Origin of the sequence: Bradyrhizobium sp. SEMIA, from assembly GCF_014844175.1 — a bacterium.
Taxonomy (GTDB): domain Bacteria; phylum Pseudomonadota; class Alphaproteobacteria; order Rhizobiales; family Xanthobacteraceae; genus Bradyrhizobium; species Bradyrhizobium arachidis.
This window is the reverse complement of record NZ_CP046601.1, coordinates 3,298,670-3,410,662: the sequence shown is the minus strand read 5'-3', so window position 1 is coordinate 3,410,662 and position 111,993 is coordinate 3,298,670. Positions and strand designations below refer to the sequence as shown.

101 protein-coding genes and 14 pseudogenes (1 of these 115 running past the window's edge) are annotated in these 111,993 nt (G+C 64.4%); 50 read left to right on the top strand and 65 right to left on the bottom strand.

Annotation, left to right across the window (positions count from 1 at the left end):
* The first annotated feature begins 106 nt into the window (after positions 1-106).
* From FOM02_RS16770 to FOM02_RS16760, 3 genes are all read left to right on the top strand, one after another.
* Positions 107-571: a group III truncated hemoglobin gene (locus FOM02_RS16770; protein ID WP_035730946.1), complete on the top strand. Its 465-nt coding sequence runs from the start codon at positions 107-109 to the stop codon at positions 569-571.
* 247 nt (positions 572-818) lie between these two features.
* The gene (locus tag FOM02_RS16765; RefSeq protein WP_027562350.1) at positions 819-1,472 is read left to right on the top strand and encodes a ubiquinol-cytochrome c reductase iron-sulfur subunit; all 654 of its coding nucleotides are present in this window, start codon (positions 819-821) and stop codon (positions 1,470-1,472) included.
* Between the two features lie 117 nt (positions 1,473-1,589).
* Positions 1,590-3,329, top strand: a complete 1,740-nt coding sequence (locus FOM02_RS16760) for a methanol/ethanol family PQQ-dependent dehydrogenase (RefSeq protein WP_027562351.1) — start codon at positions 1,590-1,592, stop codon at positions 3,327-3,329.
* A gap of 333 nt (positions 3,330-3,662) precedes the next feature.
* Here the strand turns inward: FOM02_RS16760 and FOM02_RS16755 are convergent, their stop codons facing one another.
* The 7 genes and pseudogenes from FOM02_RS16755 to xoxF5 all read right to left on the bottom strand — a co-directional run bounded on the left by FOM02_RS16755 (position 3,663) and on the right by xoxF5 (position 11,634).
* Positions 3,663-3,920, bottom strand: coding sequence for a hypothetical protein (locus tag FOM02_RS16755; protein ID WP_027562352.1), 258 nt, complete (start codon positions 3,918-3,920; stop codon positions 3,663-3,665).
* A 157-nt stretch (positions 3,921-4,077) separates the two neighbouring features.
* A pseudogene (locus tag FOM02_RS16750) lies at positions 4,078-6,389 on the bottom strand (molybdopterin cofactor-binding domain-containing protein).
* Position 6,390: 1 nt separating this feature from the next.
* On the bottom strand, positions 6,391-6,843 hold the full coding sequence (locus tag FOM02_RS16745; protein WP_027562354.1) for a (2Fe-2S)-binding protein: 453 nt from the start codon (positions 6,841-6,843) through the stop codon (positions 6,391-6,393).
* A 616-nt stretch (positions 6,844-7,459) separates the two neighbouring features.
* Positions 7,460-8,023 carry an S-(hydroxymethyl)glutathione synthase gene (gene gfa, locus FOM02_RS16740; RefSeq protein ID WP_027562355.1) on the bottom strand — a complete coding sequence of 188 codons (564 nt, stop codon included), beginning with the start codon at positions 8,021-8,023 and terminating at the stop codon, positions 7,460-7,462.
* 33 nt (positions 8,024-8,056) lie between these two features.
* Positions 8,057-9,166: an S-(hydroxymethyl)glutathione dehydrogenase/class III alcohol dehydrogenase gene (locus tag FOM02_RS16735; RefSeq protein ID WP_027562356.1), complete on the bottom strand. Its 1,110-nt coding sequence runs from the start codon at positions 9,164-9,166 to the stop codon at positions 8,057-8,059.
* Positions 9,167-9,226: 60 nt separating this feature from the next.
* The gene (locus tag FOM02_RS16730; protein WP_027562357.1) at positions 9,227-9,718 is read right to left on the bottom strand and encodes a c-type cytochrome, methanol metabolism-related; all 492 of its coding nucleotides are present in this window, start codon (positions 9,716-9,718) and stop codon (positions 9,227-9,229) included.
* 110 nt (positions 9,719-9,828) lie between these two features.
* Positions 9,829-11,634, bottom strand: coding sequence for a lanthanide-dependent methanol dehydrogenase XoxF5 (xoxF5, locus tag FOM02_RS16725; RefSeq protein WP_027562358.1), 1,806 nt, complete (start codon positions 11,632-11,634; stop codon positions 9,829-9,831).
* A gap of 515 nt (positions 11,635-12,149) precedes the next feature.
* Here xoxF5 and FOM02_RS16720 point away from each other — a divergent pair.
* On the top strand, positions 12,150-13,118 hold the full coding sequence (locus tag FOM02_RS16720; RefSeq protein WP_027562359.1) for a helix-turn-helix domain-containing protein: 969 nt from the start codon (positions 12,150-12,152) through the stop codon (positions 13,116-13,118).
* A gap of 76 nt (positions 13,119-13,194) precedes the next feature.
* On the opposite strand, the pseudogene FOM02_RS16715 reads toward FOM02_RS16720, so the two are convergent.
* From FOM02_RS16715 to FOM02_RS16690, 6 genes and pseudogenes are all read right to left on the bottom strand, one after another.
* A pseudogene (locus FOM02_RS16715) lies at positions 13,195-13,416 on the bottom strand (hypothetical protein); the annotation flags it as partial.
* Positions 13,417-13,551: 135 nt separating this feature from the next.
* Positions 13,552-14,541, bottom strand: a complete 990-nt coding sequence (locus FOM02_RS16710) for a Bug family tripartite tricarboxylate transporter substrate binding protein (protein WP_027562361.1) — start codon at positions 14,539-14,541, stop codon at positions 13,552-13,554.
* 121 nt (positions 14,542-14,662) lie between these two features.
* The gene (locus FOM02_RS16705; RefSeq protein WP_027562362.1) at positions 14,663-15,673 is read right to left on the bottom strand and encodes an FUSC family protein; all 1,011 of its coding nucleotides are present in this window, start codon (positions 15,671-15,673) and stop codon (positions 14,663-14,665) included.
* A gap of 207 nt (positions 15,674-15,880) precedes the next feature.
* Positions 15,881-16,779, bottom strand: a pseudogene (locus FOM02_RS16700) (substrate-binding periplasmic protein).
* Positions 16,776-17,132: a c-type cytochrome gene (locus FOM02_RS16695; RefSeq protein WP_027562364.1), complete on the bottom strand. Its 357-nt coding sequence runs from the start codon at positions 17,130-17,132 to the stop codon at positions 16,776-16,778. Before FOM02_RS16695 ends, FOM02_RS16700 begins: the two are co-directional and overlap by 4 nt.
* Before the next feature lie 10 nt (positions 17,133-17,142).
* On the bottom strand, positions 17,143-18,807 hold the full coding sequence (locus tag FOM02_RS16690; RefSeq protein ID WP_027562365.1) for a methanol/ethanol family PQQ-dependent dehydrogenase: 1,665 nt from the start codon (positions 18,805-18,807) through the stop codon (positions 17,143-17,145).
* Positions 18,808-19,121: 314 nt separating this feature from the next.
* Between FOM02_RS16690 and FOM02_RS16685 the strand changes: the two genes are divergently transcribed.
* The 5 genes from FOM02_RS16685 (at position 19,122) to FOM02_RS16665 (ending at position 21,891) form a co-directional block, all read left to right on the top strand.
* The gene (locus tag FOM02_RS16685; protein WP_027562366.1) at positions 19,122-19,514 is read left to right on the top strand and encodes an EF-hand domain-containing protein; all 393 of its coding nucleotides are present in this window, start codon (positions 19,122-19,124) and stop codon (positions 19,512-19,514) included.
* 144 nt (positions 19,515-19,658) lie between these two features.
* The gene (locus tag FOM02_RS16680; RefSeq protein ID WP_027562367.1) at positions 19,659-19,988 is read left to right on the top strand and encodes a hypothetical protein; all 330 of its coding nucleotides are present in this window, start codon (positions 19,659-19,661) and stop codon (positions 19,986-19,988) included.
* A 228-nt stretch (positions 19,989-20,216) separates the two neighbouring features.
* Positions 20,217-20,297, top strand: coding sequence for a pyrroloquinoline quinone precursor peptide PqqA (pqqA, locus tag FOM02_RS16675; RefSeq protein WP_012029362.1), 81 nt, complete (start codon positions 20,217-20,219; stop codon positions 20,295-20,297).
* A 243-nt stretch (positions 20,298-20,540) separates the two neighbouring features.
* Complete coding sequence (locus tag FOM02_RS16670) at positions 20,541-21,407, top strand: hypothetical protein (protein ID WP_035729384.1); 867 nt, start codon at positions 20,541-20,543, stop codon at positions 21,405-21,407.
* Positions 21,408-21,681: 274 nt separating this feature from the next.
* Positions 21,682-21,891 (top strand): hypothetical protein, encoded by a 210-nt coding sequence (locus tag FOM02_RS16665; protein WP_027562369.1) that lies wholly within the window; start codon positions 21,682-21,684, stop codon positions 21,889-21,891.
* Between the two features lie 165 nt (positions 21,892-22,056).
* Here FOM02_RS16665 and FOM02_RS16660 read toward each other — a convergent pair whose 3' ends face one another.
* From FOM02_RS16660 to FOM02_RS16640, 5 genes and pseudogenes are all read right to left on the bottom strand, one after another.
* Positions 22,057-22,404 (bottom strand): hypothetical protein, encoded by a 348-nt coding sequence (locus FOM02_RS16660; RefSeq protein WP_027562370.1) that lies wholly within the window; start codon positions 22,402-22,404, stop codon positions 22,057-22,059.
* Between the two features lie 27 nt (positions 22,405-22,431).
* Positions 22,432-23,223: pseudogene (locus FOM02_RS47140) on the bottom strand (pentapeptide repeat-containing protein).
* Positions 23,224-23,271: 48 nt separating this feature from the next.
* Positions 23,272-24,000: an ABC transporter ATP-binding protein gene (locus FOM02_RS16650; protein ID WP_027562372.1), complete on the bottom strand. Its 729-nt coding sequence runs from the start codon at positions 23,998-24,000 to the stop codon at positions 23,272-23,274.
* Entirely contained in the window at positions 23,990-24,727 is a 738-nt protein-coding gene (locus FOM02_RS16645) for an ABC transporter permease (protein ID WP_027562373.1), read from the bottom strand. Before FOM02_RS16645 ends, FOM02_RS16650 begins: the two co-directional genes overlap by 11 nt.
* A 1-nt stretch (position 24,728) precedes the next feature.
* Positions 24,729-25,709, bottom strand: coding sequence for an ABC transporter substrate-binding protein (locus FOM02_RS16640; RefSeq protein ID WP_051377690.1), 981 nt, complete (start codon positions 25,707-25,709; stop codon positions 24,729-24,731).
* 87 nt (positions 25,710-25,796) lie between these two features.
* On the opposite strand from FOM02_RS16640, the gene FOM02_RS16635 reads away from it, so the two are divergent.
* Positions 25,797-26,156, top strand: a complete 360-nt coding sequence (locus FOM02_RS16635) for a hypothetical protein (protein ID WP_027562375.1) — start codon at positions 25,797-25,799, stop codon at positions 26,154-26,156.
* A gap of 198 nt (positions 26,157-26,354) precedes the next feature.
* On the opposite strand, the gene FOM02_RS16630 is transcribed toward FOM02_RS16635, so the two are convergent.
* Positions 26,355-27,173, bottom strand: coding sequence for a quinoprotein dehydrogenase-associated SoxYZ-like carrier (locus FOM02_RS16630; RefSeq protein ID WP_027562376.1), 819 nt, complete (start codon positions 27,171-27,173; stop codon positions 26,355-26,357).
* Between the two features lie 74 nt (positions 27,174-27,247).
* Entirely contained in the window at positions 27,248-28,174 is a 927-nt protein-coding gene (locus tag FOM02_RS16625) for a quinoprotein relay system zinc metallohydrolase 2 (protein WP_027562377.1), read from the bottom strand.
* Positions 28,175-28,301: 127 nt separating this feature from the next.
* Between FOM02_RS16625 and FOM02_RS16620 the strand changes: the two genes are divergently transcribed.
* On the top strand, positions 28,302-29,183 hold the full coding sequence (locus tag FOM02_RS16620; protein WP_027562378.1) for a substrate-binding domain-containing protein: 882 nt from the start codon (positions 28,302-28,304) through the stop codon (positions 29,181-29,183).
* A pseudogene (locus FOM02_RS16615) lies at positions 29,180-29,736 on the top strand (PQQ-dependent catabolism-associated CXXCW motif protein). The gene FOM02_RS16620 and the pseudogene FOM02_RS16615 overlap by 4 nt, the downstream one beginning before the upstream one ends.
* A gap of 172 nt (positions 29,737-29,908) precedes the next feature.
* On the opposite strand, the gene FOM02_RS16610 reads toward FOM02_RS16615, so the two are convergent.
* From FOM02_RS16610 to FOM02_RS16585, 6 genes are all read right to left on the bottom strand, one after another.
* Complete coding sequence (locus tag FOM02_RS16610) at positions 29,909-30,208, bottom strand: copper-binding protein (protein ID WP_027562380.1); 300 nt, start codon at positions 30,206-30,208, stop codon at positions 29,909-29,911.
* 137 nt (positions 30,209-30,345) lie between these two features.
* A complete protein-coding gene (locus FOM02_RS16605; RefSeq protein ID WP_027562381.1) occupies positions 30,346-30,960 on the bottom strand; it encodes a hypothetical protein in 615 nt (204 codons plus the stop codon).
* Positions 30,957-31,805, bottom strand: coding sequence for an ABC transporter permease (locus FOM02_RS16600; RefSeq protein WP_027562382.1), 849 nt, complete (start codon positions 31,803-31,805; stop codon positions 30,957-30,959). Before FOM02_RS16600 ends, FOM02_RS16605 begins: the two co-directional genes overlap by 4 nt.
* Complete coding sequence (locus FOM02_RS16595; protein ID WP_027562383.1) at positions 31,802-32,608, bottom strand: ABC transporter ATP-binding protein; 807 nt, start codon at positions 32,606-32,608, stop codon at positions 31,802-31,804. Before FOM02_RS16595 ends, FOM02_RS16600 begins: the two co-directional genes overlap by 4 nt.
* Positions 32,605-33,597 carry a YVTN family beta-propeller repeat protein gene (locus tag FOM02_RS16590; protein ID WP_092216063.1) on the bottom strand — a complete coding sequence of 331 codons (993 nt, stop codon included), beginning with the start codon at positions 33,595-33,597 and terminating at the stop codon, positions 32,605-32,607. The genes FOM02_RS16595 and FOM02_RS16590 overlap by 4 nt, the downstream gene beginning before the upstream one ends.
* Positions 33,582-34,763, bottom strand: coding sequence for an ABC transporter substrate-binding protein (locus FOM02_RS16585; protein WP_027562385.1), 1,182 nt, complete (start codon positions 34,761-34,763; stop codon positions 33,582-33,584). Before FOM02_RS16585 ends, FOM02_RS16590 begins: the two co-directional genes overlap by 16 nt.
* A gap of 59 nt (positions 34,764-34,822) precedes the next feature.
* Between FOM02_RS16585 and FOM02_RS16580 the strand changes: the two genes are divergently transcribed.
* Positions 34,823-35,392 carry a DUF3280 domain-containing protein gene (locus FOM02_RS16580; protein ID WP_027562386.1) on the top strand — a complete coding sequence of 190 codons (570 nt, stop codon included), beginning with the start codon at positions 34,823-34,825 and terminating at the stop codon, positions 35,390-35,392.
* Between the two features lie 166 nt (positions 35,393-35,558).
* Here the strand turns inward: FOM02_RS16580 and fghA are convergent, their stop codons facing one another.
* Complete coding sequence (gene fghA / locus FOM02_RS16575; protein ID WP_265441907.1) at positions 35,559-36,404, bottom strand: S-formylglutathione hydrolase; 846 nt, start codon at positions 36,402-36,404, stop codon at positions 35,559-35,561.
* Between the two features lie 75 nt (positions 36,405-36,479).
* Positions 36,480-37,099, bottom strand: a pseudogene (locus FOM02_RS16570) (response regulator).
* 197 nt (positions 37,100-37,296) lie between these two features.
* On the opposite strand from FOM02_RS16570, the pseudogene FOM02_RS16565 reads away from it, so the two are divergent.
* A pseudogene (locus tag FOM02_RS16565) lies at positions 37,297-38,651 on the top strand (histidine kinase).
* Positions 38,652-38,806: 155 nt separating this feature from the next.
* A pseudogene (locus FOM02_RS16560) lies at positions 38,807-41,288 on the top strand (TonB-dependent receptor).
* A gap of 41 nt (positions 41,289-41,329) precedes the next feature.
* On the opposite strand, the gene FOM02_RS16555 reads toward FOM02_RS16560, so the two are convergent.
* The 5 genes and pseudogenes from FOM02_RS16555 to FOM02_RS16535 form a co-directional block, all read right to left on the bottom strand.
* Positions 41,330-42,082 carry an SDR family NAD(P)-dependent oxidoreductase gene (locus tag FOM02_RS16555; protein WP_265441906.1) on the bottom strand — a complete coding sequence of 251 codons (753 nt, stop codon included), beginning with the start codon at positions 42,080-42,082 and terminating at the stop codon, positions 41,330-41,332.
* A 139-nt stretch (positions 42,083-42,221) separates the two neighbouring features.
* Complete coding sequence (locus tag FOM02_RS16550; protein WP_194482940.1) at positions 42,222-43,139, bottom strand: MBL fold metallo-hydrolase; 918 nt, start codon at positions 43,137-43,139, stop codon at positions 42,222-42,224.
* 93 nt (positions 43,140-43,232) lie between these two features.
* Positions 43,233-44,436 (bottom strand): annotated as a pseudogene (locus tag FOM02_RS16545) (NAD(P)/FAD-dependent oxidoreductase).
* A gap of 120 nt (positions 44,437-44,556) precedes the next feature.
* The gene (locus FOM02_RS16540) at positions 44,557-44,856 is read right to left on the bottom strand and encodes a hypothetical protein (RefSeq protein WP_265441905.1); all 300 of its coding nucleotides are present in this window, start codon (positions 44,854-44,856) and stop codon (positions 44,557-44,559) included.
* Between the two features lie 97 nt (positions 44,857-44,953).
* Entirely contained in the window at positions 44,954-45,913 is a 960-nt protein-coding gene (locus FOM02_RS16535; RefSeq protein ID WP_265441904.1) for a helix-turn-helix domain-containing protein, read from the bottom strand.
* A gap of 404 nt (positions 45,914-46,317) precedes the next feature.
* Between FOM02_RS16535 and FOM02_RS16530 the strand changes: the two genes are divergently transcribed.
* From FOM02_RS16530 to FOM02_RS16515, 4 genes are all read left to right on the top strand, one after another.
* Complete coding sequence (locus FOM02_RS16530; protein WP_231164093.1) at positions 46,318-46,575, top strand: hypothetical protein; 258 nt, start codon at positions 46,318-46,320, stop codon at positions 46,573-46,575.
* A 143-nt stretch (positions 46,576-46,718) separates the two neighbouring features.
* The gene (locus tag FOM02_RS16525; RefSeq protein ID WP_027562397.1) at positions 46,719-47,363 is read left to right on the top strand and encodes a LemA family protein; all 645 of its coding nucleotides are present in this window, start codon (positions 46,719-46,721) and stop codon (positions 47,361-47,363) included.
* 33 nt (positions 47,364-47,396) lie between these two features.
* Entirely contained in the window at positions 47,397-48,395 is a 999-nt protein-coding gene (locus FOM02_RS16520; protein ID WP_265441903.1) for a M48 family metalloprotease, read from the top strand.
* Positions 48,396-48,469: 74 nt separating this feature from the next.
* Positions 48,470-49,126 carry a hypothetical protein gene (locus FOM02_RS16515; protein WP_265441902.1) on the top strand — a complete coding sequence of 219 codons (657 nt, stop codon included), beginning with the start codon at positions 48,470-48,472 and terminating at the stop codon, positions 49,124-49,126.
* A 39-nt stretch (positions 49,127-49,165) separates the two neighbouring features.
* Here FOM02_RS16515 and FOM02_RS16510 read toward each other — a convergent pair whose 3' ends face one another.
* Entirely contained in the window at positions 49,166-50,041 is an 876-nt protein-coding gene (locus FOM02_RS16510) for a LysR family transcriptional regulator (protein WP_027562399.1), read from the bottom strand.
* Positions 50,042-50,144: 103 nt separating this feature from the next.
* On the opposite strand from FOM02_RS16510, the gene FOM02_RS16505 reads away from it, so the two are divergent.
* Positions 50,145-51,218: an alkene reductase gene (locus tag FOM02_RS16505; protein WP_027562400.1), complete on the top strand. Its 1,074-nt coding sequence runs from the start codon at positions 50,145-50,147 to the stop codon at positions 51,216-51,218.
* 94 nt (positions 51,219-51,312) lie between these two features.
* Here the strand turns inward: FOM02_RS16505 and FOM02_RS16500 are convergent, their stop codons facing one another.
* On the bottom strand, positions 51,313-52,011 hold the full coding sequence (locus FOM02_RS16500; RefSeq protein ID WP_027562401.1) for a GntR family transcriptional regulator: 699 nt from the start codon (positions 52,009-52,011) through the stop codon (positions 51,313-51,315).
* Positions 52,012-52,144: 133 nt separating this feature from the next.
* Here FOM02_RS16500 and FOM02_RS16495 point away from each other — a divergent pair, with 133 nt between their 5' ends.
* From FOM02_RS16495 to FOM02_RS16460, 8 genes are all read left to right on the top strand, one after another.
* Complete coding sequence (locus FOM02_RS16495; protein ID WP_027562402.1) at positions 52,145-53,044, top strand: VOC family protein; 900 nt, start codon at positions 52,145-52,147, stop codon at positions 53,042-53,044.
* Positions 53,041-54,666 (top strand): bifunctional 3-(3-hydroxy-phenyl)propionate/3-hydroxycinnamic acid hydroxylase, encoded by a 1,626-nt coding sequence (locus FOM02_RS16490; protein ID WP_027562403.1) that lies wholly within the window; start codon positions 53,041-53,043, stop codon positions 54,664-54,666. Before FOM02_RS16495 ends, FOM02_RS16490 begins: the two co-directional genes overlap by 4 nt.
* The gene (locus FOM02_RS16485; RefSeq protein ID WP_027562404.1) at positions 54,663-55,508 is read left to right on the top strand and encodes a fumarylacetoacetate hydrolase family protein; all 846 of its coding nucleotides are present in this window, start codon (positions 54,663-54,665) and stop codon (positions 55,506-55,508) included. Before FOM02_RS16490 ends, FOM02_RS16485 begins: the two co-directional genes overlap by 4 nt.
* Positions 55,509-55,585: 77 nt before the next feature.
* Positions 55,586-56,563, top strand: coding sequence for a Bug family tripartite tricarboxylate transporter substrate binding protein (locus tag FOM02_RS16480; RefSeq protein WP_027562405.1), 978 nt, complete (start codon positions 55,586-55,588; stop codon positions 56,561-56,563).
* 150 nt (positions 56,564-56,713) lie between these two features.
* On the top strand, positions 56,714-57,121 hold the full coding sequence (locus FOM02_RS16475) for a hypothetical protein (protein ID WP_027562406.1): 408 nt from the start codon (positions 56,714-56,716) through the stop codon (positions 57,119-57,121).
* 160 nt (positions 57,122-57,281) lie between these two features.
* Positions 57,282-58,745, top strand: a complete 1,464-nt coding sequence (locus tag FOM02_RS16470; protein ID WP_027562407.1) for a GH1 family beta-glucosidase — start codon at positions 57,282-57,284, stop codon at positions 58,743-58,745.
* Between the two features lie 307 nt (positions 58,746-59,052).
* Complete coding sequence (locus FOM02_RS16465) at positions 59,053-60,285, top strand: acetyl-CoA C-acetyltransferase (RefSeq protein WP_027562408.1); 1,233 nt, start codon at positions 59,053-59,055, stop codon at positions 60,283-60,285.
* A gap of 333 nt (positions 60,286-60,618) precedes the next feature.
* Positions 60,619-60,921, top strand: a complete 303-nt coding sequence (locus FOM02_RS16460; protein ID WP_027528369.1) for an HU family DNA-binding protein — start codon at positions 60,619-60,621, stop codon at positions 60,919-60,921.
* Positions 60,922-60,993: 72 nt separating this feature from the next.
* Here the strand turns inward: FOM02_RS16460 and FOM02_RS16455 are convergent, their stop codons facing one another.
* From FOM02_RS16455 to FOM02_RS16440, 4 genes are all read right to left on the bottom strand, one after another.
* The gene (locus FOM02_RS16455) at positions 60,994-61,149 is read right to left on the bottom strand and encodes a hypothetical protein (RefSeq protein ID WP_167336481.1); all 156 of its coding nucleotides are present in this window, start codon (positions 61,147-61,149) and stop codon (positions 60,994-60,996) included.
* Positions 61,150-61,153: 4 nt separating this feature from the next.
* On the bottom strand, positions 61,154-63,559 hold the full coding sequence (lon, locus tag FOM02_RS16450) for an endopeptidase La (protein WP_265441900.1): 2,406 nt from the start codon (positions 63,557-63,559) through the stop codon (positions 61,154-61,156).
* 8 nt (positions 63,560-63,567) lie between these two features.
* Positions 63,568-63,951, bottom strand: coding sequence for an Hsp20/alpha crystallin family protein (locus tag FOM02_RS16445; RefSeq protein ID WP_027562410.1), 384 nt, complete (start codon positions 63,949-63,951; stop codon positions 63,568-63,570).
* A gap of 185 nt (positions 63,952-64,136) precedes the next feature.
* Positions 64,137-64,706 carry a ferritin-like domain-containing protein gene (locus FOM02_RS16440; protein ID WP_092216037.1) on the bottom strand — a complete coding sequence of 190 codons (570 nt, stop codon included), beginning with the start codon at positions 64,704-64,706 and terminating at the stop codon, positions 64,137-64,139.
* Positions 64,707-64,846: 140 nt separating this feature from the next.
* Here FOM02_RS16440 and FOM02_RS16435 point away from each other — a divergent pair, with 140 nt between their 5' ends.
* From FOM02_RS16435 to FOM02_RS16420, 4 genes and pseudogenes are all read left to right on the top strand, one after another.
* Positions 64,847-65,473 carry a MarC family protein gene (locus FOM02_RS16435; RefSeq protein WP_265441899.1) on the top strand — a complete coding sequence of 209 codons (627 nt, stop codon included), beginning with the start codon at positions 64,847-64,849 and terminating at the stop codon, positions 65,471-65,473.
* Between the two features lie 181 nt (positions 65,474-65,654).
* A complete protein-coding gene (locus tag FOM02_RS16430; RefSeq protein WP_181411713.1) occupies positions 65,655-66,308 on the top strand; it encodes an L-fuculose-phosphate aldolase in 654 nt (217 codons plus the stop codon).
* Between the two features lie 12 nt (positions 66,309-66,320).
* Positions 66,321-68,107: pseudogene (locus FOM02_RS16425) on the top strand (chloride channel protein).
* Between the two features lie 506 nt (positions 68,108-68,613).
* The gene (locus tag FOM02_RS16420) at positions 68,614-69,141 is read left to right on the top strand and encodes a hypothetical protein (RefSeq protein WP_265441898.1); all 528 of its coding nucleotides are present in this window, start codon (positions 68,614-68,616) and stop codon (positions 69,139-69,141) included.
* 35 nt (positions 69,142-69,176) lie between these two features.
* Here the strand turns inward: FOM02_RS16420 and FOM02_RS16415 are convergent, their stop codons facing one another.
* Both FOM02_RS16415 and FOM02_RS16410 read right to left on the bottom strand, forming a co-directional pair.
* Entirely contained in the window at positions 69,177-69,305 is a 129-nt protein-coding gene (locus FOM02_RS16415) for a hypothetical protein (protein WP_265441897.1), read from the bottom strand.
* Between the two features lie 89 nt (positions 69,306-69,394).
* Positions 69,395-69,652: a DUF2798 domain-containing protein gene (locus FOM02_RS16410; protein WP_265441896.1), complete on the bottom strand. Its 258-nt coding sequence runs from the start codon at positions 69,650-69,652 to the stop codon at positions 69,395-69,397.
* 288 nt (positions 69,653-69,940) lie between these two features.
* Between FOM02_RS16410 and FOM02_RS16405 the strand changes: the two genes are divergently transcribed.
* Complete coding sequence (locus FOM02_RS16405) at positions 69,941-70,330, top strand: hypothetical protein (protein ID WP_092216031.1); 390 nt, start codon at positions 69,941-69,943, stop codon at positions 70,328-70,330.
* Positions 70,331-70,554: 224 nt separating this feature from the next.
* Here FOM02_RS16405 and FOM02_RS16400 read toward each other — a convergent pair whose 3' ends face one another.
* Entirely contained in the window at positions 70,555-70,773 is a 219-nt protein-coding gene (locus tag FOM02_RS16400; RefSeq protein WP_092216029.1) for a hypothetical protein, read from the bottom strand.
* A gap of 223 nt (positions 70,774-70,996) precedes the next feature.
* Here FOM02_RS16400 and FOM02_RS16395 point away from each other — a divergent pair, with 223 nt between their 5' ends.
* From FOM02_RS16395 to uraD, 4 genes are all read left to right on the top strand, one after another.
* The gene (locus tag FOM02_RS16395; protein ID WP_027562418.1) at positions 70,997-71,275 is read left to right on the top strand and encodes a hypothetical protein; all 279 of its coding nucleotides are present in this window, start codon (positions 70,997-70,999) and stop codon (positions 71,273-71,275) included.
* Between the two features lie 88 nt (positions 71,276-71,363).
* Entirely contained in the window at positions 71,364-71,777 is a 414-nt protein-coding gene (locus FOM02_RS16390) for a DUF3830 family protein (protein ID WP_027562419.1), read from the top strand.
* Entirely contained in the window at positions 71,778-72,713 is a 936-nt protein-coding gene (gene puuE, locus FOM02_RS16385) for an allantoinase PuuE (RefSeq protein ID WP_265441895.1), read from the top strand.
* A gap of 4 nt (positions 72,714-72,717) precedes the next feature.
* Positions 72,718-73,605 carry a 2-oxo-4-hydroxy-4-carboxy-5-ureidoimidazoline decarboxylase gene (uraD, locus tag FOM02_RS16380; protein WP_027562421.1) on the top strand — a complete coding sequence of 296 codons (888 nt, stop codon included), beginning with the start codon at positions 72,718-72,720 and terminating at the stop codon, positions 73,603-73,605.
* Here uraD and FOM02_RS16375 read toward each other — a convergent pair.
* Both FOM02_RS16375 and FOM02_RS16370 read right to left on the bottom strand, forming a co-directional pair.
* Positions 73,602-76,234, bottom strand: a pseudogene (locus FOM02_RS16375) (molybdopterin-dependent oxidoreductase). The gene uraD and the pseudogene FOM02_RS16375 sit on opposite strands and share 4 nt — an antisense overlap.
* A complete protein-coding gene (locus FOM02_RS16370; RefSeq protein WP_027562423.1) occupies positions 76,231-77,058 on the bottom strand; it encodes an FAD binding domain-containing protein in 828 nt (275 codons plus the stop codon). The pseudogene FOM02_RS16375 and the gene FOM02_RS16370 overlap by 4 nt, the downstream one beginning before the upstream one ends.
* A gap of 149 nt (positions 77,059-77,207) precedes the next feature.
* On the opposite strand from FOM02_RS16370, the gene FOM02_RS16365 reads away from it, so the two are divergent.
* Entirely contained in the window at positions 77,208-78,557 is a 1,350-nt protein-coding gene (locus FOM02_RS16365; protein WP_265441894.1) for an 8-oxoguanine deaminase, read from the top strand.
* Positions 78,558-78,666: 109 nt separating this feature from the next.
* On the opposite strand, the gene FOM02_RS16360 is transcribed toward FOM02_RS16365, so the two are convergent.
* The 4 genes from FOM02_RS16360 to FOM02_RS16345 all read right to left on the bottom strand — a co-directional run bounded on the left by FOM02_RS16360 (position 78,667) and on the right by FOM02_RS16345 (position 83,370).
* Positions 78,667-79,743 carry a BMP family ABC transporter substrate-binding protein gene (locus tag FOM02_RS16360; RefSeq protein ID WP_265441893.1) on the bottom strand — a complete coding sequence of 359 codons (1,077 nt, stop codon included), beginning with the start codon at positions 79,741-79,743 and terminating at the stop codon, positions 78,667-78,669.
* 76 nt (positions 79,744-79,819) lie between these two features.
* Positions 79,820-80,737 carry an ABC transporter permease gene (locus FOM02_RS16355; RefSeq protein ID WP_265441892.1) on the bottom strand — a complete coding sequence of 306 codons (918 nt, stop codon included), beginning with the start codon at positions 80,735-80,737 and terminating at the stop codon, positions 79,820-79,822.
* The gene (locus FOM02_RS16350) at positions 80,724-81,815 is read right to left on the bottom strand and encodes an ABC transporter permease (RefSeq protein WP_027562427.1); all 1,092 of its coding nucleotides are present in this window, start codon (positions 81,813-81,815) and stop codon (positions 80,724-80,726) included. Before FOM02_RS16350 ends, FOM02_RS16355 begins: the two co-directional genes overlap by 14 nt.
* Positions 81,799-83,370 carry an ABC transporter ATP-binding protein gene (locus FOM02_RS16345; protein WP_265441891.1) on the bottom strand — a complete coding sequence of 524 codons (1,572 nt, stop codon included), beginning with the start codon at positions 83,368-83,370 and terminating at the stop codon, positions 81,799-81,801. Before FOM02_RS16345 ends, FOM02_RS16350 begins: the two co-directional genes overlap by 17 nt.
* Before the next feature lie 571 nt (positions 83,371-83,941).
* On the opposite strand from FOM02_RS16345, the gene FOM02_RS16340 reads away from it, so the two are divergent.
* Positions 83,942-85,051 (top strand): hypothetical protein, encoded by a 1,110-nt coding sequence (locus FOM02_RS16340; protein ID WP_265441890.1) that lies wholly within the window; start codon positions 83,942-83,944, stop codon positions 85,049-85,051.
* A gap of 193 nt (positions 85,052-85,244) precedes the next feature.
* On the opposite strand, the pseudogene FOM02_RS16335 reads toward FOM02_RS16340, so the two are convergent.
* From FOM02_RS16335 to FOM02_RS16310, 6 genes and pseudogenes are all read right to left on the bottom strand, one after another.
* A pseudogene (locus FOM02_RS16335) lies at positions 85,245-85,729 on the bottom strand (nucleoside deaminase).
* A 13-nt stretch (positions 85,730-85,742) separates the two neighbouring features.
* Positions 85,743-87,275 carry an ABC transporter ATP-binding protein gene (locus tag FOM02_RS16330; RefSeq protein WP_265441889.1) on the bottom strand — a complete coding sequence of 511 codons (1,533 nt, stop codon included), beginning with the start codon at positions 87,273-87,275 and terminating at the stop codon, positions 85,743-85,745.
* Positions 87,272-87,955, bottom strand: coding sequence for a cysteine hydrolase family protein (locus FOM02_RS16325; RefSeq protein WP_027562432.1), 684 nt, complete (start codon positions 87,953-87,955; stop codon positions 87,272-87,274). The genes FOM02_RS16330 and FOM02_RS16325 overlap by 4 nt, the downstream gene beginning before the upstream one ends.
* An 11-nt stretch (positions 87,956-87,966) precedes the next feature.
* Positions 87,967-88,893 carry an ABC transporter permease gene (locus FOM02_RS16320; protein ID WP_027562433.1) on the bottom strand — a complete coding sequence of 309 codons (927 nt, stop codon included), beginning with the start codon at positions 88,891-88,893 and terminating at the stop codon, positions 87,967-87,969.
* A complete protein-coding gene (locus FOM02_RS16315) occupies positions 88,893-90,005 on the bottom strand; it encodes an ABC transporter permease (protein WP_092216005.1) in 1,113 nt (370 codons plus the stop codon). Before FOM02_RS16315 ends, FOM02_RS16320 begins: the two co-directional genes overlap by 1 nt.
* Positions 90,002-91,114 (bottom strand): BMP family ABC transporter substrate-binding protein, encoded by a 1,113-nt coding sequence (locus FOM02_RS16310; RefSeq protein WP_027562435.1) that lies wholly within the window; start codon positions 91,112-91,114, stop codon positions 90,002-90,004. Before FOM02_RS16310 ends, FOM02_RS16315 begins: the two co-directional genes overlap by 4 nt.
* 391 nt (positions 91,115-91,505) lie before the next feature.
* Here FOM02_RS16310 and FOM02_RS16305 point away from each other — a divergent pair, with 391 nt between their 5' ends.
* Together FOM02_RS16305 and FOM02_RS16300 are read left to right on the top strand one after the other, a co-directional pair.
* Positions 91,506-92,780: an allantoate amidohydrolase gene (locus tag FOM02_RS16305; protein WP_035730949.1), complete on the top strand. Its 1,275-nt coding sequence runs from the start codon at positions 91,506-91,508 to the stop codon at positions 92,778-92,780.
* Between the two features lie 103 nt (positions 92,781-92,883).
* Entirely contained in the window at positions 92,884-94,257 is a 1,374-nt protein-coding gene (locus tag FOM02_RS16300; RefSeq protein ID WP_265441888.1) for a hypothetical protein, read from the top strand.
* Between the two features lie 12 nt (positions 94,258-94,269).
* On the opposite strand, the gene FOM02_RS16295 is transcribed toward FOM02_RS16300, so the two are convergent.
* The 3 genes from FOM02_RS16295 to FOM02_RS16285 form a co-directional block, all read right to left on the bottom strand.
* Positions 94,270-95,589: a dicarboxylate/amino acid:cation symporter gene (locus FOM02_RS16295; RefSeq protein ID WP_265441887.1), complete on the bottom strand. Its 1,320-nt coding sequence runs from the start codon at positions 95,587-95,589 to the stop codon at positions 94,270-94,272.
* 88 nt (positions 95,590-95,677) lie between these two features.
* Positions 95,678-96,691 carry a formamidase gene (locus tag FOM02_RS16290; RefSeq protein WP_265441886.1) on the bottom strand — a complete coding sequence of 338 codons (1,014 nt, stop codon included), beginning with the start codon at positions 96,689-96,691 and terminating at the stop codon, positions 95,678-95,680.
* A gap of 148 nt (positions 96,692-96,839) precedes the next feature.
* The gene (locus FOM02_RS16285; protein WP_027562440.1) at positions 96,840-97,061 is read right to left on the bottom strand and encodes a hypothetical protein; all 222 of its coding nucleotides are present in this window, start codon (positions 97,059-97,061) and stop codon (positions 96,840-96,842) included.
* A 357-nt stretch (positions 97,062-97,418) separates the two neighbouring features.
* Between FOM02_RS16285 and FOM02_RS16280 the strand changes: the two genes are divergently transcribed.
* Positions 97,419-97,601: a hypothetical protein gene (locus tag FOM02_RS16280; protein WP_265441885.1), complete on the top strand. Its 183-nt coding sequence runs from the start codon at positions 97,419-97,421 to the stop codon at positions 97,599-97,601.
* Positions 97,602-97,622: 21 nt separating this feature from the next.
* Here FOM02_RS16280 and FOM02_RS16275 read toward each other — a convergent pair.
* The 3 genes and pseudogenes from FOM02_RS16275 to FOM02_RS16265 form a co-directional block, all read right to left on the bottom strand.
* Positions 97,623-99,000: pseudogene (locus FOM02_RS16275) on the bottom strand (vWA domain-containing protein).
* Between the two features lie 5 nt (positions 99,001-99,005).
* Complete coding sequence (locus FOM02_RS16270) at positions 99,006-99,953, bottom strand: AAA family ATPase (protein ID WP_265441884.1); 948 nt, start codon at positions 99,951-99,953, stop codon at positions 99,006-99,008.
* Between the two features lie 149 nt (positions 99,954-100,102).
* Complete coding sequence (locus FOM02_RS16265; protein WP_027562444.1) at positions 100,103-100,288, bottom strand: hypothetical protein; 186 nt, start codon at positions 100,286-100,288, stop codon at positions 100,103-100,105.
* Positions 100,289-100,512: 224 nt separating this feature from the next.
* Between FOM02_RS16265 and FOM02_RS16260 the strand changes: the two genes are divergently transcribed.
* On the top strand, positions 100,513-101,487 hold the full coding sequence (locus FOM02_RS16260) for a quinone oxidoreductase family protein (RefSeq protein ID WP_265441883.1): 975 nt from the start codon (positions 100,513-100,515) through the stop codon (positions 101,485-101,487).
* A gap of 39 nt (positions 101,488-101,526) precedes the next feature.
* Here FOM02_RS16260 and FOM02_RS16255 read toward each other — a convergent pair whose 3' ends face one another.
* Positions 101,527-101,802: a hypothetical protein gene (locus FOM02_RS16255; RefSeq protein ID WP_092215995.1), complete on the bottom strand. Its 276-nt coding sequence runs from the start codon at positions 101,800-101,802 to the stop codon at positions 101,527-101,529.
* Positions 101,803-101,907: 105 nt separating this feature from the next.
* On the bottom strand, positions 101,908-102,516 hold the full coding sequence (locus tag FOM02_RS16250) for a S24 family peptidase (RefSeq protein ID WP_027562447.1): 609 nt from the start codon (positions 102,514-102,516) through the stop codon (positions 101,908-101,910).
* Positions 102,517-102,681: 165 nt separating this feature from the next.
* Between FOM02_RS16250 and FOM02_RS16245 the strand changes: the two genes are divergently transcribed.
* Positions 102,682-103,215, top strand: coding sequence for a GcrA family cell cycle regulator (locus FOM02_RS16245; protein WP_265441882.1), 534 nt, complete (start codon positions 102,682-102,684; stop codon positions 103,213-103,215).
* A 50-nt stretch (positions 103,216-103,265) separates the two neighbouring features.
* Positions 103,266-103,841: a hypothetical protein gene (locus FOM02_RS16240; RefSeq protein ID WP_027562449.1), complete on the top strand. Its 576-nt coding sequence runs from the start codon at positions 103,266-103,268 to the stop codon at positions 103,839-103,841.
* A 47-nt stretch (positions 103,842-103,888) separates the two neighbouring features.
* Here FOM02_RS16240 and FOM02_RS16235 read toward each other — a convergent pair whose 3' ends face one another.
* Positions 103,889-104,245 carry a hypothetical protein gene (locus FOM02_RS16235; RefSeq protein WP_265441881.1) on the bottom strand — a complete coding sequence of 119 codons (357 nt, stop codon included), beginning with the start codon at positions 104,243-104,245 and terminating at the stop codon, positions 103,889-103,891.
* 198 nt (positions 104,246-104,443) lie between these two features.
* Between FOM02_RS16235 and FOM02_RS16230 the strand changes: the two genes are divergently transcribed.
* The 3 genes from FOM02_RS16230 to FOM02_RS16220 all read left to right on the top strand — a co-directional run bounded on the left by FOM02_RS16230 (position 104,444) and on the right by FOM02_RS16220 (position 105,966).
* On the top strand, positions 104,444-104,908 hold the full coding sequence (locus tag FOM02_RS16230; protein ID WP_092216152.1) for a hypothetical protein: 465 nt from the start codon (positions 104,444-104,446) through the stop codon (positions 104,906-104,908).
* Between the two features lie 387 nt (positions 104,909-105,295).
* Entirely contained in the window at positions 105,296-105,481 is a 186-nt protein-coding gene (locus FOM02_RS16225; RefSeq protein ID WP_007612798.1) for a hypothetical protein, read from the top strand.
* 143 nt (positions 105,482-105,624) lie between these two features.
* Positions 105,625-105,966 (top strand): phasin, encoded by a 342-nt coding sequence (locus tag FOM02_RS16220; RefSeq protein ID WP_027562452.1) that lies wholly within the window; start codon positions 105,625-105,627, stop codon positions 105,964-105,966.
* Positions 105,967-106,395: 429 nt separating this feature from the next.
* On the opposite strand, the gene FOM02_RS16215 is transcribed toward FOM02_RS16220, so the two are convergent.
* Both FOM02_RS16215 and FOM02_RS16210 read right to left on the bottom strand, forming a co-directional pair.
* Positions 106,396-107,226, bottom strand: coding sequence for an alpha/beta hydrolase (locus FOM02_RS16215; protein ID WP_027562453.1), 831 nt, complete (start codon positions 107,224-107,226; stop codon positions 106,396-106,398).
* A 152-nt stretch (positions 107,227-107,378) separates the two neighbouring features.
* Complete coding sequence (locus FOM02_RS16210; protein WP_092215991.1) at positions 107,379-109,175, bottom strand: ShlB/FhaC/HecB family hemolysin secretion/activation protein; 1,797 nt, start codon at positions 109,173-109,175, stop codon at positions 107,379-107,381.
* 129 nt (positions 109,176-109,304) lie between these two features.
* Between FOM02_RS16210 and FOM02_RS16205 the strand changes: the two genes are divergently transcribed.
* Together FOM02_RS16205 and FOM02_RS16200 are read left to right on the top strand one after the other, a co-directional pair.
* Entirely contained in the window at positions 109,305-110,564 is a 1,260-nt protein-coding gene (locus tag FOM02_RS16205; protein WP_265441880.1) for a FecR family protein, read from the top strand.
* Between the two features lie 58 nt (positions 110,565-110,622).
* Positions 110,623-111,993: pseudogene (locus FOM02_RS16200) on the top strand (EAL domain-containing protein); it runs 1,372 nt beyond the window's last position.

The following is a 111,993-nucleotide window of genomic DNA, read 5'->3' as shown; positions in this document are numbered from 1 at the left end:
GCCCGATCCCCGCAATTTGCGCTGCGACAAAGACGCCGCGCGCAAATGGCCCGACAATGTCGAACGGGCGGCGTCGCGGGAACAACGAAAGCGGATAGCAAAAAACATGTCGGATCGACTGAAGGCCGAGCGCGAGGCGGCGGCCGCGCGGCGGAGCCTGTTGACCCAGGATGCGATCGAGCGCACCGGAATCACCGAGGAGATGATCGGGGAACTCGTCACCCGTTTCTACGGACGCGTGCGCGAGGACGCGCTGCTCGGGCCGGTGTTCGCGATCGTGCAGAATTGGGACGAGCACCTCGCCAAGCTCAAGGATTTCTGGTCGTCGGTCGTGCTGATGAGCGGCCGCTATCATGGCTCGCCGATGCGAGCGCATATGCCGCTGAGTCTGGTTGGCGATCATTTCGACCGCTGGCTCGATCTGTTCGAGCAGACTGCGCGCGAAGTCTGTCCGCCGCCGGCGGCTGCGCTGTTCATCGACAAGGCGCGGCGTATCGCCGACAGCTTTGAAATGGCTTCGGCCACCATCGCGGGCCGCATCGCTTCGCCGCGTCACGCGCTGAGGTCCTGACATACAAAATGCCTGCCTGAGAAACGCGCAAGTTCGCTTCGCGCAATGGCGCGTCGCACCAATTCCAGCATCATCGGTCTGATCTGCAAAATCATCATGCCGTTCGCGCGGTGTGACGTAGAACTCGCGAAAACGCGCGCGAACGCGTTCACTCTTGCTCAATCAAAGCGAGCAAAGACATATTGATGCACTGCGGCGCCAATCCTTCGCCTTGTTTTCGGCAGAGTTCCAGCGCCTGCTAGCGGGCATGGCGAGCGCACCGTTCAACACCCATTCCTCATTCTCCGAGACGATTGCGGACCCCGAAGCTGACGCGTGCACGGAGCAGACTCGACGGGCGATCCTGCTCGGCGCACTCGCCAGCACCGCGTGTCTCGGCTGCTCCACACGGGCGCGCGCGGGTGAGGATCCGCCTGGCTCCGACGAGCGTCCGCAAAACGGCGACGTGCTCGTCTTCTCCGAAGGAGACCAGGAGGGAAAGCTCATCACCGCAGCCGATCTGCCGGCGGGCGGACCGCCGGTGCATGCCTGGCCGAAGGACCCCAAGACATCGGTCGTGCGCAGCGCCTCGCGCCTCAACGAGATCCTGATCATCCGGCTCGATCCCGCCGAGCTCGACGAGAAGACCCGCGCGCGTGCGGTCGACGGCATCCTCGCCTATTCGGCGATCTGCTCGCATGCCGGCTGTCCCGTCACCGCCTGGGTCAAGAGCGATGTCGGCGACAAGGACGTGTTCAAGTGCATGTGCCACAATTCGGAATACGATCCTCGCGAGGGCGCGCAGGTCGTGTTCGGGCCGGCGCCGCGACGGCTCGCCGCGCTGCCGCTGGCGCTCGCCGCCGGCTCGCTCAGCGTCGCCGGCAATTTCATCGGAAAGGTAGGTGGCGCGCAGCCAGGATGATGGACGCTGCGGGTTATGCCCGCGTCACGAGAGGCCGCATCCGCCGAGGGGCGGACGACGGGACGAACGACAAGAATTCAGAACAAGAATTCAAGCGGATGAAAAAGGGGAACGTCCATGAAAACGTCGACCACCAGAAAGCAATGGTACCTGTCCGGCTTCGTCGCCTTCACTTGTCTTGTCTCGACCGCTGCAATTGCCGGCCCGATCGAGAGCTACGCGCCAGTCACCCAGCAGCGCCTGGAAAATCCGGAAGCCGGCAACTGGATGCTCTATCGCCGCACCTATGACGGCCAGGGCTATAGCCCGCTCGACCAGATCAACACCTCGAACGTCAAGAATCTCACGCCGGTCTGGACCTTCGCCACCGGCGTCGTCGAAGGCCACGAGGCGCCGCCGATCGTCAACAACGGCGTGATGTTCGTGGCAACCCCGATGGGGCAGGTGATCGCGCTCAACGCGAAGACCGGCGACGAATACTGGCGCTACAAGCGGCAGCTCCCAGACGATCTGTTCCAGCTGCATCCGACCAGCCGCGGCGTCGGCCTCTGGGAGGACAAGCTTTATCTCGCCACCACCGACGACCATGTCGTCGCGCTCGACGCCAAGACCGGCAAGGTGGTGTGGGACACCAAGGTGCAGGATTACAAGAAGGGTCAGTACATGACCCTGATGCCGCTGATCGTCGACGGCAAGGTCATCGTCGGCGGCTCCGGCGGCGAGTTCGGCGTGCGCGGCTATGTCGCTGCCTTCGATGCCAAGGACGGCAAGGAGCTGTGGCGGACCTTCACCATTCCCGGCGAGGGCGAGCCCGGTCATGACACCTGGCAGGGCGACGACTGGAAGAACGGCGGCGGCTCGGCCTGGATGACCGGCAATTACGACAAGGACACCAAGACGATCTATTGGGGTGTCGGCAATGCCGCGCCGTGGCCCGGCGAGATGCATCCCGGCGACAATCTCTACACCTCGTCGGTGCTCGCGCTCGATCCCGGCACCGGCAAGATCAAGACCTATCACCAGTACCACCAGAACGATTCCTGGGACTGGGACGAGGTCGAGGCGCCGATCCTGATCGACCTGCAACGCGATGGCCGCAACATCAAGAGCCTGGTCCATCCCGGCCGCGACGCGATCTTCTGGGTGCTCGAGCGCACACCGACCAAGATCAACTACGTCGCCGGCTGGCCGTTCGTCTCCACCGACGTCTGGAAGGGCATCGATGCGGAGACCGGCAAGCCGATCGTCGATCCCGACCACAAGCCGGTCATCGGCAAGCGCGTCGAGTTCTGTCCGTCGCTATGGGGCGGCAAGGATTGGCCGTCGGCGGCCTACAGCCAGAAGACGGGTCTCGTCTATGTGCCGGCCAACGAGAATTTCTGCGGCGGCTTCACCGGCGAGAAGCTCCCGCTCAAGCCGGGTGAGCTCTGGCTCGGCACCAAGCCGGAGGACATCGGCCTGAAGGCGAAGCCCGGCGCCGATCATTTCGGCGAGCTCCAGGCTTGGGATCCGACCACGGGCAAGAAGGTCTGGCAGCACAACTTCCCGAAATCGCAGTTGTTCGGCTCGGTGACGGCGACCGCGGGTGATCTCGTCTTCGCCGGCGGCACCAACGACCGCAACTTCCGCGCCTTCAACGCCAAGACCGGCGAGCTCTTGTGGGAGCAGAAGACCAACTCCGGCATCATGGGCATGCCGGTGTCCTATGAGGTCGACGGCACCCAATATGTCGCGATCCAGTCCGGGTGGGGCGTCGACGCGCAGCGCATCCAGGATGCGCTCGCCACCAATAATATCGGCATCGAGTCCAACGTGCCGCAGGGCGGCGTGATCTGGGTGTTCGCGCTGAAGAAATAGCTCCGCGGCGGATCGACGAAAGCGGAGCAGCAGGGGGGTGGAGAATGCGGCGGACGGCAACGTCCGCCGCATTTTGCTTGGCGGTGCGGATTGTTGTCGATCCTTCTCCCCTTGCGGGAGAAGGTGGCGTAGGCGGCCTTCGGCCGCCGTTCTCAGGAACGCCGAAGCAAAGCTTCGGCGTATGGCGCCGGATGAGGGGTATGTCTCCGCGCGCACTCATTGTGAGATGAGTTCGCAGGAACAGACCCTTCACCCAAGCAAGGTTGTATCTCCCAGCGTCGCGGCCCTCTCCCGCAAGGGGAGAGGGCACATCCATGCGCAGCCGTCAGATAACTACTTCCCCTGCCTGTCCACCTTGTCCTTTTCCTTCTGGTTCATCTCCCGAACCTTCGGATCCGGATTGTGCTGCCCGGTGGTCTGGGTGGTCGAAGGCGGCGGGGCGGTCGCATTGGGAAGTGAGTTCTGGTCGGGCGCGGTGGGGCGCGTCGCCGTGGTCGGGGGCGTCGTGTTGCTTTGGGCGAACGCGCCCGTGGTCATGAAAAAAGCGCCCGACAGCAACGAGACTGCGAGCGCCTTTGAGATGTTGGTCATCGATCTGCTCCTGTCAGATCGATGGAAACGGCGCGAGGCCGCCTTGTGTTCCCCGCCCTAAAGCGCGATGGGATGAAGATGAATCACCATCGCGCTTTAGGTTATTGTTTGAGCATGATCTTTCGGAAAACCGCTACGCACTTTTCCGGATCATGCCCTAGGTTTCGAGTTGCTTGCCGAGCGGAAGGTTGCGGATGCGCTTTCCGGTCGCGGCGAAGATCGCGTTCATCATCGCCGGTGCGAACGGGGGAACGCCGGGCTCGCCGACGCCGCTCGGCGGCGTGTCGGGTCCGGGCGGAACGATGTAGACGTTGGTGACCACAGGAGATTCATCCATCCGGATGACCTGGAAGTCGTCAAAGTTCTTCTGCTCCACCTTGCCGTCCTTGAAGGTGACCTCGCCGTATTTGGCAAGGCTCAACCCCATGATCGCCGCGCCTTCGATCTGCGAGGCGATGCGCTCGGGATTGACATAGGTGCCGCAATCGATCGCGGTGTCGACCCGCGGCACCGTCAGCTTGCCCTTCTCGTCGACGGCCACCTCGACGATGGTCGCGATGTAGCTGACGAAGCTGCGGTGGACCGCGATGCCGAGGCCGTGGCCCTTGGGCACCTGGCGGCCCCATTCACCCTTCTCGGCGACCAGCTCGACCACCTTGCGCAGGCGCGCGGTGTCGATCGGATAGCTGTCGAAGGGCTCGCCATAGTTCCACAGATCCTTCACCGCCGGCTTGACGATGCGCGGGCTGCCGATCAGCGCGAGCAGCGTCTCCTTCTGGTCGCGGCCGGTCGCAGCCGCGATCTCGCCGACCATCGACTGCACCGCGAACGCGCGCGGAATGTTCGAGACCGAGCGGAACCAGCCGATACGGGTGAACGCCGCAGCTTCCGGATTCTCGCAGGTGATGTTGGCGATCTCGAACGGCATGTCGACAAGGCCCATGCCGAGCTCGAAGGGAGCCGCGTGATTGGCGCCGGCGGCGAAGGTCGAAGCGATCGTCGGTGCCACGCTGCGATGGCGCCATGCGACCACCTTGCCGCTCTTGTCGAGCCCCGCCTCGATGCGTTCCACCGAGACGGTGTGCAGGAAGTCGTGATGAAGATCGTCCTCACGCGTCCATTGCACCTTCACGGGCGCGCCCAGTTCTTTCGAGAGGAGGGCAGCCTCGAGCGCAAAATCGCATTTCGATTTGCGGCCGAAACCGCCGCCGAGCAGCGTCACGTTGACGGTGACGTTGCCCTCGGGGATGCCGAGCGTCTTGGCGACATCCTCGCGGGTGCCGCCGGGGCTCTGCACCGCGCCCAGATCTCCGCCTTGTCGCCCTTGACGTCGGCGACCGCCACCGGCGGCTCCATGCTGACATGGGCAAGGTGCGGCAGATAATATTCGCCGACGATGACCTTGTCGGCGCTCTTCAGCGCGGTGTCGGCATCGCCCTCCTGGCGCACGACGAGTCCCGGCTTGCGCGCGGCCTCCTCGAGCTCCTTGCGATAGGCGACCGAGTCGTACTTGCCGTTGGCGCCGTCGTCCCAGGTCAGCTTCAGCGCGTCACGGCCCTTGATCGCCGCACCGGTGTTGCGCGCGATCACCGCGACGCCGCCGAGCGGCTGGAATTTCGACGGCCATGGCCAGCCCTGCACCTGCATCACCTTCTCGACGCCGGGGATCTTCAGCGCGTTGTCCGGCTCGAACTTGACCAGCTTGCCGCCGGTCACCGGCGGACGCGCGATCACGGCATATTTCATGCCGGGCAGGCGTACGTCGGCGCCATATTGCGCCTTGCCGGTGGTGATGTCGTGGAGATCGACGATGCCGACCTGGCCCTTGCCTAGATAGCGGAAGTCTTTGGGGTCCTTCAGCTTGAGGCCTTCGATAGCAGGCACCGATTCCTTGGCGGCGTCGGCCGCGAGCTCGCCGAAGCCGAGCTTGCGACCACTGGCGCTATGGACGACCTCGTGGTTGACGGCCTTGACCTCGGTCGCCGGCACGTTCCAGCGCTTGGCCGCGGCCTGCTCCAGCATGGTGCGGGCGGAGGCGCCGATCTGGCGCATCGGGATCAGGTAGTGCCGCGTGCTGCGCGAGCCGTCGGTGTCCTGGTTGCCGAACTTCACCTCATCGCCATGGGCCTGCTGCACCTTCACCTTGGACCAGTCGGCTTCCATCTCTTCCGCCACGATCAGCGGCAGACTGGTGCGCACGCCGGTGCCCATCTCGGAACGGTGAGCGAGGATGGTGACGATGCCGTCGGGCGCGACCGCGACGAAGACGCGCGGATCAACCACGACGCCATGCGGCATCTTGCCGGCGCCGGTTTCGTAGGCGAAGGCCTGGCGCGACATCACGGGTGCGGCGAGCACGAACCCGCCGGTGATGCCGAGCCCCTTCAGGATGCTGCGGCGCGAGACCTTCTCGACCTTGATGTTCTTTTCGAAGCCACGGAGCTTGCCGGGATTGTCGATGAAATTCATGTCACACTCCCGTCGATGCGAGATGGACGGCGTTCTCGATGCGCTGATAGCAGCCGCAGCGGCAGATGTTTCCGGCCATCGCCTCGCGGATCTGGTCGTGGGACGGCTTCGGGTTCTCCATCAACAGCGCCGCGGCCTGCATGATCTGGCCCGCCTGGCAGAAGCCGCATTGGGGCACGTTGACCTGGCGCCAGGCCTTCTGCACCGGGTGGTCGCCGTTCGGATGCAGCCCCTCGATCGTGGTGACCTCGCGTCCGGCGACGTCGTTGATCGACGTGATGCAGGCGCGCACGGCCTCCTTGTCGACGATGACGGTGCAGGCGCCGCACAGGGCCTGGCCGCAGCCATATTTGGTGCCGGTGAGCCCGGCCTCGTCGCGCAGGAACCAGAGTAGCGGGAGATCCGGGTCGCCGTCCCAGCTCTGTTCCTGGCCGTTGATCTTCACCTTGATCATGATCGTCCCTCGCTCTTCATAAGCATGTCGAATTCAAATTCGCCGATCTGGATCGGCGGCGGCTCGTGCGTCGTATCGGCAAATATCTGCCGTCATCCCGCGCGGGCAAATCCCGGAGGGAGGCAGCTACGCCAATGGCGATGTCTGGATGTGCTCGATACCTCCCGTGTTGTTCTTAATTGATTGAACTTCGCGCGGCATCGTGACGGCGCGACCGTAGCAGAGATCGCGCCGGCCCGGCGTTCACAGCCGAGTGTTCTCACCGGGAAAAGATTGCATCGATGGTTTGTCAAAAGCAGGGCGCAACATCAAGCCGCGCGCCTCCCAGGCGGGCGCACCAAAAAGGCTTCGTCCGCGAGAAAAGACTGCACGGACGAAGCAGGATGCCTCAGTCGAGGGAGGGAGAAGCGCAGTCCGCGGACTTCAATCAGGAAGCAGGCGGCACTGCGCAGTCATTCAGAGACCAGGACTGAGGAGCCAATGGCCCTCACGCATACGCGCCGTACAGAGGCGGCGGGGCACGCCGCGATCGTTCCGAGGCCAGGCCCGTCCGGCTCGCTGGCGTTGGTCGACGCCAGTGAGCGGACGGGCAGGGCCTGTGTTCAGGCGACCTCGTTCAGGCCGCTTTGGCTTTGGCCACGTGGGTCGCGATCGCGTCCATCAGTGCGGGCGACAGGCAGTCATAGGGCTCGAGCCCGATTTCCTTCAGCCGCGCGCGGATGCCCGCCATCTGCTCCGGCTTCACGCCCGATTCGATCACGGAGGAGACGAAGGCGGCGAATTGCGGCGCCTGCGAGCCCTGCTCCTGGAACAGCTCGGGATGGATGAAGTCGAGGCCGTAGAACGGATGGCCCTTGTTCTCGATGCGGCCGTACATGTGCGTGCCGCAGGCCTTGCAGGCGTAGCGCTGGATCACCGCAGAGGGATCGACGATCTGTAGCTTGTCGCCGTTCTCGGTCACGGTGACGTTCTGGCGCGGCACTACGGCCACGACCGAGAAGTTTGCGCCTTGCGGCTTCCAGCACTTGGTGCAGCCGCAGGCGTGGTTGTGGGCGACGTCGCCCTTCACCGCGACCTTGACCGGGTGGTCGTTGCATTTGCAGACCAGCGTGCCGCCGGCAAAGCTGCCGCTGCCCTGTTTGACGCCGTTATCGATCGAGGGATGGAGTGCAACAGTCATGGGTCGATCCTCCTTGGGTGCGATGCCTGTGGGCTAGTACACGACGACGGAACGGATGGATTTGCCCTCGTGCATGAGGTCAAATCCCTTGTTGATCTCTTCGAGCTTGAGTACGTGGGTGATCATCGGATCGATCTGGATCTTTCCGTTCATGTACCAGTCGACGATCTTCGGCACGTCGGTGCGGCCGCGCGCGCCGCCGAAGGCGGTGCCGCGCCAGTTGCGCCCGGTGACGAGCTGGAACGGGCGGGTGGCGATCTCCTTGCCGGATTCGGCGACGCCGATGATGATCGAGGTGCCCCAGCCGCGATGGCAGGCTTCCAGCGCCTGGCGCATCACGGTGGTGTTGCCGGTGCAGTCGAAGGTGTAGTCGGCGCCGCCATCGGTGAGGCCGACGAGATGCTGGACGATGTCGCCCGTAACTTTCTTGGGATTGACGAACTCGGTCATGCCGAACCGGCGGCCCCAATCCTCCTTGGCGTCATTGATGTCGACGCCGATGATCTTGTCGGCGCCGGCCATCTTGGCGCCCTGGATCACGTTGAGGCCGATGCCGCCGAGGCCGAACACGACCACGTTGGAGCCCGGCGTGACCTTGGCGGTGTTGACGACGGCGCCGACGCCGGTGGTGACGCCGCAGCCGATGTAGCAGCTCTTGTCGAACGGCGCGTCCTCGCGGATCTTCGCCACCGCGATCTCCGGCAGCACGGTGAAGTTCGAGAAGGTCGAGCAGCCCATGTAATGGTAGACCGGCTTGCCCTTGTAGGAGAAGCGGCTGGTGCCGTCGGGCATCACGCCCTTGCCTTGCGTCGCGCGGATCGCGGTGCAGAGATTGGTCTTCTGGCTCAGGCAGCTTTTGCACTGCCGGCATTCCGGCGTGTAGAGCGGAATGACGTGGTCGCCCGGCTTCACCGAGGTCACGCCGGGACCGATCTCGCGGATGATGCCGGCGCCCTCATGGCCGAGGATCGAGGGGAAGATTCCCTCGCTGTCGAAGCCGTCGAGCGTGTAGGCGTCGGTGTGGCAGATGCCCGTCGCCTTGATCTCGACAAGGACCTCGCCGGCCTTGGGTCCTTCCAGATCGACTTCGACGATCTCGAGCGGCTTCTTGGCTTCGAAAGCGACGGCGGCACGTGTCTTCATCGGTAGCTCCTCAAATTCTCATCAGACGCCAGGAAGTAGTCTTGGCAGTCTCCGTAACGTTCATTTCTTGCCCATGCAGGCGTCTTCAGCCTTGGTGTAGGCCTCGTTCTTCTCTTCCTTCTTGGAAGGACGCTGCCGGCCCCAGGCTTCGGTCGAGCGCGCGCGGAGATAGACGTAGAGATCGTCCATGTAGCAGGCGACATTCGGGTTGTCGCCGAACGCCGGCATGACGTTCTCCTGCGCGGTCGAGATGTTCTTGCGGCCAGAGGCAACGACGCCGAGGAAGTCGCCGTAGCTCATGGTCTTGACGGAATCCTTCAGCGCCGGTGCGTAAGTGGATCCCATGCCGTCGGGGCCATGGCAGACGTGGCAGTCGGAGTGATAGCGGCGGTAGCCGGAGTAGGTGAACCAGTCCACGGTGCCATCGGCCGAAATCTTGTAGGTCGGGTTTCCTTCCTTATCGAGCCATTTGCCGTCGTCTTCCTTCTTCACGGCGGTCGGGTCGCCCGGACCGTCCGCGATCGCAATTCCTCCGGACCCAACGAAGATCATCGCAGCAATGACAAAGCAGATTTTACGCAAGAGATTTTTCCTCGGAAGGCGTTCGGTGGAGACGAACCGGCGCGTGGAGCGATCCACGCGCCGGAGCGATGCTGAGGGGCCTAGTTGGGCAGCGAGAACACGGTCAGCGTACCGCCGAGAGCCGTGTAGTTGCTGAGAGCCGCATAGCCGCCGACTGCGCCGAGACCGGCGGTCGGATCGGTCAGACCAGCTGCCAGACCGATGCCAGCCCAGCCGCCGACACCCGAGAGCACTGCGACATACTGCTTGCCGCCGTTCTCATAGGTGGTGACGTTGCCGATGATGCCGGAGGGAGTCTTGAACTTGTAGAGCTCCTTGCCGGTCTTGGCGTCGACCGCCTTCAGGTAGCCTTCGAGCGTGCCGTAGAACACCACGCCGCCGGCGGTTGCGAGCGCACCCGACCAGACCGAGAACTGCTCCTTGTTCGACCAGACGATCTTGCCGGTCTTGCCGTCCCAGGCGATGAAGTTGCCCATGTGGCTTTCACCCTGCGGCGGATACATCGAGAGCGTCGCACCCACATAGGGCTGGCCCGCGGTGTAGCTCACCTTGAACGGCTCGTAGTCCATGCAGACGTGGTTGGTCGGAACGTAGAACAGCTGCGTTTCCGGCGAGTAGGCTGCCGGCTGCTCGTCCTTGGTGCCGAGCGCGGCCGGGCAGATGCCCTTCACGTTGTGGTCTTCACCGGCCTTGTCGGTCGAAGCTGCGTCGAGCACCTTCGGACGGCCATAGGTCGCCGAGTTCTTGTCCATGTCGACGCCGGAGGTCCAGTTCACCTTCGGATCGTACTTTTCGGCGACCAGCAGCTCGCCGCTCTCACGGTCCATGGTGTAGGCGAGACCGTTGCGGTCGAAATGGGTCAGGAGCTTGCGCGCCTGGCCGTTGATCTGCTGATCCGAGAGGATCATCTCGTTGACGCCGTCATAGTCCCACTCGTCGTGGGGCGTCATCTGGTAGACCCACTTGGCCATGCCGGTGTCGGCGTCGCGCGCGAAAATGGTCATCGACCACTTGTTGTCGCCCGGACGCTGCTTCGGATTCCAGGTCGAGGGATTGCCCGACCCGTAATAGACGAGGTTCAGAGCGGGATCGTAGGACATCCAGCCCCAGGTGCAGCCGCCGCCGATCTTCCACTGATCGCCTTGCCAGGTCTTCAGCGAGGAGTCGGCTCCGACCGGCTTGCCGAGCGACGTCGTCTTGGCCGGGTCGACCTTGATCTGGTCATCCGGGCCTTCCGAGAAGGCGCGCCAGACCTGCTTGCCGCTCTTCAGATCGTAAGCGGTGACGTGGCACTGCACGCCGAACTCGCCGCCGGAGATGCCGACGAGGACCTTGTCCTTGACGACCAGCGCCGCCGACGTGCCGGTCTCGCCCTTCGCCGGATTGCCGTTCGTCGCCGACCAGGCCACCTGACCGGTCTTGGCGTCGAGCGCGACGAGGTTGGTGTCGGCCTGATGCAGGATGATCTTGCCGTCGCCGTAGGACAGGCCGCGGTTAACCGTGTCGCAGCACATCACCGGGATGACGTTCGGGTCCTGCTTCGGCTCGTACTTCCAGATGATCTTGTTCTCGTTGGAAAGGTCAATGGCGTAGACCTTGTTCGGGAACGGTGTGTGGACGTACATGACGTTGCCGATGATCAGCGGGCCGCCTTCATGGCCGCGCAGCACGCCGGTGGAGAAGGTCCAGGCGACCTGGAGCTTGCCCACGTTTTGTGCGTTGATCTGGTTCAGCTTGGAATAGCGGGTATTGGCGTAGTCGCCCGCCGGCATCACCCAGTCTTTCGGGTTCTGCGACATCTTGATCAGCTCATCATTGGCTGAGGCGCTGCCGACGGCGAGAGCCGCCGCGGAGCCAAGATAAGTCGCCAGTAGCACCTTGCGCATAGTTATTCCTCCGTTGGTCTCGTTTATTGTTTCCGAAGCATTGATCAATCACCGGGCTTCTCGTCCGGCGTCTGCTCGTGCAGGGCGGTCACGATTGGGACCAGAAACGATGCTGTGCTGTTTCCTCCTCCTGGATGAGAGCCACGGGTCCACGTGCAGGAGCGGCCCGTTCTTGTTGTTCCTGACGCAATCCCTAACGGCTTCGTCATCGGGAAACTTGCCCAAGAGAGAAGGCGGTTTGCTCGACAGCGCACGGAGGCGAAGATTTTGATTTTGCAGTAGCGAATTCAGCGGCTTCCGCGCGGCTTCTGGAGCGCCGTCAGCACTCAGGTTCCCCTTGACGGCGGTGCAACTAAGGCGGAGGATTAACTTTAAAGGGTGGCAATGGGGCGATGGCGCTCGCTGCAAAAGACCGCTCAAATTCGAGGTAAACGTCACGCAATCACGGCTGAGGGCTCCGGCAGCGCCGGTCGCGATTCGCGTCCAATCTCCGGATCAAACCAGTGGCTGGATTAATGTCCGACACAATTCACACGCTCTCGACGACCGGAATGACGCCGAAGCGCCAGATCCAAAGCTGGATCGACGGGCTCACGAGCCTGTGTGGGCATTTCGACGTCGATCCACTGGAGGCGTCCTCGCTCGAAGGCCGCATCGACTACACCTCCGTCTCGCGCCTGAAGCTGTGTCAGATCGAGGTGAGCCAGCATCGCATCGCGCACACGCTGGCGCGCGCCAAGGCCAATGAACACCCGTACATCAAGATCCACTTCCAGACCTACGGCGTGTCGTATTTCGAGCAGGAAGGCCGCCATATCGAAATCAATCCCGGCGACATCATCGCTTATGACGTCTCCTGTCCGCATTCGATCATCAGCCCCGCCTTCACGCGTCACGACGTCGTGATCGTGCCCAAATCGTTGCTGCGCGATCGCGGCTTCCCGTCGCAGCGGATGCCAGCCTGCAAATTGTCGGCGAAGACCGGCACGGGGCGTATCGCTCATGACTTCGTCCATGCAACCTTCGACGAGGCGGCCAAGCTGTCGGCGAACAGCGCGGTCGGCGTCGCCGATTCGCTGATCGACCTGTTGCTGCTGCCGCTGCGCGAAGCCGACACGATGTTCGATCGCGTCGGGCCCGAGGCGATGTATGTGCGCGCGCAGTTCTTCATCCGCGAGCACCTGCGCGACCCGGATCTGTGCATCGACCAGATCTCGGCCGAGCTCGGCTGCTCCAAGCGCTATCTGCACATGCTGTTCTCGGAGCGCGGCACGACCGTGAGCGACTACATCTGGCAGGCCCGCTTGCAGAACTGCCGCCAGGAACTCGAGGCCCACGCCGGAAAGACCATCACAGACGTCGCGTTCTCCTGGGGCTTCTCCAGCTCATCGCATTTCAGCCGCGTGTTCCGGAAATATTTCGGCGTGGTGCCGTCCTCGATCCACAAGGCGCAGCAGGCCAGCGCCGTCGCAGACGAGCATTAGACAGTCGTCGCCGCGGTCGCTCCAGCGATAACGGTGCCGCTCAGGCCGTCGTCGCCATGTAGGGAATGCTGGTCAGGAGCGCGGCGAGCAGGCGACCGTCGAGGAGCAGAGCCACCGTTCCGATGAGGCCGGCAACACGCATCACCAGGAAATGCGCATTGAACATTCCGCGCAGCAATTGAGCGACGGGCTGGATGTCGAGCTTCACCAGCAGGAAGGCGGGCGAGGCCAGCGTGAAATAGCCCATCGGAAAGAGCAGGATGATCATAACGGCGACGGCGACTGCATCCGGTGTCATGCGATCTGCCCTTCTTGTGTGCGCTGGCGAGGGTTTCCGGCGCACAATCATAGCGGGAAAGTACGTTTTCCGACACTAGGCTTTTGGTCGGACGCCGGGCCGAAGAGTGACCGGCGCCGTGTCGCGGTTCGTGCTTCAGGCCGGCTCGAGGCCGAGCGACTTTGCGCTCTCGATCCAGATCGGCAGCTCGCGCTGATACAGCTCGTTGGTCTGCTTGAAGCCGATCGCCGGCTCGAGCACGAAGGTCGCGAGAACCTCCTTCACCTTCGGATCGCTGTTGGCGGCAACGCAGAGCTCGGCGAGGCGGTCGACGACCGGTTGCGGCGTCGCTTTCGGCACCGCCCAGCCGGAGAAGCCGCTCACCGTGAAGAATTTCGACGTCGCGCCCTGCTCGGGGAGGGTCTTGATCGCCGGGATCGCGTCGACCTTCTTCGAATGCACCGCGAACACGGTGCCGCGATCGCTTTGCAGGACCGATTGCGCCGCCGTGTAGCTGCCCATGGCGGCATCGAGCGTGCCTTCCAGCATGCCGGTCCACATCGGCGCCTCGCCGCGATAATGGACCGGCTCGATGTTGAGGCCGTACTGCTTGTTGAGCTCGTTGATCGTCATGTGCGGCGCCGAGCCCGCGCTGTAGGTGCCGAAATTCACCTTGCCGCTCTTGCGCGCGAAGGCGACGAAATCCTCCAGTGTCTTGACGCCGGTCTTGGGGTTCGCGATCAGCAGCAGGCCGGCGCCCGGGATGACGCTGACCAGCGTCAGATCCTTGTCCATGTCGTAGCCGGGATTCTTCATCACCACCCGGTTCATGATGAAGGTGGTCGAGATCGAGCACAGGATGGTGTGGCCGTCAGGCTCGGCGCGGGCGACTTCCGCCGTGCCGATCGCGCCGGAAGCGCCGGGCTTGTTCTCGACGACGACGGTCTTGCCGACCTGCTTGGAGATGAATTCGCCATAGGCACGCGCGAGCAGGTCGGTCTGCCCGCCGGCCGGGTAGCTGCAGATCATGCGGATCTGCCGCGACGGCCACGTGCCTTGTGCCGAGGCGCCGCGCGGGACAAAGGGCATTGCGAGTACGGCGCTGCCGGCGGCGATGAAGTGGCGGCGATCGAATTTGGCGGACATGATTCCCTCCTGATTTTTGCCGAACCTACTGCATCAGGCTGGCGCCATCATGGGCGGGAGGCGAGACAGATTGGCGCATTCGAGACGGTGTGGACGGACCTTTCTCCCGTCTGCCGGACAATCAGGCCTTCCGCATCATCCGCAGCCAGACAATCTCGGTCAGCGCCACCGCAATCAGGCCAAAGGTGCCGCCGATCAGCACGTTGACGATACGCTCCTCGGCAATGCCGCTGGCGCCGCCGGCGAAGGATGCCGCCAGCGCGATGAAGAAGCAGCGCAGGCCGAAGCCGACGACATAGCGGGAGAACGAGATCAGCGTGAGAGTGGCCGCGAGCACCGCGATCGCATAGCCAACGCGGCTTTGCGGCAGGGCAAGGCCGGCGAGAAAGCCGAGCGGCACGCCGACGACGGCGCCGATCGCCCGCTGCTTCAGCTTGCCGGTGGACGCGGTGAGGTCGCCGACCACGACGCTCGCGGCCGACCACATCACCCATTGCCCCTGCGCAAGGTTCAGGATCTCGACCAGCGCCGCCGCCGCGAACACCGCCATGGCAGTCGCGAGCGCGGCCAGAAACCATTCGGCCGCGGGCGGTCCGAACGAGGTCGCTGCAGTGCCGCCCCGGCGCTGGTCGTAAAGCTGGATGGCGCAGACCAGCGCCAGCGCGATCGGAGAGGAGACGATGATCACGCCGGCATGACGCAGCGCTTCCGAGGCGCTGACGCCCTCCCGCACCTCGCAGGCGAGATAGACGGCGGGGATGAACACCCAATTGCCGAGCGTGCGAAAATGTTCGCCGTAGCGCGTTCCCGCGACAGCCAGGAAGCCGGCGAGCGCCGTCAGCACCACGAACAGCGGCTTGACTGGAGCTGCGAAGAACAGCACGGCAAAGGTGACGAGGATGGCGAGATAGTGCCAGGCGACGACTTTCGGCGGAAAGTGCTGCCGGAGCGCGGGAATGAGCAGCGACACCGCAACTAGGCCGAGATTGAGCAGTGCCGTCTCGCGCGCGATGAAATAGGCGGCGACCATCGGCCCGACCACGATCAGCGCGCGCACGAGCTCGGCGGACTTGACCTCGCGGGCGAGGAGACCGCGCAGGCCCGCGGCGGAAGGAATCGTGGGGGAATTCACGGGGCACCAAGGCGGCGAATGAAATGCCGATGATAGCACGGAATGGTGCAGAAACTTTGCGTATGGCGCGACGGCCTTTCCACGCACTCGCTGTCATCGCCCGGCTTGACTAACCGCCAACCTGTCAGTGATGTGTCCGAACAGGTGTCAGCCATGTCTCCGGTCTAAACATCAAGCCGGGGCATGACAGCGGTGGGTACGGCCACCTCACCGCTGAATGATCTTCATCCAGACCTCACCCAGGATCGCGGGCTCGCGTGGCGGCAGATAGGTGAGGCCGGCCTGTTTGCCGAGCTCCGCGATCTTGCCCTCGGCCGCAAGCTCCGCCAGCGCCTTGTTGACCGCATCCATCAGCTCGCCGTTGCCGGCAAGCCCGACATAGCCGCGATTGGCGCCGATCGGGTAGTAATAGCCGGAGGCGGTCACGGCCGTGTCGGGATGTGCGGCGCGATAGGCGTCGAACCGGGCAAGATCGATCAGCGTCGCGTCATAGTCGCCGCGCTGGAGCGCGCCGAGCAGGTCGTCTCGGCCGGGGACGAGATGGGTGATGCTGTCGATCAGGCGTCCCTTGTCGAACGTCATCAGGATGGCATCGCCGAGCGAGCCGCTCTCGATCGCGAGGCGAAGGCCCGCGAGATCGCCGATGTCGCCGATCTTGCGGCCCTGCACCTTCGGCCCAAGCAGGATCGTCATCGGTGAATAGACATAAGGCTGACGCGGCGGCGCCTGTCGTCGCGCGTGGCGCCGGCAAAGTCCGGCAGGCGCGCCGTCTTCATGCCGGGCTTGACGAGGGAATCCGCCGTCAGCGCGTAGCCGCCGACCAGCGCGCAGCGCCCGTCGGAGAGCAGCGCGTTGGCTTCGAGCTGCGGGCTGGAATCCTCATCCAGCTTACTCTCGAACCACTGGATCGCCAGCGGTCGCCCCAGCCGCTGCGCGATCGCCTGTGCCAACAGCACGTCGAAGCCGGCATCCGGCTTGCCCCTGTGATGCGCCGAGAGCGGCGGCCGGTCCTCGTCGAGGCAGATCCTGAGTGGATCGTCGGCCGCATGCGCGGTGGTCGCCGCGAGAATCGCGCCAACGCTCCATGCTGCAAGCCAGGCCCTCACGGCTTTCTCCGGCTCGAGACGAAGGCCCAGAGGTCCCCGATCTCGTCGTCGCTGAGGATGTCGCTCCAAGGCGGCATCTTGTTGTTCTTGCCGTTCTTCACGGTGGTGACGAAGCGCGTCTTGTCGTCGGGAAAGGCGCGCAGGTCCGGCGTGATGGTGCCGGAATTCATCATATTGGGGCCGTGGCAGTGCGAGCATTTCGAAGCATAGGTCGACTTGCCATGATCGATCTGAGCCTGCAGTGGATTGCCGGTTGCGTCGTCCGCGGCACGAACGGTCGCCGCAAGCGCGACCGTCAGCACCACGGCGGTGGCGAGGACCGCCACCGTCTTGTGAGATATGTCTTTCAGCATCGCGCCGCGGTTATTGCTTGACCGCGAAGACCCACAGCGAGCCGCCGGCCGGCACGCTCGCAAGCCGTTCGTCGCCCGAGAAGATCGAGTAGACGCCGCCATAGCCGCTGGTCACGGCGACATATTGTACGCCGTCCTGCTGCCATGTGATCGGTTGTCCCTCGATGCCCGAGCCGGTCTGGAACTGCCAGAGCTTCTTGCCGCTGTCGGCGTCGAACGCTTCGAACTCTCCGGTCAGTGCGCCCGTGAACACGACGCCGCCCGCCGTCGACAACACGCCGGAGAAGCGCGGGATATCGCTCGGCGCCTCCCACTTCGCCTTGCCGGTCATCGGATCGATCGCCTTGAGGTGACCACGCGGTCCGTCGGGCCAGTCCCAGAGGTCCGTCAGATCCATGCCGAGGTACCATTCGCCGGCCTTATAGGTCACCGGCTCGGTCTTGTAGTGACCGCCGAATGCGAGCGTGTTGGCATAGGCAAGTCCGGTCTGCGGATTGAACGACATCGGCTCCCAGTTCTTGCCACCGAGCAGCGATGGGTAGACGACGACCTTCTTGCCTTCGCGGGCATCCTTGCTGACGTCCGTCTCGATCGGCCGGCCCGTCTTCATGTCGATGCCGGTCGCCCAGTTCACCTTCACGTAGGGATTGGCCGCCAGCAGCTTTCCGTTGGTGCGGTCGAGCACGTAGAAGAAGCCGTTGCGGTTGGCGTCCATCAGCACCTTGGTCGGCTTGCCCTCGACGTTCATGTCGGCGAGCACCATCTCGGCCACGCTGTCATAGTCGAACGGATTGTTCGGCGAGAACTGGTAGTGCCATTTGATCTTGCCGGTCTTGGGATCCATCGCCAGCACGGAGCAGGTGTAGAGATTGTCGCCCGGGCGCACTGCCGAATTGAACGGGCCGGGATTGCCGATGCCCCAATAGACAGTGTTCAGCTCGGGATCGTAGGAGCCGGTGATCCAGGTCGAGCCGCCGCCGAGCTTCCAGGTGTCGCCTTTCCAGGTGTCGCCGCCGGGCTCGTCCGGCGAGGGGATCGAATGGGTGCGCCAGAGATGCTTGCCCGTCGCGGGATCCCAGCCGTCGATGAAGCCGCGGGTGCCGAATTCTGCGCCGGAGATGCCGGTGATGACGACACCGTCGGCCACCAGCGGGGCCACCGTCATCGAATAGCCTTCCTTGATGTCGGCGGCCTTCTGCCGCCACAGCTCCTTGCCATCCTTGGCATCGAGCGCGATCACGTTGGCGTCGAGCGTGGTGCGAAACACCTTTCCGTCGTAGAGCGCGGCGCCGCGGTTGATGATGCCGCAGCAGACGACGCGCGGCGTCTCGGCGGGATATTCGATCTTGGATTTCCAGATCTGCTTGCCGGTCTTGGCGTCGACCGCCATGGTTGCGTTGTGGGAGGTCACGTAGATCACGCCCTGGTACACCAGTGGCTGGGATTCCTCGCTGCGATCATCGTTGAAGGAGTAGTTCCAGACCGGGACGAGGTTCTTGATCGTATCCTTGTTGATCTGGTTCAGCGTCGAGAAACGCTGAAGATTGTAGCCCATCCCGTAGTTGAGAACGTTCGATGTATCGGTCGCGCCCTTGACCAGTTGCTCGGTGGTCTGGGCGCTTGCACATGTCGATGCAAGCATGACGAGGCTCGCGGCCATCGCAAAGCGTTTCATCCGTTCCTCCCAATATGCGCGCCTTTTGACGCTGCGACGTAACACTCCGCCCGAATGCAAAACCCGTCAATACGAAAGTCGAAGGTGCGATGGATGCGCCTTACGGAAACCTGACAAGCGACCCGCGCTTGTGTGCAGGCGCTGCAAAAATTCCGCGGCGTGAAGCAGTGCCGAGCACGGACTGCCGGTTTCGACAACTGGGTTCCGCGGGTTGTGCAGTGCGCAGGTTGCATTCCGGGCTTGAACCGGGGCAGGCTTGTGGACTTATGTCATTTCGCCCCGCGAGGATCGCGGCTCATGGCCAGGAGGTTTCGATGATGTCACGTCGCTCGATTGCGCTTGCGCTTACGATTGCAGTGCTGTCCGGTCCAGCCTGGTCGGCTTCCGGCAGTGCGGTGAAGATGTTCGACACCGACAATGACGGCACGCTCGATCTCGCCGAGGTGAAGAAGGCCGCGAGCGCATTGTTCGCCAAGCTCGATCCCGACCACGACGGCACGCTCGATGCGCGCGAGTTGCGCGGGCGGTTATCGGCGAAAGAGCTCGCCGCCGCCGATCCTGATCATGACGGGACTCTCACGCTCGACGAATACCTGGCGGTGGTCGAGCAGCGCTTCAATGCAGCAAATCCCGACAAGGACGGAACGCTGGATGCGAAGGAATTGAACTCGCGCGCCGGCCGCGCGCTGCTGCGCTTGTTGCGCTGAGCGCGTCAAGGGGAACAAGCCCGACGACGGCGGACGCGATCAATTCCGCTCCGACATCCGGAACATCGGGCTGCCCGGCCTGTTCTCTCCGCAATTCCCGCCGGCGACCGGGGCTGCGCGACGGGAGCAGAGGAGATGACGCAGATGAACACGAAACGATCCGTCCTTGCTGCATGCGCGATCCTGACGTTGAGCGCTGGTGTCGCCGTCGCAGGCCCCTGCAACACCGGTAGCGCAGCCAACGACAAGGATGCCGGCTCCGGTCCCGTCACGGTGGGCTCGGCGCAGTCCCATTCGTCGAGTTCAGCGAGCGACACCAGCCAGCATCTGCCGACCAGCACGATGAATCGCGCAAGCGGTGAAACGCCGGCGTCGTCCGAGGATGCGCAGCGGCAGATGCAGAGCGAGCCGACAGCGGCTCAGCGGGCCGAAGGTGCCAAGCCGAACACAGCGACGGCCGACAAGGGTTGCTGACGGCGAGGCTAAGGTCGGGTCGATTCGACGTGCGGTGCGCCGCACAAGCGGGTTCTCTGCGGGTCGTGTTTGACCAAGAGGGAACTGGCTTTGCCCGAGAGAGAAATGCAGTCGCGAAGAATCGACACAGACCTGCGCGGCACTCGAATCGAAGCTTGAACTATGGATGACGCAGCCCTAGGTTTTGCCCCGCGCGATGTCGCGCTCAATTCCTTGGGGAGACCCCGAATGGCCTGGAAAGCTCCGAAGATCGTCGAAGTGCCGGTCGGCATGGAAATCAACATGTACGCCTGCGCTGCGCGCAAGTAAGACCGACGACCTGCCGCGGCTTCGATGGCGAATGTCCTCGCAGCCGTGGCAGTGTTGTTGCCTGTCATAGCCGGGTCCCGCGCTTTTCCCTTGATGCTTTGCCGTTGATGCAAAGCCACACTTGTTTGGGTGGCGGCACTCCACCTCCAAAAATCCCGATCGTGCTCTTGCTGCGGTGTGCTACGCTGATCCTCAGTCAGCGCTATTGCCGCATCAAATCGGCGCGCGCATGCGGAAGTCGGGATGCGGATCGGAGCTTTCAGATTTTGGACGACGGTGGTGTGCGGCCTCGCGGCTGCGCCGGCATGCGTCAGCGCCGAGGAAGGCTTCGATACCGAGCACATCTTCGGCTTCATGATCGGCACCGATGTCGGCAATCCCGGCGAGCGTGAATTCCAGACCCAGACCACGGGGCGCCTCGGCAAGGGCGGCACCTATCGTGCCCTCGCGCAGGAGGTCGAGATCGAGGTGGTGCCGCTGCCGAACTTCCGCATCGAGATCGGCGGCACCGCCAGCTGGCACGATATCACCGGCGTCCCCGATCTCGACGACCGCCGCCAGTTCAACTTCCAGGGCGCCTCGCTCGACCTGCGCTATCGCCTGCTCGACCGCGAGCGCGCGCCGTTCGGCCTGACCATCGCCGCCGAGCTCCACGGTGACCGCATCGACGAGACCAGCGGCGCCAAGGGGCGGATGTACGGCACCGACTTCACGCTCGCCTTCGACCGCGAGCTCGTCCCGAACTTCGTGATCGGCGCGCTCAATTTGATCTATCAGCCGGAATGGGCGCGCTTCGAGGTGGCGGGCGTCTCGGAAAAGAGCTCGACCATCGGCGCCGCCATCGCCGGCCTGGTGCGCGTGCGCCCCAACGTGCTGCTCGGCGGCGAGATGCGCTACTTCCGGCAATATGAAGGCATTGGCCTCGGTGAGTTCTCAGGGCAGGCCCTGTTCGTCGGCCCCACCGCCTATTTCCAGCTTTCGGAGCAATCGCGGCTCACTCTCAGCTGGAGCATGCAGGCCTGGGGCCGGCCGGCAGGGATGGGCGGCAATCTCGATCTCGTCAATTTCGAGCGGCACCAGGCAAGATTGGTGTTCGGAGTGAACTTCTAGGGGCGAGGTCGTCATGCCCTGGCATAGCCGTCTGAAGGACGGCGTCGCTTCCGCTCGCCTATGCCCGGGCATCCACGTTCTTTCGTGCCGCGGGGCAAGGCGTGGATAGCCGGGACGAGGCCCGGCCATGACGATGCGGAAGCCTTTGGTGTTTCGCTTCCCAAGGGCGGCGCGGGGTGCGGCCAGTTCCCCCCCTCACGCCGGTTTGAAACTTCCCTCTCCGTGGAACGTAGCCTTTCATGCTAACGTTGATTGCCCCGCGAGAGGACCCGGCATGAATCCGATCGACCTTGTGGTGACTGTGTGTGCGGTGCTCTCGCCTGCGACCTGCGAGGAGCAGCATCTGGTGTTCAACTATGCGGGCTCGCCGCGGCAATGCGCGATGGCTGCGCCGCCCTATATCGCGCAATGGATCGGTGATCACCCGAAGTGGCAGGCGGTGCGATGGCGCTGCGAGTATCCCCATCCGAACGACAAGGCGTGAGGCGCGCGCACGGGCCTTAGTCCCTCATGGCGAGGAGCCGCGAAGCGGCGTCTCCGGACGATGCTTCGCATCGCCGGGAGAACCATGCGGGCCCCGCTGCTGCAGCCGGGCCCTTCATCCTTCGAGACGCCTGCTCCGCAGGCTCCTCAGGATGAGGGAGAGCCACTACTTCGTGCAGTCCTTCAGATCCTTGTCGGCGATCGAGAATACCGCGTCGGCCCTGATCTCGATGTCGCGAACGATGCACTGCCGCGCGCTGGGATAGCTGACCTTGGCGTCGTAGCGGCCAGGCTCGACGCCGGTGATGCGCAGCCGCTCGTCGTGGTCGACCTCCTTGTCCTTGTCGTTCAGGCACTGGTTCGGGCCCCAGTCGGTCTTGCCGGCGGGCGAGAGCTGGAAACCGGAGATCGTCTCGGTCGTCAGATTCCAGAGCCGGATGCCCTTGCCCTTCGTTTGGGCGGCGGCTTCACCGGCACACACCAACGCCGCGATCAAGACGAGACACCAACGCATCATTTCGCACTCCCCAAAGCGGCGCCGCTATTGTCTGATCAGGCGCTCCCGGTTCTTTGCCTTGTCGAAATTCTTGGCGCGGTCAAGGCCGATCGGCGCGATCAGCCTGGTCGAGACGAGATCGGCGTCCTCGAAATCGGTGCCGATGACGGTTGCTCCACTCAGGTCGGCGCCACCGAGCTGGGCGCCCTTGAGCGAGGCGGCGGTGAGATCGGCGCCTTTGAGGGAAGCAAATTCGAGGTCGGCGCGCGAGAGATCGGCGTCGCGCGCGTTCAAGCCGGTCAGATTGGCCGAGCGCAGGACGGCGCGCATCAGCCCCATCGACTGGTTGCGCATGTCGGCGCCAAGACGCGCCTCCGCGATCGAGGCGCGACGAGGCTTGCGCCGGTGAGATCAGCGGCGATGCGAGCGCCGGTCAGATCGGCGCCGTCGAGTCGGGCACGGACCATTTGCGTAGCGAACAGGTTCGCGCCCTGAGGCTTGTGCCGGTGAGATCGGCCTCCAGCAGCCAGGCCTGATCGAGATCGCGCGATCCAGGTGGGCGCCTGCGAGCTTGGTCTTGTTCAGCCGTGCCGCGCGAAGAATGGCGCCGGACATGTTCAGGCCCGACAGGTCGAGGCCCGAGAGCCGCTTGCCGGTGAAGTCGGCGGGTGCGGCCGCGCTCGCTCCCGCGAGCATGGTTTCGACCTCTGCCCGGCTCATCTCGGCCGACGTCATCGCAGGCGAGGTGAGGTCAACGTCGCGCATCATGTCCTGCGCGTTTGCCGCTTGTGCGGCGAGCACGACACCGAGCGCTGTCAGGACAACCGTTGCCTTCATCGTCAGGCTCCGCTTCACGTCTGTCTAGCACGCAGGCGGCGCTGGTGCCTATGAGATATCCCGCCCGGCGTGCTCGCTCTGCGTCCACCGCACGAGGCTGGCCTTGATTGCGGCGATCTCGGCCTCGCCCCGCGCGGCGCGCGGGATAGCGATCGGCACTTCGGCCAGAATCCGCGCCGGGCGCGGCGACAGGAAGAACAGGCGGTCGCCGAGACGGATCGCATCGTCGAGGCTATGGGTGACGAGCAGTGTCATCACCGGGCGGCTCGCTACCAGTGTCGCGATCTCGTCGCGCAGCCGGCCGGCGAGCGCGTCGTCGAGCGAGGCGAGGGGCTCGTCGAGCACGAGCAGATCGGGCTCGACCGCAAAGGCGCGGGCCAGCGCGACGCGGCGGGCGAGCCCCAGCGACAATTCGCCCGGAAAGTGGCTGCGATGGGCTTCGAGCTCGAGGATTTTGAACAGCTCCGACAGTTTTGCGTCAGTGACATCAGGCGCTGCAAGCCGCACATTCTGTTCGACCGAGCGCCACGGCAGCAGCCGCGGCTCCTGGAACACCATGCCGATCCGCGCCTCCGGCGGACGCGTGATGTGACCCTGGAAGTCGTGATCGAGCCCGAGGATGATGCGTAGCATCGTGCTCTTGCCGCAGCCGGACGGCCCGATCAGCACGCCGACCTCGCCGGATTGAATCGCGAACTTGACCGGCGCCAGCACCTCGTGCGTTCCGCCCGCGGCACTCCTGAAGGTCTTGCCTGTGATGCCGACCTCAAGCCGCACGGGGTCGCCACCGTGTTGCGCGGGCTTCGAACGGCTGCACCAGCAAGGTCTCGATCACGAGCACGACCGCCGCGAAGGTCAGCGAGTAGGCCAGCAGCCGCGGCGTGTCGAACAGCTGGAAGGCGACGCCGATCTCGAAGCCGACGCCGTTGGGCCGGCCCAGGAGCTCGGCGACCAGCACGATCTTCCATACCAGCGACAGTCCGGAACGGGCCGAGGCGGCGATATAGGGCGCAAGCTGCGGCAGCACGACATGGCGGAAGGCGCGCCAGCGCGGCATCGCGAACACGCTCGCCATCTCGTCGAGCGAACGGTCGAGCGCGCGCGTGCCCTCGCGCAGGGTGACGATGGCGGTCGGCAGCTTGTTGATGGCGATCGCCGCGATCGCGGCGGCCTCGGTCAGGCCTGCCCAGATATAGGCCAGTACGATCACGACCAGCGCCGGCAGATTGAGCAGCAGGATCAGCCAGGGATCGCCGAGCCGGTCGGCGAGCTTGACCCGTCCCATCAGATAACCGATGGCGCTGCCAACCGACATTGCGAGCGTGAAGGCGAGCGCGACGCGCGCCAGCGTCGCGCCGAGATGCAGGAACAGCGCGCCGCTCGAGGCCTCCGCGATCATCACCTGGAGCACGGCCGGCGGGGAGGGCAGCTTTGCGCCGCCGACGAACAGCGCAGCGATCCACCAGATCGCGAGAAACAGGGCGAACGAGAGAAGACGCAGCACCTCAATCTCCGGGGACCGCGTGATAGAAGGTACCGGCATCGAGCTCCGCCGCGGGGCCGACGAGGTCCCGCCCGCCGATCTCGGCCAGCACGCGGTAGAGCACGCGTGCGTCCTTTTCCTCGTCGTCGATGCTCCGGCGCGGAATGCCGTCGCGATAGCGGTCGCGGTAGGCCTTGAGCATGGTGGCATCGCTGGTGCCGGTCAGCGGCGCGATCTTGTCCCAGGCTTCGTCCGAGGTGGTCAGCAATTGCTTGGCCTTGCGGGTCATGGCGATGAAGCGCGCCACGGCATCCTTATGACTGGCCGCCCAATTCTCGCCGAAGACATAGCCGACCGCAGACACAGCGCCCTCGGCGCCCAGCTTCGGCAAAATCTCCTCGATGCCCGCGAGGCGCCGAAACCCCTTGGCCTCGAGCTGGGCGCAAAAATTCCAGAAATTGAGGCTCGCATCCATCTCGCCGTCGAGCGCCTTGGCGGCGATCAGCGGCGGGGCGCCATAGACGATGGTCGCCGCCGACTTGAGGTCGATGCCATCCAGCTTCATCCGCGCCTGCAGCAGCAGCCAGCTCTTGTCGATTGCGCCGCCGCCAACGCCAAGCTTGCGGCCCTTCAGATCGGCCAGCGTCTTGAGCGGTGAGGCCGCGGGCACCATTACCGCGCCGAGCGCGCTGGAATAGGGATAGAAGGTGAGCTTGGCGCCGAGCGCACGCTCGCGCGACACCCACAGCCAGTCCGACAGGATGATGTCGGCACTGCCGGCGCGCAGCGCGATCTTGCCGGCTTCGGGGCTCGCAAGCTCGGTGACCTCGAGCGACAGGTCGGCCTCCTTGTCGAGCCCGGCGCTGCGGATCGCGGCCAGCTCCCAGGAGAATGTTCCGGTCTTCTGCACCGCAAGGCGGATCGTATCCGCGGCGTGGCCGGGCGCAACCAGCGTCAGCGCTAGCGTCGTCGCGAGCGCCAATGTTCGACCAAATGCTCTCATCACCTTGTGAGCCGTTTCCTCTGACAGAGTGCTTTTCAGGACAATACGCATAGCATAGCTTTGGTCGCAACCAGCGGGAGGACGCGCATGAAACTGGCCGGGCAGCTACGACCGATTGTCGCCGCATTGGCGGTATTGGCGGCGACCGCATGCGTGGCGCGGGCCGAGGAGGCCAATGATTATCCGACGTCGGCGCGCGCGGAATATGTCTATGGTTGCATGAAGGCGAATGGCGAGAGCCGGCAGTCCATTGAGCAATGTTCCTGCTCGATCGACGTGGTCGCCTCGATCGTGCCCTATGCGCGCTACGTCACCGCAGAGACCGCGCTCAGCATGTCGCAGGTGCGCGGCAATCTCGGCGTCCAGTTCCGAACCTCTGAGCAGGCGAACTCGGCGGTGAACGATTTGCGCCGCGCGCAGGCCGAGGCTGAGGTGAGGTGTTTTTGATTTAATGCTGCGCAGACGGTGCTCTGTTCCTTCTCCCCTTGCGGGAGAAGGTGTCGCGAAGCGCCGGATGAGGGGTTCTATCCGCGAATTCTAGTGAGAGCGGCGTGCGCGGAGGGATACCCCTCACCCGTCTCGCCGCTATGCGGCGATCCACCCTCTCCCACAAGGGGAGAGGGGGAGAGAAGCAAGCCTCTCGTCTTAAGTCCCCGGCTTCTCCACATCCCACTCATTGCGGAACACGTGTCCCTCCGTGTCCTTCGCTTCCGCGCGGAAACGCTTGGCGCCGTTGGAGACGTAGGTGAAGCGCAGGTTGGGATCTTCCGAGATCGAGATGCCGCCTTCCATCGACAGCACGGGGCTGTCGTCCTGCGTCAGCTTCAGCTGGTTGATGAAGAAGGCGGGGATATAGAGCTGCGTGACCTGGTCCATCTGCAGGCCGGAATTGTTGGGATGGCCGATCATGATCTGCGCTTCGCGGACACGGCTCGCGGGTGCGTCCTCGCGCACGAACTGACGGTAGCGCATCTGGCCGAGGCGGTTCTTGGCTTCCTCGACGTTCTTTCCGGCCGGCGCGGAGCAGCCGCCGGACGCCTTCACATACACTTTCGAGACGTAAAGCTGGCCGTCGCTGAGCTCGGCGACCGCATGCACGTCGGTGTAATTGTTGACGCGCACGCGCGTGGAAATCTCGGTGACATTGGCATCCGCGCCGAGCTCGAACTTCGCCGCCATCGGTGCGGGGTTGCGGTCGATCACCAGCGTGATCGAGCGGATGCGGCGGCCGTCAGCCGGCGACAGCTTGCTGCGCAGGGTCACGGGCACGATGGCCGCGTCCTCGGCGCGATAGGGCATCTCGATGCCGATGACGTCGTTGCCGTCATTCATCGGACGGTTGCTGAAGATGTCCTGCACCAGGCCCGGCCAGGGATCGTAGGCCTCCTCGGCCTGCGCCGGCACGGCGAAAGCGAGGCCGAGCAGTGCGGCGATCAGGGGCAGGCGGCGTGTGCATCCCGTCATGGTCGTGGTCCCGTGCGGACGAAGCTGTCCGGGTCAGCGTAGCTGATCCCGTGTAGTCCAGCGTAGCGCGCCCGCTACTCCCATTCAATTTCCGAAAATGCTGCGGTTGCGTTGCGGGCGTTGTAGTCGTCGAACAATTGCCAGTTCGGTCGCTCCTCGGCGGCGGCCTTGTCCGCGGCGGCCCGGATCGGCTCGCCCTTCTTGTTCGACGCCCGGACATCCGCCAGCAGTGTCGTGAGGTAACGCCGTTCGTCAGCCAATGCCGCAGGCCAGGTACTCACAGGCCCGTGACCCGGAACGACGCGAACCGCCGGAATTGCCTCGAGTTCCCCGAGAATGCCGAGCCAGCCGCGGATGCTGCCGTCCATCACCGGGATATGGCGGAGGAAGACGAGGTCGCCCGCGAACAGCGTCTTGCTCGTCTCGTCGAACACGGTCAGATCGTTGTCGCTGTGTCCGGCCGGCCAGGCCCGCACGGTCAGGCGGCGCGCGCCGAGATCGAGCGTCAGCGTGTCGTGCACGAGCACCGTCGGCGGCACGATCTTCACGGGGTCGATCAGCTCGCTGCCCATGATCCGTTTAAAATTGTCAAGATAATACGGTCCACGGCTCGCCAGCGCCTGCGGCAGCTTGCTGTGGCCGACGAAGCTCGTTCCGTCGGCCACGAAGGCGGCATTGCCGAAGACATGGTCGGGATGGCCGTGGGTGTTGATGACATAGCGGATCGGCTTGGACGTGCGGGCCCGCACCGCCGCCAGCAGCGCTTCGCCCTCGCGCAGGCTGCCGCCGGTGTCGATCACGGCCACCGCGTCCTCGCCGACAACGAAGCCGACATTGGCGATGTCACCCTCGTTCTCGCGGGACATCAGGGCGATGGTCCCGGAGTGTACGAAGATTCCCGTTGCGACTTCGCTCACAGGCAATTCGGCCGCTCCGGCGCGTGCTAGCGTCGGTGTCCCCAGCAGGGACAAGGCTGCGATCACGAGAGCGATGCGAGACACTTTTCCGCCTCAGTTCAAAGGGTTTGCCGCATTGCACTGCAACAAAATCAAGCCAACCAAAGTTTGGCAAACATGGCGCGTCATGCGTTGCATGGATAACATCCAAACAAAACGAGGAGGAAGCGCGATGACGGAGGCCGGACGACATCGTCGCTGGTTGTATTCGCTGGTGTTGATGGCTGCATCTTGCGTGATGAATGGCATCGCCATCGCGCAGACGAACGAGACGGGTGATCTTTCGTTCGAGCTGGTGGATCCCAAAGTGCTGCGCGTCTGTGCCGACCCGCGCAATCTGCCGTTCTCCAACGAGAAGGGCGAGGGTTTCGAGAACAAGCTCGCCGAATTTTTTGCGGACAAGCTGCAGAAGAAGCTCGACTACGTCTTCTTCCCGCAGGCCACCGGCTTCGTGCGCATGACGCTGGGCGCGCATCGCTGCGACGTCATCATGGGCTTTCCGCAGGGCGACGACCTCGTGCAGGGCACCAATCCCTATTACCGCACGACCTACGCGCTGGTTGCCAAGACCGGCAGCGGACTCGAGGACGTCGACACGCTCGAGGATCCGAAGTTGAAGGGCAAGCATGTCGGTATCGTCGCCGGCACGCCGCCAGCGACAAACATGGCGCTGGCCGGGCTGATGGGCGATGCAAAGCCCTATCCGCTGATGATCGACACGCGCTTCGACAATTCGGCGCAGGCGATGATCGACGACCTCGCCGCCGGCAAGATCGACGCTGGCGTGCTGTGGGGACCGATGGCCGGATATTACGCGAAGAAGGCGGGATCACTCCATGTCACGCCGCTGGTGAAGGAAACGACGGGACCAAAACTGGTTTATCGCATCGGCATGGGCGTGCGTCCTGCCGACCAGAACTGGAAGCGGCAGCTCAACAAGCTGATCCAGGAGAACCAGGGCGAGATCAACAAGATCCTGCTCGACTTCGGCGTACCGCTGCTCGATGAGAGCGACAAGCCGCTCGGTGCGGAGACGGCCAAGAAGACGCCATGACACGGCGCCTTGCCGCTGCGCTGATCAGCGCCGCGCTGGTCGCGCCGGTGTGCGCGCAGCAGCAGGAGCCGTTCGAGCCCGAGGGTTATCGCACCGACAATTACCGGGCGCCGGTGCCGGCGACGCTCGAGGGCGCGCGCGTGCTGACCACGGCAGAGGCTGAAGCGATCTGGCGCGCGAAGAGCGGCGCGTTTGTCGACGTGCTGCCGCGCGCCCGAAGCCGAAGAACCTGCCCGCAGGCACGGTGTGGCGCGATGCGCCGCGGAAGAACATTCCGGGCAGTCTCTGGCTGCCCGACACCGGCTACGGCGCGCTGCCGCCGGCGATGGACGATTATTTCAAGCGCGGCCTCGCGCAGGCATCGCGCGGTGACAAGACTACGTTGCTGGTGGTCTATTGCCTCGCCGACTGCTGGATGTCGTGGAACGCCGCCAAGCGCGCGCTGGCTTACGGCTATTCCAATGTCGCCTGGTATCCCGACGGCACCGACGGCTGGGAGCGCGCCAAGCTTCCGACGGAAGAGGCGCAGCCGGAAGCGCGGCCTGAGCAGTAGCTCCTGCATCGAAGAGCGCAGGTGCGCTCCCTCGCCCCGTTCTTACGGGGAGAGGGCTGGGGTGAGGGGCCTCTCTCCGCGTATGATCACGCAGACAGACCTGTACCCCCTCACCCGGATCGCAAGCGCGATCCGACCTCTCCCCGCAAGCGGGGAGAGGTGAAAGACGGCACTACTGCTTCTGCAACTTGGTCAGCGTCCCCGTGCCGTTGGTGTCGGTCGCGGAGTAGCTCACCCTGTCGCCCGCATGAACCGCATCCAGCATCGCGGCGTCCTTGGCCTTGTACTCCTGCAGCGCGCCGGCGCCGCCCGCGCTGCCACCGACCGTGCCCTTCTGCATCTGCTGGATCGAGATCGTGTTGTTGAGCCGATCGATCCGCGTGACCATTCCGGTCATGTCGTCAGCAAGAGCACTGGTTGCGAGCATGCCGAGGGCCGCAGCGCCCGCGAAGATGAATTTTGTAGTTCCCATCGTGGCCTCCCGACGTCCTGGAGTTCACTTCGACAAGACATCTTAAATGGGTTTGGTTCCGGCAGATAGCGGGGCAAAAGCGTAACGATCCCGAGGCGATCGCGGGAACTTTTCATGAGCCGTCAGCGGGGCTGACGCTATTCGATCTCCTGCTGGATCACGCGCCCCAGCGCGAACAGACGCTGATCGATCGTGGTGGGAACCTCGCAGACGAATCGCACGACCTTGTGACGGTCCTCGAAAATGCGGGTCTTCCAGATCAGCTCGTTGCTGAGCGCTTCGACCTTGGCGTCGTCACGGGGCGTCGCCCCTTGCAGAGCCTGAAGCTGAAGCGTTTCGTCGCGGATCTTGTCGGCGGCGTCGCGCTGCTTGCGGCTGACGCGTTCGAGCCCGCTCATGACCTGGGAGCGCTGGGCATTGAGCGTGTCGAACAGGCCGGCGAACAGCAGCTTTGCGTTCGCGGTCTTGTCGGCGGCGGAGCCTGCAAGAAACTCCTTCACCGACTTCTCGGCCTCGTCCAGCGGCGTCTTGCGCGCCGACAGCTTTGAGACCAGCGCGCTGACCTTGGCGTCGTCCTTCCACTTGCTCTGGACATCGTCGAGCGGCGGGCCGGCCCATACCGCCGCCAGCGAGATTTCCGGCACCTTGGCCTGCGTGCAGGGCCAGTCCGGATAGCGCGGATCGGCTGCGCGCGCTGTCGCGCCCGACAGCGCGAGCGCCAGAACAGCCGTCGCCAGAACCCGAACCTTCATCCTTCGCCTCCCGCAGGGCCCCGCCGCGCCAGCCCGCGCGAGGGATCATAGGCCAAAATCGCGCCGATCATGAAGACGATTGTACAGGCGGCGACCACCGCCAGCGAGATCCAGTTGATTTGCCCGTAGAGTGCAAAACGTATCAGCTCGACCGCATGGGTGAACGGATTGGCCTGGCAGAGATAATACAGATAAGGGCTGCCCTCCTGCACTCGCCAGAGCGGGTAGAGTGCGGAGGAGGCGAAGAACATCGGGAAGATCACGAAGTTCATGACGCCGGCGAAGTTCTCGAGCTGCTTGATGCCGGAGGAGATCAGCATGCCGAGCGAGCCCAGCATCAATCCGGACAGGATCAGCGCGGGCAGCACGGTGAGATAGCCTGACGGAGGCGGGGTGATGTCCCAGAACCAGGCGATCAAGAGGAACGCATAGACCTGGAGCAGCGACACCGCGGTGCCCGCGAGCAGCTTGCAGAACAGGAGGAAGCCGCGGGGCAGCGGGCTCACCAGCAGCGTGCGCATGTTGCCCATCTCGCGGTCGTAGACCATCGAGAGCGAGGACTGCATGCCGTTGAAGAGCTGGATCATCGCCATCAGTCCGGGCGCGATATAGACCTCGTAGAGGATGTAGGTCTCGTAGGGCGGGATGATGGAGATGCCGAGCACCTGGCGGAAGCCGGCGGCGAAGATGAACAGCCACACCAGCGGTCGCACCAGCGCCGAGACGAAGCGCTCGCGCTGATGCAGGAAGCGCAGTCCCTCGCGCCAGACGATGCCGGTGAGGCAGGTCATGTACTCGCCGGCCGAGAAGCCGCGCGGCGCGTCGCGCGTCGTGATGCTGCTCATGCCCCGCCTCCCGGCATCGTCTGCGCGCCGGTCAGGCGCATGAAGGCGGTGTTGACGTCCTGTGCACCGGCCTCCGCGACGACGCGGCTCATCGGCCCCTGCGCCAGCACCTTGCCCTGGTGCAGCACCACGAGATCGTCACCGGGCATGATCTCGTCGAACAGGTGCGTCGCCCAGAGCACGCCAATGCCTTGCTCGGTCACGAGCTGGCGGACATGGCTGATGATGTCGGCGCGCGCCTTGACGTCGAGGCCGACGGTCGGCTCGTCCAGCAGAAGCAGGCGCGGTCGGTGCAGCAATGCGCGAGCGATCTCCAGCCGCCGCATCTGTCCGCCCGAGAGATCGCGCACCTTGCTTGCAGCGCGGTCGGATAGCCCGATCCGGCCGAGCAGCTCGGCGCTGCGCGCGGCGGCCTCGCGGCGGCTGATGCCGTGGAGTGCGGCGTGATAGAGCAGGTTCTGCGTCAACGACAGGTCGAGGTCGAGGGTGCGCGGCTGGAACACGACGCCGAGCAGCCGCAGCGCTTCGCCCGGGCTTTTGCTGATGTCATGGCCGAAGATGGAGACACGGCCGGTCTGGATGCCGAACAGGCGCGTGATGAGTGAAAACAGCGTGCTCTTGCCCGCGCCGTTGAGCCCGAGCAGCGCAGTAAAACTCGCGGGCTGCACGTTGAAGGAGACGTCCATCAGCGCCCGGCGCGGGCCGTAAGAATGGCCGACGCCGTCGATTGCCAGCGCCGGCACCGCCGCCGGGTCAGGACTCGGCGTCTCGCGTTGTTCGGCGATGGGGGCAGGGCTGGTCATGGCGCGATCGTGATGCCCCAGGGCAGTTCGCCCACCTGAATGGTCTTGATCACTTTTTGCGCGGCCACGTCGATGACGGAAACGTCGTTCGACACACCATTGGTGGTGAGCAGATATTTTTCGTCCGGCGTGAACGCCATGTGCCAGACGCGCTGGCCGACTAGCAGATATTTCGTCACCTTGCGCGAGGCGACATCGACCACGGCGACGCGGTTGGCCGGGCCGAGCGCGATGAAGGCGGTCTTGTCATCCTTGGTCATGCCGATGCCGACGGGCTGGATCGCCTCTTTCCTCAGGCCCGGAATCTCGAAATTGACCTTGCCGATCACTTCGTGCTTTGCGGGATCGATCACCGAGACCGTGCCGCCGATCTCCGAGGACACCCAGACTTCCGAAGAGTCATGCTTGAACTCGGCAAAGCGCGGCCGCGCGTCGACCAGCACGTTGGCGACGATCTGGCGCGAACCCGTGTCGATGAAATGCGCCATGTTGGTGGTCTCGGAGGTGTTGATCAGCGTCTTGCCGTCGGGGCTGATGGTCATGCCCTCCGGCTCGACGCCGACCTGGATGTCGCCGAGGCGCGCGCGCTTCTCGAGGTCGATCACCGTCACCGTATTGTCGTTCTCGTTGGCGACATAGAGAATTTTTCCCGCCGCATCCTGGGCGAACAGCTCGGGGTCGGGGCCGGAGGGCAGGCTGTCCACCACGGCCTGCGTCTTGGCGTCGATCACCTGGATGGTGTCGTCGTCGCCGACCGCGACCATCACGAACTTGCCGTCGCGCGTGAAGTCGATGCCGCGCGGGCGCTGGCCGACCTTGATGGTCTTGGTCACGGTCCAGCTGTCGGTGTCGATCACCGAAACCGTGTTGCTCTTCTCGTTCGAGACATAGGCGATGAACGCATGCGCGGGCGCGGTGGCCGCCACCAGTCCGGAGAGAAGCCCAACACTCCACATGCGCAACATCTGCGTCCTCACTTCAGCTTGCATTTGCTCTCCGGGCGGTCGTAGCCGAGCGTGTCGAGCTCGGAGACCTGGTGCAGGAATCCTTCCTGCGGCGACACCGACACCACCATGCGGCCGTCGACCAGCAGGATCGGCTGGCGCAATTGCAGGTTCCAGTCGCGCAACGTCAGCTTTGTGCCCTTGAAGGCCGCGACGGAGAAATCCGGGCCCTTGATGAAGTCGGTGACCTTCTTGACGTCGCCGGAGTTGGTGCGCGAGGTGGCTTCACCGATCATGCGCACCGCAGTCCAGGCCTGCATGTCAAGCGCGGTCATGCGCCGCGAATTCAGCTTGATGAAGCGGTTCTGCATCTGGATCGCGCCCCATTGGTCCTGCGAAGCGTCCCAGCTCCGGGGCACGAGGCCGGCCGAGCCCGCGACGGGGCGGGGATCCCAGGTGCGATAGGGCAGATAGGCGCCGAACACCTCGCTCTCGTCGGCGGCGACCAGCACGTCGTAAGCTGGCGCCTGCTGTGTAAAGACAGGCATCTGCCGCTGGATCAGCGTCACGCCACTGTCGGTGCGCCGCGCGCCGCCCTTGTCCTCGAAGGTCCGCTCCTGCACGATCTTGGCGCCGAACCGCGCCGCAGTGCGCCGGAGCGCATCGGCGAACAGCTTGTCCTCGTCATGCGAGCCGACCACCAGCAGCCAGCGCGACCACTTCTTCCACACCAAATATTGGCCGAGCGCATCGGCCAACATCGCGCGGGTCGGCGCGGTGTGGATCACGTTGGCGCGGCAATCGGCCTCGCGCAGCCGCTCGTCGATCGCGCCGGCGTTGAACAGCAGCGTGCCGCGATCGCGCAGGGCGTCCGAGACTTTCAGCAGTGCGTCGGCCGGAAGATCGGCGATGATGAAGCCGTTACGCGCGGCAAGGTCGGTCGCGGCCTGCACCGCATCCTCACCCTCCTTGATGCGCCGCTCCTCCAGCGTGAAGCGCTGGCCCGTGAATTTTCCCGTGGTGTTGTTGTCCTCGATGGCAAGGCGCGCGCCGGCGACGCCGTCATTCTCGGCGGGCTGCTCGACCAGCGACAGCGTCGATCTGGTACCGGCGACACCGAGATAGCCGACGCCGATCGTGACAGGGTCGGCCGCGAGCGCGCTCGTCGCGGCAAGACCTAAGCCGATCAGGCCGACCAACCATCGGATCATGTTTCCTCCAAACGTTCTCCCCGGCTTGACCGCCGGTGGAGAATTGTCTCTGCTGAAGCATGACCGATTTGTCAGGGCATGCAACCCCGCATTTCGTCGTCGCAAGCTGTGGAGGCGGAATCACGATCATGCGAGCGCTGATATGTTTCGCGGCTTTGCTGCTGACCAGCTCGGTCGCGTTCGCCGATCCGCCGAAGCTCGCGGTGTTCGATTTCGAGCTGATCGACACCAGCCTGCCCGGCGAGTTCTACGGCTCCAAGCCGGAAGAGGCGAGGTTGCTACGCATCAGCGAGCAGCTGCGCAAGGAACTGGCGGAGTCAGGCAGGTTCCAGCTGCTCGACATCGCGCCGGTCAGGGACGCGGCCCGTCACGCCAATCTGCAGGCCTGCGGCGGCTGCGACCTCAAGCTTGCGGCGCAATTGGGCGCCGAGCTCGAGATCACCGGCATGGTGCAGAAGGTCTCGAATCTGATCATCAATCTCAACATCTATCTGCGCGACGTGAAGACCGGCAACATGATCGCGGCCGCCAGCGCCGACATGCGCGGCAACACGGATGAATCCTGGTCGCGCACGATGAGCTATCTCATCCGCAACCGCCTGCTGGCGCCGAATTACGGCAAGCCGTGAGATCGTCGCCTCTCCCCGCGTGCGGGGAGAGGCCGGAATTTGCGAGAGCAAATTCCGGGTGAGGGGGAGTCTCCGCGAGTCCAATTCTCAGCGTATTTGCGGAAGCAGCCCCTCACCCCAACCCTCTCCCCGTAAAGGACGGGGAGAGGGGGAGGAGAGAGCGCGATCACCCCTTCAATCGCTCCGCATGCCAGTGCAGGTGATCGCCCATGAAGGTCGAGATGAAATAATAGCTGTGGTCATACCCCGCCTGGCGCCGCAGCGTCAGCGGGATGTTGGCCTTGGCACAGGCGGCCTCCAGCAGCTCGGGCTTGAGCTGCTCTTTCAGGAAATTATCGGCCTCGCCGACGTCGACCAGGAAGCCGGAAAACTTCGCGCCGTCCTCGATCAGCGCCACCGTGTCGTGGTTGCGCCAGGCATCCCTGTTCGGCCCGAGATAGCCGGTCAGCGCCTTGATGCCCCAGGGCACCTGCGACGGCGCCACGATCGGCGCGAATGCGCTCGCGGCGCGAAAGCGGTGCGGGTTGCGCAGCGCGACCGTCAGCGCGCCATGGCCGCCCATCGAATGGCCCATCACCGATTGACGTTTGGCATCGACGGGAAAATTTCCCGCCACGACATTTGGAAGCTCGTCGGTGACGTAGCTCCACATGCGATAGTTGCGCGCGAACGGCTCTTGCGTCGCATCGACATAGAAGCCGGCGCCGAGGCCGAAATCATAGGCGTTGTTGGCATCGCCGGGCACGTCGGGTCCGCGCGGCGAGGTATCGGGTGCGACGAAGATCAGGCCAAGCTCGGCGCAGGCCTTGCGGAATTCGCCCTTCTCGGTGACGTTGGCATGCGTGCAGGTGAGGCCGGAGAGATACCAGACCACGGGCAGCTTGGCGCCGTCGGCATGCGGGGGGACATAGACCGAGAACACCATGTCGGTTCCGGTCACCTTACTCGCATGGCGATACACGCCTTGCACGCCGCCGTAGGATTTGTTCGTCGAGACAGTCTGGATCGTCATGCCTTTTGCTCCGTGGCATCTAACCACATCAACATTGCAACGCTTGTGTGACCGAATTTGCGGCGCTACGTGCCGTCAGGCGACGCCGCTGTCGATGGCCAGCCGTACCAGCTCGACCGAGGTCTTCACGCCGAGCTTCTGTCGCATGATCGAGGAGGTGTTGGCCACCGTCTTGTAGGACGACTGCACCAGCCAGGCGATCTCGGACAGGCTCTTTCCGGCGCTGAGCAGCCGCAGGATCTCCATCTCGCGCGCGTTCAGCTTCGACAGCGGGCTTTGCGCCAGCGCAGGCCCGGCAAAGGCGATGCTGCGCGCGATCGCCGTGGGCAGGTAAGTGCGCCGGCGCCGACGGCACGGATCGCCTCGACGAGGTCGTCGGGGTCACCGGTCTTGGAGACGTAGCCCTTGGCGCCGCATTCGATTGCGCGCGCGGCAAACGCTGGGTCGTCGTTCATGCTGAACATGATGATACGGGCCTCGGGCGCGCGCTCGAGGATGCGGCGCGCGAGCTCAAAGCCGGAGACGGTCGGCAGGTTGATGTCGATGATCGAGAGGTCGGGGCGCTCAACGATGAAGACGCTTTCGCCGTCCTCGGCGTCGGCGGCCTCCAGGATTTCGATCTCGCCTTCGTCGGCCAGCACGGCGCGGCAGCCGGAGGCGACAATGGGATGATCGTCGACGATCAGAATGCGCATAGGCGTTTCCCCGTAACAGCGCCGGCCTCTTTATTTCGCGCCGCATGATACCGAGCAGGACGCCATGCGCGTCTCACGTCGCCTCATGCAACCCGGCCGGGATTGCTGTACGCTTTCGATTAGATATCGGGCGCTTCGCCCCTGTCAACGTCATCGGACAGGTGCGGGCCAACCTTCGCGAGGCACGGGCGGCATCAATGTGGCAAAATCTATCGTTGCGTGCGCGCATCAACCTGCTGCTCGCGCTGTTGCTGGCACTGGGGCTCGCCGTCAATATCGGCCGGCAGGTCGCCGAGGCAGGTCCCCGCGTGCAGGCCGAGGACCAGAGCGTGATCCGGCTTGCGCGCGAGTTCATCGAGATGATCGTTGCCGATCTCAACGAGGCGCCCGATCCGGATGCCAGGCTGAACCAGATCGCGCGCGATCTCAGCCGGCTCCGCCATGTCAGCATCGCCCTCATGGATTCCAGCGGGAGCCCGCTGACGCCGCCGCGCCCAGACACCGATGACGACACGCGCGGGCCGCCCGCCTGGTTCGTGAGTTTGGTTCATCCCGAGCAGACCGCGGTTAGTGTCCCGGTCTCGGTCCGTGGCAAGCCCGGCTCTCTCCTGATCACCTCGCATCCCGATGACGAGATCGCCGAGATCTGGGACGGCATCGTGACCCAGCTCGAGGTCGGCTCGGTGATCGCGCTCGCGCTGTTTTTCCTGATGATGACGGTGGTTGGCCGCGCGCTCACCCCGCTTAAATCCCTCTCCGACGTGATGGCCGAGCTCGAAGACGGCCGCTATGAGGCGCGCGTCGCGCCAGGCGGCGCGCCGGAGCTGGCCGCGATCTGCACCAAGCTCAATCACCTGGCCGCAACGCTCGGCGAGGCTGTCGAGGACAAGCGGCGCCTTGCCGAACGCGCGGTGTCGCTCCAGGATATCGAGCGCAAGGAGATCGCGCGCGAGTTGCACGACGAGTTCGGGCCCTATCTGTTCTCGCTGCGGGCGCATGCCAGTGCGCTGGCGAAGCAGGCGGACGGGCGTGATCCGAGTGCGGAAGCGGTGCGAAAGCACGGCAGCGCGATGATGGAGCAGATCAACGCGCTCCAGCAGTTCAATCGCCGCGTCCTGGAGCGGCTCCGCCCCGTCGGCTTGGCCGAGCTCGGCCTGCGCCAGGCGCTGGAATCGCTGTCGCGGCTGTGGCGGGAGTCGCATCCCGACGTCGCGATCGAAACCGTGATCTCGCCGGCGCTGGGCCCGACGACGGGCGAGACCGCCGATCTCACCATCTACCGCATCGTGCAAGAGGCGCTTACCAACGTGTTCCGCCACGCCGGCGCGACCTCGGTCCACGTCGTCATCGAACCCGTGGAGCAGGCCGGCGGCGCTCCTGCGCGCGGGTGCGGGTCAGCGACAATGGCCGCGGCATGGAGCCGGGCCAGAAGCTGGGTTTCGGCCTCGTCGGCATGCGCGAGCGGATTCTAGCACTGGGCGGCACGCTCAACGTCGTCTCTAGCGACGGCGGTCTGACCTTGGAGGCGCTGGTTCCCACAGTGGTGTCCTGACTACGTCGGGAAAAATTCCCGATCTGGTCGGGAAAGCGGGCGCAGATATTGCCCGACCTTTTGTGGCTGGTGCGTGGGCTCTCTCCGACTACACTCGTCTCAACCAAACGGCGAAATCAAAACAGCCGGGGGGAGTCGGGGATGGGAAGGCTGGGATGGGCAAGCGTCTTTGGTTCAAGCGTCGTTGGTTGATGGCCTCGGTTTCGACCAGCCTGGGGCTGGTTTTCGCGGGCCAGGCCGGGGCCGCGCAGGACGAGGAGACCAACGTCCAGAACCTGCCAGCGGTCGAGGTGACGGCGCCGCCCTCGACACCGAGGCGCACCGCGCCATCGCGCCCGGTCGCGCGCGTGGCGGGAACATCGTCGTCCACGCGCCCCAAGACGCGCATCTACGTCTACCCGACGTCGCCGGGCACGGGCAGAGGTCTCGATGTCGACAAGGTCCCGTCGGCGATCAATGCCGTCGATGCCAACCAGATCAGGCGCACCAACTCGCCGAATATTGCTGATGCCCTGCAGCAGTATGTGCCCGGTGTCAGCATCAATGAGGTAACCGGCAATCCCTTCCAGCCTGACGTCCAATTTCGCGGCTATGTGGCTTCGCCTCTGGCCGGAACGCCGCAGGGGCTCGCCGTTTACCAGAATGGCGTACGCATCAACGAAGCTTTTTCCGACATCGTCAATTGGGATCTCATCCCGACGGCAGCCATTCGATCCGCGGTGGTGGTGACCAACAATCCTGCTTACGGCCTCAATGCGCTCGGCGGCGCCATCGATCTGCAGATGAAGAACGGGTTCAACTACCAAGGCGCCGAGATCGACGTCATGGGCGGCTCATTCGGCCGCATCCAGGGCTCCGCACAATGGGGCAAGCAGGTCGATAGAAACTGGTCTGTCTACGGCGCGCTCGAAGGCATTCACGACAACGGCTTCCGCAATTTCTCGGCATCGGACGTCCGGCGCTTCTATGGCGATGTCGGGTATCGCTTTGAAGGCAACGAGTTCCACCTCAATGGCGGCGTCGCCAACAATTCCTTGGCAGGACCCAGCACTGTTCCGGCCGAATTGCTCCAGCAATATTGGGGGGCGACCTATACAACGCCACAAACCATTTCCAACAAGGTCGGCTATCTCAACCTGACCGGCAAGGTGGAGGCGACGCCGACCTGGACCTTTGAGGGCACGGCGCATGTGCGGGCCTTCAAACAGAATACCGTGGACGGAAATCCGACCGATACGGTGCCCTGCGACGCCGATGCGACGCTGCTTTGCTTTGGCGATGTCGACCCTTTGACTGGCCTCCAACCGTCGGCCAATGGCCTCAATGGCGTTCAGCTCGCAAATCCCTTTGCGCCAGGTGCCATCCTCGGCGAGATTGATCGCACCAGCACGAAATCGACCACGTTTGGCGTATCCGGGCAGGCGACCAACATCGATCAGCTATTCGGTCACGAGAACCGCTTCGTGATCGGCGCAAGCTACGATGTCAGCAGCACGCGTTTCATCGGTAGCGCTGAATTGGGAACCATCGGCACGAACTATGTCGTCACGGGCAGCGGCATATTCCTGGGGCAGTCCGGCGATCCGACATCGATCGGTCCGGTGTCCCTTCGCACCGTCAATCAATATCACGGGCTCTATGCGCTCGACACGTTCAACGTGGACGATCGCTTTGCGGTGACGGGGGGGCGGCCGGTTCAATGCGGCCCGTGTCACGCTGATGGACCAGCTCGGCACCGCCCTCAATGGCGATCATACTTATGATCGTTTCAATCCGATCATCGGCGCCACTTACAAGATCACGTCCGAGGTGACCGCCTATGCGGGCTATTCCGAGGCCAACCGGGTGCCGACGCCACTCGAACTCGGCTGCGCCGATCCGGCGCGGCCGTGCATCATCGGGCAGTTCCTGATCGCTGACCCCCCACTGCAGCAGGTCGTATCCAAGACGTTTGAAGCTGGCTTCCGCGGTACCAAGGAATTGAACATCGGTTCGCTCGGCTGGAAGATCGGTGCCTACCGTGCCACCAACTACGATGACATCCTCGCGACCCCAATTCCGGGCCTGACGGGCTTCGGCTTCTTCCAGAACGTCGGACGGACGCGCAGGCAGGGTATCGAAGCCGAGGTGAGCCTGAAGTCGAATGTGCTTCAGTTCCAGGCGAGCTACGCATTCTCGGATGCGCGCTTCCTCGATGCGCTGACGCTTGGCTCAGAGAGCCCGTTCGCCGACGCCGACGGCAACATCCAGGTCTTGCCGGGTAATCACATTCCGCGGCTGCCGAGCCACCTCATCAAGGCCAGCATCGAATATGCTATTACCGATGTTTGGAAGGTCGGGGGTGACGCGCTCTTTGTCTCAAGCCAGTATTTCGTCGGCGATGAGTCCAACCAGTTTCCCAAGCTGCCATCCTACGCCGTGTTCAACCTCCACACCTCCTACCAGGTCACCAAGAACCTCCAGCTTTACGGTCGCGTCAACAACATCTTCGACAACCGCTACTCGACCGTCGGCACCTTCTTCGATCGCGAAGCCTTGCCCAACTTCACCAATGGCGGCGCGGAATTCACCGACCCGCGCTCGCTGAGCCCGGCAAGACCTCGCGCGTTCTATGCGGGCATGCGGGTGACGTTCTAGGTATCTGCGAAGCGCGGGACGTGCGATCGACAGCGAGGAGACTAGGTCAGTCCCAGGCCGCCATCGACGGCCAGAACCTGGCCGGTGATCCATTGCGAGGCGGGGCCTGCCAGCTGGACGATCCATGGCGCAATGTCGTCGGGAACGCCGCGACGACGGAGCGGAATCCGCGCGCGCTCGTCGTCCTTGACGGCTTCAGCCTGTTCCGCAGATAGCCCCATCATCCCCGTCAGGGCCCCCGATTCCGTAGGGCCGGCGGCGACCGCATTCACCCTGATTCCGAATGGCGCCAGCTCGAGCGCCCAGCAGCGGGTCAGTTGTTCCAGCGCCGCCTTGCTGGCGGCGTAGTGGGACAGCCCCGCGGCAGGCCGATGACCGAACGTGGAGGAGATGTTGATGATGGTGCCCTGCGTCGCCTTCAGGTGAGGAAGCGCGGCGCGGGCGAGCAGGCTTGGACCGACCACGTTGACGGAAAGGATGTCGTCGATCCGGTCCGCCGCCGCATCCGACAGCGGAAGAATGGCTCCGGCGCCGGCGTTGTTGACGAGCGCGTCCAGCCGGCCCCATTTGCCGACAGCCTCAGCGATGGTTCGATTGGCGTCCTCGGTGGAGGCAGTGTCCGCAACCAAGCCTGCGATATTCCGATGCTCCGCTGCTGTCTGTTCGATGGGACCGGCGCGGCGGCCGGTGATGAGCACCTTGTCGCCCTGGTTGGCGAAACGCAGTGCTGCCGCCCGGCCGATGCCGGAGCTGCCGCCTGTGATGATCACCACTCTGTCGTTCTGCATGTTCATTCGCTTTGTTGCGTCGTTCGAAATGGAAGGAGAGCGTGGGCCAGTGTTCGGCGAACCACAGCTCGGTGTTTGAGGAAGACCAGGGCGCGAACTCATCAATGCGATGAGCACGCGCCCTCGGATTCATTCGATCAATCGCTCAATAGTCCCAGAACACCGGCACCCAGCGGAACGCATCGCCGTCGGCCGCGACCCGGCCGACGGACGGGAACGGCAGGTGCGTCGCCACCAGCAGCCCTTTGGTCTCGACCAGCTCCTTGAACAGCTGAACCCGAACGCGAGCGGCTTCCTCGGGATCGTGCTCGAAGCCGTTGTACCATTCGGGGTGCTCGAACCCGACTGCGAACACGGCATCGCCCGCGAACATCAGCCGGTCGCCGCCGGACGCGACGCGAACCACGCTGTGTCCGGGCGTGTGACCGCCGGTGCGACGGACGACGACGCCCGGCGCAACTTCGTGCTCCTCATCGAACTGGCGCAGCTGACTGCCGTATTCTTTCACGAAGCGCTTGGCGGCCGAGCGAAGCGCGTCCGGGAATCCCGGCGGCATGGAGACGTGGGAGAAATCGGGCGCGTCCCAGAACTTGACCTCGGCGGCCGCCACATGGATGCGCAGGTCCTTGCGCAGCCGCTCCTTCACGCCGTCGACCAGCAACCCGCCGACATGGTCCATGTGCATGTGGGTGAGCACCACGTCGGTCACGGACGAAAGATCGATGCCGGCCGCTTCCAGTCGCTTGATCAACTGCCCGGCCCGCGGCAAGTGCAGGTCCGGATCGAATCCCAGCCCGGCATCGACGAGGATGGTCTGGCTGCCGCTCCGCACCACGACCGCGTTCAGCGCCCAATCGAAAGCGTCCGGTGGCAGGAACATCTCCTTCAGCCAGGCCGCCCGGGCAGACGGGTCGACATTGTGGGCCAGCATGGCCGTTGGCAGCGGCAGCACGCCGTCGCTGACCACCATCACGTCGATGTCGCCGATCTTCAGCGCATAGCGCGACGGGACCAGCTCTTCGGGCTTCGACGTCACGGGGGATGAGGTGTTGTGCATGTTCATGTTCGTCTCCTGGTTCAAGGTGAAGGCCCCCGGCTGGTCCTGGTCGAGCAGGCCGCGCCGCCGGGAGAGCGCGGCCGTCGTTGCGTGATGCGACTAGAGGCTCGTCACGCGCTCCGGATCGGCCGATGCCAACGCCGCGGCGCGCTCGGCGCGGGGCGGGTAGATCCAGACGGTGTTGATCTCCCGCTTGGTCTTCTTGGCGACGTCGCCGACCAGCTCGACCGTGCGCTCCCAGCCGCGCGTGAACAGCGCACCGGCTTCGCCGAGATCGAGGCAGGTGACGTAAGCTTTCTGGTGATACGGCCTGGTCGGAACGCCGAGCAGCTCGGCGGCGGCGTTGTTGCCGGCAAAGGCGCCCATGCGCGTCGCGTGCTGGCATGACATCAGTGCGTAATTGCCGGTGTCGTCGCAGGCGGCGCGCGCCGCATCGCCGGTGGCGAAGACGCCGGCGATGCCGGGCACGCGCAGGTCGCGGTCGACCAGCAGCCGGCCGAAACTGTCGCGCTCGGCGGGAATCTGTGCCGTCAGCGGCGCGGCACGAATGCCGGCTGCCCACACCACCGTCTCGGTTTCGATGTGCTCGCCGGTCGAGAGCGTCACGCCGGACTTGTCGAGCGAGGCAACGCCGGTGCCGAGCCGGGCCTCGACGCCGAGCTTGCGCAGCGCCTCCTCGATCACGGGGCGGGACCCTTCGCCCATGTCGGGGGCAATCGCGCTGTTGCGCTCCACGATGATCACGCGCGCCCTGGAATCCTCGCCGAAGATCTGGCGCAGGCGCGCGGGCAGCTCGGTGGCCGCCTCGATGCCGGTGAAGCCGCCGCCGGCGCGACGACCGTGTCGCGCCCGTTGACGCCGGCCGATTGGCAAGGCTGTGCAGATGCTTGTCGAGTGCGATCGCGTCATCGAGCGAATCGACGCTGAAGCCATGCTCGGCAAGACCTGGAATGTTGGGGCGGAACAGGCGGCTGCCGGCGGCGACCACCAGCCGGTCGTAGGACAGCGTCTTTCGCGTACCCTTGGCTGTGGCGATCTGCACCGTCTGCGCCTTGGTGTCGACCGCCTCGGCGCTGCCCTGGATGTAATCGACGTCGATGGCCTCGAGGACGTCGAGCAGCGGCGCCGTCAAGGTTTCCGGCTTCGGCTCGTAGAGCCGCGGGCGGATCACCAGCGTCGGCTGCGGCGCGATCAGCGCGATCTCGAGATCGTCGGGCGAAACACCCTGGATGTCGCGGAGGCGAGCGGCGGAGAGGGCGGCGTACATGCCGGCGAAGCCGGCACCGATAATGAGTAGTCGCATGTGGTTGTCTCCAGGATTGGATTGGTTCGAAACGCGCGCGTCATCGCTGCCGCTCGATGCGAGCGGAGTCTGTTGCGACCCGTGATGACGCGAAGAGGTGAGACGGAGAGCGCCGGGCCGTTACGGCGCGGTGCAGTTCGGCAGCGAGGACAGGAGGGCGGGGCCCTCGCAAGCCGCGCGGCAGCTGCGCGGGCCCAGCGGCCAGCCGCGCAGGGCGACCGGGGCGACCGGCATCGCGGGCTTCCCGAGCCAGCCGCGATCGAGCAGGATCGACGTTGCGGCATTGGCGCTTCGTGGGCCCTGTAACTCCGCCTCTTCGGCGGTCGGCGAGGTGAAGCGCACCGTCAGCGAGAGCCCGTACACGAGCGCCGAGGCGGCGGCCTTCCGTTTCGGTGCGATTGCAAGCTGTTTCCAGTCCATCGTTCGTCTCCGTCCGGATGATGTGACATTGCGATCTTTAGCGAACCGGATAGTCGACTGCGCCAGAGCGATTGCCGTCCCTGTCGAGCGATTGCTGCTACCGCATGCGCCTGCGCCAATCGCTCGGCGTTTCGCCGGTCAGCTTCTTGAAGGCCGCGGCGAAGGCGGTCTGCGAGGAATAGCCGAGCGCTGCGGCGATCGAGACCACCGGCTCGTCGCTCCCGCGCAGCATGTCCATGGCCTGCTCGAGCCGGTGCTGGCGCAGCCAGGCATGCGGCGAGAGCCCGGTGCTCTCCTTGAAGGACCGGCAGAAATGGAAGCGCGACAGTCCGGCGTCGGACGCGAGCGCCGAGAGCGAGACATCTGCATCGCTGTCCGAGCGCAGACGTTCGATCGACCGGCGCAGAACCGAAGGCGAAAGACCGCCGATGATCGGCTGCGGCGTAGCCGCAACGCCGGCATGAGCGGCCAAGAGGCGCGTGGCGAGCAGATCCGTCAGTTGTTGCCTGAACAGCGTGTCCAGCGTGGCGCTGCCTTCGAGCGAGTCGGCGGCGCTCAGCAGCAGCCGCGACGTGATGGCGTCAGGATGCCCGGTTCGCTCCAGCAGATCGCCGGGGTTCGTCGTGTTGGCCTCGTCGGCGATCCGCAGCAGCGTCCTCTGCGGAAGATAGAGCTGGACGACATGCATGGGGCAGTGGATGTCCCATCGCGATGTCGAGCCGGCCGGAATGATCGTCACGACGCCGGGACGCGCCGTCGAAATCGCGGCCGTCCTTCCCGTGCGTCGTTCCAGCGCCTGCGAGCCGGCGGGATAGGCCATGACGACATGATCGGCCATGGGCTCGACGGTGTCGTGCAGCGGTTCGTGCCTCCAAAAGGCGATGGCGCCGCTGCTGGAATCGGAGGCCATGCGAAGCGGCTTCGTCTTGAGCACGCGTGCCATCTCGGCATCGGCGGCGCGACGCTCGGACGCCGCGTGATCGTCCGGCCTTGCGCCAGGTATGGGTGGCAAGCCCTTGGGGGAGGGATTGCGCATGAGTGTGGTGCTCCCGGTCATTGCGTGGCTCCTCCCGATCGCTTCGAGCTCAGATCAGGTGTCCGTGTTTCTACGGGTCGGGGGCGTTCTAGGCGCTGCCCGGGCCGAGCGTCTTGCCTGAAGCGCCCATGCTTTGCCCGATCCTGCTCCGAGCCGGCGCGCGCTTTCGCAAACGCCCGACGCGCAGCGCCGCGTCGTCGCAGTGCCGATTTCGCGAGAGGAATAAATTCGCTGAAAGGGCCCGGTGCCGGCGGCCGAGGCGGGGCCCTCGCCGGCGCCGCCGCGGGCGGACGGCTTGCACAGAATATCCCGCCTCCGGCATGATAGGCCCGGAGGTTCGCTTCGCCGTGTCATTGAAGAATCCGGACGCAGTCGCAGCCATCGTTGCAGCGCTTCGGCACGTTTACGGTGACGAGGTCGCGCGAATGATGCTCGTCGGCGGCATGAGCCTCGCCACCCTGATCGATGCGATGTTTTCCGCGCCCTTGACGCATCGGCAGGCCGTCCGGGCGATTACCGACGGATTGGACGATTTTGTCGTCTCTCCGGACCTCGGTCTCATGTGGCACCTCAAGTACATCTATGGAGACCAGCCCGGTTCGCTGGATGTCGTGGACATGGAGATCGCCACGATGAACGGCACGCTGGCGAGCAAGGACGTCTGGCTTCGCCTGGCCTCCTAGAGCAGAACTCGGCCCGGTCCCGGATTGAAGCGGAATCGGCAAACCTGAAGTATTGATTAAAATTCTAATCGTGCGCGGTTCATAATCTTAGCGTCGCGCCTGTATGACCCCTCGCAAACATTTGTTTTTGCAGGAGACGTATTATGGCTGCTGCCGATCAGACTTTCTCTCAGGCCATCGACATTTCAGGCCGCCTCGTGCGCGCCGCCAATTTCGCGCTGGACAATTGGTGGATATGGCTGCTGGCCGCCGCCGCACTCTGGCTGATGCTGAAGATCCGCGCGCAGCATGCGCTGATCGCGCAGCTCGACGAGCGCGCGGATGCGGCCTTCGGCGACGTCGATGCGCTGCTGGTCGAGCGGCACACGCTGATCGGCAATCTCGTCGAGATCGTCCGCGCCTTTGCCGCGAGGGAGCATCAGTTGATCCGCGACGTGCTCGACGCGCGCATCGACGCGCTGGAAGCGATCAGCGGCAGCGGCGGGGTGATTCAGAGCGAGACCCAGATCGCCAGCGTCCTGCAAAATCTGTTCACGGTCAGCGAAAACTATCCCGCGCTTGCCAGCGCCGCCCATTACAGCACGCTGCGCTCCGACCTGATCCGGATCGAGGACCGCATCACCGCGGCGCGCAAGTTCTACAATCTCGCGGTCGAGGAATTGAACTCGGTCCGCCGTGCCTTCCCCGGCAATTTCATCGCGATGATCGGGCACAATCCTCCGCGCGAAAAATTCGTGCTCGGCGAGCGCCGCGCCGAGCTGGCGGAGCCGGTCAAGATCGCGCTTTAGGCCGAAAGGGCTGGCGCCAACAGGGGCTAGGTCATGGCGGTTCACGGCTACGTCACCCACGCCGCGCACAACAGGCGGTTCACGGCGTTGCTGGTGCTGGGCTATGTGCTGGCCTTCGAGATCATCGGGGCCTTCGCCCTGACGATGATCCTGCTCTCGGCCGACCATGAGCATACCATCCTGACCGATCCGGCCGGCTATGCGCTGCGCTACGCACTGCCGATCGCCATCGTGGCCGGATTCGTGTTCTGGTGGATCTACAGCAGTCACGCCAAGGCGGTGACGAAAGTGCTCGGCGTCCGCATCGTCACCCGCGAGGACGAGCCGCGTTTCGTCGCGATCGCCGAGGAGCAGTGCACCGCGCTCGGCGTGCGCCTGCCGCGTTTCGGGATCATCGAGGCGAGCGAACCCAATGCCGTGACCGCAGGCGAGGGGCCGACCCAAGGCCTGATCGCGGTCACGCGCGGCCTGCTGGACGTGCTCGACGACGACGAGCTTGCCGCGGTCCTCGCCCATGAGGCCTCCCATATTCGCCACGGCGATACGCGGCTGCTCGCCGCCAACCACGCCTTGATGCGCACCGCCATCATCATGCAGATGAACAATCCGCTGCGCTTCGAAGACTGGCGGCAGATGGTCATCGCGGTGCTGATCCCGCCGATGCTGCTGCTGATGCTCGCGAGCAGCGCGATGACGTCGCTCTCCATGCGGCTGTCGCGCGCGGCGCGGCGCGGGTTGAAGCTGAGCCGCGACCACGTCGCCGACGGCGAGGCCATCCGCGTCACGCATTTTCCCGAGGCGCTGCTCAGCGCGATCGCCAAGGTCAGCGGCCGGGGCTGCTTCGTCGGCAGCGACCGTGTCGAGGGTCTGCTGTTCGACGGGCGCGCCGATCACGAAGGCGGAAGCCATCCGTCTGCCACGGATCGGATCGAGGCCATCGGCCACCTTGGCGGAGAGCTGATGAATCCGGCGCGGCAGCGCCGCGACACCCGCGTTCCGGCGCGGCCCGTGTTCGGCAGCGCCCGCGAATAGAAGCTGCAACGGCCTATCCGCTCGATGCGTCGGGCCGGCCGCTGGAGCGGCCGCGCCCGCCGTCCCGGCATCCCTTGCTGCTCTACTTCACCGACCACGAGCTCTACATGCAGTGGCACAATGCCTGCGTGGCTTGGACGGAATGGCAGCTGAACGAGCGTCGCAATGTCCTCGGCGTGATGCCGAAACTGATGATCCCGCTGGGCCTTGCGTTTGCGGCGGTGCTCTATCTCTACTGGCCGAAGGACGGAAACCTGTCGAAGCTGGCGAGCCTGATGAACCCGGCGGGGATGGTCGATATCGCCCGGATGACGAATTCGGGACCGTTCTGCAGCGGCCCATCCTATCCCGACGGCAAATGCGCTACCAAAGGCGCGCCGGTGCCGAAGCCGAACAACCAGGTCGCGCAAAGCGCGCCTGCTGCCGCGCCGGCCGGCAAGCCGGGAGCGAACGGCGGAGTCTGGGCTGAAGGCAGCGATCGTCCAGCAGCGCCTTCAGCCTTCATGCCGCTCTTGCTGTTCGGCCTCGTGGTGGTTGGGATATTCAAGCCGAAACTGCTCCGCGCGCTGTTCGGCCATCTCGAGCCGCTCGAGATCGATCGTCGCAAGTCGCGTCCGGACATCGTCGAAATCGACGAAGAGATCGTCAGGAACGACCAGCCAAAGTGGAACGCACCGCCGCCGCCGAGTGCCCCGCTTTCGGCGCCGGTGTTTGGCCGGAGGAGGGTGTAAAGTCGCTTCCTGGTCTGTTCGCCAAATGGCGCGGACGATCTAAGCCCGGCTCAGCCGATCGCGCAGGAATTCGATGAAGCGCTGCGTCTTGGCAGGAAGCAGTCTGGTCTCGGTGACGGCATAGATGGTCATGGGCAAGCCCTGCCATTGCGGCATGATGCGGCGTAGCCGGCCGGCTGCGACTTCGTCGGCGACGATTTCCTGCGGCACGAAGGTGATGCCCATGTCGAGGGTCGCGAGACGGCGGAGCATGCCGATGCTGTTGAGGTGGAAACGGCCGCCGACCTCGGCGTCTAACATTTGCATTCCGTTGTGCAGCTTCCAGCTGCTTACCCTCGTCTGGCAGAGGCATTGATGGTGCGCGAGGTCCGCGGGTTCGCGCGGCTCGCCGTTGAGTTCGAGATAGCGCGGCGAGGCGTAGAGATAGCCGTGCAGGCGGGCGAGCGGCCGCGCGATCATGTGGGACGCCTCGGATTCTCCGATGCGGATCGCGAGATCATACGGCTCGGAGACGAGGTCGACGCGCCGCGGCGTCAGGTCGAATTCGAAATCGATACCGGGATAAAGCTGCGCGAATTCGGTGATCAACGGCGCCAGATAGGTGTTCGCGAAATCCACCGGCAGCGAGACGCGCAACAATCCGCTCGGCCGCGCCAGCATTTCGCCGAGCTGCTCGTGCGCGAGGCGTGCTTCGTCGACGATGCGCTTGCAACGCTCGAAATAGAGCTGGCCGGCTTCGGTCAATTCGATCCTGCGCGTCGTGCGGTTCAGGAGGCGAAGCCCGATCTCCTTCTCCAGCAGGCTGATCCGTCGCGACAGGGTGGAGTTCGGCATGTCCAGCGTCGCCGCAGCGCCGCGGAAGCTCCTGGCTTTCACGACCTCGACGAAGAGCGCCATGTCGTTCAACAGCTCCATAAGATTATTCCATATGTGGACCAATCTATTCCATTATACGCCATTTATTCCATGAGATGGAGGGTCCATCTGCCTTCTCGACAGCAACGAGAAGGAACTCGCCATGAAATCGCTATTCAGTCCCGTCCGCGTCGGTGGACTTGAGCTCCCGAACCGCCTCGTCATGGCGCCCATGACGCGGTCGCGCGCCGCCGCCAATGGCACGCCCGGCAACCTCGCCGCCGAATATTACGCGCAGCGCGCCGGCGTCGGTCTGATCGTCACCGAGGGCACGCAGCCATCTGACGACGGGCAGGGCTACATGGCGACCCCCGGTATCTACTCGCCGGCGCATGTCGCAGGCTGGCACAAGGTCACCGATGCCGTGCACGACAAGGGCGGCCATATCTTCATCCAGCTCATGCATGCCGGGCGCATGTCCCATCCCGACAACACGCCGCATCACCGGCAGGGCGTGGCCCCCTCGGCCATCGCGCCGGATACCCCGATGTTCACGGCGACCGGCATGCAGGATATCCCGCAGCCACGCTCGCTCACCACCGACGAGGTGCGCCGGACCGTCGCCGACTTTCGCGACGCTGCGCGCTGCGCCATCGCGGCGCGAGCAGATGGCGTCGAGATCCACGGCGCCAACGGATATCTGGTCCAGCAATTCATTGCGCCGAGCGCGAACACCCGAACCGATGCCTATGGTGGCTCGATCGAAAATCGTGCGCGTTTCGCCATCGCGGTGGCGGCCGCCATCGCTGGCGAGATCGGCGCGGACAAGACGGCGATCCGTCTGTCGCCCGGCATCACGATGTGGGGCATCGACGAAGGTGTCGAAGGACCTGACCTCTATCGTCATCTGGTCACTGAGCTCGACAAGCTCTCGCTCGCCTATCTGCACATCATGCATCAGGGCGACGACCGCCTTCTTGCCGATCTCCGCAAGCTGTGGCGCGGCAGGCTGATCGTGAACAGACCGGGGCGTCCGCGCGACCTCATCGGCGCCGACGTCGCGGCCGGACTGGCCGACATGGAGGCGTACGGCCAGATGGTCCTGGCCAATCCCGACGTCATGGCGCGCCTGAAATCCGGCGCCCCGCTGAACGAGGCGGATCGCACCACCTTCTTCGGCGGCGACGCCCGCGGCTACACCGACTATCCTGCGTTGGGTGCGACTGCTGCGGTCTGAGCACTCCCGGTCATCGCAATCATCGGCTCTGCACCGCGCCCGCGGTGCGAGCGTGCTCTTCCCGAAGCCGAATCGCCGCTGGCTCGCGGCGACGCTAAGCCAGCATTCCGTCGAGATCGGAATAGATGACGTCGGCCGTGCGTTGATAGTGCTGCTGAAGCAGACGCACGGCCTTTTCGGTGTGCTTGGCGAGAACCGCCTGAAGGATATCGCTGTGCTCGGCACCGACCTTGCGCGCCGGATAGGCCTTTGCGATCGACATCATGCGATAGCGATAGAGACGGTCGGCGAGCTGCTCGCAGAAGCCGAGAAGCGGACGTGAACCGCAAAGGCCGATCAGCGTCGCATGGAAGGCGCGGTGCACCTTCTCCCAGTCCGGATTGTCCTCGAACGTGTCGGGCTTGAGCGAGCGAGGGGTGCGGTCGAGCCGGTGATGCGCCACCAGCAGAGCCTCTTCCCAGCTCTGCGTCGCATTCTGCATGGACTCGCGGAGCGCCAGGCCTTCGACCCAGCACCGCGTCTTGGTCAGCTCCTGCAGCTCCCCCTTGCTGACCTCCTTCACATAGAAGCCGCGCTGCTCCATCCCGACGACGAACTCCTCGGTCGTCAGCCGGTTGAGCGCCTCGCGCAGCGGGGTCTGCCCGACATTGTACTGCTCCATCAGGAATCGCGACTGCAGCTTGCGACCGGGCGCGAGCCGGGTGGTCAGGATGTCGGCCTTGAGGCGTGCGTAGATCGTGGTCGCCAGCGTTGCCGGTTGGTCGTCCTTCTGGCTCGGCAGGTCAGGGCTCATGGGCATCCCATTGGAATCTCTGCGCCTGTGTACATTAGCAGGGTTTGGACCTGTTATTTATAAATTTTTGCTTTACTGACGATTTTGTACATATTAATGGACTGACATTCGCGTTTCCTGACAAGGAAGTCCAATGTCCGACTTTCCGGTGACGGCCCTGCGCAGCGTCGAGGTCACGACGCCGCACCTCGCCGGTTCGGTCGAGTTCTACAGCAAGGTCTGGGGCCTCGACGTCGTGGCGGAAGCGGACGGCACCGTGTACCTCGCCGCGACGGGCAGTGACTTCCACGTTCTCGAGCTCACACCCGGTGAGGCGACGTCACTCCGAAAGATCAGCTTCCGTACCCGCTCGCTTGAAGATCTGCACCGCCTGTTCGCGCGTGCGCGGCAAGCCGTCTGTGAGGTGATCAACTCACCCGCGCCGTCGCCTGCGCCCTCGGGCGGGACAAGCTTCGTGGTTCGCGAGCCACAGGGCTGCGCCATGGAGTTCGTCCATGGCGATCATGTAAGGCCGCCGCGCGTGATCGCGGATCGCCCCGAACGGCTGGCGCATGTCAACATCAACAGCGCCGACATCGAAACGCTTTCGACATTCTATCAGGACACCCTGGGGTTTCGGCTGACGGATCGCTCGAAGCTGATGGCGTTCCTGTGCTGCAACAGCGATCACCACGCGATCGTGCTTGCCGAGGCCCCTCGCAACGGCCTCAATTACATTGCCTTCCTGATGCCTGATCTGGAGTCCGTCATGCGCGGCTCCGGTCGCATGGTCGACCATGGCCACCCGATCGGATGGGGCGTCGGTCGTCACGGACCGGGCGACAACGTGTTCGCCTATTTCGTCGATCCGGCCGGCACCGTGATCGAATACACCGCCGAGGTCTTGCAGATCGACGACAGCTACGTCGCGAAAGGCCCGACCGATTGGGTCTGGCCTCCGGGACGAACCGACCAGTGGGGTATCGCCCCGCCCAAGTCCGACACCTGCAAGACGGCGCAGCTCGCCATTCCCTTCACGGCGGCGCGCGCATGACGGATATGGCTGGCGCTACCGACTATGACGTGCTCGTCGTCGGCTTCGGGCCGACCGGCGCCGTTGCCGCGGGCCAGCTCGGCCGGCTCGGTCATCGCACGCTCGTCATCGACCGGCTCACCGATGTCTACGACAAGCCGCGTGCGATCGCGCTCGATCACGAGATCTTCCGTCAATTCGACAATATGGGCCTCGCGGATGCAATCTCGCCCTTCATCGAGCCCTTCACCGCATCGGAGCATTTCGGTGTCGACGGCCAGTTGATCCGGCGCATCGACATGGTCGCAAAGCCCTATCCACTCGGCTACACGCCGAGCATGGTGTTCAGCCAGCCCGCGGTCGAGACCGAGCTGCGCCGCCACGCGATGAGTTTTTCCAATGTGCGGGCCGAGCTCGGCGTCGAGCTGCTCGATCTCGTCCAGACCTCCGATCGCGTCGAGGCGCGCCTGAAGGACAGCGACGGACGGCATCGTTCCGTGACGGCGCGCTACGTGCTTGGCTGCGACGGCGCCTCGAGCACCGTGCGGCAGATCGCAGGGCTCGGCCTCGAGGATCTCGTCTTCGACGAACCCTGGCTCGTGGTCGACATGCGCGTGAACGAGAGCGCGCTGGCCCGCCTGCCGCAATGCTCCGCGCAGTTCTGCAATCCGGCGCGCCCCGTGAGCTTCCTGATCGGCCCGAAGAACCACCGCCGCTGGGAGATCATGCTGCTGCCGGGCGAAGACGTGCGGCAGATGGAGCGGCCCGACAATGTCTGGAAGCTGCTCTCGCCCTGGCTCACGCCGCATGACGGGGACTTGTGGCGGGCTGCCTCCTATCGCTTCCACGCGCTCGTTGCCGCCGACTGGCGGAGCGGCAGGATCCTGATCGCCGGCGATGCCGCGCATCAGCAGCCGCCCTTCATCGGCCAGGGCATGTGCCAGGGCCTGCGTGACGCGACCAACCTCGTCTGGAAACTGGATCAGGTGCTCAAGGGCGTGTCCTCCGACAGCCTGCTCGACAGCTACACGGTCGAGAGAAAGCAGCACGTCATCGAGCTGACCGGCAAGATCAAGGCGATCGGCCAGTCGATCTGCGAGCGCGATCCGGCCGCGGCCCGCAAGAGCGATGCGCAAATCCTTAGCGATGGCGGCGGCAAGCCGCTGCTCTTGACGCGGCAGGAAATCATCCCGCCGCTCCGCGCAGGATGCCTGTCGCATCAAGAGACGCCGGCGCGCGGCAGCCTGTTTCCGCAGCCGCGCATCGCAAGCGGCGGTACGGCTCGCCTGCTGGACGAAATGATAGGGGCCGGCTGGCGCGTGTTGATCGACGGCCGCAGCAATGATGCCGCGTCCATGCTCTCGCTCTGTGCCGCGCGCCCGGACGTATCGGCAACGGCCGTCGCGCCTGCTGGGGCAGGTCGGCCGAATGTGCTCGAAGAGACCGAGGGCGTACTCGCGAGCTGGTTCGACCGCCACGGTGTCGTCGCCGCGATCGTGCGGCCCGACCATTACGTTTTCGGCACCGCGCGCAATACTTCTGAGCTCGGCGATCTCTTGCGCGAGATCGGCTTGTATTGTCGCGACGTCCCGGCCGAGCAAGCAAACCTAATTCCCGATCAGACAATGGAGAGAACGCCGTGAAACTGGCCACTGTAGCGATCGACGGCCGCACCACCTGGGGCATCGTCGAGGGCGAGACCTTTTTTGATGTCGGCACCGCGCTCAAGGCGCGCTATGCCGATCTCAAGGCGGCCATCGGCGCCGCCTTCGCCGGCGTTGCGGATGCAAAGTCCTCCGCCGCCACCCTCCCGATCTCGAAAGTCACTTGGCTGCCGGTCATCCCGAACCCGGACAAGATCCTGTGCGTGGGCCTGAATTACGAGACCCACCGCAAGGAGACCGGCCGGGCCGAGGTCGATCATCCCACCATCTTCTCGCGCTACGCCAACAGCCAGACCGGACATTTGAGTCCGATCGTGCGGCCGCGCGTCTCGACCCACCTCGATTTCGAAGGCGAGCTCGCGGTCATCATCGGCAAGGCCGGCCGCTACATCTCCCGCGCCGACGCCATGGATCATGTCGTGGGCTATTCCTGCTACAATGACGGCAGCATCCGCGATTTCCAGCGTCACACCCATCAGTTCACGCCGGGCAAGAACTTTCCGGACACCGGTGCATTCGGGCCCTGGATGATGACGTCGGACGAGCTCGGTCCGCTCGGCGAGCTCAAGCTGCAGACCCGCCTCAACGGACAGGTCATGCAGGAAGCGCTGATCAAGCAGATGATCTTCGATATCCCGCGCCAGATCGAATACTGCTCCACGTTCACGCGGCTCGAGCCCGGCGACGTCATAGTCAGCGGCACCCCGGGTGGCGTCGGCGCGCGGCGCGAGCCGCCGCTCTGGATGAAGCCCGGCGACGTCGTCGAGATCGAGGTCGAACGCCTCGGCGTGCTCAGGAACGTCGTCGCAGACGAAACCTGATCGAACGACGGCCGCCGGCGACGGCGTGCGAACGATCAATAAAACCCGCAAAGCGGAATCTTTCAGGGAGGAACATCATGTCCGCACTATCCCGTCGTCTGCTGCTCGCCGGCGCCGCGCTTTGTTTCTCTCTTCCGGCCTTGGCGCAGCCCTGGCCGCAGAGGCCGGTGACCATCGTCGTGCCGCAGCCGGCGGGCAACAGCCCGGACGTGATGTGCCGCCTCATCACCGAAAAGCTCTCGCGGACCCTCGGGCAGCAATTCGTGGTCGAGAATCGTCCGGGTGCCGCAAACCTCGTCGGCACGCAGTCCGTCGCCCGTGCGGCGCCGGACGGCTACACGTTCTTGTTTGCCACGTCGGCCGCGCTCGTCACCAATCCCTACACGTTCAAGAAACTGCCCTACGACCCCGTGAAGGACTTCGTGCCGGTCGCGATGGCTGCCAAGAGCAACCACGTCCTCCTCGTCAATCCCGAGGTGAAGGCCAATACGCTGCCGGAGTTGATCAAGCTCGAGAAGTCGGCGCCGGGTTCATTGAGTCTGGCCGTCGATGGTGCGCGCAATCTCTCGGGCCTGATCGCTCAAGCCATCAACAAGAGCGCCGGAACCGGCTTTGTGCTCATCCCCTACAACACGACCACGAATGCGGTGCAGGACGCGATCTCGGGCCGCATCCAGGTGACGATCCAGTCGGCGTCCATCGCCGAAGCCTTCATCAAGGCAGGTACGCTGCGACCGGTCGCCGTTGCCGGAGCCAAGCGGATCGACTCCCTGCCGGACGTTCCTGCGATCGCGGAGACGCTGCAAAGCGTCGACCTGCAGGGCTGGTTCATGTTCATGGCGCCAGTCGGCACGCCCGCCGAGATCGTCGAAAAGCTGAGCGCCGAGATTGCAAGCGCCCTGGAATCATCCGATGTGCGCGAGCGAGCTCCAACTCTCGGTTTCGATGTCAGCGTTGGCGATGCCGTGACGACGGCGGGCGCAAAGCGTTTCCTCGATCAACAGCTTGCCTCGTCCGGCAAGATCATTCAGGGACTCGGTATCGAGCCGGAATAGCGGGCAGACGCCTCGCGTTGCGGCTGGCGCATCGTCGCGGGCGCCGCGCCGGGCTCGAGAGGCCGGATTCACACGGGCCGCGTGATTAACGGTTTCTTAGCGCTAGTCATGCGGATGATCTGCATGGGAATACCTGGGGAGACTGCTCCCATGCTGAACGACGGTACCTACGCGGCTTGGTACAAGACGCCGCTCGAGCAGGGCACCGGCATCGTCCATGTCGCAGACGGCCAGATCTGGGGCCGCGACAGCCTGATGACGTATCATGGTTCGTGTCAGGTCGACGGCGATCGCTTCACCGCGACCGTGTCGACGAAGCGTCATACCGAAGGACGTGACACGGTCTTCGGCGTCTATGATGAGCTCACGCTGAACATCGTAGGGACGTGCCCCGGCAAGATCGCGACTTACACCGCGACGGCGGGACAGGCGCCGGGAGTCGTCCTCGAGGGAACGCTGATCCTGACGGAAAAGCCGGCGGCGGCGCCTGAGCGAACGGCTCAGGTCCCCGCGTTCAATCCCGACAAGCTTCCAAAACTGCCGAAGCGCTCCCGCTGATCGCGGCAGCGTGCGCCGGCCGGCGAAATCGCCCGCGCCGACATGTCGCGCCCCCGGCAGCGCAATTCTGCATCCTCAAACTTCCGCTGCGGCGCTTCTCAAATGGCCCGTCACGCGTCATTGTGGTGCCGCACCAGCATCACCTTGGGAGCAGCATCACATGTCGGACAAGGTCTCGCGCCGCCAGTTTGCCAAGCTGGCGGGATTGTCCGCAGCCGGAATCGCAGGTCCCGTCGAGCTGGCCGATGCCAAGCCGGTACCGGCGCCGCGGGGCATGGACGGCTTTCCGCCGGGCTTCGTCTGGGGCACGGCGACCTCGTCCTATCAGGTCGAGGGCGCGGTCAATGAGGATGGGCGAGGGGCCTCGATCTGGGACACTTTCGTGCGCATCCCCGGCAAGATCGAGGACGGCACCACCGGCGACCGCGCCAATGAGCATTATCATCGCTACAAGGAAGACATCGCGCTGATCAAGGATCTCGGCTGCAAGGCCTATCGCTTCTCGATCGCCTGGCCGCGGGTGTTTCCGGATGGTGACGGCAAGCCGAACCCGAAAGGACTCGACTTCTACAATCGCCTCGTCGACGAGCTCCTGAAGAACGGCATCGAGCCGTGGGCGACGCTCTATCATTGGGATCTGCCGCAGTCGCTCCAGGACCGCTTTGGCGGCTGGCGCTCGACCGAGACCTGCAAGATCTTCGGCGACTATGCCGGCTATGTCGCCGAGCGCCTGACCGATCGTGTCAAGAACGTGTTCACGCTGAACGAGAGCGGCCGCTTCGTGCAGTTCGGCTACGGCCTCGGCATCGATGCGCCCGGCGCGACGCTGCCGCAAGCCGAGGTCAACCAGATCAGGCACAACAGCGCGCTCGCGCACGGGCTCGCGGTGCAGGCGGTGCGTGCGCGCGGCCGCCGTGGCACCAAAGTGGGGCCGGCCGAGAACATCGACGTCTGCGTTCCCGCGATCGACACGCCCGAGCATGTCCGCGCCGCCGAGATCGCGCTGCGCGAGATGAATGCCGGCTATCTCAACGTCATCATGACGGGCCAGTACACCGACGCTTTCCTGAAATACGCCGGCGCCAATGCACCGAAATACACCGACGCCGAGCTGAAGATCATCTCCTCGCCGGTCGACTTCCTCGGCCTCAACATCTATGCGCCGCAGAACTACGTGGTGCCGTCCGACCAGGGCGCGGGCTTCATGCCGCTGCCGATCCCGAAATCCTTTCCGCACATGAATTCGAACTGGCTCCGCGTGGCGCCGGAGACGATCTATTGGGTGCCGAGGCTCGCGGCAAAGATCTGGAAGACGGATGCGATCTACATCACCGAGAACGGCACCTCCGGCGACGACGAGATCTCACCCGACGGCAAGATCTACGATACCGACCGCATCATGTACCTGCGCAACTATCTCGCCCAGCTCCAGCGTGCGACGGCGGAGGGCGTGCCGGTGCGCGGCTATTTCCTCTGGAGCCTGATGGACAATTTCGAATGGGTGTTCGGGCTGAACAAGCGGTTCGGTCTCTATCACGTCAATTTCGACACCCAGGTGCGCACGCCAAAGCTCAGCGCGAGCTTCTACCGCAACGTCATCGCGAAGAACGCCGCGGGGGTGTGATGTCCTCGCCTCTCCCACGTGCGGGGAGAGGCCGATTTTACGCGCAGCGGAAAATCCGGGTGAGGGGGACGCGGCCCGTCTGTCGCGTTTGAGCTGCCCTGACGCAAGATTGCGCAGCAATTGCCGTTTAGCCTGACGGACCAATCGCTTCACAGGTATCGCTGCGCCTCACGCGGAACCGGGGCTTCTACTGTGCATGGGGTTGTTTTTCACTTTTTGCAGAGAGGCCGTCCGGCACCGCCGATTGACTCAACTCTCCCCCTGATTCACAACGCCTCTCAACACTCATAACAAGAGGACAACGCCCATGGCTGACGCGCTGATCATCGATGCATGCCGTACCCCGCGAGGTGTCGGCAAGGCCGGCAAGGGAGCACTCTCGGGCATTCATCCGCAGCAGCTGGGAGCAACCGTGCTGCGCGCGCTTGCCGAGCGCACCGGCATCAATACCGCCGACGTCGACGACATCGTCTGGGGCTGCAGCGCGCAGGTCGCAACGCAAAGCGGCGATCTCGGCCGCATGTCGGCGCTCGATGCCGGCTATGACGTGCGCGCCAGCGCCGTGACGCTGGATCGATTCTGCGGAAGCGGCATCACCAGCGTCAACATGGCCGCATCCTCGATCATGGCGGGCGCCGAAGACCTCGTCATCGCCGGCGGCTGCGAGATGATGTCGATGGAGGGACGCCGCGGCGGCGGTCCGATGATGATGGACTCGGGCAATCTGCGCCTGCGGGCGAAGCATCCGCAGTCGCATCAGGGCGTCTGCGCCGATGCGATCGCGACTCTGGAAGGCATCGCGCGACAGGACGTCGACGCGCTCGGTCTCGAAAGCCAGAAGCGCGCGGCGCATGCGATCGCGAACGGCCACTTCAAGAACAGCCTCGTGCCCGTCCATCGCGAGGACGGCAGCCTCGCGCTCGACCATGAAGAGTATCCGCGGCCGCAGACCACGATGGAGGGCCTCAGCAGCCTGAAGCCGGCGTTCCCCGCCGTCGCCGACTATGCGCTCGACGACAAGGGCACGACCTATCGCGGCCTGATCCTGCAGAAATATCCCGATCTCGACATCGACTTCGTGCATCACGCGGGCAATTCGTCGGGCGTCGTCGACGGCGCGGCCGCGATCCTCCTGGCTTCACCCGCCTACGCCAAGGCGCATGGCCTTAAAGCCCGCGCCCGCGTGGTGGCGATGGCCAACATGGGGGACTCGCCGACGTTGATGCTGAACGCACCGGTGCCGGCGACGCGCAAGGTGCTGGCGAAGGCGGGGCTCTCCATCGATGACATTGATCTCTTCGAGATCAACGAGGCCTTCGCGGTGGTGGCGGAGAAATACATCCGCGATCTCAAGCTCGACCGCGCCAAGGTCAACGTCAATGGCGGCTCGATCGCGCTCGGCCATCCCATCGGCGCCACCGGCTCGATCCTGATCGGCACCGTGCTCGACGAGCTCGAACGGCGCGACCTCAAGCGCGGCCTCGTCACCATGTGCGCCGCCGGCGGCATGGCGCCGGCCATCATCATCGAGCGCGTCTAGCCAACCTCGTCTTCACCGCTCCCCTTAAAAATGGGGAGAAAGGCAGCTGCAGTGCGATCCAACCCTTATTTTTCAGGGTGAATCGCACGCGGTCGTTCGGTCGTCGCTTGTCGAAAGCCGCGAATCAGCTTTAGCAAGGTTGCGTGCGGGCCTTTGAAACAAGGTAAAATCCGCTGCCTGAGGCTTCCTCCGCTCCGGAAGTAGCTAAAAAGCAGGGTTTTTTGCCACAGGGGGCCAAAAAAGCCCGTAAAATCTCGACAAAACTGTGCAGAAGGCTATAGGCCTTCGCCGGTTGGTCTAATATGCAACCGGCAACGAATCAGAGGAGACACGATGCCGACCCAACTTTCCAAATCGCAGTTGATCGAAAAGATTGCGACCGCCACCGAGCTTTCCAAGCGCGACGTCAAGAACGTCATGGAGACGCTGACCGACGTCGGCCACAAGGAGCTCAAGAAGAACGGCCTGTTCCTGGTGCCGGGCTTCGCCAAGTTCGTGGTCATCAAGAAGCCCGCGACCAAGGCGCGCAAGGGCACCAACCCGTTCACGGGTGAAGAGATGATGTTCAAGGCCAAGCCGGCCCGGAAGATCGTCCGCGCCCGCCCGGTCAAGGCTGCCAAGGACGCCGTGGCCTGATAACGCAAAGGCCCCCTCGATGAGAGGGGGCCTTTTGATTTGGGGTAGTCGCAAGGGCCTGAGACGGAGGGCTCAACCCTTGCGGCGCTTCACCCGGACCGGGACTGGCGCAAGCCGCGGCTCGGGTCCCGCGAGTGCATCGCGCACCCGGTCGATGGCGCGATCGAGCAGCTGGCGCAGCCGCTGCGTCTTGCGCGATCTCCTTGCTTTCTCCAGCAGTTTCTTCATCGCATTACTCCGCCGCTTCGATCTTCGGATCGACCTTGGCTTCCGCCGGCTCGAGCGCTGCGGCGATGGCCTCGTCGACGCGCTCCAGCCAGATGAATTCGAGGTTGTCCCGCGCGCTCTTCGGGATGTCGTCATAGTCCCGCTTGTTGCGCGCCGGCAGCATCACCCGCTTCAGGCCGGCGGCGGCCGCGGCTACCACCTTCTCCTTGATGCCGCCGACCGGCAGCACCAGGCCGCGCAGCGAGATCTCGCCGGTCATCGCCGTGTCGCTCCTCACCGTGCGATTGGTGAGCAGCGACGTCAGCGCCGTGAACATCGCAACGCCCGCGCTCGGTCCGTCCTTCGGGGTGGCGCCCGCGGGGACGTGAACGTGGATGTCGCTCTTCTCGAACAGCTGGGGATCGATGCCGAGCTGGGAGGCTCTGCTCTTCACCAGTGTCAGCGCAGCCTGCACGCTCTCGCGCATGACCTCGCCGAGCTGACCGGTCAGGATCATGCCGCCGCGGCCGGGCACGCGCGAGGCCTCGATGAACAGGATGTCGCCGCCAACAGGGGTCCAGGCAAGGCCGGTGGCCACGCCCGGAATGCTGGTGCGCTGCGCGATCTCGCCTTCGAAGCGCGGCTGGCCGAGCACGGTGCCGATGTCCTTTGTCGTCACCACCACCTTGGCAGCCGTGCCTTCGGCGATCTGCACCGCGGCATGGCGGAACACCTTGCCGATCTCGCGCTCGAGGTTACGCACGCCGGCCTCGCGGGTGTAACCCTTGACCACCAGCTTCAGCGCCTCCGGCTCGATCTCCGCCTGCTCGGCCGAGAGGCCATTAGCCTCCAGCTGCCGCCGCACCAGATACCGCCGCGCGATCTCCAGCTTCTCGTCCTCGGTGTAACCGGCGAGGCTGATCAGCTCCATGCGGTCCAGCAGCGGACCGGGAATCTGGTCCAGCATGTTGGCGGTCGCGATGAAGACCACGCGCGACAGGTCGAAAGGCACGCCCAGGTAATTGTCCCGGAACGTCCCGTTCTGCTCGGGGTCGAGCACCTCCAGCATGGCGGCGGAGGGATCGCCCTGCACGCCGCGGCCCATCTTGTCGATCTCGTCAAGCATCATGACGCAGTTGCGCGCGCCCGCCTTCTTGATGCCCTGGATGATGTTGCCGGGCAGCGCGCCGATATAGGTGCGCCGGTGACCGCGGATCTCGGCCTCGTCATGCACGCCGCCTAAGCTGACGCGCACGAAGGGGCGATCCATCGCGCGGGCAATGGATTGGCCGAGCGAAGTCTTGCCGACGCCGGGCGGGCCGACGAAGCACAGGATCGGGGCCTTGCCCTGCGGCGCCAGCTTGCGCACCGCCAGATATTCGATGATCCGGCTCTTGATCTTCTCCAGGCCGAAATGATCGGCATCCAGGATGCGCCGCGCCTCCTTGATGTCGATCGGCTTCTCCTCGGGGAGGGCCCAGGGCAGTTCGATCAGCCAGTCGAGATAGGTGCGGACCATGCCGGCTTCGCCGGCAGCCTCCGGCATGCGCTCGTAGCGGCGCAGCTCCTTCTTGGCATGCGCCTCGGCTTCAGGGGGCATGTTGGCCTTGGCGATCGCAGCCGTCAGCTCGGTGACCTCGGCCGCCTTGCCGTCGCCTTCGCCCAGCTGGCGCTGGATGGTCGCCATCTGCTCGCGCAGGATCGCCTCGCGCTGCCGCTCGTCGAAGGAGGCCTTGGTCTTCTGGCCGATTTCATTGCTGATGCGCAGCACCTCCAGCCGCTCGGCCAGGTGCTTCGACACCTTCTCGACGCGCAAAGCGAGGTCGATGGTCTCCAGGACCTCCTGCTTGTCCTGCGGCTTGATGTCCATGAACGAGGTTGCGAGGTCCGCCAGCGCGCCGGGCGCAGTCGTGCCCTGGAACATCGCGATCAGCTCGGGCGGCGCCTGCGGCAGCAGCTCGATCGCCTCGATGGCCTGGCGCTGCAGGTTCAGCGCGCGCGCCTCGATCTCGGGCGAGCTCGTAGCCGGCTCGGGGATCTGCTGGAAGCGCGCGGCCAGGAACGGCGTCCCCGGCAGGAAGTCGAGGATGCGCGCGCGCTGCACGCCCTGGCAGACGATGTGATGGGTGCCATCGGGCGCAGTGATGTAGCGCACGATGTTGGCGATGGTCGCGACCCGGTAGAGATCGTCCGGCCCGGGGCTCTCGATCTCGGGGCTGCGTTGCAGGACGATGCCGACCGGCCGCTGCTCGCGCAGCGCCTGCTGTGCGGCGGCGATGGACTTCGCCCGGCCGATCGCGATCGGCGCGATGGCGCCCGGAAACAGCACCATCTCGCGCACGGGGATGATGATCAGCGCGTCTTCGGGGATCTTCACGTCAGGACCGTTTTGGGAATTGGTCTGTTCGGTATTCATCTGTTCGGTGGCCATGATCGACCTCAGGATTTGGCGAGGCGCAGTGCGACGCAGCCGTCCATTACGAAGCGGCTGATGGCGTAGCGGCCGATGGGAAGCGCGATGCGCCGCTCAAAACGGCCCTGCGGCAGCTCGAGGCGGTGGATGCGGGCGTTGCGAAGCTCCGGCGGCAGCGTGCGCTGGCCGGAGATGATGAGCACGCCGTCATGGATCACCGTCTCGACGTTGTCAGGATTGACGCCGGGGAGCGCGACCAGGATCAAAAGCTCATGCTCGGTCTCGAGCACGTCGATCGGCGGCTCCCAGCAGGCTTCCTGGCGGCCGAACTGCTGGCGCAGCCGTTCGGCGCGGGTCAGCGAGTCCAAAGCTTCGGACAGCATCCAGTCGAGGGGATTTTTGGGTTGCATGGCAAAAACTCGGGGAAGGCGCTGCGGTTGGAAAACGAGGATATGGGGATGGTTCCCGCAAATTCCAGCATCGCGCGTCTGGAGCATGCCTGGCCTCTCGAACCGGAGGCCCTTGCAGTCAGGCGCTTCGACGCCGCAGCCATGTTCTGCGGCGTCGAAGGCAACAGTTGGGCGGGCGGCGCCGATCAGGCGGCTTCGCGGTACCCTTCTTCTGCTTCGAGGTTGATCACGGAGGTGGCGAGCTCCGTCAGCGCGTGGTCGGTGGCCTCTTCCTCGTCGAGCGTCTCCTGGAGCAGCCTCGCTGCGTCATGCATGCCGAGCTCCTCGGCCCAGGTACGCAGTGTGCCGTAACGGGAAATCTCGTAGTGCTCGACGGCCTGTGCCGCGGCGAGCAGGCCGGCATCGAGGGCAGGGGCGTTCTTGAACTCCTTCATGATCTCGGCGCCCTCGTCGGTGATGCCGTTGATCGCCTCACACGGCTTGCCGCGTGCCGGCTTGCCCAGCATCCTGAAGATCTGGTCCAGCCGTTTCACCTGGCCCTGGGTCTCGCGCAGATGCTTGTTGAAGGCCGCCGCAAGGTCCTTCGAATGGGCCGCCTTGGCCATCTTCGGCAATGTCTTGATGATCTTGTTCTCGGCGAAATAGATGTCCTTGAGCGTCTCCAGAAACAGGTCGCTCAGCATCTTGGGCGCCCGACGCGGACGGCGCGCTGCGGTCTTTTTCTTGGTTGCACGTTTCTTTGCTCGTTTAGCCATAGATCCTCCTCATGAGGCGACACGGGAAGGCATGCCCTTCCTCAATCCTCACGCGATCAAGAGCCGGGATCAGCAAATGTTCCTCGCGAAGGCCTTCGCGAGCCGCTATGGCTTGCGCCTCGCCACCCGAGACGCTTTCCATGATCGACTTCGCCCTGTCCGCCTTCGTGACGCTGCTGCTGGTGGTCGATCCTGTCGGTCTGGCGCCGGCGTTCCTGGCTGCGACAGGAGGCATGCCTGACAAGGTCAAGCGCACGGTCGCGGTGCGCGCGCCGCTGATCGCGGCCTCGATACTGGTCGTGATCGCGCTGGCCGGAAACTGGCTGCTGCGCCAGCTCGGCATCGGCATCCCCGCCTTTCAGATCGCTGGCGGACTGCTGCTGTTCGGCGTGTCCTACCAGATGATCTTCGGCGACCGGCCGCATCGCGAGGCCCGCGAGGCCGACAAGGCGACGTCGGAACACGCATCCGATGTCGCGGTGTTCCCGCTGGCCATCCCGATGATGGCCGGCCCCGGCGCGATCGCGACCACGCTGTTGCTTTCGGGCGATGCCGGCTACGGCGCCAAGCTCGCCATCATCATTGCGATCGTTCTGGCGGTGTGCCTGCTCTGCATGTCGTGTTTTGTCTCCGCGGGTCTGATCGCCCGCACGCTGGGGCGGACCGGAAATGCGGTGCTCTCGCGCGTGCTCGGCATGCTGCTTGCGGCCTATTCGGTGCAGTTCGTGATCAACGGAATCGCGGCCGTTAAAGCGAGCTTTTCCTGAGCCTGCGACAATCTGCTAATGTACTGATTTTACAATCGGTTTCTCGATGTAACGGTACACCCGGCAAGACGGTACCTCATCCGGTCCGCTTTCTCTTGCACTGCCATATTGCTTTGACGTACTTCGGGTCTAACAAACGCACTTCGCCAAGAAATCGAGAAGAAATCGAGAAGAAACAGAGATGTCGATGACAGCGGACGAGCTCGCCAAGAGACAGGCCATCATCGACGCCTGCCGCCGCATGAATGCGCTCGGCATCAACCAGGGCACATCGGGCAATATCAGCGTCCGGCATGCGGACGGACTCCTGGTCACGCCGACCAGCGTGCCCTATGAGGCAATGACGCCCGACCAGATCGTGTTCATGAGGATGGACGGCGCGCATGCCCCCGATCAGAAGCCATCCAGCGAGTGGCGCTTCCACCGCGACATCCTGAAGTCGCGCGAGGACGTCAACGCCCTCGTCCACGCCCATCCGACCTATTGCACCATCCTGGCGATCATGGGCATGGACATTCCACCTGTGCACTACATGATCGCGGCCGCCGGCGGCGACAGCATCCGCTGCGCGCCCTATGCCACATTCGGAACGGCGGAGCTGTCCGAGCATGCGATGCGGGCGCTCGAGGGCCGGCTCGCCTGCCTGCTCGACCATCACGGCATGATCGCGATCGGCAAGACACTGGACAAGGCGATGTGGCTCGCCGTCGAGGTCGAGACCCTGGCGCGGCAGTATCACGGGTGTCTCCAGATCGGACAACCGCCGCTGCTGTCGAGCGAGGAGATCGAGCGGGTTCGCCAGCGCATGGCCGGCTACGGCCTGTCGGAAGGGTAGGGCGGACAGACAGTGTTCGTGCGGCTCAGACATATCGTCGATCGCAAGGGGACGAACCGCACCATGGTTCGGCTCCGGGCGCTCTTGCGCAGCAACGAGTTCTACCTGATCCCGCTGGCGCTGGTGATCGGCACGCTGGCCGGCGCCATCGTGACGCTGATGGCGGAGATCGCGCAGATCGCGCATGTCGTGATCTACGGCATTCCCGTCGACGTCCGCCTGTCCGCCAATGCGCGGGTCAGTCCCTGGGCGGCGCTGCTCGCGCCGGCGCTCGGCGGATTGGCGCTCGGCATAATGGAATGGTCGCGCCGGCGATGAAGATTTCGAACGCGGTCGACCCGATCGAGGCCAATGCCCTTCGCGGCGGCAATCTCTCGATGCGAGACAGCGTGGTGGTGTCGAGCCAGACGCTGATCTCCAACGGCTGCGGCGCCTCGGTCGGCCTCGAGGCCGGCTATACCCAGATCGGCTCCGGCATCGCCTCGCTGCTCGGCAAGTTCTTCAACCTGCGCCGCAACGATCTGCGCCTGATGGTCGGTTGCGGCGCTGCCGCGGCGATCGCAGCGGCGTTCGGCGCGCCGATCACCGGCGCCTTCTACGCCTGCGAGCTGATCGTCGGCGTCTATTCGGTCGGCAGCGCAGCGCCGATCCTGGCGGCCTCGCTCGCCGGCGCGCTGACCGCGCAATGGCTCGGCGGCGCGCCGTATTCCATCGAAATCCCGAAGGTCAGCTCGGTCGGCATCGAGCAGTATCTGGCATTGATCGGGCTCGCCCTCGTCACCAGTGGCGTCGGCATCGCCGTGATGCGCTCCTCCTCGATGTTCGAGCGCCTGTTCAAATGGCTGCCGGTCTGGCTGCGCCCGGTGATCGGCGGCCTCATCGTCGGCAGTTTCGCCATCGTCACGCCGCAGGTGCTGGCGGCGGGCCACGGCGCCATGGTGCTTGATCTCTTCCACGACATGACCATCGGCCTGATCGCCGTGATCATCGGCCTGAAGGTGACGGCCTGCCTGATCTCGCTCGCGTCGGGCTTCCGCGGCGGCCTGTTCTTCGCCTCGCTGTTCGTCGGAAGCCTGATCGGCAAATTCTTCGCCGCGGTGCTGCTGCTGGTCAGCCCGAACTTCGTGATCGATCCGCTGGTGGCGATGCTGACGGGCATGGCGACGCTCGGCGTCGCCATCGTCGGCGGTCCGCTCACCATGTCGTTCCTCGTGCTCGAGATGACCCGCAATGTCGACGTTACCGCCGTGGTGCTGGCCGGCTGCATCGTCACCTCGATCTGTGTCCGCTTCATGTTTGGACATTCGTTCTCGACCTGGCGCCTGCATCTGCGCGGCGAGACCATCCGCAGCGCCAACGATGTCGGCTGGCTGCGCAACCTCACCGTCGAGCGGCTGATGCGCTCCGACGTCGGCAAGGTGCCGTCGACCACGACGATCGCCGCCGTCCGCCGCGAATTCGCGCTGGGCTCGCGGCCGGGTATCGTCATCGTCAACAATGCTGACGAATATGTTGGCCTCGTGCTGTTGCCCGACCTGTTCTCCAGCGACCTCGACACCATCGCCGACGATATCCAGGTGATCGAGCTCGCCCGCCTGATCGACATCGTGCTGATTCCGGAAATGAACGTGAAGTCGGCGATGGCGGTGTTCGATGAGGCGGAAGCCGAGATGCTGGCGGTGGTCGATTCCACCGACAGCCGCAAGGTGGTTGGTTTCCTCACCGAGACCTTCGCCCGCCGCCGCTACGTCGAGGAGATCGACAAGGCCACGCGCGGCGTGCTGGGGGCGCTGTCGTAAGGGTCTGCGGCCTCGGGGTCGAGAGAGGTATTGGGGGAGGGGCCATGGCACCCGCAGTCGCCTTCGAATTTCCTTGAAGGCGTCTTGCTTTGGACAAACCGCGTCAGCGATGATCAGGGCAAGCAAATGCGACGGACGCCTTCGGGCGACATTGGGCTGGGAAGGGGAGCGCCAATGAACTCCGTAACGACACCGATCGAGCCGCCTTATGCGCTGTCTGCGCGCATAGACGCACAGCTCACGCATACCTTCGCGAAAATCAAGAGCGTGGATGAAGAGATCGCGCGCGCCAACGAGCAGCTTGCCCGGCTGGAGCGCGATGCCGTGCGCAGTCGCCCGCGGCGTGGCGGAACAGCGCTGCGCGCCTCGCCGGTCTCGGGCTGGCTGCAGGGATCGGCATCGCTGCCTTCGTCTCGCAATCATCCCACGGTGATACGGTCAGGCAGATGTTCGCAGGTTGGGCGCCGGTGCACGCTGCGACGTCGTCGCAGTTGCAAGCAGAGCCGGTGCGCGAAGCCGAGACGAGCCCGACTGCTCAATTGGCCGAGGCATCGCCGCAACCGGCATCTGCGGCCGAGACCGTACCGGAGGTCGTCGCGCCAACCGGCGGCACACTCCCGCCGGAGTTGACCGAATTGCTGCAGAAGCTGGCGAGCGATCTCGCAAACGTGCAGCAAGGCATCGATGAGCTCAAGGCGAGCCACGCGCAACTGAGAGCGAACCAGGAGCAAATGTCGGTCGACAATCTCAGGCTTGCCGATGAGTTGAAAGCAGGCCAGGAACAAATGACGCGGCTCGTCGCCAAGACCCCTGAAGATAAGGCGTCTGAAAGCAAGGCGTCGGATAACAAGAGGCCCGAGATCGCCGGCAAAACGACCGACCGGTCGAACGCGGGGCAGAAGACGAGCGCAGCACCAGTGCCTGCGTCACGTCCGGCTGCGGCTCATACGCCCAAGCCGGCGGCGGCAATGTCGTCACCGCATGCCGCGGTGCGACGGACGGCTCCGGTCCAGCTGCAATCGGCGCGACAATAGTCGCGATCGATACGGACCCGTAGTCGCGGCCACATTCACGGCAACGATCGCTCCACATCGATGGTGCCGACGCCGCCGAGAATGACCGCCGGCATCGCGTCGAGTAAGACGGCGGTCATGCCGCTTTCGAATTCGCCGAGCCGCACCGGCGCGACGCGGGCCACGCCGCCGATCGTATGGCGCCCATCGATCCAAGGTGTCGAGTAATCATGGAAGCGGGACGGCGGGCTTCATGAGCGCCGCCCGCGTCCGTCTATCGGCCTGGTTGAGGTGGGGAGGCGACGAGGCAAGCCACGATCCGGCGGACCAGTGGCAGCACCATCAGCAACGTAGGAAAGGCGACGAGCCACGACAGCGCCCATGCGCCCGGCCAGGTCGCCAGGAACGCCGGCGTCGCGCCGAGGCTCCGCAGGGTCGAAATGACCGACACCACGGCCGTCATGAGGACGGACAGCACGAATGGCATCACGATCGGCGCATAGCGCGCCGGCAGTTTGCGAACCGCAATCATCTGATTTCTCTTCGAGAAAGGACGCGTCAGTCACGTTGAACCCATTAAAATGGCATCGATCCCGACGGCGTCGGTTGATGCGTTGGTTCACGTGAACGCTTACGGCGACCGCAAAACGGCGCGGCTGTTCATTATCCGCTCAGGTTGAGTGGTGCAAGCTGGATCGGCTGGTTCGGTTTACAATCGTTCAAAGCGTGGCGGATTGCCGCGATCCTGAAACCATTTCAGTGGTTTGCGCGTTAGGTCACGTTTGAATATGTTTTTTTGGCGAGAACAGAGGACGTCAAGATGAGCAATCGACCCGTCACTTCCAGGTTTGGCCGCACCGGTGCGCTGGCCGCGTTCGCGGGCCTTGCCCTGACTGCGGCTTCGGTATCGCCGTCGGTTGCGGCGTCCCCCGTCGCGGCCAAGACCTTGCCCACCACCGCGGCAGGTCCGGCTTCGTCCAATGCCACCGATTTCAGTGCAGCCCGACGCCATCGTTATTATCGACGCGGGCCGAACGCCGCGGGTCTCGCCTTCATGGGCGTCGCGGCAGGTCTGATCGGAGGCGCGATCGCCGAGAGCCGGCGCCAGGAGTACTACGACAACTATTATTATGCTCCGCGTCCCTACTACGGCGGCCCGGGCTATTATGGCGGCGGTCCTTATTACGGCCCGCGCTACTATCCCTATTAGGCGACCGGTTTCGCAAAAAGGGGCGGTGCCTTGCACCGCCCCTTTTTTGTTGCTTCTGGCATCCGAGATGCCGCGCTTGATGATGCTGTGTCGCGGAGGTGTGTCTGCGAGGCCGTAGGATGATGGGTAGAGCTCTTGCGAAACCCATCATGCTTCGGCGCAACGAAGACGTGATGGGTTTCGCTGCGCTCTACCCATCCTACGAGAGCTACACGTCCGGCAAGTCACCGTCCCGCCGGCGCCGACATCGCGCCGTTGGCGTAGCGCGACCAGTCGGGTTCGGTCGGCTGCGAGGGCCACATTGCCGCGTTGGAGTTACGCACCGATTGGGTGACGGGGGCGGGATGCGCCTTGCGGACGTGGTGGCGGTCACTTGCCGCGGCGGTCTGGATGGTGACCGCGGCAATCAAGGTAGCGCCGAGAATGGCGAAAGATTTCTGCATGTCGTTTCTCCCGTGACGACGCTCCGGCTGTGGCGTCTTGTGTGTTCGTCGTCGCCGCTGACATGGCGATGGGCCTTTCCGAATATCAGCGGCGCCGCCTTCACGTTGGAGCGAGCAAACTTTTTGGTCCCGGCTAAATATTCGGCAATCACACCCGTGACGCGGTGGACTTGCCCGCCGCAATCCGGTTCAATGCTGCGAATTGGCTTTCCAGGCGACAACGATGTCGAAATATCTGCTGGTCCTGTTGTTGATGGCCTCACCGGCGGCCGCGCAGGTCAAATTGACCCCGAAGGCCACGGCGGCGCATCCGGACCCCTGCGCTCCGATCGGGCGCACCGCGGACGGCAAGCTGGTCTACTCCATGAAATGCGAGAACCTTCCGGCACCGCCCGCGCCACCGCCGCAGGCCGAACTGAAGGAGGCGCCGCAGCCCGCCACTGAGGCGGAGCCGGAGGTGCGGCGGAGCGGCATCTTCGGTTGGTCCTACGACCGCCGGTGACGGCCCGCGCCACTTGCGCGAACGCCCATGGAATGCTCTTTGCTTGGAAGTTCCCGTGGGGCCATCGCCCCCGACCCAGAGAGATGAGATGAGCAAACTCGTTATCCGCGCCGGCGATTTCACCTTCGATGCCCGCTTCGAGGAGCAAGCCGCGCCCAAGACCGTCGCCGCATTTCGCAAGGCGCTGCCGTTCGAAAGCCACATCATCCATGTGCGCTGGAGCGGCGAGGCGGTATGGATGCCGCTCGGCGACCTCGATTTCGGCGTCGGCTACGAGAACCACACCAGCTATCCCGCGCCCGGCCAGATCATCCTCTATCCCGGCGGTATCAGCGAGACCGAGATCCTGATGGCCTATGGCGGCGTGAGCTTCGCCAGCAAGATGGGCCAGCTCGCCGGCAATCACTTCATCACCGTGACCTCGGGCCTGGAGAATCTGGCGACTCTCGGCAAGGCTGTGCTCTGGAAGGGCGCACTGCCGATCCGCTTCGAGGAAGTCTGAGTGACTGACGCCCGCTACCCGCGCGATCTCCGCGGCTACGGCCGCAACCCGCCGCATCCGGAGTGGCCGGGCAACGCGCGGGTCGCGGTGCAGTTCGTCGTCAATTTCGAGGAAGGCGGCGAGAACAATATCCTGCACGGCGACCGTGCCTCGGAAGCGTTCCTGTCGGACGTGCTTGGCGCGCAGCCCTGGCCGGGCCAGCGCCACGCCAACATCGAATCCATGTTCGAGTACGGCTCGCGCGCCGGCTTCTGGCGGCTGTGGCGGATGTTCAATGACCGAAAGTGGCCGACTACCGTGTTCGGCGTCGCCACGGCGCTGAAGCGCAATCCGGAAATCGTCGCGGCGATGAAGGAGACGGGCTGGGACATCGCCAGCCACAGCCTGAAATGGATCGAGCACAAGGACATGACCGAGGCGCAGGAGCGCGCCGAGATCGCCGAGTCCATTCGCGTCCATACCGAGGCGACCGGATTGCGGCCGCTCGGCTGGTACACCGGCCGCTCCTCGATCAACACCAACCGCCTGCTGATGGAGGAGGGCGGCTTCCTCTATCTCTGCGACTCCTATGCCGACGATCTGCCCTATTGGGTCAAGGGCGCCAAGGGCAAGCAGCTCATCATTCCCTATACGCTTGATGCCAACGACATGCGGTTCATCAACCCGCAGGGCTTTGCCGAGGGCGAGCAGTTCTTCACCTATTTGAAGGACGCCTTCGACGTGCTCTATGCCGAAGGCGAGACTGCGCCGAAGATGATGTCGGTGGGGCTGCATTGCCGTCTTGCCGGACGTCCCGGTCGCGCCGCGGGCTTGATCCGCTTCCTCGACTATATCGGCAAGCATGATCGCGTCTGGGTGCCGACGCGGCTCCAGATCGCGCAGCACTGGCACGACAAGCACGCGCATCTCGCCGCCGACGCGTTCGAGATCGGGTAAGGCGATGCCGCAGATCTCGCTCGCCGATCTCAACGCTGCAGGCAAGGCCGATTTCGTCGCCGCGCTCGCCAACGTGGTCGAGTATTCGCCCTGGATTGCGGAGAAGCTTGCCGAGCAGCGACCGTTCGCCGGCATCAACCAGTTGCACACGGCATTGATGGGGGCGATCCAGAGTGCCGAGCCTGACGCGCAGCTCGCGCTCATCCGTGCTCATCCCGATCTCGCCAACAAGACCCAGCGCGCCGCAGGGCTCACGGCAGAATCGACCGACGAGCAGAACAGCGCCGGCCTCGACCGGCTGTCGGATGCCGAATACGCGGCGTTCGAGCGCGTCAACAGCGCCTATCGCGACAAATTCGGCTTCCCCTACATCGTCTGCGTGCGCCGTCACACCAAGGATTCCGTGCTGCGCGATTTCGAGACGCGGTTGCGCAACATTGCCAAGACCGAGACGCGGCGTGCGATTGAGGAGATCGGCCGCATCTCCGCGCTGCGGCTGGATCAGCTCGTGATTGCCGACGACAAGTTGAAAGTGCACGGTCGCCTGTCGACGCATGTGCTGGACAATCACGCCGGCAAGCCTGCGTCCGGCATTCCGGTCGAGCTCATAGAGCTCGCCGCGCTCGGTGAGAGCCGCGTGATCGCGCGCGCTATTACCAATGACGATGGCCGCACCGACCAGCCGCTGATCGGCGGTCGGCCGCTGCCGATCGGTCGCTACGAGCTCAGATTCAGCATCGGCAAGTATTACGCTGAACGCGGCGTGCAGACGCCCGATCCGCCCTTCCTCGACGAGATCCCGCTGCGCTTTGCGATCAGCGAGCCGGAAGGCCATTACCACGTGCCGCTGCTGGTGACGCCCTGGAGCTACTCGACCTATCGCGGAAGCTAGCTGCCGAATTTCTCGAGCAGCGCCGGAAACAGCCGGTCCGGCTTGAACGGTGGCGCGGTGAAGCGGATGCCGGTGGCATCGGCAATGGCGTTGCCGAGCGCGGCGGCAACCGGATTGTACGGACTCTCGCTCATCGACTTCGCACCGAGGGGGCCGATGGTGTCGGAGGTGTCGGCGAAGAAGACCTCCGTGCGCGGAACGTCGGCGAAGGACGGCAGGTGATAGTCGCGGAACTTCGGGTTGGTGACGCGCCCCTCGGCATCGATCACCATCTCCTCATAGAGCGCAGCGCCAAGCGCCTGCGCCACGCCTCCTTCGACCTGGCCGCGGCACTGCATGGGATTGGCGACGACGCCCGCGTCCGCCGCCTGCACGCTGCGGAGAATCCTGAGCTCGCCGGTGCCCTTGTTCACGGCGACGCGAAAGCCCTGCACGTTGAAGCCAACCGAGCGCGGCGTGCCGCCGGAATTGCCGGCAGCGGCAAACGGTTTGCCACGCTCGCGCGCGAACGTCGCGAGCTCTGTGAAGGGCATCCGCCGCACGCCGCTGACGACCGCCTCGTGGTCGAGCGTGCGAAGGTGCCGGCGCTGCCATAGGCGCCGGTGTCGTGGCCGCCATGGGCGGTGTCGGACTGGCGCAGGCGGATGCGGTCGACTGTGGTCGCAAGGATCGTCGCGGCGATCTGCCGGTGCACGGTGCTGGTGCCGTTGCCGAACTCGGCGGTGCCGACAGTGAGGTCGAAGCTGCCATCGTCGTTGAGCGCGATCATGGCATCGGCGATGTGGCCGGCCGGCGGCACGGTATCGATCATGGTCAGCGCCACGCCGTCGCCGATCAGCCATTCCGGCGACAGCTCCGGCTGCGGACCACCCGCCTGCATCGCGCGCTCGACGAGGTCGATGCACTGATCGAGCCCGTAGGAACCATAGAGCACGTCGTGGAACTCGGACGGCGGGGGCGACAACATGGGATCGCCCAGCTTGACGACGTTGCGCCGACGCATGTCGTAGGGGCTGACGCCGAGCTGCCTGGCCAATTCATCGATCGCGGCTTCGATCGCGATCTGTGTCTGCGGCAGCCCATAGCCGCGAAACGCGCCTGCTGGCACCGTGTTGGTGTAGACGGCGTAGCCGTCGACCCGCTTGTTCGGGCAGTTGTAGACCGCGATGGACTCGGACAGCGAGTGGAACATCACGGGACCGGCGTGATTGCCGTAGGCGCCGGTGTTGGAGAGCACGTCGAGCTGGAGCGCGGTCAGCCTGCCATCGGCATCGGCGCCGGCCTTGATGTGGACGCGCATCGGGTGCCGGGTCGAGGTCGCGATGAACTGCTCCTCGCGGGTCAGCTCCAGCTTCACCGGACGTCCCGTCCTGAGCGCGGCGAGTGCCAGGATGTCCTCGACGAACATCTCCTGCTTGCCGCCGAAGCCGCCGCCGACGCGCTCGCAGAACACGCGGACCTTGTCCATGGGACGCTGGAAGATATCGGACAGCGCGCGGCGAGTCAGGAACGGCACCTGCGTCGAGGTGCGGACATTGAGCACGCCTGCGGCATCAAGCCAGGCGAGGCCGCCATGCGTCTCCAGTGCCGCGTGCTGCACGCGATGACTGTGGAAGGTGGCCTCATAGGTGACGGCGGAGGAGGCGAGTGCTCCGGCGACGTCGCCGAACTCGCCATGCGTCTCCGCCGCGAGGTTGCGCTGGGGATCGGCGATGCGGTTCGCCGTGGTGCGATCAGGATGAAGGACGGGCGCGCCCGGTGCCATCGCCTGCTCGGGATCGATCAGCGCCGGCAGGATGTCGTAATCGACCTTGATCCGGCGACACGCCTCCTCGGCGGCGGCTTCGCTCTCGGCGACGATCGCAGCAACCCTCTGCCCGATGAAGCGGACGACGTCGTCGAGGATGCGGGTGTCCTCGGGATCCATCCAGTCCTTCTCATGCCGGGCGGTCGAGATCAGCACCGATGGCGCATCCTCATGCGTCAGCACCGCGTGCACGCCGGGGATGCGCAGCGCCTCCGACTTGTCGATCGCGACAATCCTGGCATGCGCATGCGGCGAGCGCAGCAGCTTGACGTGCAGCAGGCCGTCGATGGCGGTGTCGAAGGTATAGCGCGCCTTGCCGCGGACCACGTCGGGGCCTGCGGGGGCCGGGAGGCTGCGGCCGAACGCGGCGCCGGCCTCGACGCTGTCCTCGACATTGGTCTTGCCGAGCAGCGCGTCCTCGATGGATCGATAACCGGTGCAGCGACAGATATTGCCCTTGAGCGCCGATCCGAGATCGGTGCGTTGCGCCTGGTTCAGCGAGGCGCAGGTCAGGATCATGCCGGCGGTGCAGAAGCCGCATTGAAAGCCCTGCGCGTCGAGGAAGGCCTGCTGCATCGGATGCGTGCCGCGCTCGCCGCCGAGACCTTCGATCGTGGTGACGACGTGGCCGTCGGCGCGGAAAGCCGGGATCAGGCAGCTATGCACCGGCTCGCCGTCGAGCAGCACGGTGCAGGCGCCGCAATCGCCGGCATCGCAGCCCTTTTTCACGCCGAAATGGCCGAGCTCGCGCAGGAACGTCCGAAGGCACTGGCCCGCGCGCGGCTCATCCGAAAACACCTTGCCGTTGATCTCGAAACTCACGATGGCGTTGCCCCCAAGAGTTCGGCGCGGATCTCCTCGGCAAGCCGTAGCGTCATGTGCTTGCGCCAGAGCGGTTTGCCGTGGATGTCGGTGTGGTACAAATCATCCGTGATCTGCTGCGCGATCACCTCGCGAAGCACGCTTGCGTCCGGGGCCTTGCGAAACGACAGCTGGATCGGTCGCACCGTCGATGCCGTCACCGTCAGCGTCAGCGTGCCGTCGGCATCGAGGCTGCCGATCAGAAGCGCCGCCGAACGGCCGACCGGCGCCAGCGAGATCTGGCGAAACGCCGTTCGGCGCCTCAGAGCGGCAATCGGAATGTCGATCTGCCGGATGAGGTCGCCCGGCGTCAGCCGATTGCGCTGGTTGCCGGTGACGAAGTCGGCGACGGGAATCTTTTGCTCGCCACCGCCGGCCTTCCAGATGGTGCAGACGCCGTCGAGCGCCGCGGTGAGCGAGATCATCGGTCCGGCCGGCAGCGACATGCAGAGATTGCCGCCGACCGTCGCCGTCTTCCAGATCTTGAACGAGGCGAGGAACGCGCGGCAGCACTGGCCGATCAGCGGAGCAGCGAGCCAATCCGGCGGACAGGCGAAACCATCGAACTGCGCCACGGTGCAGGTGGCGGCGATGGAGAGATGGCTGTCCGTGATCGTCAGCGCCGGCCATTTCAGGTCGGTGAGATCGATCAGCCGCGTCAGATGGACCTGCGGCTCCGAGAACAGCCAGGTGCCGCCCGCGAGCCAGGCATCGCCCGCCGTCCAGACCGGCAGCTGCGCGCGCGTTTGCGGATGGGCGACCGTCGTGATGGTATTCAAATCCATGGCTGCGCCAGCGCTTTCGCCCGGTGAATCGTGGGATGAGTCTTGCAAGACCGGAGCCAAGTCGCAACAAACAAGTCGCAGCCGAAACGGCGTTTGGGCACTTGGCCGCATTGGGTGCCTGTCGCGCGAATGTGAGGAGAAGCGGGATCATGAGCGACGCAAAGCCGGTCTGGATCAAGGATCCGCTCGCCATTCTCGGAGACGGTGCCGAGCGCGGTGTCGTGGTGAAGGATGGCCGGATCGTCGAGCTGGTGCCGGCCGGCGGCACGCCGGCGACGGCGGATGTCGCGGCGTTCGAGGCGGGCGAGCACGTCGTGCTGCCGGGCTTGATCAACACCCATCATCATTTCTATCAGACGCTGACGCGAGCGGTGCCGGCGGCGATGGACCGGGAGCTGTTTCCCTGGCTCCAGGCGCTCTATCCGGTGTGGGCGAAGCTGACGCCGGAGCGACTCGAACTCGGCGTCACCGTGGCGATGTCCGAATTGCTGCTGTCGGGTTGCACCACGACGACAGATCATCACTACGTGTTCCCGGCCGGCCTCGAAGAGGCCATCGATATCGAAGTCGGCGTCGCAAAGCGGCTCGGGATGCGCGTGCTGCTGACGCGGGGCTCGATGAACCTGTCGCAGCGCGACGGCGGCCTGCCGCCTGACAGCGTCGTGCAGGACGAGGACACCATCCTCGCCGACAGCGCCCGCGTGGTCTCAAAACATCATCAGCGCGGCGCGGATGCGATGGTGCAGATTGCGCTGGCGCCATGCTCGCCGTTCTCAGTGACGACCTCGCTGATGCGCGCGACCGCCGACCTCGCCGACAAGCTCGACGTGCGCTTGCACACCCATCTCGCCGAGACCGAGGATGAGAACAAATTCTGCCAGCAGATGTATGGCTGCCGTCCGCTCGATTATCTCGAGCAATGCGGCTGGCTCAATGCGCGCACATGGCTCGCCCATGGCATCTTCTTCAATGCCGACGAAATGAGGCGGCTCGGCAAGGCCAGGACGACCATCAGTCACTGTGCGTGCAGCAATCAGATCCTCGCGTCCGGCTGCTGCCCGGTGTGCGAGATGGAGGAGGCTGGCGTCGGCATCGGGCTCGGCGTCGACGGCTCGGCCTCGAACGACGGATCGAACCTGATGCAGGAGGTGCGCGCCGCCTTCCTGCTGCAACGCGCCCGCTATGGCGTGAGCAAGGTCAGCCACAAGGATGCGCTGCGCTGGGCCACAAAGGGCTCGGCGGCCTGCGTCGGCCGGCCGGAACTCGGCGAGATCGCGGTCGGCAGGGCCGCCGACCTGGCGCTGTTCAAGCTCGACGAGTTGCGCTTCTCTGGCCACGGCGATCCCCTGGCCGCACTGGTGCTGTGCGGAGCGCATCGCGCCGATCGGGTGATGGTGGCGGGGAACTGGACCGTGGTCGACGGGGCGATCCCGGGCCTTGATGTCGCCGATCTCATCCGCCGCCACAGCGCAGCGGCGCGGGCCATGCAGGCGGGATGATCGAGGCAGAATAGATGGAGGGGGCGACCACAAGTGCCGGGTGCTTCTGGCCACCCCCTCCAAACCTCCTCCGGGAGGAGCAGGTGATTCAGTCAATGCAAGAAGCGTGCTACTTGCCCGGCAGCTTGTCGTCGATGCCCTTCACGTAGAAATTCATGCCGAGGATCTGGCCGTTGTCGAGGTGATCGCCGCCTTTGCACTCGATCGGCTTGCCGTCCTGCCCAACGACCGGGCACTTGAAGGGGTGCAGCTTGCCCGCGGTGATTGCAGCCTGGGCATCCTCGGCCATTTTCTTCACGTCGTCAGGCATGTTGGTGTAGGGCGCCATCGCGAACATGTGGCTGTCGAGGCCGCCCCAGCTGTCCTCGGACTTCCAGGTGCCGGCGAGCTCGGCCTTGACGCGCTCGATGTAGTAGGAGCCCCAGGTGTCCAGGATCGAGGTCAGCTGGGTCTTCGGACCGAACTTGATCATCTCGGAGTCCTGGCCGAAGGCGAGCTTGCCGCGTTCGCTGGCAATCTGCATCGCCGCTGGCGAATCCGTGTGCTGCATGATCACGTCGGCGCCCTGGTCGATCAGCGCCTTGGCGGCATCGGCCTCCTTGCCCGGATCGAACCAGGTGTTGGCCCAGATGATCTTGACCTTGATGTTCGGGTTGATGGTCTGCGCCGCCAGGATCGTCGCGTTGATGCCGGAGACGACCTCCGGAATCGGGAACGAGCCGATATAGCCGAGCACGCCGGACTTCGACATCTTGGCCGCGATCAGGCCCTGGATGTAGCGGCCCTGATACCATTTGGCCGAGTAGGTCGACATGTTCGGGTTGCGCTTGTAGCCAGTGGCGTGCTCGAAATGCACGTTCGGATATTTCTTGGCGACCTTCAGCGTCGGGTCCATGTAGCCGAACGACGTCGTGAAGATCAGCTTGTTGCCGGCGCGGACGAGCTGCTCGATGGCGCGCTCGGCATCGGGCCCTTCGGGTACGTTCTCCAGATAAGTGGTCTCGATCTTGTCGCCGAGCTCCTTCACCAGCGCCTGGCGTGCCAGCTCGTGCTGGTAGGTCCACCCCAAGTCACCGATCGGACCCAGATAGATGAAGCCGACTTTCAGCTTGTCGGCGGCGGAGGCTGCACTGACGCTTCCGGCAAGCAACAGTCCGGCAGCCAGCGCAAGAAGTGATTTCCTCATCATCGATCTCCAAAACATCAGGGGAAAGCCACGATCCGCAAGGCGCGCGCCCCATCGCGCGCCCCGCGGAAAATCATCAGCGGTCAGGCACGAACACGGTGCCGAGCGCGGCCGGCGCGGTCGAGCCGCCGGTGCGCGCGCGGGACAACAGAACCAGCACGATGACGGTCGCAAGGTATGGCAGCGCCGACATGAACTGCGAGGGAATGCCGACGCCCCAGCCCTGCGCGTGCAATTGCAGGATCGTCACCGCGCCGAACAGATAAGCGCCGACCACGAGCCGCCCCGGCCGCCACGACGAGAACACGACCAGCGCCAGCGCGATCCAGCCACGGCCCGCAGTCATGCCGGGAATGAAGAACGGCGTGTAAGCGAGCGGCAGATAGGCGCCGGCAAGACCTGCGCAGGCGCCGCCGAACATCACGGCGAAGGTACGAATGCGCAGCACGGGATAGCCGAGCGCATGTGCCGAAGCATGATTGTCGCCGCAGGCGCGCAGGATCAATCCTGCCCGCGTGCGGTACAGGAACCACCAGACGCCGATGATGAGCGCGATGGAGAAATAGACGAAGGCGTCCTCGCCGAACAGCACGCGGCCGACCAGCGGAATGTCGGTGAGGCCGGGAATGGCGAGGTGCGCCGCCGGCGTGATGCGCTCGCCGACGAAGCCGGCGCCGATCAGGCCGGAGATGCCGACGCCAAGGATGGTCAGCGCAAGGCCCGTCGCGACCTGGTTGACCGCGAGCCCGAGCGCCATCAGCGCGAAGATCAGCGACATCAGCGTGCCCGCGATGATGCCGAACAGCGCACCAACCAGAGTCGAGCCGGTCAGCCACGCGCCGGCAAAACCACAGGCTGCGCCGACGATCATCATGCCCTCGACGCCGAGATTGAGCACGCCGGAGCGCTCGGTCACGAGCTCGCCGGTCGCCGCGATCAGGAGCGGTGTCGATGCGGCGAGCACCGAGAGGATGATGGCTTCAACCAGCTCCACGGGCCACCTGTCGGTTCGGGAAGACCAGCTTGAAGCGGTAGAGGATGAGGGAATCGCAGGCGAGCACGTAGAACAGCAAAATGCCCTGGAAAACCTTGGTGACGTCCAACGGGATCTTCATCGCGATCTGTGCCTGCTCGCCGCCGATAAAGGTCAGCGCGAGGAAAAGGCCTGCAATTAATATTCCAAGCGGGTTCAGTCGGCCGAGGAAGGCGACGATGATCGCGGTAAAGCCGTAGCCGGGCGAGATGCCGGGCTGGAGATGCCCGACCGGGCCGGCGACCTCGATGATGCCGGCAAGGCCCGCCAGCGCGCCCGAGATCGCGAAGGTCAGGATGACCAGCTGGTTGGCATTGAAGCCGCCGAAGCGTGCAGCGCGGGGCGCGGCACCGACGACGCGGATCTCGAAGCCCTTGATGGTGCGCCCGAGCAGGATCGCGGCTGCCGCGACGACGAGCAGGGCGATGATCGAGCCGAGATGCAGGCGGCCACCTTCGATCAGCAGCGGCACGGTGGCGACCGGATCGAACTCGGCGGTGGTCGGGAAATTGAAACCGTGCGGATCGCGCCAGGGGCCGCGGACGAGATAATCGAGGAAGAGATCGGCGACATAGACCAGCATCAGGCTGGTCAGGATTTCACTGGCGCCGAACTTCACCTTGCAGATCGCCGGGATCAGCGCGTACAGCGCACCAGCGGCGGTCGCGAGCACCAGCATCGCCGGCAGCACCCAGGCGCCGGCGTCAGTGCCCTGCGTCTTCACCGCGATCCAGCTTCCCGCGACCGCACCGATCAGGAATTGGCCTTCGGCGCCGATATTCCAGGCATTGGCGAGATAGCAGAGCGACAGGCCGATCGCGATCATCACCAGCGGCGTCGCCTTCACCGCGATCTCCTGCAGCGAGTAGCCGTCGGTGAGCGGCGCGATGAAATAGGCGTGCAGGGCGAGCAGCGGATTCTTGCCGAGGATCGCGAACAGGATGACCATGGTGGCGATCGTCAGCCCGATCGCGATCAATGGCGAGACCAGCGCGATCGTGTTGGAGCGCTCGGCGCGCTTCTCAAGCACCAATTGCATGCGCAGCCTCCTTCGGCTCGAGGCTGCTGCCGCCCATGAGGAGGCCGAGCTTTTCGCGGCTCGCCTCGCTTGTCGCGAGCGGTGCAGAGAGCCGGCCATGGAACATCACGGCGATGCGGTCGGCGATCTCCGCGAGCTCGTCGAGGTCCTGGCTGGTCACCAGCACGGCGGCGCCTGCGGTTGCCAAATCAAGCAGCGCCTGGCGGATCACGGCGGCAGCGCCCGCATCGACGCCCCAGGTCGGCTGGCTCACCACCAGTACCGCCGGGTTGCGCAGGATCTCGCGTCCGACGATGAACTTCTGCAGATTACCGCCGGAGAGGCTGGCGGCCTCCGGATCGCGCTTGGCCTTGCGGACGTCGAACGTTTCGGTGGCGCGGTCGACGGTGTTTAGTGTGGCCGCGGTGTCGATGAAGCCGTGATGGACCATGCCGCTGGCGGCATGCCCGGTGAGCAGCGCGTTCTCCGACAGCTTCATGCGTGGCGCGGTGCCGTGGCCGAGCCGCTCCTCGGGCACGAAGGCGGCGCCGAGCTTGCGCCGTTGCGTGATCGAGAGATGGCCGGCGGCGATGCCTTCGATCACGACCGTCCCCGGGTCCTTCGACAAGCGCTCGCCGGAGAGCGCTGCGAACAGCTCATCCTGGCCGTTGCCGGCGACGCCGGCGATGCCGAGGATCTCGCCGCCCTTCAGCTCGAACGAGATGTGCTCGAGCCGCACACCGTGCGCCTCGCCTGGCGCAAGCGAGAGATCGTTGACGACGAGCCGCGGCACGGTGGTCTTCCGGCCCGCGGGCGCCTTCACCTGCTTGATCTCGCCGCCAACCATCATGCGCGCGAGCGAGGCGGCGGTCTCGAGCCTGGGATTGCAGGTCTCGACCTTCCTGCCGCCGCGCAGGATCGTGGCGGTGTCGCAGAGCCGCTTCACCTCCTCCAGCTTGTGGCTGATGTAGAGGACGGCGCGGCCTTCGGCCTTGAGCCGCTCCAGCACGATGAAGAGCTGGTCGGCCTCCTGCGGCGTCAGCACCGCGGTGGGCTCGTCCAGGATCAGGAATTTCGGATCCTGCATCAGCGCACGGACGATCTCGATGCGCTGGCGTTCACCGACCGACAACTGCCAGACCTCGCGTTTGGGATCGAGCGGCAGGCCGTACGTCTTCGACACCTGCTCCAATCGCGCTGACATGTCCTTGAAGGATTCCTTGCCGTCGAGGCCGAGCGCGACGTTCTCGGCGACGGTGAGATTGTCGAACAGCGAGAAGTGCTGGAACACCATGCCGATGCCGCGGCTGCGGGCTTCCGAGGGACCGGACAGCACGATGCGTTCGCCCTGCCAGCGAATCTCGCCGGCGCTGGGCTGGATCAGCCCGTAGATCGCCTTGACCAGCGTCGATTTGCCGGCGCCGTTCTCTCCCAGCAGGGCGTGGATCTGCTTCGGCCAGATATCGATATCGATGGAATCGTTGGCGAGGAAATCCCCATAGCGCTTGGTGAGCCCGATTGTCTGGAGCAGAGGGGGCTTGCCGGAATGCGGGCTAGTAGGCGTCGGATCCAACATTCGCTGATGCGCTGGCATGGGGATGGAGTGCCTCAATTGTGGGCTAGTTTGCGCCGCTGCGTAAGATGCGAAAAAGCGTCATCCCTTGCTCAACGCTTCGGCAGGCGGTTCGGCCTCGCGAGTCGCCGCCTCGCCGGGCCCCATCATCTCCGATCGACCTCCAGATCGGCGACGTGCGCAGGGAGCCTGTTGCAAATTTGTGACGGTCTACGTCAAATCGGAACCCGCTGTGCAGGGGCGAGGTGAAGTTGCGCAAATTCGCGCCAGCACGCGTATGCAATTCCCGACTGGCCCGCCAGCTGCTGCGGGCGGTCATATTCAATTTTTCCGAAATTCGCTAAAGCCTAACAATATCAGGCAGGAATGTGTGGCGCAGGCTGGACGTCGCGCTGCTGCCCGCAATCAGCGGCGAAGCACAAAAGCCTCCAGAACCCGTAGCGAATATGCTGTCCGCTGCCGAAACAAGCGGCATGCGCTGGAAAAAGTTGAGGCTTCTCACTCCGAAAGATCGGCGCAAGTGTCGCACCCAAGGGCGTTCATTTTTACGTGCACAAACTTGGGGGTATTCAGGATGTCGTTTCGTTCTAGGGCAATTGCAGCAATGGCGCTGTCACTTGCTATGCTGGCCACCGGTGGCCGGACTCTCGCGGCGGATCTGCCGGTCAAGGCGGCCAAGAAGGCGGCCGACCTGCCGTTCTTCCTGGTGATCGACGACCGCGTCACCTTCTCCTACATCTTCAATGCCTCGCAGCCTGGTGCATTCACCAACACCAACGGTGTGATCAACGCCAAGACCACCAAGCAGGTCTACTCCTTCACCCACTTCGACCTCTGGGCTTACGGCACCAACTTCTTCACCATCTCGATGTTCAAGTCGGACCACAACGATCCGGCCGGTCCCTGCACGCAAACCGGCGGCATCGTTTCGCCGGCGGCGGGCTTCGCGTTCACACCGGCGAGCTGCGCCGGCGCGACCGAGATCTACGGCCTGTTCCGTTCCACCTTCGGCTGGAACGAGCTCTTCAACACCAAGGCATTCACGCAAGGCCCGCTGCATAACATCTCGTTCGAGGTTGGCATGGATGCCAACACGGAGAACCGGTACTTCGGCGCTGCCAAGCGCGACGTCGTCGGCGGTCTGCAGTTCGCCTTCGACCTGCCCTACAAGGGCTACTTCAACGTCGCGCCGCTGGTTTATTGGGAGTTCGCCAACCACAACTCCTTCTCGCAGTGCGGCGCTGGCTGGTCCGCCCCGTGTCTCGCCGACGGCAACACGTCGTTCAAGCCGACCTGGGCGATCGAAACCAACTATTATATGGACCTCGGCTTCCTGCCGCCGAACATGCAGTATTTCTCGATCAGCGGCCGCGCCGCCTGGTACGGCAAGAAGGGAACGGACACCGAGCCGCTTCCGGCTAGCGTCGCCAACGGTGTCTATCCCACCAAAGTCGAGTTCAACTCGGAGCCGATCCGCCTGACCATGGATGCCTCAAAGGCGATCTGGGGTGACAAGTATTCGCACTTCGTCGACGTCTGGGTCGCCTATCGCTACTGGCAGAACAAGTTCGGCCTCGACCACAACAACGCGGTTGCCTGTACCACCCTGGTCGGCGGGGCGAGGGTGAGCACCGGATCCTGCACGGAGTCCTCGCTCTACTCCGGCATTACCGTGAAGTTCTGATCGATCGCGGGATTTGGAGATCGGATGACGCCGCGCGGGAGTGCGCGGCGTCATTCGTGTTCGTGAAGAGCAGCGCTGCCGTAGGGTGGGCAAAGCGTAAGCGTGCCCACCGCTTCGGCTTCCATTGCATGCTGATCGTGGGCACGGCGCGAGCGCGCCTTTGCCCACCCCACGGTACCGGTTGCTGGAATAGCTACTTCGTCCAGACGCCGTCGTGCAGCGCTGCGGCTTCATCCTCGAGCAGCGGGCCGACGACCTCCGTCGCCCGCTGACCGCTGGCAAATACCTCGCGGCAGGGCAGATCGAGCGTGGGGTTCTCCGGATGGTTGCCGGTGATACCGCGCAGGCGGTGCTCGCTGAGGCCGTAGACGACGCGGCCGATGCCGGCCCAGTAGATCGCGCCGGCGCACATCGCGCAGGCTCGGCGGAGGAATACAGCGTCGCAGTCGCCAGCACGTCGCGGCTGACCGTGCGGCAGGCTTGCGTCGCCGCCAGGCGCTCGGCATGCGCGGTGCCGTCGTGGTCCGGCATGTAGCCGTTCTCGGCTTGGATCAGCACCTTGCCGTCGGCATCGACGACCACGCAGCCGAAGGGATGGTTGCCATGGGTGAAGGATCGGCGGGCGACCGCGAAGGACAGGCGTAAAAATTGTTCGTCGCGTTCGGCTGCGCCGCTCATCGCTGTTCCGTGCTCAGTGCCCTGCCATGTGCCGGCCGACTTCCGTGAGGTCGGCCTCGCTGGTCCGTGCTTCATACACGAATTCGCCGTGGAACATCACCACCAGCCGGTCGGAGAGTTCTAGCAGTTCGTCGAGATCCTCGCTGACCAGCAGCACCGCCGCGCCGCGGTTGCGTGCGGCCATGATCTCGGCGTGGATCTGTGCGACCGCCGCGAAGTCGAGGCCGAAGCAGGGATTGGCCGCGATCAGCACCTCGACGTCGCCGGCAAGCTCGCGGGCGAGCACGGCGCGCTGGACGTTACCGCCTGATAGCGCCGAGATCGGCGTTTCGGGCGTGCGGGTCTTGATCTTGTACTGGCCGATCTTCTTCGTCGCATCGTCGTGGAAGGCACCGCGGTTGAGCCACCAGCCGCCACTGGCAAAGGGCGCGCGGTCGAACTCGCGGAAAGCGATGTTGTCGGCGACGCTCATGCCGCCGACGCAGGCGTTCTTCAGTGGCTCCTCAGGGAGGAGCGACATCTTGTGGCGCCGCATTTCCTCGCGGCTGGCGTGATAGGCATCGCCGGCGACGCGGATCTCCCCGCTCTCGGCTTCGCGTTGGCCGGCAAGGACCTCGACCAGCTGCCGCTGGCCGTTGCCGGAGACCCCGGCGATACCCACGATTTCGCCGGCGCGCACGGTGAGAGAGACGTCGTGTACAGCCATGGCGCCGGCATCGTCGAGTGCGCGGAGCTTGTCCAGCTCCAGGCGCGCCTTGCCGGCTTCGCCGGTGCGCGGCGGCTGCACCGTGAGCTCCTCGGCGCCGATCATCGTGCGCGCCATCGCGTCAGGCGTCAGCTCTGAAACCTTGCCGGCGCCGGCCAGCTTGCCACGCCGCAGGATGGTGACATCGTCGGCGAAGGCCATGACCTCGCGGAACTTGTGCGTGATCATCAGAATGGTCAGCTCGCTCTTAACGACCATGTCGCGGAGCATGCCGAGCACCTCGTCGGCTTCAGCCGGCGTCAGCACCGAGGTCGGCTCGTCCAGGATCAGGAAGCGGCGCTTCAGATAGAGCTGCTTGAGGATCTCGCATTTCTGCCGCTCGCCGGCGGAGATATCCGAGACTTTCGCGGAGAGCGGCACCTTGAAGGGCATTCGTGCCAGGAACGCCTCGAGCTGTTTCATCTCCTTCGGCCAGTTCACCACGGCCGGCACATCGTCTCGCGCCAGCACGAGGTTTTCCGCGACCGTCATCGCCGGCACCAGCGTGAAGTGTTGGTAGACCATGCCGAGGCCGAGCGCATGGGCGTCCTTCGGATTGGCGATCGCCTGCTCGCGGCCGCCGACGAGGATGTCGCCTTCGGTCGCGTGGTAATAGCCCATGATGCATTTGACGAGCGTGGACTTGCCCGCGCCGTTCTCGCCGAGCAGCGCGTGGAACGAGCCCGGCCGCACCTTCAGCTCGACATTGTCCAGCGCCAGGAAGTCGCCGAAGCGCATGGTCATGGCGATGGCGTCGACGCCGAAGGCGCCCGCCGGCGGTGGCGTTTCGCCGATGATCACGAAATCGCTCCGATGAAAGCGTCGGAGGTCGAAACCGCGCCGAACACGCCGCCCTGCATCTTGATCATCTTCAGCGCGTGATCGTGGTTGCTCTTGTCGGTCGCGCCGCAGCAGTCGTGCAGCAGGACGCATTCGAAGCCGCGGTCATTGGCCTCGCGCATGGTGGTGTGAACGCAGACGTCGGTGGTGATGCCTGTGAGCACGATGTTCTCGATGCCGCGGACGCGCAGGATCAATTCGAGGTCGGTGGCGCAGAACGAGCCCTTGCCGGGCTTGTCGATGATGGGCTCGCCCGGCAGCGGCGCCAGCTCCTCGATGATGTCCCAGCCGGGCTCGCCGCGCACCAGGATACGGCCGCAGGGGCCGGGATCGCCGATGCCGGCGCCGATCTGGCGCGAGCGCCAGCGCTTGTTGGCGGGCAAGTCGGAGAGATCAGGGCGGTGGCCTTCGCGGGTGTGGATGATGTGGAAGCCCTGCTTGCGCATGACGCTGAGCAGCTTCTTGATCGGCTCGATCGGGGCCCGCGTCAGCGAGAGATCGTAGCCCATCTTGTCGACATAGCCGCCCACGCCGCAGAAATCGGTCTGCATGTCGATGATGATGAGCGCGGTATTTTCAGGGCGGAGATCGCCGTTGTAGGGCCAGGCATAGGGCTCGGACTTGATGTAGCGCTCGGGCATGATTTCGCTTCCTAGCGAGTGATCGACAATTCGGCCGGGGCTCCGGTCAGCGTGCGTTTCGGCGAGCAAGTGATGATCATGATCGCCAGAGTCAGGATGTAGGGCGCGGCGTTGAAGAGGTGATAGCCGGAGGTGACGCCGACCGATTGCAATGCCGGTCCGAGCGCTGCGGCGCCGCCGAAGGCGAGCGAGGCCCACAGGCAGAGCAGGGGATCCCAGCGCGCGAAGATCACCAGCGCGACGGCGGTGATGCCTTGGCCCGAGGAGAGGCCCTCGTTCCAGCTTCCGGGATAGAACAGCGACAGGAAGGAGCCGCCGATGCCGGCAAGGAATCCGCCGACCATGGTTGCCCGCAGCCGGATCAAGAGCACGGAATGGCCCATCGCACGAGCGGCATCCGAGCTTTCGCCGGCGGTGCGGATGAGCAAGCCCCAGCGCGTGGTGCGGAAGGCCAAATAGAGGATTGGCGCGAGCGCAACGCCGATCAGGAACAGGACGTTGACGCGCAGCGCGGCGCGGACCTGCGGGATGTCACTCCACCAGCCGAAATCGATCGCGGGGAGGCGCGGCGCGGTCGGCTCGATCAGCGGTTTGCCGAGATAGAAGGCAAGGCCGGTACCGAACAGCATCAAGGCGATGCCGACCGCGACATCGTTGACGCGCGGCAGCGAGCAGATGCCGGCGTGCAGCGCGCCGAGAAGCGCGCCCGTGATGCCGGCGGCGAGCACCCCGAGCCACGGCGATCCCGAGAGGTAGGAGATGCCGTAGGCGCTCATCGCGCCCATCACGAGCGTGCCCTCCAGGCCGAGATTGATGCGGCCGGATCGCTCGGTGATGCACTCGCCGAGGCTCACGAACAGGAAGGGCGTCGAGACGCGAATGGCGCCGCCGAGCACGGCGAGCGGGACCGTCCAGAGTCCGATCGATCCGTCTGCCATCAGGACTTGCCTTTCAGGAATCCGATGCGGCCGTAGAGCGCATCACTGGCGAGCACGAAGACGAAGATGATGCCCTGGAGCACCAGCACGGACGCGTCGGGCAAGCCGAGCCGGCGCTGCAGCAGGCCGCCGCTGGCGCTGATGCCGCCGAGCAGGATCGCGACGGGAATGATCGCGAGTGGATTTTGTCGCGCCAGGAAGGCGACGAGGATGCCGGTGAAGCCGTAGCCCGCGGCGAGGTTGGCGTTGGTGCGCCCCTGCACGGCTGCGACCTCGACCATGCCGGCCAGGCCAGCCGCGCCGCCGGCGAGGAAGCAGATGGTCAAGATCAGCTTGCTGACGCCGAGGCCGACGATCTTGGCAGCGCGGATGTTGCCGCCGGCGACGCGCGCGGCGAAGCCGAACACGGTGTGATAGATCAGGATATAGGCGCCGATCGCGGCGATCAGGCCGAAGACGAGACCCCAATGCACGTCGGTGCCGGGGATGGTGCCGATCATGTTGGCGGCGCCGATCTCGCGGGTCGATGGCTTGTTGAGGCTGGCGGGATCGCGCATCACGCCTTCGACGAGATGATTGAGGATCGCGAGCGCGATGTAGACCAGCAGCAGGCTCGAGATGGTTTCGTTGACGCCGCGATACTGGCGCAGCGCGCCCGACAGCGTGATCCAGAGGCCACCGCCGATCACGCCGGCGATGACCATGGCGACCTGCACGACGAGCGGCGGCATGCCCTGAAGCGCGAGTGCGGCACTTGTTGCCGACAGCGCGCCGATCAGAAGCGCGCCTTCACCGCCGATGATGACCATGCCGAGCTGCGCGGGCAGCGCGGTGCAGAGCGCGGTGAGGATCAGGGGCGCTGCGCGCGTCAGCGTGTTCTGCCAGGAGAACCAGGTGCCGAACGCGCCGTAGTACATGTAGAAATAGAGATCGAGCGGGTTCTTGCCGAACATCGCGACGAAGATGCCGAACACCACGAGCGCGCCGGCCAGCGCCGCCCCCGGGATCACGACGTATTCGATGCTCGCGCCGTAGCGCTGGAGAAAGCCGGGATCGGCGGCCGGGGCGATTGCCCCGACCGCTTCAGTGGAATCCGCGGCTTCCGTGGTCACGAAGTCGCTCCGATCACGCCCTCGACCAGATAGTCCATCTTCTCCAGTTCAGGATCCTTCTGGCCACGATCGGTGCCAGCAGGGATGACGGTCTTGCCCTTGTTGTCGACGAGGCCGCCCTTGAAGATGGCAAAGCCGTCGGCAGACAGGAATTTTGCCTTGGCCTCGTCGGCCGCCTTGCGGGCCTCGGCCGGCACCGCTTCGCCGTAGGGCGAGACCTTCACGATCTCTTCCTTCAGGCCGCCGCGGTAGAAGTTCGGGATGCCTTCGCCGGAGGCGATCATCTTGACGAACTTGGGATAGAGCGCCTCCCAGTTCCACTCGGCGCCGGTGAGATAGGCCTTGGGTGCCAGCGCCGACTGGTTGGTGTGATAACCGCAGACGGAGGCGCCGCGGCGCGCGGCGTTCTCGACCATGGTCTTGGGACCATCGACGTGACAGGTGAGCACGTCCACGCCCTGGTCGATCAGGCTGTTGGTGGCTTCGGCCTCCTTGACCGGCATCGACCAGTCGCCGGTGAAGATCACCTGCGTTGTCGCCTTTGGATTGACGGACTTGGCGCCAAGCGTGAAGGCGTTGATGTTGCGCAGCACTTGCGGGATCGGCTTGGCCGCGACGAAGCCGAGCTTGCCGCTCTTCGAGGTCAGGCCGGCGACGATGCCCGAGATGTACTGGGCTTCGTCGATATAGCCGAAATAGCTGCCGGCGTTCTTGGGATCCTTGTCACTCCAGAGGCCGCCGCAGTGCTCGAAGCGCAGCTTCGGGTACTTGGCGGCCATCTTGATCATGTGAGGATTGTAGTAACCGAACGAGGTCGGGAAGAGGAGGGTGGCGCCGTCGAGATTGATCATGGATTCGATCGTCTTCTCGACCGCGTCGGTCTCCGGCACCTTCTCTTCTTCGATGACCTTGAGGCCGGGGATCTTCTTCAGCGCCGCGGCACCCTGCGCGTGCGCCTGGTTGTAGCCGTAGTCGTCGCGCGAGCCGACATAGATGAAGCCGATGGTGGTCTCGGCCGCGAAGGCCGGACGGAGGCCCGCTGCAGCGCCGAGGGTGAGGGCCGCGCCGCCCTGCAACACATGACGTCGTGAAATCCTGCCAGAATCCATTGCTCACTCCCCTTGGCGGCTGCCCCGCCTTCAATCTCGCGGCCGCGCCGGACTGGCGGAGCCCGGGAGAAGGTGTCGCAAGCTTCGTGCCAGAGGTTAGGAAGTGAGCAATCTTAAGTAAAGCATTGAAGAAAATATGTTATCTTTCTTACGAAAATTCTGGCGAGGAAAGCGGCAGATTAATTTATGGGCAACATAGCCTCATTGTATGCAAGGGAGTTAAGCAGCATTAACCCGCTCACGATGTGCGGATGTGAGCCGGACCGTCTGCCGGTCGGCCGCATTCATGCTAACCACGGCGTCGGCCGAGCGGTTTTCGCTGGCACCGAATTTGTATCGATTGTCGTTACGATCGCCGCGCGCGGTCTTCAGGATGGAAAGCTCGGCCGAGATGGGTGCTGCTACCGCTGCTCAAGACGCATCGCTCGGAAATGAGATCGTCCGCCGCATCAACGCGCTCGCCGCGATCTCGGAAGACGGCGACAAGCTTACCCGGATTTATCTCAGCAAGGAGCTGCGCAAGGCCGCGGACCTCATCCTGAGCTGGATGCGTGAGGCCGGCATGAGCGCGCATCTCGATGCGATCGGCAATGTCTGCGGCCGCTACGAAGGCGAGCGGCCGGGCGCGCCCTGCCTGATGCTGGGCTCGCATTACGACACAGTGCGCGATGCCGGAAAATGGGACGGCCCGCTCGGCGTTATCACCGCGATCGCCTGCGTCGCCGACCTCAACCGCCGCGGCAAGCGTCTGCCGTTTGCGATCGAGGTGGTCGGATTTGCCGATGAAGAGGGGGTGCGCTTTGCCTCGACGCTGCTCGGCAGCCGCGCGGTGGCCGGCACGTTTGACGAGAGCGTCTTGAACACGCGCGACCGCGATGGCATCTCGATGCGCGATGCGCTGGTTCAGTTCAGGCTCGATCCGGAGCACATTGGCAAGGCGGCGCGGACGCGGCGCGAGCTGCTGGCCTACCTCGAATTGCACATCGAGCAGGGGCCGGTTCTGGAAGCACAGAACCTGCCCGTCGGTGTGGTCACGGCAATCGCAGGCGCAACACGGCTAGCCGCGCGGTTGACCGGCATGGCCGGACACGCCGGCACGGTGCCGATGGCGCTGCGGCGCGATGCGCTGGCAGGCGCCGCCGAATGTATCGGCGCGATTGAAGAGTTTTGCCGAACCGATGAGAGTGGGCTGGTTGGCACCGTCGGCTACATCCAGGCGCGGCCCGGCGCCACCAACGTCATTCCGGGTGAGGTGTCGTTCACCATCGACATGCGCGCGCCGACCGACATGCATCGCAAGCGTGCGGTAGCCGATGTCGTCAGGCAGATCGAGGCGATCGCAAAGCGCCGGCAATTGACGCTTCAGCTCGACGTCACCCACGAGAATCGCACCGCGCCTTGCGCGCCATGGCTCAAGGACCAGATCGCGAAGGCGATCGCCACGGAAGGCTTTGCCGTGTTCGAGCTGCCGAGCGGGGCCGGGCACGACGGCATGGCGATGATCGACATCGCCGACGTCGGCATGATCTTCGTTCGCTGCCGTGGCGGCATCAGCCATCATCCGGACGAGCACGTCGAGCTTGCCGACGCCGATGCCGGCGCGCGGGTGCTGCTCGGGGTGATCGAGAATTTCAGGCCGCGCCAGGACGGCGCCGGCGCGAGCTGACCGTCATGAAGCCCGCAAGTCACCGGGTAGAGACACGAATCAGACATGTGTAAAATGGGTGACCGCCGTCACCGGGATCACGAGACATCACCGACTTGCACAGATGAACAGCGATATTTCCTATCCATCACCTCGTGAGAACCGATTCTACCAAGGCATGGCTGCGACCTTCGTCGCCAACGCTCTTCAGGCGGTCAATTTTCTCGGTGATCGATTCCTGAGACAATCGCCCCATTCGTTGTCGGCCATCGAGGACCTTTACCGGCACTCGATGGACAGCGCCTTTTCGGTGACCGAGGTCTTCCTCGTCACAGGCGCACCGCACGCTTCGGCCTATTACCCGCGCGACTTCGCCTGGTTCTATCCTGACGTCCTCGACCCCGAGACCATCGTGGATGCGCAGGACGCGGTGCGGCGGGTGCGTCTGCTCGAGAAGAGCGTTCGCCTGCTGCTTGAAGCGGTTCGCGCCGACGTCGTTACGACGACCATCGTTCCGGCGGGACGCAGCCGCTACCTCGGCGTGAACTATTTCTCGCGCCCCTCGGATACGCTGCTTGGTGTTCTCGCCGGTCTCCAGCAGATGATCTCCGCGGAGGAGCGGGCTTCGGCCTATCTGGCGATGTCGCAGTGCGCCCATGCCGGCCGCTTGCTATTGGCCGAGTACGGCAGCGATTTGAAGCGCGCGATCCTGAAGCTTGCGAGCGAGCTCGAACCGTTCGACGCCGACGGCACCAGATATTTGCTCTGCGACGCCAGCGGGCCGCGCTCCGCGGCGACGGATACCCGCGCCGAGCGCCGGCGTTTCGTCACCAATGCCTGCGTTTACACGACGTTCGTGTGGGGCGTGCAGCTCGGCATCGTCGAGGAGAACGAGCTGAAGCGGCTGCTCGGCCGCGATCTCACAGAGTACAAGAGCGGCCTGCTCGGTCTGTTCGGCAAGAATGGCTATATCAGGCATTCCCTCGACGGCCCGGCGGGCCCGCCGGTGTCTCAGGTCGCACTGGATTTCGTCAGCGTGCATCGCGGCTTCTGGAATATGAACGATGCGAGCGAGCGCGCGCTGTTCGCGGCGACGACGGATCTGATCATCGCCGAGCCTCGCTTCCGCATCCCCAGCACGTTCCACTTCCTGGTATCGGCGGATAATCCGCGCAACAAGATGATCCACAAGATCGCGGCGCCCGCCTACCAGGGGCGCTCGTCCTGGCCGACGTTCAACGTCGAGTTCGCCGATCGCATGCTGGACTTCGATGAATTCTCAGGGAGCGACACCTATCGCGCCTGCGCCCAGGGGATATTGAAGGACATCTGCACCGCGACCGAGGTTCACGGTGGCTATCAGGAGCTGATCTCGGAGCAGGGACTGAAGTATCGCACCTGGGCCTACAAGGGCGCAGTGGCGCACTCCTGGTTTCCGCGCTTCCTGTCGGTGTGGAGGAGGGCGCATGGAACGCCGCTCCTCCAGTGGAATGACTGAGCCTCCAGGGCGCTATCCCGCGGTCACGTCCACAAGCTCGCCGCCCTCGAGCACCTTGGCCGCCTTGGCGCGGTCGAGGTCGCCTTCCCAGGCGGCCACGACGACCGTTGCCACGCAATTGCCGACGAGGTTGCCGAGCGCGCGGGCCATGCCGATGAACCAGTCGACCGACAGCACCAGCACGAGGCCGATCGCAGGAATGCTCGGCACCGCGTTCAGCGTCGCGGCCAGGATCACAATCGCCGAGCCCGGCACGCCATGCGCGCCTTTCGAGGTGATCAACGAGACGCCGAGCACGAGGAGAAGATCGCCGAACGACAGCGGCGTGTTGGTCGCCTGCGCGATGAAAACGACGGCGAGCGTGAGGTAGATCGAGAAGGCGTCGAGGTTGAAGGAATAGCCGGTCGGGATCACGAGACCGACCACGGAATCCTTCACGCCCATGCGTTCCAGCTTCTTCATGATCTGCGGCAGCACCGCGTCCGAGGAGGCGGTCGCGAGCACGATGGTGAGCTCCTCGCGCAGGTAGGCAAGGAATTTGAGAATGTTGAGTCCGGCGAGCGCCATCACGCCGCCGAGCACGCCCAGCACGAAGATGCCGACCGAGACGTAGAACAGCATCACCAGGGAGACGAGCTGCTTCAGCGAGCCGACGCCGTATTTGCCGACGGTGTAGGCGACTGCGCCGAGCACGCCGAGTGGCGCGACGCGAACGATCAGCCCCATGACACGGAACAGCACGGTGGACGCTGCGTCGATCATGCTGGTGACCAGTGCGCCCTTCTCGCCGCCGACCAGCGCGAGACCGACGCCGAACAGAACGGCGAAGAACAGGACCTGGAGCACGTCGTTCCGCGACAGCGCATCGAAGGAGGTGGTCGGAATCACGTTCATCAGGAAGGCACCGATGCCGCCGCCGGACAGCTTGTGGGCGTTGTCCGCGTAGGTGTTGAGCGCCTTGGCGTCGAGCGTCGAGGGATCGATGTTCATGCCGTGGCCGGGGCCGAAGATGTAAGCGAGCAGCAGGCCGACGATGAGCGCGACGGTCGTCATGACCTCGAAATAGACCAGCGCCTTGACGCCGACCCGGCCGACCTTCTTGAGATCGCCGGCGCCGGCAATGCCGTGCACGACGACGCAGAATACGATCGGCGCCACGATCATCGAGATCAGCTTCAGGAAGGCGTCGCTGAGGATCTTGAGGCTGACCGCGAAGTCCGGGGCGGCCATCCCCAGGATGACGCCGAGCACCAGCGCGGCCAGGACCTGGACGAACAGCGAGGTGTAGAGCGGCTTTGGTTCGGCGGTGGGTGCCGCGGTGATGGTCGACATGGTGAAACTCCCCCGGTTTGACGCGACTTGGACGTCACAAAGGAGCAACAACCGTGCCAGAATGTCGCGGATCGCCGGTGAAAACGGTCTATTCTGCGGCCTTCGCCGTCCTGCCGAACATCCGCGTCGGCGCGGGGAAGCCGCAGGAGGTGCCGTCGGTGACCTTCACTTGGTCTTCCCACGGAAGCCGGTATGTACCCGCGACCATGTCCTGCATGAAGGTGTAGGGGCAGTCCATCGCGCCGCCCTTCACCGCGACGTAGCCGCGGTGCCAGATCTGGTAGATGTTGTTCTCCACACCCCAATTGATGCGGGCTTCGCGCACGAGATCGGGCCGCACCTCGGCGGTGATGATCTCATCGGCGCGTCCCGTGGTGCCGTGCGCCAGTACGGTGCCGTCGAAATTGATGATCATGCCTTCGCCCATGGAGTCGAACGAGCCGTCCGAGCCGCACATGCAGACATTCGCCGTCACCATCAGATTCTGGAACGAATTGGCCTGGTTGGTGAAGCGCCAGGCATCGCGGATCGGCGCGGTGTAGCCGGCGGTGCGGATCATGATCTCCGCGCCCTTGTAGGCACATTCTCGCGCCATCTCCGGGAACATGCCGTCGTGGCAGATGATCAACGCGATCTTGGCGCCCTTCGGCCCCTCGATCACGGGAATGCCGATGTCCCCTGGCTCCCACGGCTCGACCGGAATCCAGGGATGAAGTTTTCGGTAGTAGAGCTTGATCTCGCCGTGATCGTCGATGATCAGTCCGGAGTTGTAGGGATTGCCATGGGGGTTGAACTCCATGATGGAGAAGCAGCCCCAGATCTTGTTGTCGACGCAGGCCTTCTTGAAGGCCGCGACTTCCGGTCCATCGAGCCGGCACATGATCTCGGGATTGGTGTCCATCGAGAGGCCGTGCAGCGAATATTCGGGTAAGACCACCAGATCCATGGTGGAGAGATTGCGACGCGCCTTGCCGACCATCCAGACGATGCGCTCGGTTTGCTTGGCCAGATCGGCCCTGGTCACGACATTTGGCAGTTGCAACTGCACCAGCCCGATGACCACGCCCTCAGGCGATTTGTTCAGCCCGCCCAGTCCGTTCATGGTCAGCTCCCTCATCGGCTTCGTTGCCGTCCTCGCACCGCGTCGTAGCGCGCGCGATACCGTGGCGGAAAGAAAATCCGATTTTGGCAGGGAGCAAAAGATTATTTTTCAGGCGGTCGTGCAGCTCCGCTGCACACGGGCTGTCTCGTCACGCGACGAGATCCAGCAGTCGGCACGATCCGCGCACCAGCACCTTGCGTCCTATGGGCGTCATCGCAGGCACGCCGTCATTCAGGACAACGAGGCCGAGCTTGACGAGGCTTTCGACGAGATAGGCCTTGGAGAGGCGACTGTTCGACGGCGGGTTGCGAAGGGTGCGCAGGGCTTCCCATTGTTCCGGCGAAAGATCGAAATCGAAGTCGTCGTTCATATTGCCTCAAGTGGTAGTCGGTAGTGCAGTTCGCGCGCCCCTGTTAGCGGCGCTGCATGAAGACCATGCGACGACAATGAGTCGGGAATTCGGTGAATTGTTTAGAACGTCTCTTCACGAATTGCGGCACTTCGTTGCGCCACAAAAGTTAAGATCGCGCGGGTGCAATTATCGTCCTTCAACGCGATCACATATTGATGATCCGGACTTGATGTTGCGCCGCGAATTACCGCGCTGCAGGGAAACGTTGCTGTCCCATTCTGCGTCGCAATATGCACAGAAATTACGAGACGATGAGTTCGAGACTCTGTTAGCTTGATTACAGGGAAATGGCTTCACACAGCAGGAGTGGAGTGCATGAACAGGCTGGTGGCAATTCGCAGTCAGGAATCCCTGTGCCGGGAACGTGCCGCGCTCGATTCGGCGCGTCGGATTTTCTGGCTCGCGCAGGCCCAGGAATGGGAGCAGCGCGCGCTCGACGAAATTGCCTATCACTTCCGAGAGTGCAATGCCTCTCACTCGGAGCTTGCGCGAGGCTGATCTGTGCCGCGCCCTCGCGGCTTACTGATAAGTGGCCACGATATCGGACACCGCGCGCTCGAGCTGCTGCGCGGTGGCGCATTGACGCACGACCGTACAAAAGGTCGCGTAACGCGGCATCTCTGAATCGCCAAAGCCCCAGGCGAGCCTTCCTTCCGGATTGAGCCAGACCAGCCGCTTCGAGCGTTCGGAGATGCGGCGCAGGATGTCGGCGCGCGGATCGAGATTGTTGCTGCGGGCGTCGCCCAGCACGATCACCGTGGTCTGCGGCGTCAGCGTGCTCATGAAATCGTGCTCGAAGTCGACCAGCGAAGAGCCGTAGTCGGACGAGCCGAAGCCGACCTTGGACATGATCTCGGCCATCGCCTCTTCCGGCGACTTCCTTTCGAGAATTTCGCTGACTTCGATCAGGTGTGAGGAGAAGGCGAAAGAGCGGACGTCGTCCACGACCTCGTGCAGCGAGTGGATCAGCAGCAGGAAGAAATCTGAGACCTGCGCGACCGAGCCGGAGACATCGCACAGCGCGACGATCTTCGGCCGGTCGCGATGCTTGCGCTTCCAGGCGGTGAGGAAGGGCACGCCGCCCCAGGCGGCGTTGCGGCGCAGCGTGCGGCGACGTCGAGATGGCCGCGGCGCTGGCGCTTGCGCGGCTTCGAATAGCGCTCGCGCAGGCGGCGGGCGATCTGGCGAATGAGGCGCGCATCTCCGCGACCTGGCGCCGCTCGATCCGGGCGAGCGGCGCGTTGCGCAGGATCTCGTTGCGGAGGTTTTCGGCCTCCTCGCGGGCATAGAGTGCAAGGCCCTGCGAGACCGTGTCGCGCACGGCCTCGCGCAAGCCGTCGAGCGCGGCGCGAAGACGCTCGGCCAGCGACGGATTGGTCGCGGTCAGCTCGTCGAGATCGTCGCGCAGGCGCTGGAGGCCCATGGCGTCGAGGATGCGGCTGGAGAAAATGCCGCGCTGGGTGGAATAGCGGATGTCGGAGAGCGACGCCGCGCCGGATGCGCTGGCGATGGCGGCTTGGATCGCATTGCGATCCTGCGACAGCAGCATCTGGGCCAGCGGACCCAGTCCTTCCGGGGGCTGGCCTTCGCCCGCTTCGCTGGCCGAGCCTGACGAGGGAGACTGGTCCGCCCCTTGCGAGGCTTCGTCATTAGTGTTGGCCTCAGGCTGATCCTGCCGCGGCTCCGGCTGGCTGAAGAACAGATCAAAGCAGTCGCCGAGCGCCAGCTTCTCGTCCTGCGATTTGGCAAGCGTCAGCAGCAGCGCGTCGCGCAGGATCGCCCGATCGGAAAAGCCGACCTGTGACACCGCGCGCATCGCATCGATGCTTTCAGCAGGCGAGACGTGGACGCCGACGCCGCGCGCCGCCCGAAAGAAACGATGGAGGTTCTCGCGCATCGGCGTCAACCGAAGACGTTGGACCGGGCCGCCTTGGCAATGAAGGTCGTCACCTGCGGCGATGCGGCCTCGATGTCGGCCTCATACTTCAGGAGCACGTTGAGCGTATCCTTGACGATATCGGTGTCGAGCTCGGTCGCCTGAAGCAGCACCAGCACGCGCGCCCAGTCGATGGTCTCGCTGACCGAGGGCAGCTTCTTCAGATCCAGCGAACGGATCTCGTGGATGAAGCCGACCATCTGCCGGCGCAGCGCCTGCGAGATGCCGGGCACGCGGCTCTCGACGATACGCTCCTCGAGCCGCTGCTCCGGGAAGCCGATATGCAGATGCAGGCAGCGCCGCTTCAGCGCATCGCCGAGATCGCGCTCGCTGTTGGAGGTGAGGATCACCGTCGGCGGCGTGATTGCGGAGACGGTGCCGAGTTCGGGGATCGTGACCTGGAAGTCGGAGAGGATCTCCAGCAGCAGGGACTCAAACTCGGCATCCGACTTGTCGATCTCGTCGATCAGCAGCACGCAGCCGCCCGGCTGCTCCAGCGCCTGGAGCAGGGGACGCGGCTCGACGAACTCCTTGGAAAAGAACACGTCGCCGAAATCGTGCAGCTGGTCGAGCGCGGCGTGCAGCGTCTGCGCGCCGCCGAGCACCTCGCCGAGCTTGTCCTTGAGGATCTGGGTGTAGAGCAGCTGCTTGGCGTATTTCCACTCGTAGAGTGCCTTGGCCTCGTCGAGGCCTTCATAGCATTGCAGGCGGATCATCTTCATGCCGCGCCAGGCGGCAATCGCCTTGGCGAGCTCGGTCTTGCCGACGCCCGCGGGGCCCTCGACCAGGATCGGCTTCTCGATCTGTTGCGACAAATAGACGGCGGTCGCGATCTGCCGGCTCGCGATGTAGCCCTGCGCGGCGAGGCCGCTCTCCACTGCCTCGATCGCGGTCGAGGCCTTCTGATCAGCCACGAAATGGCGCTCCCAAAGGTCCTATTTGAGGCTTGTTCTGCCTGCGTTCCCGGCAAAGAACAAGCCTCGTTTGGGAGACATCAGACCCGCGTGAACGGCGTTTTTTCCGCGAAACGCAAATACTTGCGCAGGTCGCGCCGTTCGCGCGATCAGTGCTTGCGGATGGTTTGTCTGACCTCGGCGCCGCAATCGGCGCATTCATAGACGAAGTCGATCTTGGCAAGGCTCCAATGCGGTTCGACCTCGCGGACATACATCGGCAGGAACCCCATGCACGTCGGGCAAATCACAGGCGCGATTTCGATATCCTGATGATGCTGTACATAAGCTGGCATCTCGGTTCTCCTTCGCAGGCGACCCATCAAACCCCGCGCGAAGGCTACTGCCGGTTGCCCGAAGGCTGCCATCAACTCTTTCGAACAGAGACGGAACGGCCGACGTTTGTGGTTCGCTGTGACATTCTTGTTACGGCTCTGTACTGTAACGGGCGGACTAAATGCCTATTTCACAGGCCGATCCGGTGTTCGGACTTCACCTCAACGATAAGGGAGCAACGCCCATGACGCATGCCATTCGCTTTCACAAGACCGGCGGTCCGGAAGTCCTGGTCTGGGAGGAAGTCAATGTCGGCAAGCCCGGACCGGGCGAAGCGCGCATTCGCCACACCGCGGTCGGTCTCAACTTCGTCGACATCTACAACCGTTCGGGTCTCTATCCCGCGCAATTGCCGAGCGGGCTCGGCAGCGAGGCAGCCGGCGTGGTCGAGGAAGTCGGACCCGGCGTCACCGATTTGAAGCCGGGTCATCGTGTCGCCTATGGCGCTTCGCCGCTCGGCGCCTATTCCGAAGCTCGGCTGATCCCTGCCGACCGCTTGTTGAAGTTGCCTGACGGCGTCGACGACAAGACCGCGGCGGCGATGATGCTGAAGGGGTTGACGACGCAATATCTGATCCGCCAGACCTATCGGGTGAAGGCGGGCGACACGATCCTGCTGCATGCCGCCGCCGGCGGCGTCGGGCTGATCCTGAGCCAATGGGCCAAGCATCTCGGCGCGACCGTGATCGGCACCGTCAGCAATGACGAGAAGGCGAAGCTCGCCAAGGCGCATGGCTGTGACCACGTGATCATCTATACGCGCGAGGATTTCGTGAAGCGCGTCGACGAGATCACCGGTGGCAAGAAGGTGCCGGTGGTGTACGATTCCGTAGGGAAGGACACGTTTCTGAAGTCGCTGGACTGTCTCGCGCCGCTCGGCGTCGTCGCGCTGTTCGGTCAGTCGTCCGGCGCGGTCGAGCCGCTCAATCTCGGCCTGCTGGCCCAGAAGGGCTCGCTCTACGTCACCCGGCCAACGCTGTTCACCTACGCCGCCAAACGCGAGAACCTCGTGGCGATGGCGAACGAGCTGTTCGATGTCGTGAAGTCCGGCGCGGTCAAGATCGAGGTGCACCAGACCTATCCGTTGAAGGACGCGGCCAAGGCGCATGCCGATCTCGCCGCGCGCAAGACCACGGGATCGACCGTGCTGACGGTGTGATCTCCCGTTGGGCGTTGGCGCAGGCTCGCTATTCCTGCGTCACGCCCGCTCGTGCTTGCGCAGGTCGCGGGCGTGATCGAGCAGGATCGCCTGGAGATCGACATCTTCGGGCGCGATCTGGGGGAGGGTGGCCTCGGTCAGGATGGCCTCGGTGACGTCCTCGACCGAGTTCTCTGCGATCTCGTGGATGAACGAGATGTTCTGGTATTCACCCGAGACGATGCGCGAGATGACCTCGCGCCGCGTGATTTCGGGATCGACGATCGCCTCGCGGCCGCGCCGTCCGTAGTCGATCATCACGACGAAATACTGCATGAAACGATCCTGCCGCGCCCCTCGTCGGAAGCGCGGCAGAGTATTTCCGAAAAACGGAATTAAGTCAAGCGCGATTTCCAAAAATCGGAAATCGCTCGATCGCCCCTATTTGCCTTTCTTGCGGGGGCGGGCCGATTTGGCGCGCAGCCGCTCGAGCTGCCCCTTGGGCATGGAGAGGCAGATTTCCCCGACCCAGTCGAGCTTTACGCCGACGATCGGCTTGGCATTGAAGCTGGTGAGATTGACGACGGAAGGGGATTTGCCCCGCTCGATGGTCTTCAAATAGCGCTCCCCGGTCTTGAGCCGGACCACGGCCTCTTCGCCGTAGAAGCTCGACAGCGGATGACGCTGGTCCTTGTAGACCACGATCACGTCGCCGCTCTCGTATTTGGGCAGCATCGAATCGCCCACGATCTCGAATGCGATCGTCTCTTCCATGATGGGGAAGGGCAGCGTGATGTCGCCGAGCCCGTCGGGCGGAACCTGTTCGTAGTCCGGCTCGATCACCGCGCCGGCCCCGACGCGTCCCATGATCGGCGCGAGGTTGAGCTCGAGATATTCCATGATCGGAATGATTTCGGAGGCTTTCACGAGGCGCTCGCCGCCGAGGATCTCCGACACCGCGCCGGGCCGCACGCCCATCGCCGCCGCCAGGCCGCCCTTGCTCTTGCCCGTCTTCTCCAGGCCCCGCTCGATCATCGCAACGTCCAACATGGTGATTCCCTCGATTGCCCATCGGCTGCCCTCTTGTAGTCCGGAATTCGGAATAAATGCAATTATGAATATCAGAATTATTGCTTGACTCTCTCTTCGGAATACCGGAATGTGTATCTCGCCTCCGGTCGTGCGACCGGAGAAGGTGCATCACAGGACAGCAGCATGGAACTGGGTCATTGGCCGTCGGAGCACTCCGACGCGCTTCGCGACTATTTTCTCAAAGGACTATCCTATGCGGAGATCGGGAGAGAGATTAACGCAAGGTTTGGAACGGCTTACACGCGCAATGCCGTGGCGGGCCGGGTCAAGCGGCTCGGACTTGTCGGGTCGGCGCGGGTGACGAGTCCGCCGATCGTGCCGTGCTTGCCGGGCGAGACCTGTTTGCTTTCGGCACATCGCCCGGCATTGCCGAACCTGATTCTGCCGCCGAAATCCGCGATGAAGCCCGCCGCACGGGTGAAGCTGCGCTGCGTCGGCGTCCAGCCGCGCCTGATCTCGTTCGCTGAACTTGCAGCCGGCGATTGCCGCTATCCCTATGGCGGCGACAGGGACGGGGAGGAGATCACCTTCTGCGGACATCCGCGCCAGCCAGGCTCCAGCTATTGCACGCCGCATGCGCGCCTGACGCGCCGGACCGGAGTTGCGCCCGCCCGTACGGCCGGTCCCGTCGTGCTGAGGCTGGTCTTCGCCGCCTGAGTTGGCGGCCATCTGCCTGTCCAATCGTCAATCCTGCAAGGAGTATCCGAGTGGCACGTGCCCGACGCAACAAATCCTACAAATTGACCGGGATCTATGACCGGCGCTCGCGCGAGATGCCGTTCAATGCCGACGTGGCCGAGGTCGAGGTCGACAATCCATTGGCGCTCGATCCCGGCGAGAAGATTATGGCGATCCGCTCGGTCCGCAGCGATCCGCTCGGCCGGCTGCATTCGCACCATCAGATCGACGAGGCGCAATACCGCGGCGGACGCGCCTTTCAGAACGATTGGGAGAGGGCGGAGCGGGGGCCGCAGGCGGTGGATACGACGCGCGAATATGTCGATGGTACAAGCACGCGCGAGCCTCTGACCGAGAGCCAGCGCCAGGCGGTGCTGCGGCTGAACCGGGTCGAGCGCGAGCTCGGCACCGACGGCGCGGCGCTGGTGCACGACGTGCTGGTGCTGGGGCTCACCATGGACCAGATCGGAGAGCGTCGCGCGGTCCGTACGCAGCGCTGGAACGACTATTTTGCACGGCGCTTTCGCGAATGCCTGGACCGGCTGGCGCTGATCTACGGGTTTGCGACGGAAGCGGGGACGAAGCGTGCAGTCCGCCGCAAATGATGACGGCACGCCTGCGGTCTTCGGCCGTAGGCGTGCCGGTCCGCCGCTTACGGGTGCGGCACGATCTGGTAAGGGGTCGTGTAGGGCTCGACCCGGAGCGAGGCGTTGGCCAGAAGCCCGATCTTGGCGGTCGGCGCCTGCTGCAATTCGCCGCTTGGGCCGCGATGCACGTTGTATTGCCAGGCGGTGAGGTCGCCCTTTTGCGCCAGCGCGTGCGCAACCGCGCTCGCATCATTGCCGCCGAGCGCCTGCAGCTCCTCCGCCGACAATCCGATGACGATTTCGTCCTTGATGGTGACGATCTTGAACAGATTCATCCTGGTCTCCTGCGCCCATGCGCCTTGTATCGAGAGGATGAAAAGCGCGACCGCGGCGCCCTTGATGAGATCGCAGCGAGAAAGCATGCCGTCGTCCTTTGGTGCTGAGGCGCGCCCGAATCGATTTTGAGTCCATCGGCCATGGCGCCCGTGATCCGTGTGGCCGTTCCGCAACCGCTTTGTCGCGCGATCTTGAATGGCGGTTCACGGGCAGAAACATATCCGCAGCGATGAACCTCGATGCAGGAAGGTGAGTCCAAGGCCGAGAGCTTGAGGGACCGTCAGATGAAAATCACCGGCATCGTTTGCTTCCTGGCGTGGCTGGGTATGGCCCTCCCGGCTGCGGCCGCCGATCCCTTCTACGTTGGCAGCTGGACCTTCACGACCGCGACGGTCGCACCATGGGCCGATCCACACCGCAAGCCTGACGACATCGAGCGGACGCGGCTGATGGGCAAGGCGGTTGTCTTCAAGGCGAAAGAGATATCGGGGCCACGGCCCTTTGCCTGCGCGAAGCCACAGTACAAGGTGGCGGACTACACTCCCGACATGATCTTCCAGGGAGCGTTCGACGAGATGCAGCGCGCCGACAAGAAAGCCGTTCCCAAGGCGCTTGCCGCCTCGCTCGGCTTCACTGGCGCGACGATCAGGACGCTGGAAACCGGCTGCGAGATCGACGTTCATTTCGTCGACGATACAACCGCCGAGGTCGGACTCAACAATTACGTGTATACTCTGAAGAAACTTTAATCTGACCTCGTCCATCCCCGTTCACATCGGAAACACCGTGAAACGCTGTGCCGATTGACAGCGATTGAGGCTCCGTGCGTGATTAATGCTGCTTCTTGACGCAGGTGGGTGACGAGGATCGATATTCCTGTTATCCGGAATTGCCATGGTCCGATGCGGACGAAGCATCGCTAGGTCGATGGTTGGACTTGCCGGATGGGTTGTTTCTTGGCATAATTGCAACCTGATTGGTTGAGCCCGTCCGTTCGGATATGTCGTTCAGCGTGCTACCCGACGGGGCCGCCCGGCCGCCAACTGACCGTCACCGCGACGTCCGGTCATGGCGTTCGGCTCTGAGTGGGGCCTCGATATCGGATCACGAATGCCGATGCTTGTCATAGGTGCGAGATGAAAAACCTCAATTTCGCGGCTGAACTGCACCTCAAGCTCGGCGCCCCAGCAAGCGGCACCGTCGAAAGCCTGCGCCTGCTCCGCGCGTTTCTGAAGCTCGCGCCTCGACAGCGCTTCGAGGTCATTAAGCTCGTCGAAGACCTCGCCACCGAAGAAACCCTCCCCGAACACCCCCTGTCCTGAGCCTGGCGGCGCGCCGGTCTTACGCCTTGTCCTTCGTTTCCTGCCAGCAGCCGGACCGCCGGACGACGTTTGTCCGGGTCTGGCCGCTGGCAGCCGATTGGGCAAGTGTGGTAATTAGTTAAGAAAAAGGGAGGAGTGCGACCATGATCGAACCGAAGCTCGAAGTTCCGGCCGAACTGCGCGACTTGGCCGAGAAGACGATAGACCAGGCCGAAAAGGCCTTCGGCATGTTTTTCGATGCTGCCACCAAATCAATGACGTCGGTTCCCGGAGCGGGCACCGAGGTCTCGAAGCAGGCGCTCGCTTTCACCGAGCAGAACATGAAGTCGGCCTTCGAGCATGCACGCAAGCTCGTCCATGCCACCGACCTTCAGGAAGCCATGCGAATCCAGTCCGACTTCCTGCGCAGCCAGTTCACCAGCGCCGGAGATCACATGCGCCAGATGACCGGCAGCTTCATGCAACCGGGCAAGGGCAAGTCCTGATTCTCTGCTCGTCCAGGGCGTGCCCACAAATTGATCTTGCCTGACGCCGCGATCCGCATTTCGATGCTGGTGCAGGTCCATGACGGGCCACCGAATGGATCCATTCGCCGTCCGTCATCCTTTCTGCTGATCCCTGTCGGTCCTCCGGCAGGGATTTGCATGTTGCGGCACACGCGCGAAGCATCGCACTCACCCGCAGCACGATCGCGGAAATTGCGAGAGATCGATGCGAGCGATGATCGCCCGCAGCAGCCTGCGGACCGAACGATAGATCGGCCGCGCGAATCCCGGCGTTTTTGCCGCGGGCAGTTCAAGACTTTCCGTATGAACGCTTTCGATCAGGTGCGACACGGGCCTCTCCGGGATGGTGAGGCTCTTGCTATCGCGGCCTGCCCGGTGCGGCCTTGATCTGCCGCAAGGCGCACCCGGCTAGTAGTCGCCCGGATTCATGATCATCGGGCTTCTCGTGTCGGCCGGTGCGAGCGCGCTGCTGGCGCTGTCGCGCAGGAAGCGGTCGAGCGTTGCCTGGATCTTCTCCTTGACCGCGTCGGGGCCGCGATCGCTCATCTCGGTGTGCTGTGCGCCGGTATGGACGATGTCGATGCCGCGCGCCTTCGCCTCTTCCGGCGTCGGCAGCACGCCGGGATCGGTCTGGAAGTGCGGATCCTTGGAGCGGAACGACAAAATCTTCAAATGGTCGCTGAGCACGAAAGGCACCCGCAAATTGTCGAGCGTGATCACCTTCGACACCAGCTCCGGATGCTGATGGGCGACATACATGGAGACGTCGCCGCCATTGGAATGCCCGACGAGGGTGATGTGGTCGTAATCGACGTTCTCCTGCCGCCGCTTCAACTCGCCCAGCGTGAAGAGGATGTTGGCCTCGCAGCGAATATAGACCTCGCGCCGGCCGACATATTGCTGGCCGACATGGGTCATCAATGGCGGATCGCTCGGCAGGTCTTGCTGGAGGCTGGCAACGAGATAGCCACGCGCGGCGAGCACGTTGGCAAGGAAGGAATACTCGGTGGCCTTGACGGTGTTGCCGTTGCTGATGACGGCAAGCGGGAGCTTCCAGAGGCCGAGATTGGCCTTGTTCTCGTAATCGCGCCGCACCGCGATCTCGACCGAGATCGGCCGCTGGCGGGAGGCGTCGAACAAGGACAACGTCTCATGGCGGATCGCGAACCGGCTGACCACGAAATACTGGCCGACGCCGAGAACGCAAAGGAACGCCAGGATTGCAAACACCCTTTTCATGGTCCGTCTCAATCACTTTCGGCTGAACATGGTCATTGGGAACTCCCGGATCGAGCGATCGTGAGCAGGTTACGGGATTAAATTTAGGCAAGTCTGTGAGAAGCGCCGCAAAAGGGCCGCATCAAGGCATGCGACGGCGGCGGTTCGCGCGGCTAGAGGCAGCCGCCCGTGCCGTGTTCTGGGCAGAGCCTGAACGCGCTCGACAACGTGAACAGGAAACGCGGGCTGCGGCGCTCGTTGTCCGGCGCCCGGTAGCTCAAGGGGACGGCCACGCCGAAATCGGCCAGGAAATCGTCCGGCAGGAAGAACCGCACGCCGGCCCCGGCCGATGTCAGCGAGAGGCCGTCGCCCAGACGGTAGCCGTCGTTCCAGACCGCGCCAGCGTCGCCAAAGGCGTAGAGCTGATAGCCGCTCCAGTAGCGGAAATTCAGCTTCTGGTCGAAGCGCACTTCGAGCGAGCCGGCAAGACCGTTGTCGCCGCTGATCTCGGCCGCGCCGTAGCCTCGGCCGAAGGCCGCGCCGCCGAGATAGAATTGCTGCGAGGTGAACAGCGGCCGCGATGCGGTCTGGCTTGCCGCCGAGAGCTTGAGCGACCAGGCGTCGTTCAGCGTCTGATACCGCGTGAACCAGAAATTCAGCACGGAGAAGTTCGAGGACGCGCCGTCGCGCGACAAGAGATCGTCGTCGAAATGCGAGGCGCCGAAGATGTCGAGGCCCTGGCGGTAGGTCATTGTCGTGAAATTGGTGCCGCCGAAGCGATCCTGCAGCCGGTAGTCGGCGGTCAGGCTCGCGGTCCTGATGTGGTCGTTGTACCAGGGGCCGTAAACATCGTGCTCGGAGACGTTGCTGAAGGTCGTCGCCGCTGTCAGCGTCAGCGTGGAGGATTGCGACTGCAACGGCACGATGCCGGCACGCAGCTCGAAAGCCTCGGTCGTGGTGATGTCGCTGTCGAGGCGGCGGGCGTCGCCCGGCCGCACCGCGCTGTACAGGACCGACGCGCCGAGACGCACGCCGTCGACGCCGACAGGCGCGTCATAGGAGAGGCGCGCAAAGCCGAGTTCGCGTGGATCGTTGGCAATGGTCGACAGGTTGACCGCCAGCGTGTCGCCGGGCGTGAGATAGGAGTTGAACGCGCCGGTCGCGTAGGTCTGCCAGGGGCCGACCGAGGACGAGCCGAGATTGTCCAGACCGAACGACGTGAAAACGTGCCAGGTCTTGACATAGACCGTGAGACGGAAGCGGCCGGTCGCGCCGCCAATCTCCTCGAGCGCGGTATCGGTGATCCGGACACCCGGCCTGCCGTTGATCAGGAAGAGCTGGCGTTCGAGCGTTGCGAGGCGCGACGGCTGTTCGGCCAGAACCGGAGCGAGCATCGGCCTCACGCCGAACTGCTCGGCGCCGTCGCCTTTCAGCTCGGCGTCCACGATGGCGCCTTCGATCACCTGGACGCGGACACGACCGTCGGCGATGTCCTGCGACGGCACGATCGCGCGGCTTAAGTGGAAGCCGGCGGCGCGATAGAGATCGCTGATCGCGCCTGCGATCGCGGCGAGGTCGGCCTGCGAGACCTTCTTGCCGAGGTAAGATTGATAGACCGTAGCGATGCGATCGTCGGAAATGGCATGGGCGCCGCTGACAGTGACGCCTCGCAGGACGAATTGCGGCCTGGTGTCGCCGCCGGTGTTGGGCTGGCCAACCGTCGGCAGTCTGACCGCAGGACGTCTCAGCGATTCCTGTTCGGATTGGTTTTCAAAGTATTTCTCCGGCTGTCGCGGATCGAAGCCGGGCTGGTTCGCCTGCTGCGCGAAAGCCTGCGGAACGCCCGTAAGAATTGGTGCCGCGAACGCCAGCGCGGCGAGGACATGCCGCTTTGCAACCTGGGTGACGAACCGCTCTCCGTAGTTCAACGGAGAAATTCCCATGAGCCGGTAAAGGTTCGCTAGCCGCATGATTTTTCTTAGTTTTTTATGGTCAATGAAACGTTAATGGCACCTGCCGACCAGTTGCTTCCCGCTAATTCTATGTTGAGTGATTTCGGATACGTCGGGGTCCGCCTGTAACGGGGACTGAGGATCATCATGCGCGGCAGAGTTGGAATGCGGTGCGCCTTCGTGGCTGCGCTGATCCTGGGAATGGCTTCTGCTGCGCACGCTGCGGACGATGGTGTCTGGTCGGTCAGCAAGTCCTCAGGCGAGGTCTGGCTTGCCACCGATGGTGCGCAGCCCGTGTCGCTGAATCAGGACGGCACGCTCAAGCCGGGCGATACCATTCGCACCGGCCGCAACGGACGCGTGCTGCTCGTCCGCGGTGAAGAAACCATTTTGATCTCTCCGAACTCGGTGGTCGGCTTGCCCGCCGAGAAGAAGGAGGGGCTTTCGACCACGATCATCCAGCAGGCGGGCTCGATCCTGCTCGAGGTCGAGAAGCGTAACGTCAAGCATTTCGAGGTCGAGACGCCCTATCTCGCCGCCGTCGTCAAGGGAACGCAGTTTAGCGTCACCGTGGGGACAGGCAGCACCAAGGTCGGCGTGCTCCGCGGCCAGGTCGAAGTCTCTGACTTCAAGACGGGACAGATCGCCCAGGTCATGCCGGGACAATCGGCGACCGCCTTCGAGCACGGCAAGCCCGGCCTCAGCCTGGGTGGTGCCGGTACCTTCAATCCGATCGAGCAGGGCAAGCCGCGCGCCTCGACGATCGAGCGCGTCCCCGTGCCGAAGTCGGGCCTGTCGGCGCCGCGCAATGCGGCCAACGGTCATGCGATCCACGCGCTTGGTCCGATCGACAAGGGAGCGAAGGCAGTCGGCGCGCCGAAGCAATCGCATCAGGCGAGCGGAGCCCACGCGCCCAAAGCCGGCGTCGTCCGCATCTCGAGCTCGCTCGGCGAGGTCAAGCTGAACTTCCACAAGGTCACGAACGGGCTTGCTCACGGCGCGACTGCTCCCGGACAGGTGCGCAACGCGAACGCCAGCACCAATACCGAGACGGTCTGGAGCGATAGCAAGACGAGCACGACGACAACGGCCGCGAACAGTTCGACCGTGACGGCCGCTACCACGAGCAGCAGTGCTGCTGCGGTCAGTGCCACCTCTTCGTCGACAAGTGCGACGACGACTGTTGCGACCAGCGCTGGGTCGACCAGCGATGCCTCAGGCAAGAATGGCAACAATGGCAATGGAAACGCCGGCAACAACGGTAACGGGAATAACGGCAACAACGGCAAGAACGGAAACGGTAACGGCAATAGCGGTGCCACCGGGAACGGCAAGGGCAACAACGGTAACGGCAACGGAAATGGCGGCGGTAACGGCAGCAACGGCCACGGTAACGGCCGGCACTGACGCCAATTCCAAGGGGTGAGGGGGCGCACGCGCTGAAGCGGGTGTGCGGGAGGATCGGGTGAAACGCTATCGGCCGCATATTCTGGTCGTGATCGCGCTGGCGGTCGTGCTGTCCACGGGATGGCATGGCGCGCTTCGCAATGCGCTCACCGATCTGCGTTTCGCCTGGCAATCGCGTCCGGCGACCGGCAACGTCGTCGTGGTGGCTATCGACGCGCCCTCGATCGACCAGATCGGGTTTTGGCCGTGGCCGCGGCGGCTCCACGCCGAGCTGTTGCACAGGCTCGAAGCGGCGGGCGCGCAGGACGTCGCCTTCGACGTCGATTTCAGCACGCCGTCGGATCCGGCCTCGGACGCGGCCTTCCTCACGGCGCTTCGCGAAGTCGGCGGTTCGACGATCCTGCCGTCCTTCAAGCAGCCGGCGCCAAACGGCGGCACGGCGCACATCAATCGTCCCTTGAAGCCATTCAGTAACCAGTCGTGGCCGCGTCGTCAATGTCGCGATTGAATCCGACGGGCTCGTCCGCCGTTATCCGGTTGGTGAAAAGCTCGGCGACTCCCAGATGCCGTCGATGGCCGTCGTGCTGGCCGGGCAGGACGCCAATCGGCGGCCGCCCTTCCTGATCGATTACAGCATTCGCGCGTCCTCCATTCCAACCGTCTCCTATTCCGACGTGCTGCGCGGCGACGCCGCGACCCTGGACAAGTTGAGAGACAAGAAGATCATCGTCGGCGCCACGGCGCTTGAGCTGGGCGACCGGTTCAGCGTTCCCAACGGCAAGATCATCTCGGGGCCCGCCCTCCAGGCGCTCGCTGCGGAATCGATCCTGCAGAACCGCATGCTGCGCTGGACCTCAGATGCCGGCATGTTCATTGGCTTGGGTCTGATCTGCCTGCTGATGATGTATTCGTGGCGCCGCTTCGCACCCGGCGTCCGCGTCGCGGTCCTCGTTGCAGCGGGGGCCGGCATCGAGCTGGCCGCTGCCCTCGTGCAGGCAAAATGGCCGCTCATCATCGACACGTCGCTGTTTCATATCGCGATCATCGCCTATCTGACGGCGATCGCGCTCGACGAGATCGATTTCCGCAGTCTTCTAGGGCGCATCGCCGAAAGCCGCTTTCATCGTATCGCAATGTCGCTCGGCGACGGTCTGGTCTGCACCGACGAGGATCACCGGATTACGGTGTGGAATCCCGGCGCCAGCGCGATCTTCGGTTACATGCCGGCTGAAATGATCGGGCAGCCGTTCGAGGCGCTCTGTGCGGTGCCCGCGGATGCCGGCGCAAAGACCTTCGCCATGCGTGATGCGGCGCGCCAGGCGCTGCTGGTGCCCGGCGGTGCCGTCGTCGTCGAGTTCGTGGGCCGGCGCAAGAACGGCGAGACGTTCCCCGTCGAAGCGAGCTTCTCGGGCTGGCAGGGAACGGACGG

What these genes read in the sequence shown, in the direction of transcription:
- FOM02_RS16770 (WP_035730946.1), top strand. Translation starts at nt 107, where the DNA reads ATGTCGGATCGACTGAAGGCCGAGCGCGAGGCGGCGGCCGCGCGGCGG.
- FOM02_RS16765 (WP_027562350.1), top strand. Translation starts at nt 819, where the DNA reads ATGGCGAGCGCACCGTTCAACACCCATTCCTCATTCTCCGAGACGATT.
- FOM02_RS16760 (WP_027562351.1), top strand. Translation starts at nt 1,590, where the DNA reads ATGAAAACGTCGACCACCAGAAAGCAATGGTACCTGTCCGGCTTCGTC.
- FOM02_RS16755 (WP_027562352.1), bottom strand. Translation starts at nt 3,920, where the DNA reads ATGACCAACATCTCAAAGGCGCTCGCAGTCTCGTTGCTGTCGGGCGCT.
- FOM02_RS16745 (WP_027562354.1), bottom strand. Translation starts at nt 6,843, where the DNA reads ATGATCAAGGTGAAGATCAACGGCCAGGAACAGAGCTGGGACGGCGAC.
- gfa (WP_027562355.1), bottom strand. Translation starts at nt 8,023, where the DNA reads ATGACTGTTGCACTCCATCCCTCGATCGATAACGGCGTCAAACAGGGC.
- FOM02_RS16735 (WP_027562356.1), bottom strand. Translation starts at nt 9,166, where the DNA reads ATGAAGACACGTGCCGCCGTCGCTTTCGAAGCCAAGAAGCCGCTCGAG.
- FOM02_RS16730 (WP_027562357.1), bottom strand. Translation starts at nt 9,718, where the DNA reads ATGATCTTCGTTGGGTCCGGAGGAATTGCGATCGCGGACGGTCCGGGC.
- xoxF5 (WP_027562358.1), bottom strand. Translation starts at nt 11,634, where the DNA reads ATGCGCAAGGTGCTACTGGCGACTTATCTTGGCTCCGCGGCGGCTCTC.
- FOM02_RS16720 (WP_027562359.1), top strand. Translation starts at nt 12,150, where the DNA reads ATGTCCGACACAATTCACACGCTCTCGACGACCGGAATGACGCCGAAG.
- FOM02_RS16710 (WP_027562361.1), bottom strand. Translation starts at nt 14,541, where the DNA reads ATGTCCGCCAAATTCGATCGCCGCCACTTCATCGCCGCCGGCAGCGCC.
- FOM02_RS16695 (WP_027562364.1), bottom strand. Translation starts at nt 17,132, where the DNA reads ATGCTGAAAGACATATCTCACAAGACGGTGGCGGTCCTCGCCACCGCC.
- FOM02_RS16690 (WP_027562365.1), bottom strand. Translation starts at nt 18,807, where the DNA reads ATGAAACGCTTTGCGATGGCCGCGAGCCTCGTCATGCTTGCATCGACA.
- FOM02_RS16685 (WP_027562366.1), top strand. Translation starts at nt 19,122, where the DNA reads ATGATGTCACGTCGCTCGATTGCGCTTGCGCTTACGATTGCAGTGCTG.
- FOM02_RS16680 (WP_027562367.1), top strand. Translation starts at nt 19,659, where the DNA reads ATGAACACGAAACGATCCGTCCTTGCTGCATGCGCGATCCTGACGTTG.
- pqqA (WP_012029362.1), top strand. Translation starts at nt 20,217, where the DNA reads ATGGCCTGGAAAGCTCCGAAGATCGTCGAAGTGCCGGTCGGCATGGAA.
- FOM02_RS16670 (WP_035729384.1), top strand. Translation starts at nt 20,541, where the DNA reads ATGCGGATCGGAGCTTTCAGATTTTGGACGACGGTGGTGTGCGGCCTC.
- FOM02_RS16665 (WP_027562369.1), top strand. Translation starts at nt 21,682, where the DNA reads ATGAATCCGATCGACCTTGTGGTGACTGTGTGTGCGGTGCTCTCGCCT.
- FOM02_RS16660 (WP_027562370.1), bottom strand. Translation starts at nt 22,404, where the DNA reads ATGCGTTGGTGTCTCGTCTTGATCGCGGCGTTGGTGTGTGCCGGTGAA.
- FOM02_RS16640 (WP_051377690.1), bottom strand. Translation starts at nt 25,709, where the DNA reads ATGAGAGCATTTGGTCGAACATTGGCGCTCGCGACGACGCTAGCGCTG.
- FOM02_RS16635 (WP_027562375.1), top strand. Translation starts at nt 25,797, where the DNA reads ATGAAACTGGCCGGGCAGCTACGACCGATTGTCGCCGCATTGGCGGTA.
- FOM02_RS16630 (WP_027562376.1), bottom strand. Translation starts at nt 27,173, where the DNA reads ATGACGGGATGCACACGCCGCCTGCCCCTGATCGCCGCACTGCTCGGC.
- FOM02_RS16620 (WP_027562378.1), top strand. Translation starts at nt 28,302, where the DNA reads ATGACGGAGGCCGGACGACATCGTCGCTGGTTGTATTCGCTGGTGTTG.
- FOM02_RS16610 (WP_027562380.1), bottom strand. Translation starts at nt 30,208, where the DNA reads ATGGGAACTACAAAATTCATCTTCGCGGGCGCTGCGGCCCTCGGCATG.
- FOM02_RS16605 (WP_027562381.1), bottom strand. Translation starts at nt 30,960, where the DNA reads ATGAAGGTTCGGGTTCTGGCGACGGCTGTTCTGGCGCTCGCGCTGTCG.
- FOM02_RS16600 (WP_027562382.1), bottom strand. Translation starts at nt 31,805, where the DNA reads ATGAGCAGCATCACGACGCGCGACGCGCCGCGCGGCTTCTCGGCCGGC.
- FOM02_RS16595 (WP_027562383.1), bottom strand. Translation starts at nt 32,608, where the DNA reads ATGACCAGCCCTGCCCCCATCGCCGAACAACGCGAGACGCCGAGTCCT.
- FOM02_RS16590 (WP_092216063.1), bottom strand. Translation starts at nt 33,597, where the DNA reads ATGCAAGCTGAAGTGAGGACGCAGATGTTGCGCATGTGGAGTGTTGGG.
- FOM02_RS16585 (WP_027562385.1), bottom strand. Translation starts at nt 34,763, where the DNA reads ATGATCCGATGGTTGGTCGGCCTGATCGGCTTAGGTCTTGCCGCGACG.
- FOM02_RS16580 (WP_027562386.1), top strand. Translation starts at nt 34,823, where the DNA reads ATGACCGATTTGTCAGGGCATGCAACCCCGCATTTCGTCGTCGCAAGC.
- fghA (WP_265441907.1), bottom strand. Translation starts at nt 36,404, where the DNA reads ATGACGATCCAGACTGTCTCGACGAACAAATCCTACGGCGGCGTGCAA.
- FOM02_RS16555 (WP_265441906.1), bottom strand. Translation starts at nt 42,082, where the DNA reads ATGAACATGCAGAACGACAGAGTGGTGATCATCACAGGCGGCAGCTCC.
- FOM02_RS16550 (WP_194482940.1), bottom strand. Translation starts at nt 43,139, where the DNA reads ATGAACATGCACAACACCTCATCCCCCGTGACGTCGAAGCCCGAAGAG.
- FOM02_RS16540 (WP_265441905.1), bottom strand. Translation starts at nt 44,856, where the DNA reads ATGGACTGGAAACAGCTTGCAATCGCACCGAAACGGAAGGCCGCCGCC.
- FOM02_RS16535 (WP_265441904.1), bottom strand. Translation starts at nt 45,913, where the DNA reads ATGACCGGGAGCACCACACTCATGCGCAATCCCTCCCCCAAGGGCTTG.
- FOM02_RS16530 (WP_231164093.1), top strand. Translation starts at nt 46,318, where the DNA reads ATGATGCTCGTCGGCGGCATGAGCCTCGCCACCCTGATCGATGCGATG.
- FOM02_RS16525 (WP_027562397.1), top strand. Translation starts at nt 46,719, where the DNA reads ATGGCTGCTGCCGATCAGACTTTCTCTCAGGCCATCGACATTTCAGGC.
- FOM02_RS16520 (WP_265441903.1), top strand. Translation starts at nt 47,397, where the DNA reads ATGGCGGTTCACGGCTACGTCACCCACGCCGCGCACAACAGGCGGTTC.
- FOM02_RS16510 (WP_027562399.1), bottom strand. Translation starts at nt 50,041, where the DNA reads ATGGAGCTGTTGAACGACATGGCGCTCTTCGTCGAGGTCGTGAAAGCC.
- FOM02_RS16505 (WP_027562400.1), top strand. Translation starts at nt 50,145, where the DNA reads ATGAAATCGCTATTCAGTCCCGTCCGCGTCGGTGGACTTGAGCTCCCG.
- FOM02_RS16500 (WP_027562401.1), bottom strand. Translation starts at nt 52,011, where the DNA reads ATGAGCCCTGACCTGCCGAGCCAGAAGGACGACCAACCGGCAACGCTG.
- FOM02_RS16495 (WP_027562402.1), top strand. Translation starts at nt 52,145, where the DNA reads ATGTCCGACTTTCCGGTGACGGCCCTGCGCAGCGTCGAGGTCACGACG.
- FOM02_RS16490 (WP_027562403.1), top strand. Translation starts at nt 53,041, where the DNA reads ATGACGGATATGGCTGGCGCTACCGACTATGACGTGCTCGTCGTCGGC.
- FOM02_RS16480 (WP_027562405.1), top strand. Translation starts at nt 55,586, where the DNA reads ATGTCCGCACTATCCCGTCGTCTGCTGCTCGCCGGCGCCGCGCTTTGT.
- FOM02_RS16475 (WP_027562406.1), top strand. Translation starts at nt 56,714, where the DNA reads ATGCTGAACGACGGTACCTACGCGGCTTGGTACAAGACGCCGCTCGAG.
- FOM02_RS16470 (WP_027562407.1), top strand. Translation starts at nt 57,282, where the DNA reads ATGTCGGACAAGGTCTCGCGCCGCCAGTTTGCCAAGCTGGCGGGATTG.
- FOM02_RS16465 (WP_027562408.1), top strand. Translation starts at nt 59,053, where the DNA reads ATGGCTGACGCGCTGATCATCGATGCATGCCGTACCCCGCGAGGTGTC.
- FOM02_RS16460 (WP_027528369.1), top strand. Translation starts at nt 60,619, where the DNA reads ATGCCGACCCAACTTTCCAAATCGCAGTTGATCGAAAAGATTGCGACC.
- FOM02_RS16455 (WP_167336481.1), bottom strand. Translation starts at nt 61,149, where the DNA reads ATGAAGAAACTGCTGGAGAAAGCAAGGAGATCGCGCAAGACGCAGCGG.
- lon (WP_265441900.1), bottom strand. Translation starts at nt 63,559, where the DNA reads ATGGCCACCGAACAGATGAATACCGAACAGACCAATTCCCAAAACGGT.
- FOM02_RS16445 (WP_027562410.1), bottom strand. Translation starts at nt 63,951, where the DNA reads ATGCAACCCAAAAATCCCCTCGACTGGATGCTGTCCGAAGCTTTGGAC.
- FOM02_RS16440 (WP_092216037.1), bottom strand. Translation starts at nt 64,706, where the DNA reads ATGGCTAAACGAGCAAAGAAACGTGCAACCAAGAAAAAGACCGCAGCG.
- FOM02_RS16435 (WP_265441899.1), top strand. Translation starts at nt 64,847, where the DNA reads ATGATCGACTTCGCCCTGTCCGCCTTCGTGACGCTGCTGCTGGTGGTC.
- FOM02_RS16430 (WP_181411713.1), top strand. Translation starts at nt 65,655, where the DNA reads ATGTCGATGACAGCGGACGAGCTCGCCAAGAGACAGGCCATCATCGAC.
- FOM02_RS16410 (WP_265441896.1), bottom strand. Translation starts at nt 69,652, where the DNA reads ATGATTGCGGTTCGCAAACTGCCGGCGCGCTATGCGCCGATCGTGATG.
- FOM02_RS16405 (WP_092216031.1), top strand. Translation starts at nt 69,941, where the DNA reads ATGAGCAATCGACCCGTCACTTCCAGGTTTGGCCGCACCGGTGCGCTG.
- FOM02_RS16400 (WP_092216029.1), bottom strand. Translation starts at nt 70,773, where the DNA reads ATGCAGAAATCTTTCGCCATTCTCGGCGCTACCTTGATTGCCGCGGTC.
- FOM02_RS16395 (WP_027562418.1), top strand. Translation starts at nt 70,997, where the DNA reads ATGTCGAAATATCTGCTGGTCCTGTTGTTGATGGCCTCACCGGCGGCC.
- FOM02_RS16390 (WP_027562419.1), top strand. Translation starts at nt 71,364, where the DNA reads ATGAGCAAACTCGTTATCCGCGCCGGCGATTTCACCTTCGATGCCCGC.
- uraD (WP_027562421.1), top strand. Translation starts at nt 72,718, where the DNA reads ATGCCGCAGATCTCGCTCGCCGATCTCAACGCTGCAGGCAAGGCCGAT.
- FOM02_RS16370 (WP_027562423.1), bottom strand. Translation starts at nt 77,058, where the DNA reads ATGGATTTGAATACCATCACGACGGTCGCCCATCCGCAAACGCGCGCG.
- FOM02_RS16365 (WP_265441894.1), top strand. Translation starts at nt 77,208, where the DNA reads ATGAGCGACGCAAAGCCGGTCTGGATCAAGGATCCGCTCGCCATTCTC.
- FOM02_RS16360 (WP_265441893.1), bottom strand. Translation starts at nt 79,743, where the DNA reads ATGAGGAAATCACTTCTTGCGCTGGCTGCCGGACTGTTGCTTGCCGGA.
- FOM02_RS16350 (WP_027562427.1), bottom strand. Translation starts at nt 81,815, where the DNA reads ATGCAATTGGTGCTTGAGAAGCGCGCCGAGCGCTCCAACACGATCGCG.
- FOM02_RS16345 (WP_265441891.1), bottom strand. Translation starts at nt 83,370, where the DNA reads ATGTTGGATCCGACGCCTACTAGCCCGCATTCCGGCAAGCCCCCTCTG.
- FOM02_RS16340 (WP_265441890.1), top strand. Translation starts at nt 83,942, where the DNA reads ATGTCGTTTCGTTCTAGGGCAATTGCAGCAATGGCGCTGTCACTTGCT.
- FOM02_RS16325 (WP_027562432.1), bottom strand. Translation starts at nt 87,955, where the DNA reads ATGCCCGAGCGCTACATCAAGTCCGAGCCCTATGCCTGGCCCTACAAC.
- FOM02_RS16320 (WP_027562433.1), bottom strand. Translation starts at nt 88,893, where the DNA reads ATGGCAGACGGATCGATCGGACTCTGGACGGTCCCGCTCGCCGTGCTC.
- FOM02_RS16310 (WP_027562435.1), bottom strand. Translation starts at nt 91,114, where the DNA reads ATGGATTCTGGCAGGATTTCACGACGTCATGTGTTGCAGGGCGGCGCG.
- FOM02_RS16305 (WP_035730949.1), top strand. Translation starts at nt 91,506, where the DNA reads ATGGGTGCTGCTACCGCTGCTCAAGACGCATCGCTCGGAAATGAGATC.
- FOM02_RS16300 (WP_265441888.1), top strand. Translation starts at nt 92,884, where the DNA reads ATGAACAGCGATATTTCCTATCCATCACCTCGTGAGAACCGATTCTAC.
- FOM02_RS16295 (WP_265441887.1), bottom strand. Translation starts at nt 95,589, where the DNA reads ATGTCGACCATCACCGCGGCACCCACCGCCGAACCAAAGCCGCTCTAC.
- FOM02_RS16290 (WP_265441886.1), bottom strand. Translation starts at nt 96,691, where the DNA reads ATGAACGGACTGGGCGGGCTGAACAAATCGCCTGAGGGCGTGGTCATC.
- FOM02_RS16285 (WP_027562440.1), bottom strand. Translation starts at nt 97,061, where the DNA reads ATGAACGACGACTTCGATTTCGATCTTTCGCCGGAACAATGGGAAGCC.
- FOM02_RS16280 (WP_265441885.1), top strand. Translation starts at nt 97,419, where the DNA reads ATGAACAGGCTGGTGGCAATTCGCAGTCAGGAATCCCTGTGCCGGGAA.
- FOM02_RS16265 (WP_027562444.1), bottom strand. Translation starts at nt 100,288, where the DNA reads ATGCCAGCTTATGTACAGCATCATCAGGATATCGAAATCGCGCCTGTG.
- FOM02_RS16260 (WP_265441883.1), top strand. Translation starts at nt 100,513, where the DNA reads ATGACGCATGCCATTCGCTTTCACAAGACCGGCGGTCCGGAAGTCCTG.
- FOM02_RS16255 (WP_092215995.1), bottom strand. Translation starts at nt 101,802, where the DNA reads ATGCAGTATTTCGTCGTGATGATCGACTACGGACGGCGCGGCCGCGAG.
- FOM02_RS16250 (WP_027562447.1), bottom strand. Translation starts at nt 102,516, where the DNA reads ATGTTGGACGTTGCGATGATCGAGCGGGGCCTGGAGAAGACGGGCAAG.
- FOM02_RS16245 (WP_265441882.1), top strand. Translation starts at nt 102,682, where the DNA reads ATGGAACTGGGTCATTGGCCGTCGGAGCACTCCGACGCGCTTCGCGAC.
- FOM02_RS16235 (WP_265441881.1), bottom strand. Translation starts at nt 104,245, where the DNA reads ATGCTTTCTCGCTGCGATCTCATCAAGGGCGCCGCGGTCGCGCTTTTC.
- FOM02_RS16230 (WP_092216152.1), top strand. Translation starts at nt 104,444, where the DNA reads ATGAAAATCACCGGCATCGTTTGCTTCCTGGCGTGGCTGGGTATGGCC.
- FOM02_RS16225 (WP_007612798.1), top strand. Translation starts at nt 105,296, where the DNA reads ATGAAAAACCTCAATTTCGCGGCTGAACTGCACCTCAAGCTCGGCGCC.
- FOM02_RS16220 (WP_027562452.1), top strand. Translation starts at nt 105,625, where the DNA reads ATGATCGAACCGAAGCTCGAAGTTCCGGCCGAACTGCGCGACTTGGCC.
- FOM02_RS16215 (WP_027562453.1), bottom strand. Translation starts at nt 107,226, where the DNA reads ATGAAAAGGGTGTTTGCAATCCTGGCGTTCCTTTGCGTTCTCGGCGTC.
- FOM02_RS16210 (WP_092215991.1), bottom strand. Translation starts at nt 109,175, where the DNA reads ATGCGGCTAGCGAACCTTTACCGGCTCATGGGAATTTCTCCGTTGAAC.
- FOM02_RS16205 (WP_265441880.1), top strand. Translation starts at nt 109,305, where the DNA reads ATGCGCGGCAGAGTTGGAATGCGGTGCGCCTTCGTGGCTGCGCTGATC.